We start from the raw sequence: 115,343 nt of genomic DNA, 5'->3' as shown, positions 1-115,343 counted from the left end.
AGTGGCAGCATATTAATTATGATTACCAGCTAGTAGCCAAGCAAAATCAAGTTATTCAAGCTTTGGAGCGCATTGGTGGTTTTATCCAACCACCGGTAGATCCGGTACTTGCTGCCCCTTCTGCTTTCGGCTACCGTAATAAATCTACATATCCTCTCTCGCTATCGGCAACAGGACAAGTACAAGCTGGTTACTATCAAAAAGGTAGCCACCAATTAATTAATTTAAATCAATGTCCAGTCCAAGATGCGCGATTAAATCCCTTACTTGCCGAAGTTAAGCAGGATATTCAACAGCAAGGTTGGCAAATTTACGACGAACACCGCCACCAAGGAAAAATTCGCCATCTCGGTTTACGCATTGGCCGACACACAGGGGAAATGTTGCTGACTTTGGTGGTAAAGGACTGGAATTTATCAGGAATTGAAACTCAAGCCCAGGAATGGTTAAAGCGCTATCCGCACTTAGTGGGAGTGTCGCTCAATCGCAATGGCGATCGCACAAATGCTATCTTTGGATCAGAAACCCGTTGCATTGCTGGAGTCCCCCACCTGCATGAATATTTTGCTGGACTGGAATTTCAAGTACGCCCAGATACATTTTTCCAAGTGTATACAGAAACGGCAGAGGCACTATTGCAGGTAATTCAATCAGAACTCAATCTTCAAGGGCATGAGTTCCTAGTTGATGCCTACTGTGGTATTGGGACTTTAACTTTACCCCTTGCCAAAAAAGTACGTATTGCTACAGGATTAGAAGTGCAACCAGCAGCAGTAGAACAAGCAATTTTGAATGCCCACCGCAACGGAATTGATAATGTGACTTTCCTTGTCGGGGCAGTAGAGAAATTGCTTCCCCAAATGGGCACAATACCAGAAGTAGTAATACTCGATCCGCCACGTAAGGGGTGCGATCGTGCAGTCATAGATACTTTACGGCAATTGAAACCATCTCGGATCGTTTACGTCAGCTGTAAAGTAGCTACCCTCGCCCGCGACCTGAAATTGCTTTGTCAAGATGGGCAATATACCATCACACGGGTGCAACCTGCTGATTTTTTTCCTCAAACTGCTCATGTTGAAGCTGCCGCCTTTCTTGTGCTATCACATTGTTGACAAGGTTAGTAATTCCTTCAAAAAACTGAAATTTGAAATTTTTAGTGTAGTGCATACTAAAGATGCTAAAATTGAATTAAGCGAAAAATAAAAATCCATTTTGTTTAAATAAATTCAAGTAGCATAGGTTCTGAAAAACATGAAGAAGATTGTGTGAATTATAAATCGGCAACTAATTAGAGTATGCCAATACTCTCTAAAATTAACAGCATATTTTTAATTTGCTGAGTTCATTATCAAATTTATTCCAGCCGATATATACCGAAACAATCCCAATTCAGAACTATAGAGCCAATGCTCCCTAGCATTTTCAAAATTTAGTTTTAAAGACGCAAGTTTGAAGGCAGCATGACCACCTCAAGTTTTATCAGGGTGACTGTAATAGCAAACTGATGTCTAGCTAACTGAAAGCTATGGGGTTTCTCTTGTGATTACTATTTCACTCCGTCCAGTTGGACGTTATTGGGGCACTATTAGTTTTGCCTCAACCCTCTACCTTTGTCCCATCTTAGACTTATTGTTGGCAGAAATTCCAGCAAGATTACAAGCAGAACTGCGGCTAGGACTTCAAGAAGCCCTAGTAAACGCAGCTAAACATGGTAATAATCTCGATCCGAGTAAAACAGTTGTAGTTCGTTTTTCCGTAATCGATAATCAATATTGGTGGATAATATCAGACCAAGGTAGTGGCTTTACTCCTTCATCTACTAGTAATGAAGAACCAACAGACTATCTTCCACCAGATGAATCGGAAAATGGTCGTGGTTTATGTCTTCTGCATCAAATTTTTGATCGGGTAGAGTGGAACCGTAAAGGCACAGAATTAAGGCTTTGTAAACAAATGGAAAATCGCCGGGGATTATCTTTGCGGCGGTAGGGTAGTTAGGAGTTAGGAGTTAGGAGTTAATAATTTAAAACTTTTAACTCATCACTTATCACTCCTAATTTTACTCATCACTTCTAACTTTTTCCGTGAGTTGGACAGGGAGGGGCAGAAATGGAGCGATCTAACCAACCAATTGCCTGTTCTAATCTAGCTTGAGCTTCTTGTGGCTGATTCTTTAAAAGATACACAATCGCTGCTGCCACTTGTTCATTAGCGCGAGAATTGCGGTTAGACTTGAGGCGATGCCAATCGTTAGGGGAAATGCTTAGTCTTTCCATGAGGGCTTGAGCTAGTTCCAGAGTACTAAGTTCATTCAGTTGACTGGTTTTCGGCAGCTGGGTAGATTGGGACATAACTATTGGCACATTTGCATTTACTTCTACTTTACTACTTGTAAATGAAGCCGCCAAAACAATCACAGCCGTCAGCAGAAAATCCAGAACCAGATTTTGAACAAGAACTAGAGGAAGTAGAGCGATCGCTCCTATCCTTAAAAGAACGTTACGATCAAGTGCAACGCGATCGCCAACAACAGGCACAATGGCAACAGCGTCGGGATCAACTAAAGCAGAATAAATCTCAGACACCAGAAATCAAAGCAGAGTTACGGCACATTCAACAGCAGTTGGAAATGCTAGAAGTGAACTTAGAAAGCCAGTTATTTTCTTGGCGTAGCCTCAAAAAACCTTTCTGGCAAGTCGTCCGCTTTGGTGGAATGGGCGTTATCATAGGCTGGATATTAAAGTCTTATGCTGGGTAAATATGGTAAATCGACGGATTGCAGAAATATTGCGAAGTGGCCAACCTGATGAGTCCCTCCAAGTGCAAGGCTGGGTGCGAACAAAGCGCGAGTCCAAAGGGTTTGCTTTTATTGAAGTCAATGACGGCTCATCACTAGCTAATTTGCAAGTCGTCATTAATCAGGATTTGCCAGATTACGAAGCTATATTGAAAAAATTAAATACGGGTGCTGCTGTCGTTTCGACAGGGTTACTAGTAGCTTCTCTTGGTAAAGGACAACGGATTGAGTTGAAAGCCGAGTCCGTGAAAGTTTACGGAGAAGCCGATCCCGATACGTATCCCCTGCAAAAGAAACGTCATTCCTTTGAGTTTCTGCGAACCATTGGACATTTGCGATCGCGTACCAATTCCTTTGGTGCAGTTTTTCGCGTCAGGAATGCTTGTTCGACAGCAATTCATCAATTCTTCCAAGAAAGGGGCTTTTTGTGGGTACACACACCCATCATCACTGCTAGCGATTGCGAAGGCGCGGGCGAACTGTTTAGCGTTACTAGTTTAGATTTAAAGAATATTCCCCGCACAGATAATCAAGCAGTAGATTACAGCCAAGACTTTTTTGCTAAACCCACATATTTAACAGTTAGCGGCCAGTTAGAAGCGGAAGTTATGGCGATGGCGTTTTCTAACGTCTATACCTTTGGCCCTACCTTCCGTGCAGAAAATTCCAACACCTCCCGCCACTTAGCAGAATTTTGGATGGTTGAGCCAGAAATGGCTTTTTGCGATTTAGAAGGCGATATGGATTTAGCTGAGGCGTTTCTCAAACACATTTTTAAATATGTATTGGAAACGTGCCCAGAAGATATGGAATTTTTCAATGAACGCATTGATAAATCTGTGTTGGCAACAGCCGAAAATATTATTAATAATCAGTTTGAACGGTTAACTTATACAGAAGCGATCGCACTTTTAGAAAAAGCTGATGTTAAATTTGAATATCCAGTAAGTTGGGGTTTAGATTTACAATCAGAACACGAACGCTACTTAGCTGAACAACAGTTTAAAAAGCCAGTAATTGTCACAGATTACCCAGCGCAAATCAAAGCCTTTTATATGCGCTTGAATGACGATGAAAAAACCGTTCGGGCAATGGATATTGTTGCACCCAAAATTGGCGAGATTGTCGGCGGTTCTCAACGGGAAGAACGTTTAGAAGTTTTAGAACGCCGTGTGTTAGCGCAGGGGTTAAAGCCAGAAGACTTGTGGTGGTATCTTGATTTGCGTCGTTATGGTACTGTCCCTCACGCTGGTTTTGGGTTGGGTTTTGAAAGACTCGTGCAATTTATAACAGGTATGGGAAATATTCGTGATGTGATTCCGTTCCCGCGTACACCACAAAGTGCTGAGTTTTAGTTTGATTAAATAAGGGGATTAAAAATCGCGTCTACAAAAACCAAGTCCGTCTGCGCTCAATACGGTTCGGTTAAACCAAGAGACGCGATAAATCCCCGTCAAGACGAAGGATTGATTATTGTAGAGACGCCGATTTATCGCGTCTTTGTGATTTATAATTTTAATCAAAAAGCCCTCATCAACCGTATTGCGTCTGCACTGACTCATAAAAACTCCAAAACCCGCATTCGCGGGTTTTGCTTGTATAGGCACGTATTTTCTAAAGCGATTAATTAAAATTAAGGATTTTGAATCTCCTGTTGTAAAACTTGAACTTGCTCAATAGATAATTCAGTAACTTGAGCAATTTGTTCTAAACTCATGCCAATTCGCAACAAATTTAAAGCCAATTTTATTGTTGTTTCTGCTTTACCTTCTGCTTTATCTTTGGCTTCGCCTTCTTCTAGGATTTCTTGATAAATGACTGATTCGCGCATAATCTCACTCCTGAAAATCTTCTTAATTACATCTTTCTTTAATACTAGACCTGCTAGAATGCCACTGGCAGCAGCTATATTTCTCTGTAGCTGGCGATGCCTGCGGCGGGCTACGCCTACGCTAATTGCTTCAACCCAACCTACTGTTGATATATCACTATTTTAAATATCATCTAATTACTAAGTACTTCTTGTCTACGTCGATTCTGTTCTTGCTGTTCAACTCTTGCGCGTGCTTCATGGCATTTTTTAACTTAAACTATCAGTTATTTGTAAATAATGTGTTCTCACTTCGGACGTTATTTACAGGTCGCTACAAGTATTTAAGGGACTCTGGCACTCCCCAAATTTTAATTGTCCTATCAATACTATAACTAGCAATGAAATTACGATCGCTACTCATGGCAAGATAACCAATTGGCGCTGTATGCCCGTGCAATGTACATAATTTTCTGTTCATTGCCAAATCCCAAACAACTATTTCGTAGTTGTCTGTACAGTAGATTAAAACTCTACCATCTGAACTCATAAGGCAAGGAGCAACACCCGAAGATGTATAGAGAATGCGATCGCCGATCAATTCCCAAACACACACCTTTTTTTCCCGGATTCCGCAAGCCAAAATTTGCCCATCAAAGCGATTTGCAAGTCCATTGACTGTCATAGCAGGTAGATTATCCAATGTTTGAATAAGTTCTCCTGTTTCGGTATTCCAGAGGTGTAGCTTATTCTGCAATCTCTGCTTGAAATATGCAACCAATAGTTTTCCATCAGGAGTGAAGAGAAGGGGTGATATATAGTTACCCAAAGGCAAATTCCCAAGAGGTACTAAAGCCCAATCCTGAAATTGATGATGGAAGCGACGAGTAGAGGTTTCATAATCCCAAATCTCTAGCTCTCCTGTTTTCCCCACAGTATAGCCAGTGGCAAGTAATGGCTGCTTTGTTGAGCAGACAGCCAAGCAATGGGGAGCGGTTTGAACAGTATTCATCAGGTAATCGGGATAAGTGCCAATCGGCTCTTGTGTTTCTGTATCTAATGGCCAGAGAATGTCCTGAAAGCTAATGATACACACCTTCCCGCTTTTGCCTAAACCAAATTCGTGAGCCATCGCCAGATCAAAATCTTTCTTACTTTGACCTGTTTCCAAATGCCAAATATTAACGAAAGATTGCTTATAAGACAGATCCCAATAGCAAATAAGGGTGTTATTGTAGTCGGCGATCGCAAAATAATATGGATGATGTTGTTCAGGTTTGTAGCAATCTAGATTAAATTCTGTCAAGGTATGCAGGCATTGCATTTTTGTAAAGGGCAGATAATTCCATAGGGCTTGTTCAGCAGTAGCTTCGCTGCTGTAGGACAATAACAGCAAAGCTGATTCCCGCACTTCTCTGACGCCATCGCCCAATGCCTGGATTACTAAATCAATTCCTTTGTGCCCATATTGAAATGCTTCTAAAAGAGCATCCACTTTTTCTTTTGTAGAAGCACCACGCAAACGATATCTAATGCCCTCTAATCCCTGTATTGCTGGACTAGAAGAAGAAACTAGGTCGTGTTCTCTCATCACGTTACTATTATCTGTGGGCTTTTCAGAAATCATCTCGCAAACACTAAAACTCTGACAAAGTAGCATATAGTTTTTAAAATATGCCTGCAATGAATTTCTAATGACCCTAGAATAGATGTCTTGCAAAGCCAACAAGGAATACAAAAGCTAGCACTGGAGATGTAAATTAGTGTTAATGTTACTTCTCAATATTGGGAATGAGCGATATGCCATAGAAAGCCGACAGGTTATAGAAGTAATACCACTTGTTGTACTCAAAACTTTGCCCCACCAGCCTGAGCATATCGCTGGTGTTTTTAATTATCGGGGACGCATTGTACCAGTAATCGATTTATGCCAGTTGATGCGTGGTAAACCTTCCAGTGAGTACCTGAGTACTAGAATTGTATTAGTCAATTATTGGGGGAGTAATAATACAGAACTTCAGGCTCCCCATATTTTGGGTTTGATGACAGAACAAGTTGTAGAAACATTACACCAGTCTGAGTCTGAATTTGTTAATCCCAACATCCAGATAGATACAGCGCCATATTTGGGCAAAATGATTGTAGATGATCGAGGGATGATTCAGTGTCTTCGCATTGAGTACTTGTTGTCAGAAGCACAGCAAGTCAATCTCTTGCCAGAAAGTCATCACAATACTAGATTTTAGATTGGTCTGAAGACTCTATAAATGGCACAATCTGTTATTGAAGCTTTACTAAAAAGCAAGATTGGTTTGGATGCAAATTCTATTGGTGCTGATGCGATCGCTAGTGCAATTTATCAACGTATGGCAGATTGCGGCATCACGGATATTGCTCACTATCTGGGGAAGTTACAGGTATCTACCCAGGAATGGGAAGCACTGATTGACAGCGTAATTGTTCCAGAAACTTGGTTTTTTCGAGAACCAGAGTCTTTTGCATTTCTGAAGCATTACGTATTATCTGAATGGTTGCCAAAAAATCCCCAAAGTGTACTGCGGGTTTTGAGTGTACCCTGTGCAACGGGTGAAGAACCATATTCCATTGCGATCGCTCTTTTGGAAGCAGGATTAAATTCAACAAACATTCACATCGATGCTGTAGATATTAGCAAACAATGCCTACTAAAAGCTCAACGAGCAATCTACCATCAATACTCGTTTCGCGGCAATAGCCAATCGTTTCAAGAGCGCTATTTTCAGGCAACTGAGGCCGGATATCGCCTGTGCGAACGGGTAAGATGTATGGTGAATTTTCTGAACAGTAACTTAGTAGATACTGATTTTTTATTGGGTACGCCGCCCTATGATATTGTCTTTTGCCGTAACCTGCTGATTTACTTTGATAGTGCCACCAAAATACATACTATTAGAGTTCTAAAAAGGTTGGTAAACCCGCAAGGTTTGCTATTTGTTGGACATGCTGAAGCTTGGTTACTATCGAAAACTGAATTTGTTTCAGTTCGTCAAGATTCAGTAGTTACTCATCGAAAGTCCCCAACGTGCGAGAATATTCGCAAAAATCATTGTCCCAATCTTCAGAAACAAGACTTTACAAGCAAAAATATCGATGTTCTCAACAAGCGACAACTACCGAACAAAAACCATTCCAAGTTTGCCGCACAAGCGAGATTGAATCTTCCTTCTCAAAACCTTATATTACCAAAAGACCTGAAGGAAAATTTGTTAGAAACAGCCAGAAACTTAGCTAATCAAGGTCAGTTGAATGAGGCTGCTAAATTATGCAACGACTATCTGAACCAAAATCAGGTCAGTATTGAAGCGTATCTTCTACTTGGTCAGGTACAGCAAGCAATGTCACAAAATGAGCAGGCGGAACAATCTTTTCAAAAAGCGATCTACCTGCAACCTACTCATGAAGAGGCACTTATTCATTTGGCATTACTCAGAGAACATCAAGGAAATACTGCTAGCGCAAATATCCTTTGGCAGCGAATTCACCGACTAAAGAAGAAGTGAAATCAGAATATTGCTTAATAATTTGTTTCAAAATTGAAGATGTAAACTGTTAATCTCGTTTCCGATCTGGGAACTCTAGGAATTGCAAGTGTTTCAAAAGACTTTTGACATCATGTTCAAAAATCTTTACGTAAGAATTCAGCATTCAGGAGTCAGAAGCCAGAATTTTTCAGGAATCTAGAATAATTGGTATATTTATTCATCAAATGTTCTTTCGATCCTTTAACTATTCAGTCCTTCCAAATTCAGAAGGACTGAATTCTTACATCTTTACGACAAATGAATCACTCATAAAGGCGTATATCTGTATGAGCCTACCCATATAACTCCAATACTTGTCTGGTTTTAGGGAAAAGGGGAAGGTGGAGTCCATCTAATTTAAAAAGCTGGCTACTGCATTTTCTCTAATATACCTATTTGGAAAAATTCAAATCTAAAAATTATATGCAACAAGGAATCAGAATTAATCAATTTGTCATGGGTGGATTTGGAATTATTGTAATATTAACAGGCATTGCTAGTTTTGTCGCCAAATCAGCCAACGATTCTCTAGCTAATTCCGCTACTTTAATAACGCACACCTATTCAGTTAAATTGGATTTAAAAGAACTTGAAAAAATCTTGGTTGATGCTGAAACTGGACAAAGAGGATTTGTTATTACAAACAAACCACAATACTTAGAACCTTATGAAATTGCTAAAAATAATCTAAAAGATAAATTCAAAGATTTAAGACAGAAGATTTTAGATAATCCAACACAAGTCCAGAACTTAGATAAGTTTGAGGAATTATCCCAACAAAAGATGAGTGAGCTAGAAACAACAATTTCTCTGAAAAAAGCTGGTAAAGAGCAAGAACTAGTAGCTCTGATTCTTTCAGATAAAGGTAAAAATATTATGGATGCAATCAGACAAAAGCTTAATGAGATGCTGCAAACCGAAGAGCAGCTTTTAGATGAGAGGCAAAAGCAAGCAAGTCAATTTCAGGCATTTGCAAACTCCGTTAATTTAGCTACTTTCTTCTGTATTATGATTGTTGCATTTATTGTATCAGTGATTATTGTCCGCATTCTCAGTCTTTCCTTGAGTCGCTCTTTGCAGTCAGCATTTAGTCTAGCAGAGCAGGTTTCTGCCGGTGATTTGACAACCCAGGTTGAAGTTACCTCAGATGATGAAATTGGCAAGTTAATGGCTGCATTGAAAAACATGATTGCTAACCTCAATACCCTCGTGCGTCAGGTGCAGAATTCAGGGATTCAGGTAACTACTTCGGCTACTCAAATAGCGGCTTCGGGTAAACAATTAGAAGCGACAATTTCTGAACAAGTAGCCTCTACGAATGAGGTAACTGCTACTGCTAAAGAAATTGCTGCAACTTCCAGGGAACTGCTAAATACTATGGAACAAGTTGCGACTACCTCACAAATCACGACGACGGCCGCTAGCACTAGCCAAAAAGATTTGGTTCGCATGGAAGCCACTATGCGGCAGTTGGTAGAAGCTACCAATGCCATTGCTGCTCGACTGGGAGTAATTAGCGAAAAGGCAAATAACATTAACAACATTGTTGTCACAATTACGAAAGTGGCAGATCAGACAAATCTGCTGTCGTTAAATGCAGCGATTGAAGCTGAAAAAGCTGGAGAATATGGTTTGGGTTTTGCGGTTGTTGCTAGAGAAATCCGCCGACTGGCAGATCAAACTGCTGTTGCTACTCTCGACATTGAACAGATGGTAAAACAGATGCAATCGTCAGTCTCTACAGGTGTGATGGAGATGGACAAATTTGCTGCTGAAGTTGGACGAAGTGTAGAAGATGTTGCCAGCATTAGTTCTCAAGTTGGGCAAATTATCCAGCAAGTGCAAGACATGGCCCCTCACTTTGAGTCTGTGAACCAAGGTATGGAAATCCAGTCGGTGGGAGCGCAACAAATTAGTGATGCGATGGTGCAGTTGAGTAGCACTTCAGTGCAAACAGCCGATTCTCTACGAGAAATTAATCATGCCATAGCTCAACTCAATCAAGTGGCTCTTGGATTACGTCAAGAGATTGCCCGCTTTCAGGTGAAAACAGAATATTCTACTTTAACTCCTCAGCAATCAATCTAATCAACAATTAAGGAAAGATAAGATGTTTACTAATTGGAAAATCAAAGACCTAACTTTGCTTGGTTTTTCTATTCCAACAGTTTTAATGATTGGTTTTAGTGTCATGGTGTATACAACTTCTAATCAAATATCACTGACATTTAGACAAGTAGGTATTTCACAAACTGCTCTCACTGGGAAAAGTCGGATGTATATCGATCTGATCAATATGGATCGCAGAATTCGCAGATATGCACTTGACTCTCAAATAAATAAGGATGCTTTAGAACTATATAACAAAGATGAACGTGACTTTCAAGAGGCATTCGAGTTAGTAAATAAAACTATAGAGAACCTCAAACAAAAAGAAAGACTAAAAAATATGTACCAATTTTATATTGATTACAATAAACTTAAAGATGATTTTGTTAACGAACCGCAAGCCATAATAGATAAAAATAATGTCATTCAACAAGCTTTCTTACAAAAAACTAAGACGATTCTTGAGGAATTTGAAAAAATAAGTAATGAATTTGAAGTGAATGAAAATCAAATTATGGAACAAAGTATAAGCTCAACTAAATATGCTTTGTTCTTTCTGAGTTCATTAACTGTAATTGCATCACTATTATCATTAGCAATTGGGTTGTCCGCTACTTTTTTCATTGCCCAAGTTTTGGGTAAAAAAATTGGGAAAGCTGTAGAAGTAGCAAACAAAATTTCTGTTGGTGATTTAACACAAACAGTTATTGAAGATACGACTAATACTAAAGATGAGATTGGTCAACTTCTCAAAGCCTTTCAAAATATGATCCAGAGCTTGAATAAACTGATCCGTCAAGTACAACACTCTGGCATACAAGTAACTTCTTCAGCAACTCAAATAGCAGCATCAGGCAAACAATTGGAAGCTACAATTACTGAGCAATTAGCTTCTACTAATGAAGTTACAGCAGCTGCTAAGGAAATTTTTGTGACTTCTAAAGAACTGGTGAAAACGATGGAAGAAGTGGCAGGAATGTCACAAGCCACAACTAGAGCAGCTAGTGATAGTCAAAAAGATTTACTACGGATGGAAGCTACCATGCGCCAACTAGTAGAAGCCACCAATTCTATAGCTGTCAGACTTGGGGTAATTAGTGAAAAAGCTAACAATATTAACAATATTGTTGTCACAATTACGAAAGTGGCAGACCAAACTAATTTGTTGTCTTTAAATGCTGCGATTGAAGCGGAAAAAGCTGGAGAATATGGCTTGGGTTTTGCTGTAGTAGCTAGAGAAATTCGCCGACTAGCAGACCAAACTGCCGTCGCTACCTTAGATATTGAGCAGATGGTAAAGCAGATGCAATCCTCCGTTTCTACAGGCGTAATGGAAATGGATAAGTTTACTGCGGAAGTTGGACGGAGTGTAGAAGACGTTGCCAATATTAGTACTCAAGTTGGTCAAATTATCGACCAAGTACAATATTTAGCACCACGTTTTGAAGCAGTAAATCAAGGTACAGAAATCCAGTCGGTGGGAGCGCAACAAATTAGTGATGCGATGGTGCAGTTGAGTAGCACTTCAGTGCAAACAGCCGATTCTCTGCGAGAAATTAATCATGCCATAGCTCAACTCAATCAAGTGGCTCTTGGATTACGTCAAGAGATTGCCCGCTTTCAAGTGAAAAAAGAATATTCCGATTTAATTCGTCAGCAATAAATCTAATCAACAATTAAGGAAATATTTCAAGACTTCTACATCATCAGTAAAATCTAGTATCTGAACTAAACTGCCTACTTAATAATTTGTTTAAAAATAAAAATACAAACTGTTCATCTTGTTTGTGATTTGGGAATTCTAAGAGACGAATACATTTTCCAGCAGCAGAGGAACAGTAGGATATTCAATGTTCAAGAACATCACCTTGCAAACACGGTTGATCGGTTCATTTTTATTCATAGGACTGATTGTATTCGTAATGGCCTTGGTGGCATGGTTTGTTACCAACGAGTTAAATCAGTCAATTAACTCACTAACCTTGAATGACATCCCCAGCTTGTCTGGGGTATGGAAGATTAAGGAAGGACAGATACAAATTCAATCCGCACAACGATTATTATTTAATCCTGAAATTACTGTTAGTGAAAGAGAGAGTGCGATCGCTGAAATCCAGAACGCTTGGAAACAGATTAACGAAGGTATTGCACAGTACGACGCAACTCCATCCACTGAAGAAGAATTAAAAGAGTATAACTTACTTAAAGAAAACTTGGGAGACTGGGAAAAAGTCCATAAAAAATTATTAGAAATTGAACAAAAAATAAATCAAGATGGAATTAATAACCCTTGGAAAAAACAGCTTGAATTAATTCTTCAAGGACAACCAGAAACTATTCCAGCTAATATTCAAAAGAGGTTGGAGTTACGCAATAAAATTGATTCTGAGATAAAAAAGCAGGAAGAAGCATTATTTAAAACAACTATACAACAAGCAAACAAAGTTGTAAAATTCAATGAAAATTTTATATCAGATACACAAAAAGAAGTCGAACAGAATGTGGGTCGCAGTATTTTCTGGATTTCTGTAGGAATTGCCATTGGCCCCATAACTGCGATTACTCTTGGGTTTGTAATCGCTCGACAAATTACTTCTCAGATTTTTAGTGTGATTAGAGTTGCAGAGCAAATTTCTCTGGGAAACTTAACAACTAAAATTGCGACTGACTCGAACAGCAAAGATGAAATGAATAGACTTTTAACTGCTTTCCAAACTATGACTCAGAATCTGAACACTCTGATTCGTCAGGTACAGCATTCAGGCATCCAGGTTACTTCTTCAGCTACTCAAATAGCAGCTTCGGGTAAACAATTAGAAGGGACGCTGGTTGAGCAAGTAGCTTCTACTAATGAGGTAGCTGCCGCTACCAAACAAATTTCTGCCACCTCTAGAGAATTAGTAAGTGCAATGGAACAAGTTGCAACCATTTCCCAAATCACAACGACAGCAGCCAATGATAGCCAAAAAGATATAGTGCGGATGGAAACCACTATGCGGCAGTTAGCAGAAGCCACTAATGCGATCGCTGCCCGATTGGGAGTAATTAGCCAAAAGGCAAATAGCATTAATACTATCGTCGTCACAATTACCAAGGTGGCAGACCAAACGAATCTGCTGTCATTAAATGCGGCGATCGAAGCCGAAAAAGCTGGAGAGTATGGCTTGGGCTTTGCTGTGGTTGCTAGAGAAATTCGGCGACTAGCAGATCAAACTGCTGTTGCTACTCTCGATATTGAGCAGATGGTGAAGCAGATGCAATCGTCAGTCTCTACAGGTGTGATGGAGATGGACAAGTTTGCCGCAGAAGTTGGGCGAAATATAGAAGATGTTGCCAGTATTAGTACACAGGTTGGGCAAATTATCCAGCAAGTGCAAGACCTGAATCCGCGATTTGAGTTTGTTAACCAGGGTATGGAAACCCAATCAGTGGGAGCGCAACAAATTAGTGAGACGATGGTGCAGTTGAGCAGTACTTCAGTGCAAAGTACGGATTCTTTGCGAGAAATTAATCATGCCATAGCCCAACTTAACCAGGTGGCGCAGGGATTGCGTCAAGAGATTGCCCGCTTTCAGGTGGAAGCAGAAGACGTTATACCCCTGCACCAATTCTCTTGAGCAGCCCTTATGAACCCCGCTACACCATTAAATATTGAACGTTGTTGGAATTTTATCGGTATTGAGGGCGATCGCTCCTGTCCGCAATTAGCCACTTATACCCATTGCCGCAATTGCCCCGTTTACTCTACTGCTGGACGCTATTTGCTAGAGCGCTCCATACCTGAAGATTATCGCCATCAGTGGACTGAGTTACTGGCTAAATCTAGGACTGATGAAAATTCCCAGATATCCCATACTTTAGCCACCACTCAAATCACGGTTGTGATTTTTCGTTTGCAACGGGAATGGCTGGCACTTTCTGCCCAAATCTTCAAAGAAATTTCTCCTGCAAGTGTGGTTCATACCATACCGCATCGCAGCAATCAAATCTTGCGGGGATTGGTAAGTATCCGAGGCGAATTACTATTGTGTATATCTTTGAGCGATCTTTTGAATCTGGAAACTGCCGATACAGCAGTACAAACCCTCAGTCCAGTAGTGTATTCGCGCATGGTGGTGTTGGAAAAGGCAGGTAACACTTGGGTGTTTGGTGTCGATGAACTTTATGGAGTACACCGATTTCACCGGGATGAGTTACAAGATCCGCCCAAGAGTCTGACTCAAACTTATACTAAAGGATTATTTCACTGGCAACCTAGCGTGTCACCAATGGAGCGATCTGCCTCTGGCGGCAGCGCTTCGCTAACGCACAGTGTCAGTTATTTAGATGATGAATTGTTATTCACCACCTTAGCTAGGAAGGTGCTGTAATCAAAGACCTCTTGCAAAAGTGCTTTTTGCACTCTTGTGGGAAAAGGGAAAAGGTTAAAGGGGAAAGGGAAAATACCAAATCTTTCCCCCTTTCCCCTTCCCCTTTTCCCGACTTCTGCAAGAAGTCTAAAGACCTAATCCCCCAACCCCTTCCCTTGTAGGGAAGCTACGGTGTACACACAAGTCTTTTAAAGTTGCTGCGGAACGTAGGGTGGGTTAATTTTTGTAGGTCGATGCAACAAAGGTGCGAGTCGATACAACAAACGTGCAGGGCGATGCAACAAAGGTGCGAGTCGATACAACAAACGTGTGGGGCGATGCAACAAAGGTGCGAGTCAATACAACAAACGTGCAGGGCGATGCATCAAAGGTGCAAGTCGATACAACAAACGTGCAGGGCGATGCATCAAAGGTGCAGATCGAGAGACTTGTGTGTACACCGTAGCCTCGTAGGAGATGGGTTGGGGGAAAGGTTCTTCCAAGATTAATGAATCGGTGTTCTAGGAAGGTGTAGTAATGTTAGAAGAATTTGATGTCAGCAATCTTTCCTTGCTTGATTTATTCAACATGGAAGTCAAAGCTCAAGTTGTGGTATTGAACGATTGCCTGTTGGCACTGGAGACGAAGCCCGATCCCCAACCAGAACTGGCAGCTTTAATGCGGGCAGCCCATTGCATCAAAGGCGCTGCGCGAATTGTTCAAATCGATCCGGCTGTCAACCTTGCTCACATCATGGAAGACTGCTTTGTGGCGGCTCAAGAGGAAAAAGTTACCTTAACTGCCGATCGCATTGATGTGTTGCTGCAAGGGGTAGATATGCTCTTGCGTATCGCTCAAAGGGTTACAGCCAACCCAAATTTGCAGATGTTAGAAGATTTGGGCATTCAATCGTTGGTGAGTGCGATCGCTAATATCCTAACTCTAGAGGCAACCTCAAAAGAAATTCATCCCCTAATAACAACAGCACAGTTAGAAGACAACCAACAGACAACCCTTATTTCCCCATCCCCATTAGAAGAACTGGGCATCACCCAAAATCGGGCGGTGCGAATGAGTACTGAAAATTTGAATCGCTTGATGGGTTTAGCAGGAGAGTCTTTAGTTGAAGCGAATTTATTAGAACCATTTGCGAACTCTTTGCTGAAACTGAGAAGCAATCAAGGGGAATTGTCCAACCTGCTGGAGAAGTTACAAGAGTTATTGGGCAACTATCATCTGAATGGGCAAATTAAAGAAACCTTGAGTGCAACTCATCAAAAAGCTCACGAATGTTACCAGATGATAAGCGATCGCCAAAACGAACTAGAACAATTTTCTCAGCGTTCTGCTAATCTTGCCCATCGCTTATATCAGGAAGTTATTGCTACTCGAATGTGTTCCTTTGCCGATGGGGGACAGGGATTTCCGCGAATGGTGCGCGACTTAGCTAGACAATTGAGTAAACGGGTGAAACTGGAAATCGTTGGTAAGTCTACTTTGGTAGATCGAGATATTCTAGAACGTTTGGAAGCTCCCTTGACTCATATCTTGCGGAATGCGATCGATCATGGCATTGAACTACCCCAAGAACGTCTAGCAGCAGGAAAGCCAGAAGAAGGAATTATTCGGATTGAAGTTACCCATCGCGCCGGAATGCTGTTTATCACGGTTGCAGATGATGGACGGGGAATCGATATCGAGTTTTTGCGCCAAGTTGTCATCGGCAAACAACTGACAAACCCGGAAATGGCAGCCCAACTTACTGAAGTTGAGTTGATGGAATTTTTATTTTTACCTGGTTTCTCCACAACCCAAACTGTCACTGAAATTTCGGGTAGAGGTGTGGGGCTGGATATCGCCCATAGCACAGTACGGGAAGTTGGCGGCACGCTGCGGGCGGTTTCTGTGTTGGGAAGAGGTATGACCTTTCACTTGCAGTTACCGTTGACATTATCTGTGATTCGCACTCTGTTGGTGGAAATTGCTGGCGAACCCTATGCTTTTGGACTGACACGCATTGAACAGGTGTTAATATTACCGAAGTCTAAGATTGCTGTATCGGAAAATCGCCCATTTTTCACGAGCAATAATCAACCTGTAGAGTTGATTTTAGCAAGTCAAGTTTTAGAGTTAGCCTCGCCTGCGGTAAATATAGAATCGTTATCAGTGATTGTGATTAGCGATCGCCTCAACCGTTATGGATTAGTTGTAGATCGGTTTTTGGGTGAGTGCAATTTGGTTGTCCGCCCCCTAGATCCCCGCCTTGGTAAAGTCGCCAACATTAGTGCCGCCGCCTTGATGGATGATGGTTCCCCGGTGTTGATTGTCGATGTTGAAGATTTGGTACGTTCCATTGCTAAGGTGTTTTCTAGCGGACAACTTTCTCAGGTAAATCAGTCTGCTCATCAGGCAGTTACCAAAACTTACAAGCGAGTCTTAGTAGTAGATGATTCGATCACTGTGCGCGAAATGGAGCGCAAACTTTTGGAAAACAATGGTTACAAAGCTGAAGTGGCGGTTAATGGCATTGATGGTTGGAATGCAATCCGCAGCGGCGATTATGACTTGGTAGTGACAGATATTGATATGCCCCGAATGAACGGCTTTGAACTCACTAGCCAGATCAAAACTCATGCCAAGTTGAAGCAAACACCTGTGATTATCGTTTCTTACAAAGACCGGGAAGAAGACCGACTGCAAGGGTTAGAAGCAGGTGCAGACTACTACTTAACTAAGAGCAGCTTTCATGATGACACTCTATTAAAGGCGGTGATTGATTTAATTGGAGAGGCTTGATAATAATTTGTAATTCGTAATTAAGAAAGTAAGATTTTAGGACTAGCACTTTCAAGATGACGAACGAAGATACGTTGTTTCAGTGCTGCCATTTTGAATCCTCCGCTCAGATTTTGGGCTTTTTGAATGTTGAAATTAGCAATTTTCGTTTTAAATTTCACCACCTTGAAAGGGCTGAATCTAGGACTTAGGCATTGACAAAAAATTTCATCCATCTCCCTGTACTGTCTGTCTAGTAATCAGGATTCTTGCCGAATTTGGTTTCTGATAAAAAGTTGTTCTGCATTAAGTAGGATGACTAGTAGCCCTACAGATGCTCTGGCGATTGCCGGAGTTGCCCAGTTGTGATTCACCAGGTCGGGGATGGTTATAACAAGCATTAATGCAATGATGAATATTGGTAGAATCATCACAATATTCCGATCCCAAGCAGGTTGATCGCGCAGTCTGGCTTCGCTTCGTAGTAAGCGATTGCGCCAAAATGGAAAAGTACTTAGGACAGAGGTAAGGTATAACAGTCCAGCATTAATTAGCAGAATTGTTTTAAGGTTTGGAGCGATGTCAGAATTTCCAAAGAAGATTGCTGTTAGGCAAGCTCCCGCTGCTAGATACAGAAAAGTAAATAGGGTAAAGTGCTTCATTGGTTACTTTTTATGCTTTATAAACTGGAGTTTAGACTATATGGCAAAGGCATCTAAATTATATAGGACTAGCCCTTTCAAGGTGACGAACAAAGATACGTTGTTTCAGTGCCACCATTTTGAATCTTCCGCTCAGATTTTGGGCTTTTTGAATGTTGAAATTACCAATTTTCGTTTTAAATTTCACCACCTTGAAAAGGGCCGCTCCTAGATTTAATCTGGGTTTCTATCTGTTGTATTTGTTGCGTTATTTTGGAGAAATGTCATAATTTGTGAGAATTGCGATCGCTAACGATATGTTCATGGCTGTAGAGGTACTGCGGCGAGCTGTGGTAAAAATCCCAGGTTACAAGCTGGCGTGGGTTGCCTACGATGGTGCGGAAGCTGTGAGTAAATGTGCGGCTGATACTCCTGACTTGATTTTGATGGATGTGCTGATGCCCAGTATGGATGGAGTAGAAGCTACACGGCACATTATGAGGCAATCTCCCTGCGCGATTGTGATGGTAACTGCTAGTGTTAATCGCTATGCAGCCAAGATTTTTGAAGCAATGGGCTATGGAGCCTTGGATGCCATCAATACGCCTATTTTAGGTGATGATGGGCTACTAAATAAAATTGCCACGATCGCCCGCTTAATTGGTAAATCTTCATATCGGCGATCGCCGCCTGTCCATCACTCAAAATCACTTCCACCTCTAATCGTTATCGGGGCTTCCACGGGTGGTCCCCAGGCATTGAAAACTATTCTCTGCCAATTTCCCCAAGACTTTCCTGCGGCTGTGGTTATTGTTCAACATATAGATGCCCAATTTGTCCAAGGTTTTGCCGCCTGGTTGAATGAGCAAATTCCTCTGCCTATGCAACTAGCGATCGCAGGTTCTACACCACAGCCTGGTAAAGTTCTGCTTGCTGGCACAAATCTTCATTTAGTGATGCGTTCCGACCTCACCTTTGGCTATGACAAAGAACCACTACATTTTTTCTATCGTCCATCAATTGATGTTTTCTTCAAGAGTGTGGCTAAAAATTGGACTGGAAAGGGGGTTGGGGCGTTGCTGACGGGGATGGGTGGAGATGGCGCTCAAGGCTTAAAACAATTGCGCGAAGCAGGTTGGCATACTATTGCTCAAGACTGCAAAACTTGCGTTGTTTATGGTATGCCGAAAGTAGCAGTGGAATTAAAAGCTGCGGTAGAGGTTTTGCCAATTGAGGCGATCGCATCAGTCTGCATCCAATTTACGGCAAAATGCTGAATTAATTAGTATTTTATTATACTTCTATAAAAATGTGTATATGAAAGCAGATACTTAAAACACCTTTACGAAGTATTGCAAAATACCAACCTTTTTAATTACTGAGATATAATTGCGACAATTGCAAACTAGTATATTTAACTTAGTAGTTTGTAGTATTGAAAACAAAGACCTATTTAGAGGTGCTAAATGAACCTGCAAGAAACAGCACTCTTAGAAATATCTCCAAAGACAGCAAGATTATCACCAAACTGGAGTCAACCACAAACTCCACAAGCTGCGCCATTTATTCTGGATACTAAAATATCCACAGTCAGGCTTTTGCTAATTGACGATCAAGTAATTATCAGCGAAGCCTTCCGTCGGATAGTTGCGACAGAAACAGATATTTCCCTTCACTACACAAGCAATCCAGCTAAAGCGATTCAAGATGCGATCGCCATAGAACCAACGGTAATCTTCTTGGATATGATCATGCCAGATATCGATGGATTAATGTTGCTGCGTTGGTTTCGCTCTCATCCAGTAACTCGTGATGTACCAATAGTCATGTTATCCAGTAAAGAAGAAGCAAAGCTCAAAGCAGAAGCTTTTACTGAAGGCGCTAATGACTATCTAATCAAATTACCAGATCCAGTTGAGTTAATTGCCCGCATTCGCTATCATTCCAAAGCTTACAATAACCTCAAAGCACTCACTACTGCAACTGCTACTGCCCAACTTCAAGCACAACAGTTAGAAAATACCTTACGAGAATTACAAACTACCCAAGTTCAGTTGATCCAGACAGAGAAAATGTCTAGCTTAGGTCGGATGGTTGCAGGTTTAGCGCACGAAATTAATAATCCTGTTAATTTTATTCACGGTAATTTTAATCATCTGAATAACCATGTAAACTGTCTTTTAAATTTAATCCAACTATATCAACAAGAACATCCAGATTCCTATTCTTTGTTTGAAGAGAAATTTGGTGACTTTAATATTGATTTCATCAGCGATGATTTACCAAAAATTCTTTCATCTATGAGGATAGGAACCGACCGTATTCGTGATATTGTGCTGTCCCTAAAAAACTTTTCTAGACTCGACCAGTCAGATAAAAAAGCTGTTAATATTCATGAAGGAATTGAAAGTACTTTATTACTTTTAAATCATCGGCTACAACCGAAAATTGAGATTATTAAAAAATATGGAAATCTCCCACCAGTTCAATGTTATCCAGCACAACTAAATCAAGTATTCATGAATATCCTTAGTAATGGCATTGATGCTTTACTAGAGCTGGATAATCAGATGCAAAAACAAATTGTAATTCAAACTGAAGTAACTAAATTAGAAACAGTCATAATTACATTTAGAGATAACGGTAATGGAATAGATTCCGAGATTCAAAGCAAGATATTCGATCCTTTTTTTACAACTAAACCTATTAACAAAGGAACGGGACTAGGTTTAGCAATTAGCCATCAAATTATTGAGAAACATCAGGGAAATATCCAGCTAAAGTCTGAACGTGCTCGTGGAACGGAATTTACGATCGAAATTCCAATAGCATTACCTGTTAATCATAAAAGCAACACTTGAATTAAGATTTCACCGGAAAATTATTCTCCAAGGTGTTTATTCATTTTTCAACAAAGTTAACTTATAAGTTAATAAGTTTATAATTCACTTAAATGCGATCGCACTTTTTTATAGTAATCTATAATTCATCTCATCGAATCTTGATGATGAATTATGAATCATTTGTTACCGTTTGCCTGCATAGGATGAGTAACGCTAGTGTTAAAAGAAGTCGTCCAAAGCCAAACCCTCATCCCAGAAGTCGAATAGGAAGCTAGAATGGCAATTCCAAATAAACAAGTAAAATCTAATACTGATATTTTAGATAATAGACGCACCCAAACTCGCATCCAGGTTCGTATTCCTAAAGATTTGCATGAGGAACCAGTCATTTCACGACTGGTTTCTCACTATGGTATCACAGTCATTATTGCTACTGCGGAGATAAGCGCAAACGTGCCACAATATAGCTGCTTTGAGCTGGAACTACGGGGCACTGTTTCCCAGATTGAAAGTGCCTTGACTTACCTGGATGAACTGGATTTAGAAGTTCTGTACCAATCCAGCCCTGAAGAAGATGGTTGGTAGATTTAGTTAGGAGTTAGGAGTTAAAAAATTAATAACTTATAACTCCTAACTTTTAACTTTGTTTAAGCCATTTGATTTTCAATCGCCCACCGCGCTAGTTCAGTGCGATTGTGGAGATTGGTTTTGCCCAACATATTGGACACATGGCTTTCAACCGTGCGCTGACTAACATTGAGTTCTTCAGCAATTTCACGGTTAGCTAAACCCCTAGCAACAAACTGAACTACTTTCAGTTCGGTTGGGGTTAATTGCACATCGAAGGGAACCTGGATGCGGGAACCGTTTTCGCCTCCTTTTGCTTGGTGTTCTTTCCAACGGATAGTTTGTTTCAGCGAGGACTCAACTTGCGCTACGAGTTCTTCTGGTTCAAAGGGCTTGACCATATAAACATCAGCACCTTTGTTCAGACCTTTAACTCGGTCTGCACTTTGTCCCTTAGCTGAAAGGAAAAGAACCGGAATCCAGCTGGTGCGTTCGTTTTGCCGGACTTGTTCCACAAAAGTATATCCGTCCATTTCCGGCATCATCACATCGCAGATGATCATGTCTGGAACATCTTGCTCTAAAATTTCCAGAGCTTCACGTCCATTTTCAGCGGTGATGACTTCATATCCCCGGAATTCTAAGTAATCCTTCACCAGCAAGATGAGGTTAGGGTCATCATCAATCAATAGAAGTCGTTTGTGATCTTTCATGCTGGGCTCTTTCATAGCAGTGGCACTTGTCGCGCTTCGGTCCATCAAAGTCTTGAATATTTATCCTCGTATGGTGGGTTATTCGAGATGTTGTCCTTTTTCCTACTTAACTTGCCTTTGCTGTCTCGAAGTCTCAAAAATGCCGAGCACTTTCAATAGACTAGTAGCTCGATAGCAAAAGTCCAGCAAGGATACGTATAGCAGTAGTATCTATAATGCGCTATTATATATCGCTTTGAAAGGGGCGGGGTAAAAAACACTGATTAAATAATAATCTTTCGGACTCACAAGTAAGTATTGGCTTAAAGATGACCCTACCTCAAAACCAACCCGCACTTTCTTAAAGCCTACTGCTATACCATATCCTTTCGTTGTTAAGCCTCTATGAGGTGTTCACAAGAAACTAGGGAAGTTTCAGGCAAAAGATGGATTGAAAACGCATATTCTTCTACCACCTTATTACCTATTCAGTGTTCTCGGACGATCCGCAGAGTAACTTCCGGGTTTGCTTGGCGATACCAGACACCATCAGGGTAAATCACCATTATGGATCTAGAACCAGAAACACGCAAGCAGTTGGCTTTAGTTTTATTGACGCAAATAGAATGACTTTAGTACGGCTCATCGAGTTTTAAATCTTTAAGTCGCTTTTTTAAGTAATTCCAGAATTCCAGACTAGCTCGTTTTGAGCAGCAATTGCCTGGTCAGCGCAAATAAAAATGTCTCGCTGAATTTTTGCAAGTCCTAAACTTTCTACACAATTACTTAGGGTCTTATGTTCCAAAGATTGAGTTTTTTAGGAATTTGATGGTTGGACTGGATCGCTATCACTGTATTGTTACTCATCAAGCGGCTCCCTGATTACAGTTCTATAACAATTTGCAAGCTTTGCAAATAAAGTTGACTGAGAAGGGGAATGGGGAAAAATTCTTATAACTCCTAACTCCTAACTCCTGTACAGACGCGATTAATCGCGTCTCTACTCCTAACTCCCCACCCCCTACTCTCTTCGTAACTTACAGAACAAAACCCGCAAGGTATAAATAATTAAGCATTTATACTTAAGTACATCTATGACTTTCTAGTTCGGGAACCCGTACTCAAGGCATTCTTGCCATTGGACGCCAGTTTTCGGTAAATTAGCACTCAGGAGTTGAGAGTGCTAAACTCTGGAGAGGAGAAAATAATTATGGCAGCTTTATCTCTAAGCGTTTCTACAGTTAAACCTTTAGGCGATCGCGTTTTTATAAAAGTGAGCGCCTCTGAGGAAAAGACCGCAGGTGGTCTGTATTTGCCCGATACCGCCAAGGAAAAGCCCCAAGTAGGGGAAGTAGTGGCTCTTGGCCCTGGCAAGCGCAATGACGATGGAAACCGTCAGGAATTGGAAATTAAAGTCGGCGATAAGGTGCTGTACTCTAAGTACGCTGGCACTGACATCAAGCTCGGCACTGAAGAATATGTACTGCTTTCTGAAAAAGATATTTTAGCAGTTGTGATCTAATTGTCATTAGTCACTGGTCATTAGTCATTAGCCAATGACAAAGGACAAAAGACAAAGGACAAAGGACAAAGGACAAATGACAAAGGACAAATAATATGGCAAAGCGCATTATCTACAACGAAAACGCCCGTCGCGCCCTAGAGCGAGGCATTGACATCCTGGCTGAGTCTGTAGCTGTTACCCTTGGCCCTAAAGGTCGTAACGTAGTCTTAGAAAAGAAATTTGGCGCACCGCAAATCGTCAATGATGGTGTAACGATCGCCAAAGAAATCGAATTAGAAGACCACATTGAAAACACTGGTGTAGCTCTGATTCGTCAAGCTGCTTCTAAGACCAATGATGCAGCGGGCGATGGTACTACCACCGCTACCGTTTTAGCTCATGCGATCGTCAAAGAAGGCTTGCGGAACGTTGCAGCTGGTGCTAATGCAATTTCTCTCAAGCGTGGTATTGACAAAGCTACTAGCTTCCTCGTAGACAAAATTGCTCAACACGCCCGTCCAGTGGAAGATTCCAAAGCCATTGCCCAAGTTGGTGCGATCTCGGCTGGTAACGATGAAGAAGTTGGTCAGATGATTGCCCAAGCAATGGACAAGGTGGGCAAGGAAGGCGTAATTTCCCTAGAAGAAGGGAAATCTATGTTCACCGAGTTGGAAATCACTGAAGGGATGCGCTTTGATAAAGGCTACATCTCTCCTTATTTTGCTACCGATGCTGAACGGATGGAAGCGGTTTTTGATGAACCTTTCCTCCTGCTGACTGATAAGAAAATCGCTTTGGTACAAGACCTTGTACCAGTGTTAGAGCAAGTAGCTCGTGCTGGTCGTCCTTTGGTAATTATCGCCGAAGATATTGAAAAAGAAGCTTTGGCAACCTTGGTAGTAAATCGTTTGCGCGGTGTGCTGAACGTGGCTGCTGTTAAGGCTCCTGGCTTTGGCGATCGCCGCAAAGCTATGCTAGAAGACATTGCTGTTTTAACTGGCGGTCAACTAATCACCGAAGATGCTGGTTTGAAGCTAGATAACACCAAGCTGGATAGCCTGGGTAAAGCTCGCCGGATCACCATCACTAAGGACAACACCACAATTGTTGCCGAAGGTAACGAAGCTGCTGTTAAAGCTCGTGTAGAACAGATTCGTCGTCAAATCGAAGAAACCGAATCTTCTTACGACAAAGAGAAACTGCAAGAGCGTCTTGCTAAACTCTCTGGTGGTGTCGCTGTGGTGAAAGTGGGTGCAGCGACCGAAACCGAAATGAAAGACAAGAAACTGCGCCTAGAAGACGCTATTAACGCCACCAAAGCTGCTGTGGAAGAAGGTATCGTTCCTGGTGGTGGTACAACTCTGGCTCATCTGGCTCCCGACTTGGAAGACTGGGCAAAGAGCAACCTTAAGGATGAAGAGTTGATTGGTGCTTTGATTGTGGTTCGCGCCTTACCCGCACCTCTGAAGCGGATTGCTGAAAACGCTGGTCAGAATGGTGCTGTGATTGCTGAACGCGTCAAAGAGAAGGATTTCAGCATTGGCTACAACGCTGCAACCAACGAGTTTGTTGATTTGTTAGCTGCTGGTATTGTTGACCCTGCTAAGGTGACTCGTTCTGCTCTGCAAAACGCTGCTTCCATCGCTGGTATGGTGTTGACAACCGAATGTATCATCGTTGACAAGCCTGAACCTAAAGATGCCGCTCCTGCTGGCGCTGGTGCTGGTGGTGGCGACTTCGATTACTAATACGTAGTTAGATAATTTGTTAAAACGGCTGCTTCCCTTGTGAAGGCGGCTGTTTTTTTGTGTCAAGAGAAGAGGAAAATAGTGAGTTACGACAACGTTTGTAAATATTTAGCTGAACAGTACCCAGCCGAGTTTGTGCGTTGGTTGCTTGGGATAGAGGTGCAACAAATTGAAGTCTTAAAAACGGAACTCACGCTTGAGCCAATTCGCGCCGATTCGGTGACATTTTTGCAAGCAGCTAACCAAATTTTGCACATTGAATTTCAAACTTTGGCGAAATCTAATCCGGCGCTTAATTTCCGAATGCTTGATTATTCTGTGAGATTGAAGCGTCAATACCGTTGTTCTGTAGTGCAAGTGCTAATCTTTTTGCAGGAAACTACTAACGAAATGGCTTTTACTGAAGAATATCGGGACAACACAACGATTCACCAATATCAGGTTGTTCGTCTTTGGAAGCAAGATTCAACACTATTTTTAGTTAATCTGGCGCTGTTACCATTAGCAAGTTTGACGCGAACTAATTCGCCGCAAACTTTACTGGCACAAGTAGCTGAACAAGTCGCTACAATTTCAGATAGAGAGCAGCGACAAAATATCGCGGGTTGTGTAGAAATTCTGGCGGGTTTGCGGTTTGAAAAGTATTTGGTTCGGCAATTTTTACGGGAGGATATTATGAAAGAGTCTGTAATTTATCAAGATATCGTTCAAAAGGAAGCGTTTAAATTGATTAGTCGTCAGCTTAAACGGCGCTTTGGTGATATTGATGCATCATTAGTTGAACAGGTTCGGAGTTTATCTGCTGAACAGTTAGAGGAGTTGGGAGAAGATTTGCTTGATTTTTCTGAAGTTGCTGATTTGATAGCTTGGTTAGAGCAGCAGAAAGAAGAAAAATAAGATAGGTATTAAACTATGGCTTTAATGGTTCCCGAATCTATATCATCATCTGCTAGTCAAGGCGAACAAATTTTATATAAAATACTTCGGGAAAAATTGCCAGATGACTTTTTGGTTTGGTATAAGCAAGTTGTTGAAAGTAATTATATTGATTTCTTGATTATTGCACCTAATTTTGGACTATTGATAATTCAAGTTATTACTTGGTATCCATCGCAAATTAAAAGTACTGATATTAACAAAATTAAATTATTTAATTATCCACAAAAAAATCAAAAAATAGAATTAAAAAATTCTCCTTCATGTCCAGATATTCCGGGAAGACGAACTCGTAAGCGTTCTATAGAGATAAATGAGGAAGAAGATACTTTTTCAGTATGGACAAATCCATATCAAGAGTTGATAGATCAATTATTAGTGAAATTACAAAAATATCCAATACTCACTCAATTTAATGGAGATAATCAACAAAAATTAGCATTCCCTTGTAACTATGGTCTATTTTTTTCTAATATTACCGCAGAGCAAGCAGAGGAAAAAAATATTGATAAATTATTATCTATATCAAAAATTATATATCGTAATGAATTATTTTATAGTCAGAGTATTAGTAGTGATGAATTAGTAAATAGATTGATAAAAATATTTACTAATACTTTTAGTTTTCCTCATCTTACTAATGAGCAAATTGACACTATAAAAGCTATTATTTTTCCAGAAATAGCTATTAAACTTGTACCAGCATCTCTGCACAGTGTTCCTAATGGTATTGAATTAAAAAATGAAAGTTATGTATTTAAAACGTTAGATCATCGTCAAGAATGTATAGTTAGAGCAATTGGTGATGGACATAGAATAATTTATGGTGTAGCTGGATCGGGAAAAACTTTAATACTCTTATCTCATGCTAAATTGTTAGTTAAACAAAATCTTCATCAAAAAGTCTTAATTCTTTGTTTCAACAGAAGTCTTGCTGCTTATCTCAAGTCTTTAATATATGAATATTCCAATCAGTATAATTCCACTAGCAAAATAGAGGTGTTGACATTTTATGCTTGGGTAAGTTCGCTTATAAGAAAAATCCCAGCACCTTTAGGTTTTACTACAGAATATTATGATGGAATTTTAGGGGAAATACTACTAAAGCAACTTGAAAATACTCCGATCAAACATAAATATGATGCAGTTTTAGTTGATGAAGGACAAACATTTGATCCTATGTGGTTTAAATGTTGTGTAGCTGCGTTAAAAGACCCAGAACATGGCAATCTTATGATTGTGGCAGATGGTCGTCAATCCGTTTATAAACGTAATAATTTTACTTGGAATTCTGTTGGAGTCAAAGCAGTTGGACGGACAAGTAACAAAAAATTAAAACTTGACAAAAACTATAGAAATACTCAGGAAATATTAGCAGCAGGCTGGAGTTTATTTAGTAACGTTATTGATGGAGAAAATTTAACATTCGATATTGTTAAGCCTATAGACGCTGTATGTCGTGGTGTAAATCCAATTCTACATATTGAAACATCAGAAATTTATGAAGTAGAATCTGTCATTAATGAAGTTAAAGATTTAGCAAGATTAGGTTATCCACTAAATGATATTGCTATTTTATATAGAATGGCAGATGACCAAAAAAAGGTATTATTAAAATCTTTGATTAAAAAATTGCAAAGTGTAGGAATTGAAACAGATTGGGTTAGTGAAAATAGAGAGTCTGAGAAAAAATATAACATTAAAAATTCTGGTATTAAAATTATTAATACGCTTGGTGCATTGGGTTTAGAATTTAAAGTCGTTTTAATACTCTGGGTTCAAGACTGGGATTTTAGTATACCTCCACATTTAGAAAGTGATATTTTGACTTGTAAAAGACTGTATGTTGCTATGACTCGTGCCCAAAATGTACTATACATTTTTGGTTCTGGAAACTCCAAGTTACTTCAACAATTGCAGTACAGTGGAAATTTTACAGTTAAACAAGCATGAGCATTCAGCTAGAACCAGAAATTTCTACTAGTTGGCATAGCAAACTTAACCTAATGTATGCTGATCGCCAAAATTTCACCCAGGTAATTTACAATTACCATCCTGTGCTTCCATTAATTTAATCGCTACATCACGAGCAATTTCTAAAGTTTCAGCAACAGTCTGTCTTTGAGCTACTAAACCTTGAAGCTCATCAGATGTTACTAAATAAACGCCTTCAGGCAATTTTTCAATATGGATGTTTAAGAGTTTTTCCATTATCGTATGTAGATGTTACTGTTTAGAGCTGTTTAGTTGTTATGATATCGCTTTTATGAACTACAGCGATGTATAGGACGGGCTATGCCTACGCACTTCTACTTTTACATCAAAACCCATGAGCCAAATTAATCCTGAAACAACCCCCTTACATACGTTAAACCCACTCAATCGATTTTCTGACAGAGCAGAGGATTATGTAAAATATCGACCAAGTTACCCCGCAGATGCAATTGATATTATCTTGAAAGGATTAGGTGAAAATTCACAACTCGTAGCAGCAGATATTGGTGCAGGTACAGGAATTGCTTCAAGATTGTTAGCTGAACGGGGAGTTAATGTCATCGCCATAGAACCAAACGCGGCGATGCGAGAAGCTGCTAAACCACATTCTTTGATTGAGTTCCGTGATGGAACAGCAGAATTTACCCAACTACCTGATAATTCAGTTGATTTAGTTACTTGTTTTCAAGCTTTCCACTGGTTCAATCCCGAACCAACTTTGTTGGAATTTCACCGCATTTTAAAACCATCAGCACGCTTGGCTGTGGTGTGGAATAATCGCGATAAAGAAGATGCATTAACTACAGAATATAGCCGAATAGTCCGCGAAGCATCTAATAATCATCCAGCAGAATCTCGAATGCAGTCGGTAGAGCCATTGTTAGTAACTCCCTATTTTATTAACATCCGTGAATATAATTTTACTTATAGACAACAGTTAGATTTAACTGGACTTATTGGCCGAGCAATGAGTGTTTCTTACCTTCCGCGTGAAGGCTTGGGATATGAACAGCTTATTGATAATTTTCAAGAATTATATCAGCGCTTTCGCGATCGAGATGGTTTTATCTATATGGTCTATCGTACTAGCGTACACCTTGGTGAAGTAATTTCAAAATAAAAATGAGAATCATAATAAGTAGGGTGCGTTAATTCACTCTCAATAAATATCAGGATTCATATGGCACAACCAAAATATGAAGGTTATTGTGAATGCATTCCTACCAAATTAGTCAAAGAAAAGTTTGGAGATGTTAATGTTTTTGCACAAAATGCGAAATCGCTCTTAACAAAAGCTACTGGTTTTATTGGTAATTATGATTTTACTCTAAATCCTTACAGGGGATGTCAATACGGTTGTAGCTATTGCTATGCTGCTGCATTTACCCCTAATGCTCAAATGCGCGAAGATTGGGGTAAATGGGTAATTTTTAAGGAAAATTCTGCTGAAGTTTTAGCGAAAGAATTAAAAAAGTGGTATGAAAAAAATCCCCAAAATCCTCCTAGTATATACATGAGTAGCGTTACCGATCCTTATCAACCACTTGAGTCTAAACATCAATTGACTCGTCGATTGTTAGAAGTAATGCTTGATGTGGGGATTGACGGTTATCCTACTCCAACTTTGGTGATTCAAACTCGTAGCCCAATTATTACTAGAGATATTGATTATTTACAACGATTTAAACGATTGCGAATTAATATGAGCATTCCCACTGGTAGCGAATTAGTGAGGAAAGATTTTGAATTGCGATCGCCTAGTATTAAAGCTAGACTAAATGCTATCACTAAAATTAAACAAAGTATTGATTATTATAAAGGTTTTCTTCCTAAAATTTCTATCACAATTACCCCTCTACTTCCTACTTTACCAACAGATGAAGCTGCTTTTATTGATAAACTAGCCATCGCCGATAGGATTGTAATTCAAGCTTTTCATTCTAGCGATCGCCGTTCTCTCATCGCATCAACTCGTAAAGAAGCTGAAGAAATTAAGCAAAAATACGCTTGGTGGTATGAAAATGAGAAATTAAGCTATATGAAATTTAAGGAAAAGTTAGTTTCTCAGCTTCAAGGTGTAGAAATTATGGAAGGTAAACAGGGATTTGGTTATGAATAATCCTATCCTCAATTGGTGGCGAAGTCAACAGTTCAAATTATCTTTAAAACGTGGAGATGTCCGACGTGCAGTCAAACTCTTACAAGAGATTCAAAAATCAGGTGCAAGATTCTCATGGTTAGAAAAACTATTTAGGGATAAACTTCAACTTGAACGTTATTCCCAAGAGTACAAATTACAAACAGAAACTTTAACTAAACAACTAACAGAAACGTCTCAGCAAAAAGATAATTTCATCTTAATGCCAGATGAAGAATTTGTTAAATATATCCATAAAGTTTTTAATTTAATTCAGCATGATGAATATAAACTGCAATTTACTGCTATTGATGAACGGATATTTGATGATTTTGAATCAAGGCTAGTTGAATATCTCAAAGAAGAATTTAGTAAAATTCCTGATAAACAGTTATTTATTAAGTTAGAAGACGCTCTTGAGGATATTAATAACTTAAAAAATGGACAAGATCCAGACTATCGTTTTAGTCTAACTCCTCATGTCTATTTTATGAAGTATTTTTTAGAAAATGTATATTGTATATATTTAGCTTGGTTTCTCATTTACCAAGATGCTTTACTACTAAGTAAGGTTAATATCCTTGATATTGCAGCAGGCCCAGGAACAGTTGCTTATGGTTTAGCTTTATTTCTTCAAAGTAGTAGTGGTTTTTTTGATATACCACAAATGCACATATCTTACTACTCTTTAGAAAAACAAGATGCCTTCCAGTTTCGGGGACTTCAGTTTTGGCGACGATATATAGAGTCGCGCCTAACCGCAGTAAATGCTTATTTCCGTTTTGTTACTACTGATATTTTTAATTGGAAAACTCAATCTAATAATCTACCCAAAGACTTTTTCGACTTTATCGTAATTTCCCACTGCTTCTTTATAGATCAAGTTAAGAGGGTTGAGGCTAATAATACGTACAAGCAAATATTTGCCACAAGCTTAAAAAGTTCAAGTTATATTCTACTAATTGTGCAAGATAAAAAGTTATTTAAAATATACGATGTTCACCAAGTTGAAAACCAAGAACAAGAAAAAAACGTAGTGGAGAAATTTCTGGCAGAATTGGGATTAGAGTTGGTCTGGTATAGATATCTAACCTCAACAGGTTTAAGAACACCTTTGCCCATTGCTGAATTTGGTAAATTTGCTCGAGAAAAGTTACCAAAACAACTGTATATGAGTCCAATACTCAAAAAGTATTTGGGTCAAAAGCATCAGTTACACTATACATTAGATGATTATATAATTTTGGCGAAAAAGTCATAATAAATTGCAAGTAAAGAGTAAAGAATGCATTAAAAAAATATAAGATATCTGAACTTGAACCTTGAATTTATAAATGACCTGCAACTCACAAATAGCAGAAGATTGGCATGGCAAACTTAATTTAGTCTATGCCGATCGCCAGGGTAAAACCCAACTAATTTATAATCACCATCAAGCACCCCTAAAGGTACAGCGCCCATTTTACCCAGAAGGGGGAAAAGTTTGTCATAGCGTCATTTTACACACAGCTGGGGGAATGGTGGGAGGCGATCGCTTATCCTCTAACATCCACCTCCAAACCCAAGCCCAAGCCTTAATCACTACAGCTGCTGCAAGCAAGATATATCGCAGTAATGGCTTACAAGCTAGACAAACTATCCAGATGCAAGTTGACGCTGGTGCTTGTTTGGAGTGGTTGCCGCAAGAGACAATTTTATTTAATGACGCGATTTATCGGCAAGATTTACGGGTAGAATTAGCAACCGGGGCTAGCTTTTTAGGCTGGGAAATTACCCGATTTGGTCGCAGTGCTAGAGGAGAAAAATTCTTGCAAGGAGAATGGCGATCGCACACGGAAATTTGGCAGCGAGATGTTCCCTTATGGATCGATCGGCAATGGTTACGGGGTAGCGAAGAAACTTTTCACAGTCCCCACGGCTTGGCTGGAAAACCAATCGTAGGTAGTCTTGTTTGGGTTGGTGGTGCAATTTCAGGAGAAATTGTCGAAAAAACGCGAAATTTATGGGGCGGGGAAGGTGAAGCGGGTGTTAGTCGATTACAACATGGATTATTGTGTCGATATCGCGGTGCTTCTACATCTGAGGTGAGAAACTGGTTTATTGATGTTTGGCAATTGCTGCGAGTTTCTTTTTTGAATCGTGGTAATTGTATACCAAGAGTGTGGCAGCTTTGAACGAACCACGAAGGCGCGAAGGACGCGAAGGAAAAGGCAAGAATGCAACTTACGCCGCAGGAAAAAGATAAACTATTAATTTTTACTGCTGCTTTATTAGCAGAAAGACGGAAAGGAAGGGGTTTAAAACTGAATTATCCTGAAGCAGTTGCTTATATTTCTGCTGCCATTTTAGAAGGTGCAAGGGATGGGCAAACTGTAGCTGAATTGATGAGTTATGGTACAACTCTATTGACGCGGGATGATGTCATAGAAGGAATATCAGAAATGGTGCATGAAGTGCAAGTAGAAGCTACTTTTCCTGATGGAACAAAGTTAGTGACAGTACATAATCCAATTCGTTAATTTTGTAAATTTTAATTTATTATGATTCCTGGAGAAATTATCACACCAGCAGGTGAAATTGAACTAAATGTTGGTCGTCCAACTATAAAATTGCAAGTTTCAAATACAGGCGATCGCCCCATACAAGTTGGTTCCCACTATCACTTTTATGAAGTCAACACTGCCTTAAACTTTGACAGAGAACAAGCGCGAGGAATGCGCCTCGATATCCCCGCCGGAACCGCAGTTCGCTTTGAACCAGGCGACGAAAAAGAAATAACTCTAATCCCCCTCGTTGGTACTCGCCAAATCTACGGCTTCAACGCCAAAATTAACGGAAACCTCTAAAAACCCTCCGCGTACCTCTGCGCTTCCCTCAGCGTCCCTTTGCGTTAAAAAAAAGGATTTTATATGCCTTACAGAATGGATCGCCGCGCCTACGCCGAAACCTATGGCCCAACAGTAGGCGATCGCATCCGACTTGCAGACACAGAATTATTTATTGAAGTTGAACAAGATTTCACTACCTACGGCGATGAAGTAAAATTCGGCGGCGGTAAAGTTATCAGAGACGGAATGGGGCAATCCCCTATTTCTAACGCTGATGGTGCTGTAGATTTAGTAATTACTAATGCTTTAATTCTCGATTGGTGGGGTATTGTCAAAGCAGATATCGGCATTAAAGATGGCAAGATTTTCAAAATTGGTAAAGCCGGAAATCCTTATATTCAGGATAATGTAGATATTATTATTGGCCCTGGAACCGAAGCCTTAGCTGGGGAAGGAATGATTCTCACTGCTGGCGGTATTGATGCCCATATTCATTTTATTTGCCCCCAACAGATTGAAGTTGCGATCGCTTCCGGTATAACCACCATGATCGGCGGCGGTACTGGCCCCGCTACGGGTACAAATGCCACTACCTGCACCCCTGGCCCTTGGAACATTTACCGGATGCTGCAAGCTGCTGATGCTTTTCCTGTCAACTTAGGATTTTTGGGCAAAGGTAACGCCAGTCAACCCCAAGGGCTTGTAGAACAAGTAGCCGCCGGTGCAATGGGGTTAAAACTACATGAAGACTGGGGAACCACACCCGCAGCAATTGATACTTGCCTCAGTGTTGCCGATGCTTATGATGTGCAAGTAGCGATTCATACTGATACCCTGAATGAAGCCGGATTTGTGGAAGATACGATCGCAGCTTTCAAGAATCGTGTCATCCACACCTACCACACCGAAGGCGCAGGTGGCGGACACGCGCCAGATATCATCAAAGTTTGCGGACAAGCGAATGTTCTGCCATCTTCCACTAACCCTACACGTCCTTACACCCTCAACACCTTAGATGAACACCTAGATATGCTGATGGTATGCCATCACCTTGACCCAGCGATCGCTGAAGATGTTGCTTTTGCCGAATCTCGCATCCGTCGGGAAACCATTGCTGCTGAAGACATTTTGCACGACTTAGGCGCATTTAGCATGATTTCTTCCGACTCCCAGGCGATGGGAAGAGTGGGCGAAGTGATAATTCGCACCTGGCAAACATCTCACAAAATGAAGGTGCAACGGGGAACTCTTAACCCACAAGGAAGTGAGCAACAAGCAGACAACTTTAGAGCCAAAAGATATGTTGCTAAGTATACGATTAACCCAGCGATCGCTCACGGAATTGCTGAATATGTCGGTTCAGTGGAAGAGGGAAAATTAGCAGATTTATGTTTGTGGCGTCCGGCATTTTTTGGCGTCAAGCCAGAAATAGTGATTAAAGGCGGGATGATTGCATGGGCGCAAATGGGCGATGCTAACGCCAGTATTCCTACACCGCAACCAGTGTATATGCGATCGATGTTTGGTAGTTTTGCTGGGGCGCGTCATGCCACATCATTAACTTTTGTTTCCCAAGCAGCTTTAGAGAAGGAAATTCCCAGCCAGTTAGGTTTACAAAAGGCAGCAATTGCAGTTTCCGGAACACGCCAATTGAGTAAGCGGGATATGAAGCTGAATGATGCATTACCTCACATTGAAGTTGATCCAGAAACTTATGAAGTAAGGGCAGATGGTGAGTTGCTGATTTGTGAACCTGCAACAGTTTTACCAATGGCACAGAGGTACTTTTTGTTTTAATTCATGACAGACTAATCTATCGAAGCCAGAAATTACCAAGAAGGGATTATCGAAACTCTTAAAGACGCGGTTTGGAGAAGTGACAATTTCAATTATCGAGTTTGTTAATGAAATTAATTATTCATGTGTGCTGAGAAAGCCGATCAAAAAAGCGATCGCTATTTCTTACACAGCAGATTTTCAGCAAGCCCTGGATAGTATTGTCTCTGGCGAATGAGGATAAATGCTCCCGTGCCTTATAGCCAGATATCCGTTGTTTTCTGTAAAGAATGGTTTTTTCTTTACTTGTTGTAAACTCCCTTTTATTAGCAAAATGTAGATAAAAGTTTAAAATACAAAATTAGAAAGGATTTGTGTTATTTTCTGTTTCTGATTTACTTATTGGTAATAGCAAGTTATATTCAATTTGTTGTCTAACTTTCTCGCTAATATTACAATCGCTGTTTAAACAGGTTACCAGGAGCTTGTTACTATTATAATACTGTTTTAGTAGTTTAGCTTGTTCATAACTGAAGTGCCAGTTATGACCAATATTACGATGTTCAATCATCAAAGCTGTTAGCTGCTCAGTCCAGGCTTGACTATTTTCCTGCCACCATTCTCCAAATCCTTCTAGTTCTTCAAATAGGTTTTCCCATTCTGGTATTGCCTGATTGAGTTTATCTTGTAGCAACTGCAATGCAGTCTTAAATTCTGATTGAAAAGAAGAAGCTAAATCAATAGCCTTTCCAATAAAATCGTCAATATCAGCTAGCTTACACCAAGCATAATCCCGATCAAGAAACGCTTGTACACGGGATGATTTATCAATAGTCTCATCATGAATATCAGTAGCATCAAGACATTGAGAAAAAGCATTAGCTAGGTCATCACTAAGAACAAGACTATTTGTGAGAACCTCATTGAGTAACCAATCTACCTCTATATCATCTAAAGTATCTTCTGAATCCCATCCAAGAGCATTATCTAAATCATCTAAAGTATTTCCTGAATCCCCTTCAAGAGTATTATCTAATTTATTTTGTTCGCTATCTAAAGTCATTTTAAAATACAATGCTCTGATAGCTGCTGGCTTATAAAAAGATTCAAATGAACTAGATTTGCAATCAAGCCATTCTAAAAAATGCTGTATTTTTTCATCTGAAACAGCTAAATTATCAATTTTTCGCTTCATTAATAACACTAAATTATCTGGCTCTTCCATAACTCCAACTGTAAGTAAAAACACCTCCTGCCAGCGTTTCTCATTGATGTGATGCACTAAATTTTCATATGCTAAAGTAGCTACAATTTTTCTAGCACAAAAATACTCTTGAAAAGTCAGACGCAAAAAAGAATAAATTCCTTTTGCTCTTTCCACTAGTAACCCATGTTGGGCTTCAATAGATTTCAAAACGTCTTCGCTATCAACTTTCAAAACTTCTGGTTCTAAATTAGCATTCTGTAAATTACTGATAAACTTGGTAATATATACCTCTACAGTTTTTTGTTTAAAAAAATAGTCTTTCTGCTCAAAGGTAGTAAAAGCAATTTCACTGAGTAAATCTTCTTTACAGTACAAAGATAAATTTTTATAAATTTGATTGCGCTCAATGTTCCGTTTAGCATCCCATTTCTTAAGCAATATATCCAACCCTTCTTTATAAAGTTCTGATCGGTTTGCTGGAAAATCTTCGTTTTCCTCAAATACCAGACACAGCAAGGTTAGCAACAGTGGATTAGTTGCTAGTTCAAAAATTCGTTTGTTTGCTTGTAGTTTTTCAATAAATCTTTCAGCTTTCACTTGGCAGTTTAAACGGAACCAATTGTGAGCAAAAATAGCAATCTGTTCTTTATCAAAATCTGCCACTTCCACTTCCGTAAACTGTTCAAAAGTGTATTCTTTGGCAGCTATCCGACAGGTTATAACAAATTGATTGGTGTGGAATTGTTCGGAAATGTTCCGAGTTTGCCATAAAACACGCTTTGTATCCTCTTCCCTAACTTCGTCTAGACCATCCAGTAAAACCAAAACTTTACCCTGTCTCAACAGTTGCTCGGTTTTTACACTGCTATTGTGGATACCACTGATAAATAATTGTTGAATAATGTACTGGAGAATATCTAACTGTTTAGGGTCTTGTGCAAAGTCCTTAAGGTTGATAAACACGGGAACTCGGTTTGTCAAAAACTGCCCTTCCATGCAGTGCATCGCTAAATACTTCAAAAATGTAGTCTTTCCCGCACCCGGTTTACCTAAAACCATTAGTTTATTGTGATGCTGCACTGCTTGCAGTCCTGGCACTTGCTTCTCACTGGGTTCGTGAAGTCCAAAACGATCAAAGTCCTCCCGATCAAACTTTTGCAGCAGTTGCCCAATTTTCACTCGCCTGCGTTTTGTGGTTTTCTCCAGAATGTTGACGTTCGTATAGATGCCTCGCTCTCCGGTTAGCTCAATAGGCTGATCCATATCCAGCACACGCATCCTTCCACATTTTTCTTTAATGTTGGGTTTAATCTGTTCGCGGATTTCTTGAACTAGAACATCAATATCATCCTCTGTAATATCAGCAGTTGAGCCACTAAAAGGTTTCTGCTGGGAATATCGCTTTTCAAGGTACTCTCGCAAGCGGTTTTCTTTCACAGGGCCACTGCCACAAATACTGAACTTTTTGTAAATCCCCGTTAGAAAACTGTTGAGATTGCTGTTAGAGATGTTAAGCGCTTGTGCAACTTGAACTCGACTCTTGCCATTACCAAAGATTTCCAAAAAGATTGTCTTCTCTCGGTTTGACAATTCGCTGTATTGCTCTAGTTGTCTCAGAAAGTCTCTTGGTAACGACATATACCTAATGTGAAATCACTTCAGAGTTCAGTCTAGCTCGCGTTTACAGAGATTTGCGGCTAGATATGTCAAGACAAGTCAATGTAAGTCACTACAAGTCAAATAAATAACTACAAAACAAAATTGCGACATTGAACTCAGTCAAGCAACTGAGGCGATCGCAATGTTAGAAATATTAATTACTCTGATTCTCAAGAAATCTATTGAAGTTATCCTAGTGCTATTGCTGAAAAAAATCTGGGCATGGCTGCTGAGGGATGAAAGCTTCCAATGTCTCAACCACTTTCTGAAAATGCAGATTCTTATACTCTATCTTGATTGGATTTTGCTCAAAACATCTCTAAAGTCTCTGCCTGAGCCAACAAAAGAGAACGATTCACACACATATAGCTAGACAAATTGTTACAAATACAGCTAGCCTTATCAAAAATTTACTTTTACCCCGTACCTTGCATCTATATGACTTCACAATCTTCTCGCTCTGACAAAATTCTGGTTGTTGATGACTCTCCTGATAACGTGTTTTTGATCAAAACTATTTTGGAGGAAGAAGGTTACACCATTAGCACCGCAGAAAATGGGATTTCGGCTTTAGCAGAATTGAAAGCTTCTCCTTGTGACTTGGTATTACTGGATTTAATGATGCCAGGTATGGATGGGTACGAAGTTACCAAGCACATTCGTGGAGAGATGAAATTGCCGCAATACATCCCCATACTGCTGATCACTGCCCACGATGCGCCCAACGTCGCCCACGGATTAGATTTGGGTGCTGATGATTTTATCCGTAAACCTGTAACGGTAGATGAATTGCTGGCAAGAGTGCGATCACTTCTGCGTTTGAAGCATAGTATGGATGAACGTGATGAAATTGCCCGTCAGCGAGAAGATTTTGTCTCCCGCCTCACCCACGATTTACGCACTCCCTTGGTAGCCGCCGATCGTATGTTGATGCTATTTCAGCAAGGAGCATTGGGAACATTATCAGCACAAATGCAGGAAGTAATCACCATCATGGCGCGTAGCAACATCAACCTGCTTTCTATGGTTAATACCTTATTGGAAGTTTATCGTTTTGAAGCAGGTCGCAAAAGTTTAGCATTTCAACCAGTTAATCTGAGTCAATTACTAGATGAAGTGATTGGAGAATTGTCACCCTTAGCTCAAGACAAAAAACTCTCCCTAAATTTGGATGTTACTGAAGAGTTAATCACAAACACAGTGATGGGCGATCGCTTAGAGTTGCATCGTCTATTTACCAACCTCATAGGGAATGCGATCAAATTTACCGACTCCGGGTCTATTACTATTCGTTTTACTTCTCAACGCCAGTTCAATAAAAGTAATCAATTTCAGTTCTCTGAAACATCCAATTCCGTTGACTACATTAGAATTGAAATAGCGGATACAGGCCCAGGTATTCCCCCTGAAGAACAAGCCACTATATTTGAACGATTTCGCCAAGGCAGTCATAAGAGTTCTGGTAGTGGCTTAGGACTGTATCTTGCTCGTCGAATTGTCGAGGCACATCAAGGCATTATTCTGCTTAATTCCGAGTTGGGCAAAGGTAGTGTATTTATTGTGCTTCTACCCACCAAAGCATGAAAAAATTAGTAATTATAAATTATGAATTATAGAGTTTTTTATCCTGGTAATTCATGATTTATAACCTTACTACTATCTACGATAATTGAAAGTAAAAAATTCACTTAGAAAATCCAACGCTAAAAATTGACGAATCAAATATGCTGAGATAATAGCATTAGTATTAAATAGTTTTTGATAGGACAAAACAATGATTACCACTGAATTATCTAACATTAGCAATATTATCCAGAATCAGCGAGAGTTTTTTCAAACAGGCAAAACTAAAGATGTAAATTTTCGCATTGAACAACTGAAAAATCTTAAGCAAGCAATCATTGAGCATGAACAGTCAATAGTCGAGGCATTAAAAGCGGATTTACATAAACCAGAAGTAGAAACTTACCTTACAGAAATCAGTGTAATTAAGGATATTGATTACGCCATCAAACATCTTCAAAACTGGACTAAACCCCAAAAAGCAGCGGTTTCCTGGGATTTTTTTTCCTACTCAGCGAAAATTTATCCAGAACCATTGGGGGTAGTCTTAATCATCGGCCCTTGGAACTATCCATTTCAGTTAATTATCTCACCGTTAATAGGTGCGATCGCAGCTGGTAATTGTGCAATTATCAAACCTTCAGAAATTGCTTCTCATACGTCTGATGTCATTGCTAAGATTATCGCCAAACATTTTGACCCTGCTTATCTTGCAGTGGTTGAAGGAGGCGTGGAAGCAAGTCAAAAACTACTTGCAGAAAAGTTTGACCATATCTTTTTTACTGGTGGTACAGCCGTCGGCAAAATCATCATGGCAGCAGCAGCAAAATATCTCACACCAGTAACTTTAGAATTGGGTGGTAAAAGTCCTTGTATTGTAGATACTGACATTAATCTGGAACACACTGTCAGACGAATTTCTTGGGGCAAATTTATTAATGCTGGACAAACTTGTATCGCTCCCGACTATCTTTTAGTTAACAAAACAATCAAAAAAGATTTAATAGATGGTCTGGAAAAATCTTTAAAAGAATTTTATGGCGAGAATCCAGCAAACAGTCCTGATTATGCCCGGATTATCAGTCAAAAACACTTTGATAGATTAGTGAATTTTCTCAAAGACGGTGAAGTTGTCATTGGTGGAGAAAATCAACCTTCAGAGCGTTATATCGCCCCAACACTGATTGATAATGTCTCATTAGAAGATTCTGTGATGCAGGAAGAAATCTTTGGGCCCATTTTACCCATTATTGAATATACTGACATTGCAGAAGCGATCGCCTTGATTAACTCTAGACCCAAACCCTTGGCGTTATACTTATTTTCTCAAGATAAAAACCTACAAAAGCGAGTTTTGCAGGAAACTTCCTCTGGTGGAGTCTGTATTAACGACACAGTTATGCAGGTTGGTGTCTCGTCTTTACCATTTGGTGGAGTCGGAGATAGCGGTATCGGCAACTATCACGGTAAAGCTAGTTTTGACACCTTTTCCCATAAAAAAAGTGTATTGCAAAACTCCTTCTGGCTCGATTTAAAATGGCGATACGCTCCATATCAGGGCAAATTGCCGCTAATCAAGAAACTTCTGGGTTAAAAAAAGTTATGAGTTGTGAGTTAGGAGTTAGGAATTATGAATTTTTAACTCTAAATTCCTAACTCCTAACTTCTAACTCTTAACTATTAATTATTAGAACCCAAAAGCGTTGCTGTAACGCTCCTCAGCCCAAGGTTCACCACGGCGATGGTAGCCATTGCGCTCCCAAAAACCAAGTTCTTCAGCAGCTAAAAATTCCAAACCATTAATCCACTTAGCACTTTTCCAAGCATAGAGGTGGGGTACAACTAGCCGCATCGGCCCACCGTGTTCAGATGGAAGGTCTTCACCAAAGACTTTAAAAGCAAAGAAGTTTTCTTCGCGCAGAAAATCTTCTACAGAAATATTGGTGGTGTAGCCGCCATAGCAGTGTTCCATAACGTGGGCTACTTCCGGGTCTAATTCAATCAGACTCATGAAATCTGTAACTTTAATGCCAGTCCATTTGACATCAAGTTTAGACCAGCGCGTTACACAGTGGAAGTCAGCTGTGAATTCGTGTTGAGGTAGCGCCATAAAGTCTGACCAACTAAAAGTAGCAGATTTTGCTAAACCCCAAACTCGAAACTCCCATTCCTCAGTGCTGACTTGGGGAGTTTCACCGTAAGTTAATACGGGAAAACCTTTGGCTAAGTGTTGACCAGGAGGGACGCGATCGCTTTCTTCTTTGCCTGGTTTCTGAAAAAATTTTCCTAGCATAGTTAGAGAAAAATAAGTTTTCTCAAAATGTTTACAAGCTTTTTTGCTGAGTTGCCAACAGTATCAGATGTTTTACTCTTTATATGAACTCTTGAATGATAGGTAATGGGTAATGGATATTTCCAATTACTCACTACCAATTTTTTTCGATCTAATGAGCTTATGTAGAGTGTCTATGATTCATAATGCAATCAGGAAAGCTAAGAAAAAGCATTTATCTAGCGATCGGAAGTTTGATTGTTGAGTTTGGCAATCAAATCTATCGGTGCTGTTCGTGCTTTTCCTGACTGAGAAATTATGATTCTTCTTCCTCTTCTTCAGCAGCTGGATAAACAAATGTAGAACGTCCACTCAAAATTGACTTGCCCAGAGATAGGGCTTTCTGAGCTTCAACGACGGCTTTATGCCTCCAGGTAGCTCGACGTTTATCTCGTTTTGATTTGGAAGTTTTCTTCTTAGGAACAGCCATGTCAGCAGATATCGCGATTCTTGACAACCTTCTTATTCTAGGCCATCCACTGACGCCAAAGACAACAGTTGAGTCAGGAATAAGTAAGTTGGGTTAAGACTGACGCCAGGAGGCGGGAACAGCAAGAATGACTTTCTTTAAATCCTCCAAGGTTCCGAGCCAAAGCTTTCTTGGCTCGGACTTCTAGCTCAACCCCTCATTTTGGCGTTGATACAGCGCTAGCTGCTGGAACTTGATTAGAGTTATTTTCAAAGAAAAGTAAAGATCGCGCAGTTTTAAAGTAAGTGGCCCAGTTTTGAGCATCAGGACGCGATCGCCATTGAGGACGACTGACATCTAATGTCAGGACTGGTGCGATCGCTCCATAATTTTGTACGGACACAATGATGGAAACATCTGTCACCAAGATATCTTGGTCGAAGCTCCTTTGAGCAGCTGCTCTAGCGACCGCTTCCGCCCTCCTGAGAACGGTTTCATAGTTTTCTTCCGGCAGGCGGTCAATAGCTAGATCGACTCTAGCGGTGTAAGCTCGCACAAGCTGCGGTGCGATCGCTTCCATCAAAAACCACGCAGGAACAGTAGATATGAGCAAAACTACTAAAGGAATTATCCGGATTCTTCTGGCAATTTGGCTAATAACTGAAAAGGGAGCGAGCGATGATGGTAGGTGAGCAGAAATTTTGCTCATGACCTTCTATCTCCTTAGTAACGATCTGTTATTGAAATTAGGTAAAGGTATTTTTCCGGCTAATTAACGTAATAAAAATTACATTCTAACTTAAGATTCGATCGGAATCACCTAGACTATAAGACATAGGTTAGCTTTGTTTTTTTGGCAAAGCCAACCGCAATTTTAAGACCAGCAAACAACAATAACTGACAAAGAGCGGGATGGCAAATTACTGGGCGATCGCGATTGGTATCAATCAATATCAGTTATTTCAACCTTTAAGTTGTGCCCAAGCTGATGCTGAGGCACTAGAAGATATTTTGGTGACAGAGGCAGGTTTTCTCCCCAAGCACTGTCTGGTGATGACAGATACTTCGCCGCCGATTGGGGATAGACCGACTTACCCGACGAAGGAAAATATTTTGCTGCTGCTTGAGGATTTGGCAGCAACAAGTTGGCAGCCGGAAGATTATTTGTGGTTATTTTTTAGCGGTTATGGAGTCAACTACAAGGGGAAAGATTACTTAATGCCAGCAGAGGGCAACCCGGAACTCGTGCAAGAGACTGGCATAGAATTGCGATCGCTAATGCAAAGTCTGCAACTTGCTAACTTGAATGTATTGCTTCTACTCGATATCAACCGCGCCTTTGGCACTCAAGCGGATGCTCCCGTTGGTGAAGAAACAATAGAACTAGCCCAAGAACTACAACTGGCGACAATTCTTTCTTGCCAACCAGAGCAATTTTCCCATGAGAGTAGCGAACTAGGTCACGGATTTTTTACAGCAGCTTTGTTAGAAGCTTTACGTTCTGGTAATGGCAGCAACTTGGCAGATTTAGAAAGCTACTTAAGCTTGATCGTGCCAAAATTATGTCACCACCACTGGCGTCCTATCCAAAACCCTGCCACCATCATCCCATCAAGGCAGCAAGTAATTTTGCCAAAATTGGCAATGGAAAGTGATTTTCAACCAGAACCGAGAATTTATCCAGAAGAATCTTTTGCTGTTGCCCTTGCAGCCCCTCCCCTTGACGATTCCTCTAAAACTTCAGCAACTCAAGGCAGACGGGGAGAAGCTAGTGTGAACTCTTCCCAACAGGCGAAAGGTCAAAAAGTCCAAGAGTCAGGTAGCAAATTAGTTGCCCAGCCAATGCCAGAAACTTCCTTGGGAGTGAATACCAAAGGAAGATTTATCCCCAATTCCTCTAAAGGTTACGTCTCTCGATTGCCAGCGAATCAGCCAAGCATCCCTTTTTGGAAGCAGTTTATCTTGTGGGGCGGAGGCAGCTTGCTAGTAGCAGGTTTAATTGCCGTAGTTTTTCTGCGTAATCAAGAAACTTTTAGAATTAAGCAAATATCAACTGCATTACCTAATGCTACTGTTAGCGATCGCCAGGTTGTCGAAAATTTACCAAGCGAGCGCACTCCACTAATTAGACCTCATAACCAATCTAGCGCTCAAATAGCCTCTAGTTCCCAGTCAAAAAAGCGAAATCAAGCAGTATTAGACCTGGCGAAAATGTCGCTCAGACAAACTCAGGCTAGCGATTTGAGCATGGCGATCGCTACAGCCCGAAAAATTCAACCCGGTGAACCACTGTACGAACAAGCTCAGGAGAATATTAAGATTTGGAGCCAGATGATTTTAGATTTAGCAGAGGGTCGTGCTAAACAAAGACAGTATGCCAGCGCTATTGCTGCGGCTCGATTAATTACCAAAGATCAAGCCCCCTACGCCAAAGCTCAAGCAGCAATTAACCTGTGGCGGTTAGAGGGTAAGCAGTATGTGAGTAACAAAACTCTTTTAGATGCAGCTAATGCCTTAATTAAATCTGAACAGGCATCTACCTACAATCGGGCGATCGAAGTTGCCAAGAAAGTACCACCCGGACAACCAGGCTTCGATGCTGCCCAAAAATCGATCGATAATTGGAGTGAGAAAATTTTAGACCTGGCCAAGCGTCGCGCCGCCGAAGGAGAACGTAACGCCGCAATTGCCACCGCAGCTTTAGTGCCAGAGGAGACAGGCGCTTACGAAGATGCTCAGGATGCCATCCAAAAATGGCAAAAGAAATAGTAAAAAAATAATAAAAAATGGTTAGGAGTTAGGAATTAAAAGTTATATTATTGATCCCCGACCTTTTACTCCTGACTCCTAACTTTTTCCTCAGCGTTGATATCTCAGTATTAGCAGTACTGCGAAACATCTTCGCCACACTCGTCGGCTAGATAGCACAACGCTCGGAAACGTAAACCAACTACTTCTTCATATAAGGGGTTGAGCTTGCACATCGGCGGGATGTGAAACAAGGTCTTGCCTAATAATTTGACATCGCGCTCAAAGGGGCATTGAGATGGAATCAGTTTGCACAAACGGTGAGCTAGTTGGCGATCGCGGACTTGAATGTTTTCTACTCGCTGCCGTAAGGGTTGGAGAATATCCCAGTAAGGCTTGGAAGGAGAATGGTTTAACTGGGTTACTTTATGGTCAGTAGTCTCTGCTTGATTGATTGATACCCAGCTAGCCAGAAAAATCTTTTTTGTGGTATTGTCGAATACCTTCATGATTAACCCTCTGTGTTATTGAGGCTATTCACCTTTTTGATGAATATATACAACGTGGCAACGAACTTTCCCGGAAAAATCGCGTTCTGACTGCGATATAATGTAATACCTGATTAGCCACTTAAGTCAGAACCTAATTTATTACTACGTCAAGTTAATCGCAAATTTCTAGGGATCGGTAGTGTAATATTACGATCTTGTTCATAACTTGACACAGTTTAAATTTTAATAAAGACATCCATCATTGGATAGGTTTTAGTGTAACATTTACAGAACTTAATATAAGGTCTTTCTAAAAGAATTTTTGCTAAGTATAAACATCAGTAATATCCTAGAAGGCATTTTTCCTCTCCGTGTTCCCACTTTCTCACGTAAGTGTGTCTTGTCCATCGTTGGCTGAATATCGTAGAAGTAGTGATTTTTGATCGAGTAGAATCGATTGCATTTCACAAAACTTAGGTTGAAGTGGCGGTTACTTGCTCAAAATGGGACTCAATAATTTATAAAGAACTACTTAAAAAATAAATTTTTTAAGTAGTTTTTCTTGGAAATTAATATTAAATGTATAAAAAAATGATTTTAATTTTTTAAGCTAGTTCGGTTTAAGCACTGTTGTAATCCTCAGCTTCATTGTGTCACAAATATTTTAGGCAATTAATTATTCAGTTGCTTTCAACGTAATACAAGTATCAAATACGACCAAATTATGAAAATAGGTAATCATGTTTACTTTAATTGTGGTGGTTACAGCCATCATGGTATCGACTGTGGTGATGGTACAGTCATCCACTACACAAAAAATCAGGGAAATATTTCTCGTGTTTCTTGGGATTCATTTGCATCTGGAAAAATAGTATTTGTGAGAGAGTATGGTAATTGTGACTTACCTGATGTTGTAATTCAACGTGCCGAAAGCCGATTGGGAGAAAATATTTATGACCTGTTTGGTAATAATTGTGAACACTTTGCTACATGGTGTAAGACAGGTATACATGCAAGCGAACAAGTAAAAAATGCTGGAGCAGCTACAGGAGGAGCATCTGTAAGTGGAGCCGCAGTTGCGGGTAGTATTGGTGTTGTCAGTGCTGCCGGAGCCGCAGCTGGACTAAGTGGAGCCGGAATTATGTCAGGTCTAGCAACAGTTGGTGGAATTGTTGGTGGGGGAGCTGTTGCGGGCATTGGCGCACTTGGTATGGCTCCTGCTGCTATAACAACTCTGGCAATGAATAGTGTTTTAGAAGATAACAAAAATCTCACTAGCGAGGAGCGAGAAGCTCGTGCTGTTGGCAGAACCATGACGACTGTTGGTGCTGCTGCTGGTACTGCGGGAGCCGTTGGTGCTGTTGCAGCTGCTGGAAGCGTTGCTGGTCTGAGTGCTACTGGAATCACTTCAGGGTTAGCCGCTGTTGGGGCGACAGTTGGCGGTGGTATGGCAGCAGGTGTAGCTATTACAGTTGCAGCACCAGCAGTTGCAGCCGCAGCAGTTGGCTATGGTGCTTACTGTTTCTGGAAATGGATATCAGAATAATAAATCAGCAATTTAGAGACAGTTGCTTATACGCACCACTCAACCTATATCAAGGTAAATGATTTTTCTCTAACTCTCATACCAAAGCGCAAAGACGTTCAGAAAAACTCTGCGTCTTTGCGCTTCTGCCTGAGATTTTTACCTTAAATTCTCTATGATGCTACCTGAGCAGCAGTCCGAGTCCGCCGTCTTCTGCCATCAGCAACTTTTACAGGTGGCTCATCAGGGATTTGCATCAACAAAGTCACAGATGGTTGACATTGCAATTCTCGACGGATGGAACGTTGCAATTCTCGTTCTAAAGTACCTTGCAATCCACCCCAGTCTATATCTGCTGCTTCACCTTGCTCAGGAGCAAATTCTGTCCAGCGCACAGAGAGGATTTCTTCAATGCGTTGTTTTACCCAAGTTTGCAGGAGCGATCGCTCTACACTTGTTACTACACCCCGGAGGTGGATTTCTGGTTTTGCTAACAGTTTACCATTCCAATCAATGGCAGCTGCGATCGTGATAATGCCTTCTGAAGCCATGCGTTGCCGTTCTTGCAGCACTTTGGCACTTACCATACCCGAACTAGTAGTATCCACCAATTCGATACCAGACGGCACTTTCCCCGCGACGCGAATTGCATCTTCAGTCAGTTCGACAATATCACCATTCTGAATAACGATCATATTTTCTGCGGGAATGCCCATACTCTGAGCCGTTTCTGCGTGCTTCACTAGCATCCGATGTTCGCCGTGAAATGGCACAAAGAACTTCGGTCGAGTTAAGGCAATCATCAGTTTTTGTTCTTCTTGACAGCCGTGACCGGAGACGTGAATTCCTTTATCCCGTCCATAGACCACTTTTGCACCTTGAATCATCAATTTATCAATGGTGTTGACTACAGCGATCGTATTTCCAGGAATTGGGTTAGCAGAGAATACTACCGTATCTCCTTGGCGGATTTTAATGTGAGGATGTTCTTTGTTAGCAATGCGGGTCATTGCTGCCATCAATTCTCCTTGAGAACCTGTAGTTAAGATCAGTACTCTTTCATCGGGTAGATTGCGGACGGCGTGCAATGGTTGCAGCAGATTATCTTCACACTTGATGTAACCTAAATTGCGGGCATGAGCAATCAAGTTCAACATGGAACGCCCGACAACTGTCACTACACGATTCTGCTTCTTGGCAATATCCAAAATCATGTTGATGCGATGGACACTAGAAGCAAAGGTAGTGACAAATAATCGCCCAGGTGCTTGACTAAATACTCTCTCCAGATTGGGATAAACTGACCGTTCTGAAGGTGTAAATCCTGGCACCTCCGCGTTAGTGGAATCACTCAGTAAACAAAGAACGCCTTTTTCCCCATGTTCTGCTAGGCGTTGCAAGTCAAACTTTTCACCATCCACTGGGGTATGGTCAATTTTAAAATCCCCTGTGTGAATGACAACACCCAGGGGAGTATGAATAGCAACAGTGAAACTATCAGCAATGGAGTGGGTATTACGGATATATTCAACTAAAAAGTTTTTGCCAATCCGCACTACATCACGTGGTAGAACTGTTCTGATTTCTGTGCGATCGCGGACTCCTGCTTCTTCTAATTTACCCTCTAGCATTGCCATTGCTAGTCTGGGGCCATAAATCACCGGGATATCAAATTGCTTGAGATGAAAGGCAATCCCGCCGATATGGTCTTCATGACCGTGAGTAACGATCATCCCTTTAATTTTGTGCCGATTTTCCCGCAGATAGGTCATATCTGGTAAAACAATATTGACTCCATGCATCATTTCTGTGGGAAAAGCTAATCCTGCATCTAACAGGATAATTTCATCGTCATACTCAAAAAGACAGGTATTTTTACCAATTTCATGCAAACCGCCCAAAGGAATAATTTTCAAGGCGGAATTATTAGCTTCGTTTTTAGCCATTTTCTCCTTAGATTGTTACTTGTGGTTAATTAAGTTGATAGTTAACTTTCCTTGTATTTAAGACAACATCATCTGTCTATTAAGTCAGTCCAAAGCAATCAAGTTTTAATTGAAGATTTCAATTTTTTATTCAATAAAATCAACTGTAAAACTCAAGGATTCATAGTATATCTATCAGTCCTAGCACAGATTTTTAAATTGCAATTTATGAACAATTACATCGTTGTTTATATGTATCTTTGGCAAGGAGGAGACTACCAGCATTTAAATAAGTTGGTGGTTAAATTAAACTAAGTTCTTTCAGAACCGCTTCTAACTTTTGACTTACTTCTAAATCAGCTTCACATAGCGGCGGACGAGTTGAACCCACCTCCCAACCTTGAAGTTGCAGTGCTTTTTTCACTGGAATGGGATTTGAAGTAAGAAATAAAGCTTTAAACAACGGGAACAGTTTGAGATGAATGTCGCTTGCTACCTCAATTTTTCCCGCACTAAAAGCTTGAATCATCTGCTGTAGTTGGTTTCCTACCAGATGAGAAGCCACACTTACCACACCCTTTGCCCCGATCGCTAACAAGGGCAAAGTCATGTAATCATCACCAGAATAGATGTGAAATTCTTTTGGTGTCAAGCGACGAATTTCGCTTGCCTGATCTATATTACCAGTGGATTCTTTAATCCCGACAATATTGCTAACTTCAGCTAACCGGGCAACTGTTTCTGGCTGAAGGTTTTGTCCGGTACGACCGGGGACATTATATAACAACAACGGTAAGTCGGGACAGGCTTGTGCTATTGCCTGAAAGTGCGCTTCCAATCCCGCTTGCGGCGGTTTGTTGTAATAAGGAACAACTTGTAAGGAACCATGTACTCCTATTTTAGACGCTTTTTGGGTGGCTGCGATCGCTTCTTTGGTGGAATTCGATCCACAACCTGCGATTACCTTGGCTTTTCCGGCCACGGACTGCAATACCTCGACAAACAACTGGTATTCTTCATCCCAACTTAGCGTTGGGGATTCTCCAGTTGTGCCGCACATCACCAATGTATCTGTACCGTTGTTAGCTAGATGCGCCGCCAGTTCTGCCGCTACATCATAATTGACACTACCATCTGCTTTAAATGGCGTAATCATAGCGGTTAAAACATTGCCAAAATCTCCCACCCTTTTTTCACTCCTGATTACCCATGTTTTTATATCTTGGTGGTTCTCTATTGTAATAACCTATCTGCAAATTGCTTTCAAGTGTCATTTTTACTTTGTCATTAGTCCTTTGTCACTTTACCAATGACCAATGACTAATGACTAATAGCTAATGGTTTGAGTAGATTTTTCTCTACCAACAACTCAGCGATTTGTACTGCATTCAATGCTGCGCCTTTGCGAATTTGGTCACCACATAACCATAATTCCAAGCCACAAGGATGAGAAATATCCTGGCGAATTCTTCCCACTAAAACTTCATCTCGACCTGTTGCTTCAATAGGCATCGGAAAATGATTCGTTCCCCAATCTTCTACCAGTTTTACTCCAGGGGAGGAATTTAAAATTTCTCTGGCTTCCTTCGCACTAAAGGGAGTCTCAAATTCTAAATTAATGGCTTCTGAGTGAGCGCGGAGTACGGGAACCCGTATACAGGTTGCAGTGATTCTGATTTGCTGCGTACCAAATATTTTTCGGGTTTCGTTGACCATTTTCATTTCTTCCTCACAATAACCCAAATCGTTTAATGGAGAGTTATGCGGGAATAAATTAAATGCCAATGGGTAAGGCAATATTTCGGCTATCGGTGGCTGTCCTTGTAGTATAGCGCTTGTTTGGGTTTTGACTTCTGCCATTGCTCTAGCACCCGCACCACTAGCAGATTGGTAGGTTGCAGCGACGATGCGTTGCACTGGTTTAACTTTATGCAATGGCCAGACTGCCACAGCCATTAAAATCGTTGTACAGTTGGGGTTAGCAATAATGCCTTGGTGATGCGCTGCGGCTTGGGGATTCACCTCTGGAACTACTAAGGGAACTTCCGGGTTCATCCGAAAGGCACTGGAGTTGTCAATTACTACTGCGCCCTTTTCGACAGCAACTGCTGCCCAAGTTTTGGATGTGGAACCACCTGCGCTAGCTAGTACTATATCGACATTTTCAAAGGCGCGATCGCTCACTGCTTCTATTGGTATATTCTCACCTTTAAACCGCAGCGATCGCCCTACGCTCCGCTCTGATGCCAATAACTTCAAGTCAGCAACCGGAAAATTACGACTTTCTAATAATTCCAGCAACTCTGTGCCTACTGCACCAGTAGCTCCTAAAATAGCTAAACGATAGGATTTCGACAAACTTGTTTCCTCCTTTAAGAGACTTATCTGCAATTTCTTGGAACAATTGACAATTTAGTTATATTTAAATAGCGATCGCAGTCTGGAAATACATTTTTAATAGGTTGAGATTTTTATTTAATTTAATATATCTTTAATATATTTAATAATACATTTTTTTAATAAGTTAAGTGATGTGCATTTTAAAATAACGGCGATTTTTTCATTGATTCTAACTATAACTATATATTATACAATAAACCGCTATTTCTCAGAAAAAGGGAGATATCTGCATTTAGGGGTTTAACAAGCATCCTTCTTGTAAAGAAACAAATGTATTGGCTACAAACTTGCTTACCAAGATAATGAATATATTAGAATCTAAATGCAAAAAGCCAGCCAGCACAACTCAAAACTGAGCTATGCGGTTAAGTAACAGATGCACTCTCGTACCAACACATAACTTAATAATAGCTAGATAATAGCTAGACTCAATACTATAACTTTAAACTGGAGTACTAACCACTCTTTGAGAATAAGGATATCACGGCGTTAGCCCACTGAATAATTAATTCCCAAGTTTTAGAGTGAGAGGGAAGTGAAGAAGGGAATAGGCTACAGGTTACAGGGTACAGATTTATTCTCTAGCACCTACCACCTGTCACCTATCTGGGAGGGGGAAAGGGGAAAGGAAAAAAGGGAAAGGTTAACAAGTTATTCGCAACACGCATAAACTTTTTTCTTTTCTTTCACCTTATAAGGGTTTGAAGCCCCCCTAAAAGGAGGTTAATTATTGGGAGGGGTCACAATCCTCTTCCAATAATTTCTTCCCTTTCCCCCTTCCCCCTTCCCCTTTACCCCTCTTTGTGAACTTCCCCCTAATCCCAATGCCCTATTAACCAAATTGTTATGAAGGTAAAATGTCAAGTCCTTGGTCATTGGCAGTAAACTGGATCTTTGCCCCAGGACAAACATCCTTCCTTGGATGTCACAAGACCTTTGGGCAAACTCCCATTACCCCTAAGAGACATCAAGCCATAAACGCAAACAATTATTTTATTGCGTCTTGTATGTACTCGGAGTATAAAATACCAGAAAACTAGAGACGAAGCATGAAAGTTACCCAGGAAAAACTTCCCGCCAGCCAAATTGGCCTGGAAATAGAGATTACGCCGGAAATTACCAAGCAAACTTACGAACAGGTCATTAAGAACTTAGCGAGTACTGCCAATATTCCTGGGTTTCGTAAAGGCAAGGTGCCTCGGCCGATATTACTACAACGGCTGGGTACAACTCGAATCAAGGCAGCGGCCCTAGAAGAACTAATTCAAGATGGCATTGAGCAAGCAGTCAAACAAGAAGCCATCCCAGCAATCGGTCAGCCGCAATTGCGCTCTTCTTTTGAGGATTTGATTAATAATTATGAACCTGGAAAACCCCTGACCATTTCGGCTGCTGTGGATGTAGAACCAGAAGTGAATCTATTGCAGTACACTGATTTGCTTTTCCAAGCCGAAGAAGTCAAGTTCGATCCAGAACGAGTAGAGAATACGCTGGATAAGCAACGTCAAGAATTGGCAACATTGATTCCTGTGGAAGGGCGTGCAGCCCAAATCGGCGATATTGCTGTAGTCGATTTTAAAGGTTCATTCGCAAGAGCTGAGGGCGAAGACGAAACAGCTGAACTAGAACCGATTCCCGGAGCCGAAGCAACTGATTTTCAAGTTGAGTTGCAGGAAGATAAGTTTATTCCAGGCTTTATTTCGGGAATAGTGGGGATGAATCCAGAAGAAACGAAAGAAATTGCGGCGCAGTTCCCAGACCCGTATGCTAATGAAGATTTAGCTGGAAAAGCGGCAACTTTCACCGTGACGCTCAAAGAATTAAAGGAAAAGGAGCTACCAGAAGTAAATGACGATTTCGCTCAAGAAGTCAGTGATTTTGAAACCTTAGAGGAGTTACGCGCTTCTTTGGTAGAGCAATATCAAAAAGAGGCGGACGACAAAACAAAAACCAATAAGCAGGAAGCCTTGTTAACAGAACTGCTCAAGCACGTAGAAGTTGACTTACCAGCAACCTTGATTGAGCAAGAAGTGGATGCAATGCTAACGCAAACAGCAATCCGGCTGTCTCAGCAGGGATTGGATGTGAGAAAGCTGTTTACTCAAGATATTATTCCGCAATTGCGGGAGCGATCGCGTACTGAAGCAATTGAACGTATCAAACGCTCCTTATCCTTACGAGAAATCGGCAAACGCGAATCTATCGAGGTAACACCAGAAGAAATCGCAGCCAGAGTCACAGAACTTTTGGAACAGTACCGAGAGGAACAAGACGTTGATGAAGATAAACTGCGGTCAATCGTGGAAAACGAACTATTAACCGAAAAAATCATCGATTGGCTCTTAGAACACTCATCAGTTGAACTTGTACCGGAAGGTTCATTGAGTCCTGCAAAGGAAACGGAAGACGCAGAATTAGACGCTGATGCTGATGCACCTCAGATAGAGGAAGCAAACAGCGAAGCTTCTACAGAAGTTACAGAAGGATAATAAAAAATCCCACAACCATGAGTTCACCAGTTCTGAGTTAAAGTTCTGGTGAAATGGGTAAGCTAAGGGAGATGAGAAATTAGAGGGAGATAAAGGGACAAGGGGTAAACAAAACTCTTAACTCTTAACTCAGCACTCAGTACTGGCTCAACGCCCCGCTGACGCTAACAGCACTCCTAATGCCCAATGCCCAATGACTCAGAAATGAAGTCAAAATAATTAAAGAATTAATGAATTTTCGGCAAATAGTGACACCTGTTATCACTTGAGCTTGATACTGTGTTACACGAGAGGAAATTATATGAGGCATAATGGTTAACACGTAGCTTATAAAAATTCCATTCGTTGAACACTCAGCATCCGCTGCTGAAGCATTTGTCCTAAATAATCGTCAAAGAAAGCTTGTATGCTTGAATCGCAGTCGGGAAATTCCCCAATCAGCAACTTAAGTCGAATAAACATTAACTCCCAGTTGAGCAGCCCTAGCAACATCGTGCCGATGGTGGTAGAACAATCAGGTATGGGAGAAAGGGCCTTCGACATCTACTCCCGCCTGCTGCGAGAGCGGATTATCTTTTTAGGAACGCCAATAGACGATGCCGTAGCCAACTCAATTGTGGCTCAGTTGTTATTCCTAGATTCCGAAGACTCAGAAAAAGACATCCAATTGTATGTTAATTCTCCTGGCGGCTCCGTCTACGCAGGGATGGCAATCTATGATACAATACAGCAAATTCGCCCTGATGTTGTTACCATCTGTTTTGGATTAGCCGCGAGCATGGGGGCATTTTTGTTGACAGCAGGGGCTGCCGGTAAGCGAATGTCTCTGCCCGACTCCCGGATTATGATTCACCAACCACTTGGTGGCGCTCAAGGTCAAGCCATTGACATTGAAATTCAAGCCAGAGAAATTCTTTACGTTAAGGCTAAGTTGAATCAGTTAATGGCTCACCATACTGGTCAACCCTTAGAAAGAATAGAAGCAGATACTGAGCGCGACTTTTTTATGTCGGCAGAAGAGGCAAAAAACTACGGTTTGATCGATCAAGTCATTTCCAGGCAAAATCTTCCCGTAGCAGGGGAAAACGTCACCATTCTGAAATAAGAGGCTGGTATGTCTAAGTACGACTCCCATTTGAAATGTTCATTTTGTGGCAAGTCTCAAGAGCAGGTGCGTAAATTAATCGCAGGGCCGGGAGTCTACATCTGCGATGAATGCGTTGACTTGTGTAATGAAATACTAGACGAGGAGTTACTCGATACTAATGGTGCGGCAGCACAACCAGCACCAAGAGCAGAGCCACCTGAAAAACGGCGTACCCACTCTGCTAGTATTTCGTTTAATCAAATACCCAAGCCAAGAGAGATTAAAAAGTATCTAGACGAACACGTCATTGGTCAAGACGAAGCCAAGAAAGTGTTGTCAGTAGCTGTTTACAATCACTACAAGCGGCTGGCAGTCATTCAGTCTAAAGCCAGTGGCAAACCTGGGGCGGATGATGCCATAGAATTGCAAAAATCCAACATATTGTTAATTGGCCCGACAGGTTGCGGCAAAACTCTCTTAGCGCAAACTCTAGCGAAAATCCTGGATGTACCCTTTGCCGTAGCCGATGCGACGACGCTGACGGAAGCAGGGTATGTGGGAGAAGATGTGGAAAATATCTTGCTGCGACTGTTACAGGTGGCAGATTTGGATATAGAGGAAGCGCAACGGGGAATTATTTACATTGACGAAATTGACAAAATTGCTCGTAAGAGCGAGAACACGTCAATTACCCGCGATGTTTCTGGCGAAGGCGTGCAGCAAGCCTTGCTGAAAATGTTAGAGGGAACGATCGCCAATGTACCACCCCAAGGAGGGCGGAAGCATCCTTATCAAGACTGCATCCAGATTGATACAAGTAATATTTTGTTCGTCTGTGGTGGTGCCTTCGTGGGCTTAGAAAAAATTGTCGATCAGAGAGTTGGCAAAAAAGCAATCGGCTTTGTGCAACCAGGAGAAGGGCAATCGAAGGAGAAACGAGCAGCAGACACGCTTCGCCATCTAGAACCGGATGATTTAGTAAAATTTGGCCTGATTCCAGAATTTATCGGGCGGATGCCAATGGTAGCAGTAGTAGATCCGCTAGATGAAGAAGCGCTGATGGCGATTCTGACTCAACCACGCAGCGCCTTAGTGAAGCAGTACCAAAAGCTGCTGAAGATGGATAATGTCCAGCTAGATTTTAAAGCAGATGCTTTACGAGCGATCGCTCAAGAAGCTTACCGCCGTAAAACTGGTGCGAGAGCATTACGTGGTATTGTCGAAGAATTGATGTTGGATGTAATGTATGAGTTACCATCCCGTAAGGATGTGACACGCTGTACAGTTACAAGGGAAATGGTCGAGAAGCGATCGACTGCTGAACTGATAATACATCCGTCTTCACTACCGAAGCCAGAATCAGCTTAATAGTCATTAGTCATTGGTCATTAGTTATTGGTCAAAAAATAAGGAATAATAACCATATACCAGGGACTAATGACAACTGACAAAGGACAAATGACTAATGCCTTATATTAATGTTTGTGGCGTTGAGCATTACTACGAATGGGTGAAAAAACCATCCGGTTCTTTGGTAAAACCAGTGATGGTTTTCATGCATGGTTGGGCTGGTTCGGCTAGATATTGGCAAAATACTGCTGATGCTTTATCAGAACAATTTGATTGTTTACTCTACGATATGCGGGGATTTGGCCGTTCTGGTGGGAAGCCAACTATCACCCAAGCAAGTGAAGCTGTTGCCGAATCTGATTCCCCCCAGGAAGAATCACAGGCAATCAGAGAGCTAACCTATGAATTAGAGGAATACGCTGATGATTTGGCAGGTTTGCTAGATGGGTTGCATCTTCAGCGTGTTTATATCAATGCTCATTCAATGGGCGCTTCTGTTGCCACTTTATTTTTTAACCGCTATCCCGAACGAGTAGAACGAGGAATTTTAACCTGTAGCGGCATTTTCGAGTACGACGAAAAATCTTTTAGTGCTTTTCATAAATTTGGTGGCTATGTAGTGAAATTCCGTCCCAAGTGGTTAAGCAAAATTCCATTTGTTGACCGGATGTTTATGGCCAGATTTCTACATAGTTCCATACCACATTCTGAGCGGCAAGCTTTTTTAGAAGATTTTCTCGAAGCAGATTACGATGCGGCTTTAGGAACAATTTTTACTTCAGTCAGCAAGGCTCAATCTGAAGTGATGCCGCAAGAGTTTGCCAAGCTAACAGTGCCGACTCTGCTTGTGGCGGGGGAGTATGACAAAATTATTCCAGCCGAGATGGGGCGTCAAGCTGCTGCGTTGAGTGACAAAGTGAAATTTGTGATGATTCGTAACACAGCCCATTTTCCAATGTTGGAAGATGCGCCAACTTATATGCAACAGGTACAAGAGTTTTTGCAAATTAACACCCCACAACCACAAGTCGGATAACTACTGGCGGTTTTTTAGACATTTAAGTGTACCTGTGTGATACCTTGACGCATTTTATATTGTCGCCTTAACCAAGACTTTTTAATTATTTTACGGAGTAAGGGAGGAAGTTGAATCAACAGCGATCGCACCAGGGCATTTTTTCGCAGTAGTTCGCCTTGTTTAGCTTCCGCTAACTGGAGTTGCTGGGCGCGGATAATTTCTGGCTCACGTTCTGCTTGAATGTGCGATAGTGCCATGTCAATATCCTGGTGTCCAGCTTCTTTTTGCAATAACTGCACAAGATGATTAGCAGCGACAATCACATCACGGAATGCTAGATTAATTCCTTGGGCACGGACGGGAGACATTGGGTGTGCAGCGTCACCTAGAAGCAGTACCCCTGGTGCGTGCCATTGCCGACAATAACCAACCACAACAGAGAGCCGAATAGGGGATTCGATGGTATCTGCATAATTACGGAAATGCTCTGCTAGCCATGAGGGTGATAGTGAGGCAAAAATTTCTGCCCAGTTGGCTTGTTTGGAGTCAGTATTTTCGGTTGCCGACATCACCCAAGCCAGATGTAGTTTTCCTGATTCTGCTCCGTGAAAGATGGTAAATACGCGATCGCCATTTACAATTGTACGAAACACATTATCGGCTGCAAACTCAGGGCTGGCGGCAAGTTTAAACCAAAGAATATCAATATTTTTAGGCTGACGTACCAATTCCAATCCTATACGTTGTCGCACAAGAGAATTTCGACCATCTGCCCCAATCACTAAGTCAGCAGTAAGTTCTTTCCCATCGCTTAGTACTACACCTGCGACACGTTGATTACTCCATAGTAAATCCTTGACCGGAACACCCTGAATGAATTCAAACCCATGATTGGTTTGAGCTGACGAAATCAGTGCTTTGAGCAGTGGTGGTTGTGAAACCAGTGTACAGGGTCGGGTTGCTCCCATTGGTTCATCAACTCGAAACAACTGCTTGTCCCCGATAATGAATTCCCACGCGTCGAGTCGCCGATGGGGAATATCCTCTAACAACGCCAATAGACCCATTTGCTCTAGAGCATCTAAGCCACTGGGCATTAATCCTTCACCGCGAAATACACGATGAAAGTCTTTTGCTGCTTCAATTAACGTTACAGCAATACCACGTTTTACAAGAAGCAGGGCAAGGGTTACACCTGTTGGGCCTGCGCCCACAATCACAATCTGCACTATCCTATCCCTCCTGTATCGGTTGCTCTCAAAGATGTTGGTAAAATTATCTTGAGATTAACTTAAACCCAGTTCTCGTTTTAGCAAGTTAATCGAGTTAGCGCCGATATAATTTTCCACCTTAATCAGCTTTGGTGGACGAATAATATCTTCATCAGAGGCTTGCACGGCTGCTTGCACTGCTGCAAAACTGGCTTGGTCGCTGATGATGACCTCAGCCCGTTTAACCATTGCCTGAAGTTTATAGGCATCTTTTGGTTGCGAAGTCATTACCAGTAGTTCATCGCCCCGCAAACCGTGGAGGATGACTTCTGCGGCTCGCGCAATCCCGGAACTGAGGCTAACTATCCCAACACAGTTTTCTTTTGGTAGGGTTTTCAATAGGCTGAGTTCTTTGCTGTAGTCGTAGATATCGAGAGGAATCACCCGTGCAGCTTTTGGAGCTGCGATCGCTTCCACATTACTGATAAAATATCGACTTGTGACGACTGTCGCAGAGGTGGTTTTATCTAGCACTGCGGTTAATTCTTCCATTGCTACCAACTGGACTGGTATTTTTAGCGATCGCTCTAATTCATACACCATTAACTCACCAGCACCCATATCATAAGATGGCACTGCAACCAGTACCCGCGCACTACAACGCAAGCGCCAGTCGATTTCCGCTAAAAATAGCTCTCTAGCTTGATTCAGCGTACATCCTTGAGAAAGCAACTCATCAAGTGCTTGCTGGACAACTTGATATGCATCAGGATTTTGTTTGAGAATTGGTGATTGCAGCCTACTACCGCCCTCATGACCTTGGGCACGAACATAAATACCCGAACCAGCCATACTTTCAACAAATCCGTCTTCCTCCAGTTGACGGTAAACTTTACTAATGGTGTTACGGTGTAACCCTGTTTGCATTGCCAGCGCGCGTGTGCTTGGTAATTTGTAAGCAGGGGGATATTGCCGAGAAGCGATCGCAAATCGGATTTGATTAAACAGCTGGGTTGATGCGGGAATTTCGCTGTCTGGCTGAATACGGAATTGAATCATCAGCAAACCTCCTGAATACTAAGTGCTAATGAGTGCTGAGTTCTGAGTGCTGAGTGCTGAGTTTTGAGTATTAAGTGTTGCTTTTATACTCAACATTTTTTACTCAGCCCTCCTTTTGTGACCAGCTACATTTGCTACATCTCAAATATGTTTATTTACATATAAAGTTTTTCTGATACAAATTTCTAATGCGCTCACTATTGGTTATTGATAATTTAATTAGAAAAAAGCTAGGCATACTGGCATAGTTATATCAAATAAACACACGGCTAATCACATAGCACTGGTAAAAATTATTATGACAGAGCAAGCAATAAGTACCACAACGGTTAATCTTTTGCAAGATAATATTCAAGTGTCTGCTTATCTTGCAGAGCCAAAAGAACCTGGCTCTTACCCAGGAGTTGTAGTATTACAAGAGATTTTTGGTGTCAACGTTCACATTCGGGAAGTTACAGAACGGATTGCCCAACTTGGGTATGTAGCGATCGCACCTGCCCTTTTTCAACGTACTGCTCCTGGTTTTGAAACTGGATACACACTCGAAGATATTGAAACAGGCAGAAGTTACGCCATGCAAACTCAAGCCTCAGAGTTATTGAGCGATATTCAACTAGCAATTGACTACCTGAAAAATCTGCCTCAAGTAAAAAAAGATAGTTTTGGCTGTATTGGCTTTTGCTTTGGCGGTCATGTCGCATATCTTGCAGCCACCTTGCCAGATATTAAAGCCACGGCTTCCTTCTACGGTGCTGGAATTACTACCCGCACACCGGGAGGTGGCGCTCCCACTGTTACCCGCACCAGAGAAATATCAGGCACTCTCTATGCCTTCTTTGGCACAGAAGATGCTAGCATCCCAGCCGAACAAGTAGATGAAATTACAACAGAGTTAGAAAAATATAAAATTCCTCATCGTGTGTTTCGCTACGATGGAGCTGATCACGGATTTTTCTGCGACCATCGTGCCAGTTATAATCCTAAAGCTGCGGCCGATGCTTGGGAGCAAGTAAAAAAACTCTTTGGTCAACTAAACTGAAGCATACGCAGCCAAGTTAGTCATTGGTCATTGGTCATTGGTAAATACAAAGGACAAATGACAAATGACAAATGACAATCTAAACTTCAGTTGCACCATCTCAAATAACAACCAATCTTCAAAAGTCATGAATTCCGAATCGAAACTTTCTCAAACAGCCAATTCGTCCTTTACAATGGACGATTTTGCCAAAGCATTAGAAAAACACGACTATCAATTTCAAAAGGGACAGCTTGTAAATGGCAAAGTTTTCCAACTTGACCATGATGGAGCATACGTTGATATTGGTGGCAAGTCGTCAGCTTTTCTGCCGCGCGATGAGGCTTCTTTGAGAGCAGTTACCGATTTATCGGAGGTGCTGCCATTGCAAGAGGAAATGCAGTTTTTGATTATCCGAGAACAGGATGCAGAAGGTCAAGTCACCCTTTCTCGAAAGCAGTTGGAAATTCAGCATATCTGGGAACGACTGACCGAAATGCAGGAAAATGCTCAGACTGTGCAAGTACGAGTTATGGGTGTGAATAAAGGTGGTGTAACCGTTGATATTCTTTCTTTGCGAGGATTTATTCCGCGATCGCACCTGGCAGAGCGTGATAATTTAGAAGCACTCAAAGGTCAAAATCTGACTGTGGGCTTTTTGGAAATTAATAAAAGCACCAACAAACTCATCCTTTCCCAGCGTTTAGCAACTCGTTCTAGCAACTTCAGCTTATTAGAACTAGGTCAACTGGTGGAAGGCAAAGTTACTGGTATCAAACCTTTTGGTGTGTTTGTCGATTTAAATGGGATGAGCGCTTTACTTCATATCAAGCAAGTAAGCCAGAAATTTATTGATTCTTTAGAAAAAGTATTTCAAGTTGGTCAGCCAATTAAAGCTGTAATTATTGATTTGGATGAGGGTAAAGGGCGGGTTGCTCTTTCTACCAGAGTTTTGGAAAACTTTCCTGGTGAAGTGCTAGAAAATTTCGATGAGGTCATGGCTTCAGCTGAGGCGCGTGCTAATAGAGCTAATAACAAAGCGTCTGAATAGTTTTGAGATGGGCTGCTTGCACAACGTATAAATAGTGCAATCGCACCTTCCGTATGTGGGATTAATCGGTGAATAGTGCCCAAAAATGGATCGACAATCCAAATTGTGGGTTATTTTATTATTCCCCCTGCATCTATAAAGATGTGGGGGGATTGAAAATTGAGAAAACTTTTAATTAATTTTTTTTTAGCATATTCTTGGGTAAAGACGCGATGAATCGCGTCTCTACAAATCGTCTATTTGTTGCATTCTTTTTTCCAATTGGTATGATTTTTCAAGCTAGTATCGAGGTTTTTAGGAAGAACTTTATTGATTAGAAAATAAAGACTAAAGATATTACTAAAACAATTATTAACTACCAGGATAAAATTGACATACTAATAGCCTCTAGCTAGTAATATGGGTAAAACAATAATTTTAGTCAGCTTCAGATAACTTTCACTTTGAACCACAGAAATTCTTCTGATGAAGACGTGTAGGCAATGCCAAAATTATGCAAGAAGTCTACCGCAGAAATATTTTGTGTTAGGATTTAAATACTTACCTACTTGTGAATTTAATTATTCCAGTTGAAAAACGCTACGATTTCCCGCAAAACTTTACCCAGTAAAATTATCTAACTGGAAAATTATTTATGAATGTTAGTACAGATCAAACACTTCTTCACCAGAAAATATATGCGAAAGAATTACGTTCCCTGATGCCACATGAAGCATTCATTCCCGATCCAAGTAAGTTAATTATCTTGTTCATTAATCTGGCAATTTTAATCCTGGGTTGGATGATAGCAGTGCGGTTAGATTCTTGGTCGCCATACCTTTTATGGCTTTATGTACCTTTAAGCATAGTTATGGGCAATAGCGTCGTTGTCTTACTATTTAGCACCCACGATTTGATGCATGGTAGCGTAATTAAAAACCCCCGATTAATCTATATAATTAGCTTTATAGGACTAACAATGTTGTGGATGCCACCAACATTATGGAAAGCAGTTCATAATCGAGTGCATCATAATCACACTAATGATTTAAGCGACCCAGATCGTAATTACTTGTATGAACAATCTTCAACCTGGGGAAAATGGATTCAGGACTTATTTGTGCCTTCAACTGAAGTCAATCCTGTATGGTTCATAGTGGGAATGACTTCTGCTTGGGGAGTACATACTTTTCGCAATCTGACATCTGTGCTGTTTTTCAATCATAAATCCGTCGATTATGTTCCTGCTGCATTTACAGTCAGTCCTAAAGATCGTCGAGCGATCGCAGGGGAATTATTGATGATGATCGTGATTCATCTGAGTATCCTCATCTATCTCCAATTTGACCCTATAAAGCTCATACTTGCTTACTTTTTACCGATTGCGATTGGTTATGCTGGAGTAATTTTTTATATTTATACAAATCATTTACTTTGTCCGATGACCAACGTTAACGATCCACTCATTAATAGTATGTCTCTCCGGGTTTACAAAATATTTGACTTGTTGCATTTAAATTTTTCTCACCACACTGAACATCATATTTTCCCAGGAATGAACTCGGACTATTATGTTATAGTTAGGGATTTGTTAGAAACTCACCATTCTGAACGCTTTAATTTATTGGATGCTGGGGAGGCTTGGAATTCACTGCTGCAAACTCCCCGGCATTATAAAGATGAAAATACTCTTACAGATTGGTCAGGAGAAAAGTCTGTTCCTTGTCTTACAAGCGACAAGTAAAAAGGTTTATTGCAAATGAATACGCTGATAAAGAAAGGAAGGGGAAGAAAGGAAGGGGAAGAAAGGAAGGGGAAGGGGGAAAGGGGAAGGGGGAAAGGGCAGGCTTTTAGGCTTTCGATAAATAGTTGAGAATGTTCTCAATTATTGAACGTAGTTTTAAGTTCTCAGACAATGGTTTTGGTTTTAAAATCCCAAAAATTTGTCTAATCAAAAAAACCTGCCCCAGAAAGGAAAGGGGAACCCCATATTTAAAAATAGGGGTTTCAAGCATCGACGCTGCTAAGTTAACGTGAGTTCGACAGACCTCTCCCTCCCAGCCTCCCTCTCCTAAAAGGCGAGGGAGGAGTAACGAGATTACAGGTTTTTGCTCCCCTCTCCTGGTAGGAGAGGGGCTGGGGGAGAGGTCAAAATAGTACTCGTCGAATTCACGTTAAGTTATGCAATAAATATTGATTACATCCAAGCCAGGGAATAAGCCGAAAAAGTCACGATTGACAATAACTAATTACTTGCTCGAAACAATATATAAAGTCGAATTTAATAAGCAAAATGGCATTTGACTTACTCAAACCCCAGTTTGCTTACTCAAAAGCTGTATTTACTTTCTCATTTTGGTGTTTTCCGCAAGCAAAATGACGTTTGACTTACTCAAAAGCTGTGTTTGCTTTCTCATTTTGGTGTTTTCCGCAAGCAAAATGACGTTTGACTTACTCAAAAGCTGTGTTTGCTTTCTCATTTTGGTGTTTTCCGCAAGTAAAATAACGTTTGACTGATTCAAACCCCAGTTTGCTTTCTCATTTTGGTGTTTTCCGCAAGCAATCAAGCATATTAAGAAAGCAATATGCTTGATTGCTGACTGATACCAGTAATTCTCACAGTTATGACAACTATTTCTTTAAGATTACTTTTCTCTATCTTTATCTAATGCTTCTTGGATTGCACGTATGATCTTTCTTTAATTGCTTCTTTATTCATTATTTTGCCTCCTCTGCATCCCCGACATCCCCCTTTTTCGTGTTGCATCGTCTTATTCATCTATCCCCGACATCTACAAAAATATGGGGGATCATTTTCAGAGTATTAAAATGAATAAGGTGTGACTTATTGGCGTGAGAATATCTTGAGCATGGTAACAAAGTATAAAAATATGCTCATATCTCTATTTAAGTATTGCTCAATGGATTTTGACCATATATCGAGCATTTTGACAACTATAAACGCTGTAACTATTCAATTTAGGTATTTGTATGTTTCTAGTAACTGGGGCAACCGGAGGAATTGGTCGCAGAGTTGTGCGACTCCTACGACAACGAGAACAGTCTGTGCGGGCATTTGTCCGCCTTACCTCGCGCTATAGCGAGTTAGAACATCGGGGTGCAGAAATTTTCATTGGTGACTTGCTAGAGGAAAAATATATCCAGAAAGCTAGTCAGGGTGTGCGGTATATTATCAGCGCCCACGGTTCTGATAGCGATGCCCTATCTTTAGATTACCGCGCCAATATTGAACTGATCGACCAGGCAAAAGCCAATGGCGTAGAGCATTTTGTCTTCATTTCTGTTCTGGGAGCCGATCGCGGTTATGAAAACGCTCCCGTTTTTAAAGCTAAACGAGCAGTAGAGCGATATTTGGCAGCTAGTGGCTTAAATTACACTATTTTGCGCCCATCTGGATTAGCATCTAACTTGCTGCCACTAGTAGAAAGATTTCGAGAAACGGGATTGTATCTGCTGGTTGGCGATCGCAAAAACCGTACCTCAATTGTCAGTACTGATGATTTAGCAAAGATAGTAGTGGATTCTGTGACAGTTGAAGGCGCTCGTAACCAAATTTTACCCGTCGGAGGGCCGGAGATTTTATTGCGAGAAGATATTCCTCGGATTTTTGGTCGGATTTTCGCCAAAGAACCAGTAATAATTAACTCACCCCTATTTGTCATTGATGGGTTACAGGGTGCATTGGGTTTATTTAATCCCAAAATCCAAAAAGCTTTGGGTACTTATCGCACATTGCTAGCAAATGAATTTTTCTGTACAAAAGATGAAATTGCCAATTTAGAGGCAATTTTTAACTTCCAATTAGAGACATTAGAAACTTTTTTGCGGCGCTATTTAGCAGTTTGAATTAAACATTAGTCATTAGTCATTTGTCATTAGTGAATAACAAAGGACAAATGACTAATGACAGATGATAAATGATAAAGGACAAAAATATATGGTAAATGCTGCTCAAGCACGTCAGACAAAAGAGCGATTCGCCCAACCGGAGGAACAACTTACTTATGAGTTGGGGAAGGCGGTACAGGAATTACCGCCCCTGTACACGAGATTATTAGCAGGAACGATGAGCGCCATCGTATTTGGGGCGATCGCTTGGGCGTACTTCTCACAAATCGATGAAGTCGCAACAGCACCGGGGGAATTAATTGCTTCTACACAGGTAAGACCGGTGACATCTTTGGGTGGAGGGTCAATTGTCGCTGTAAAAGTGCAAGAAGGCGATCGCGTTACTAAAGGTCAAGTTCTGATTCAAAAAGATCCAGACTTGCAAGTAACCGATGTATCCCGCCTAGCTAAATCTAGCAGATTGATTCAAGACGATTTACAACGTTTGGATGCAGAACGCGTTGGAGGCAAAACTGCTGGGACGAAACTGCAAGATGAACTTTTAAGTTCCCGCCTCCAAGACTTCCAAGCGCGTCAAGCAGCAGCAGAAGCAGAAGCAAATCGCCAAATAGCACTCATCGATCAAGCTAAAGTCCGCTTGAGCAGGTTACAAGATAACTTAGTTAATGCTAAAAGCAGCTTTGCGAATGCTCAAACCAACCTTGTCAATGCAGACAGCATCCGAATTAAAATTGAAAGTAATTTAGCCCTTGCTCAAGAAAGGGAAAAAAGCCTACGTACTCTAATTACTCCTGGCGCTGTGCCTCGTGTCGATTACCTGGATGCCCAAGAAAGATTAACTCGTGCAAAGACAGAAATCACTAGATCGCAAGATGAAGTCATCAACGCCCAGAATAGAATCACAGAGGCTCAAGATAAAGTCACATCATTAGAAAAAGATATTGCTGCTCAAGTCCAGGAAATTCGCCAAGCAGAACAAGCTTACAACGCTGCACGCAGTCAGGCCCAGCGTGTAGCATCAGAACGCCAAAGCGAAATTTTGACGCAGTTTAATAAGCGTAAAGAAGAACTGACAACTGTACAAGGTCAATTAGAACAGGCAAGGAAGCAACAAGCTTTAGAAACGATTGAGGCTCCCGTAGCCGGTACAATTTATAAAGTCAAAGCCACCAAGGGGCCAGTACAATCGGGTGAAGAATTGCTGTCAATTTTGCCGGAAGGCGAAGAAATGCTTCTAGAAGTAAAAGTTCTCAACCGCGATATTGGGTTTATTCGTCAAGGAATGAAGGCAAAAGTGAAAATGGCGACTTTTCCCTTCCAAGAATTTGGGATTGTGGATGGTGAAGTTACGCAAGTCAGTCCAAATGCAATTGCTGATAAAGAATTAGGTTTAGTTTTTCCGACGAGAATTAAGCTAAATAAACACTCAGTAAACGTCCGGGGTCAAGAAGTAGAATTTACACCAGGGATGGCTGCTACAGGTGAAATTGTTACTCGTAAAAAGTCAATTTTGACATTCATTACTGAACCTGTGACGCGGCGATTCAGCGAGGCATTTTCTGTTAGGTAAGAAAGTCTGTTAGAAGAGGGAAGAGAAGGGATTTAGCATTGTTCATTGGTGTCAACTTCAGGTAAAACCCTTATAAAGATGTGATATTGAGTTCACTCAGTTACCATCACGATCCGCGTTACCCCACCCCGGTTTTGTCTAAAGTCAAAACCGCCCCTCCCCTTACCAAGGGGAGGGATTGGGGGCTTTCTGGGGCAGGTTTTTTTGATTAGACAAATTTTTGGGATTTTAAAACCAAAACCATTGTCTGAGAACTTAAAACTACGTTCAATAATTGAGAACATTCTCAACTATTTATCGAAAGCCTAAAAGCCTGCCCTTGAAAGGGGGTTGGGGGTGGGGTAAAACGCTTGCAAGATAAGCACTTTAACTTAACGTGAGTCTCCAACGGAGGCGCACCTGTGGGAAGGGCGAAAGAAACAAGTCAAATCCTCTTCCCCTCTGCCTTCTGCCTCCTGCCTCCTGCCTTGTTTCTTAGGAGTTCGATGAACCTCTCCCCAACCCCTTTCCGAGGCGGAGAGAGGCAGAAATATTCTTAGTTAACAACGAAAAAATTAGGGTTTCAAAGCCTCTCGAAGAGTGGGGGAGAGGAATGGAAATGGGGTTTTTAGAGCCGTCGAACTCACGTTAACTTACAGCAGTTTTCATATATATGAAAACTGCTGTAAGTTAACAAACATATATGAGCATTGTTAAACCTCTACATTTATTCACGACAGACTAGCAGGTTGGTTAATTCTCTTAACCGGGCAGTATTGAACTTAACTGCAAATCGCTATAATTTTCAAGCTATACCCAAAAATTTTCTATAGTGATCTATTTGTTTTTGCATTCCCTCTAGTAGTTTGACAAAATCTGGATTATTCTCATCCTGATTGCTATTTACATTGATACTGCCCAGAATATTCTCATAATTTTGAAATTGCGACCATAATTCTGGATTTGTTGATATGTTATTACCTTCGGTTGATATCAGATATTTTGTGGTTTCTGTAATTGCCTGACCAATTACAGGGTTAAAATCAGAGTTATTCCAACTAGCGATATTTTCTGGTGTTAGATATCTTGTGTATTCAGTAATTCCCTGACCGATTAGAGAGCCAAAATTGGAATTATTAAAACTAACGATATTTTCTGGTGTTAGATATCTTGTGGTTTCTGTAATTCCCTGACCGATTAGAGAGCCAAAATTGGAACTATTAAAACTAGAGTTTGTCGTTTGTGTGTTATTTCCTGCGGTTTCTGCAATCACTTGACTCGCTAGAGAACTGACATGAGAAATATTAAAACTAGAGTTTGTAGTTTGTGTGTTACTTCCTGCGGTTTCTGCAATTACCTGACTCGCTAGAGAACTGACATGAGAAATATTAAAACTAGAGCTTGTAGTTTGTGTACTATTTTCTGCGGTTTCTGTGACAATCTGACGTACTTGGGCATCAGTCAGGTTAGGGTTAGCACTAAGCATCAGGGCAACGATACCAGCAACGTGGGGAGCAGCCATAGATGTGCCGCTATAAGTTGCATACTGATTATTCGGAACTGATGAATAAATCTTGACTCCGGGAGCTGTGACGTAAGCGATTGGATTTGTTCCAGAGCGGTTAGAGAAGTCGGCCAAATTGTTATTCTTATCTACTGCCCCAACGGCAATTCCCGACTTGGATGCATAGCGGGCGGGATATTCTGGTGATGAGCCACCATCATTACCTGCTGCCATGACAACAATCACTCCTTTACTGCTGGCATAGTCAATGGCTGACTCTAGAGTGCGATTAGAAGATGAGCCTCCTAAACTGAGGTTAATCACATTAGCTCCATTATCCACAGCGTAGCGAATACCTTTAGATATGGAACTATAGGAACCAGAGCCAGAGCTATCTAAAGCTTTGACAGGCATAATCTTGGCATCGTAGGCAATACCTGTGACACCGTAGTTATTATTTTCTCCTGCGATCGTGCCGGAAACATGAGTACCATGACCGTTGTCATCTAGGGTGTTGTTATTTTGATCGGCAAAGTTCCAACCGTAAGTATCATCAACATAGCCATTGCCATCATCATCTATACCATTACCCGCAATTTCCTTGCTATTCGTCCAGATATTATTTTTTAAATCTTCGTGGTTATAGTCAACTCCAGTATCTACAACAGCGACAACAACGCCTTTACCTGTGTATCCATGTGCCCAAACTTCCGGTGCTTTAACCAGGTCTGCTCCCCAATTATTGCCACCGAGATCGGGAACATCAGCAAAGGTATTTTGACCAATAGCTCTAGCCACTGCTGCTGCTCCATTAATCAAGCCATAGCCATTAGTAGAGTTATAATTTTGAGCGTTAAAAGTATTAGCAGTAGCGTTATTGCTATTTTCGGAGTCACCGTTATTTAATAACCGCACATCAGCATCGGCTGAGTTATAGCTACTATGTCTGCTGAAGTTAAGGCTGTAGTCATCCTTCGTCTTAAAGCTATCTAATGAGGAGATTGAAGTGACATTGAGCCGTTTATTTGACAACACATTGTTATTAACATCATCAATGCTCATAAATTTTTTTCTCAAAGATAGCAATCTTTTTTTGACAGATTGAAGCGTTAAAACCTTTCAAAAAAAGGTTTTAATGTGTGAAAAAACTCCATTGTCAAAAATTACTATGGAATTTCATAACAAATTGCTAAATTTACTACCAAAAAACATTTTAAAAAAAGTGGGTTTTCTTAAGAGTTAATTAATCAAGTCGATTTTAAATTATTGCTAGTTAACTAGTCGAAATTGGTGCAATATAAAAATTGCATTATATTTCTGAAATTAGAGTTTCCAGAAATTTTTAACGTGAGTTCGACAAGCCCTTTTTTGACCTCTCCCCCAACCCCTCTCCGTGTCGGAGAGGAGAGCCAAAACCCTAATTTCTCGTTACTCCTCCCTTTCCCCGTGGGGGAGGCAGAGGTTCATCGAACTCACGTATTTTTAATGCACTACCTTAACTGTGTCATGACAGTACGGTGCGTTACGCTCCGTTAATACAGCTATTTTTATACCTTAAAAAGAATTGTTTCTAGTTCCCTTACCAGTGAGCCAATAATACCAATTCTCTAAAATGAGGCAACACATTCAAACCCCGAAAGCCTTGCCATATTTGACTTTATTAATTACGAATTACGAATTATGAATTGGTATAAGACAACAAATACCTGATTTAAAAGCACACCATTCCCATCACACCTTACGAGTATTGGATTTAGGATTAATCATCTAATGTGTCTTGCGCCTGTGTATCCGGCTTGTGCTTTTTAATATTTTTTTGGCGCTTATCTTGTTTCCATCTTCCTGTTTTGCGTGCTGCTTCTGTCAGGAGATACTCAATTTGAGCATTAACGCTCCTTAATTCGTCAGAAGACCATTTTTCCAGCACTTCGTATAACTCAAGGTCTAAACGCAGTAAAAACCGTTTTTTTTGGCTCATGTCTTAGGCGTAAAGGCTGCCAGTGTTAATCACTGGTTGGATGTTCTGTTCTGAGGTTAGGACAACCAGCAGATTGTTAATCATAGCGGCTTTACGTTCATCATCCAAGTCAATCATTTGTTGTTCACTGATCCGTTTTAGTGCTTCATCAACCATTCCTACTGCACTATCAACAATTTGCCGCCGTGCATCAATCATTGCTTTGGCTTGTTGACGACGCAACATCATTTGAGCAATTTCTGGAGCATACGCAAGATGAGAAAGTTTCGCTTCTAATACTTCAACTCCTGCAACTTCCAGTCTCGCTTGCAATTCTTTTTGGAGGAAAAGCGCGATTTCATCAGGTACTGCACGTAACGAAGGAATTGATTGTTCATCAGGCGCGTCATAAGGATAGCGGATTGCTAGGGCGCGTATTGCTGTTTCACTCTGGATGGCAACAAATTGCTCGTAGTCATCAACCGCAAATCTAGACTTGGCTGATTCTACTACTTGCCACACTACCACGGCTGCAATCTCTATCGGGCTGCCTTGAGCATCGTTTACTTTCAATATTTTGCTGTTAAAGTTGCGAACCCGTAAAGATACCTGGCGTTTATTGGTTAAAGGGTTAGTCCACCAAAACCCTGCTTCTTTGACAGTACCAACATAACTCCCTAAAAAGACTAGTACTATTGCTTGATTCGGCTCAACTGTAAACAAACCCGACAGTGAAGGAATTACTACTACGATCAGTGTCGCTCCCAACCATGCACCTATTTCTGCTAAATCGCCAAAGTCTTCGATTTTAAGACTTCTGCCTAATACTTCTATTAATCCCTGTATTGTTGTCCAAACCTGCCAACTGCCAAAAATTGCTAAAGCTAGGATTATGCTCAAAGCTATGAAGCCATTGACTTTAAACGCTGGAAATTCCTCGATTGGCTGCTTCATTATCTATTTCTGTAATTTGTTCCTTGCTATTAAAATGATATCATTATAATAACAAAAAAGTAGCAATTGACTAAGTATTAGCTGTTTTCGATTGTGTAGAATACAGCTAGTAGGGGCGTATAAATGTCGCCCATATAACCGATTCATGTCTTGCAAAGATTTTTGTCAATAGTATAAGATTTGGGCAAAGTAAGAAAGCCAGACCATTACCAAACAGCAAAACGCTCTCTAGGATTGAGAGCGCTTTTAGTTGAATTATTGAGGTTAAATATGGGTTGGCTGCTTATCCAAGAAGTGTTTTAAAAGCTGAACTACTAAAGGTAATGTTAAATCTAGACTTGGCATCACTAGATATTTGCTTGCTGTCGTTGATATAGTGACCAGTACAAACCCTTTTGTTGCAACAATTGTGAGTGAGTACCACGTTCGGCAATCACGCCTTGCTCCAATACCAAAATCAAGTCAGCACGTTTAAGGGGTGCAAAGCGGTGAGCAATCAGAAACACGGTACGGTTGGTGGAAATTTTTTGCAGATTTTGCAGCACTTGTTGTTCTGTTTCACTATCCAAGGCGCTAGTAGCTTCATCCAAAACTAAAATCGGCGCTTGGGAAAGAAATAGCCTTGCTAGAGCAATACGTTGTCTCTGTCCACCAGATAAAGCTGTACCGCGTTCGCCAACATTGGTTTCGTAACCGTATGGTAATTGACTAATGAAGTCGTGTGCCACGGCTAATCTTGCCGCTTCTACTACTTGCTCTGCGGTAATGTCAGGACTACCGAGAGTGATATTTTCCAAAATAGAACCGTTAAATAAAAAGTCTTCTTGGAGAACTACACTAACTTGTTGCCTGAGTGAGGCTAAATCGGCACTTTTTATATCAAAACCATCAATCAGGATGCGTCCTGATTCAATTTGATAGAGGCGTTGTAATAGTTTAGACAGGGTACTTTTCCCAGAACCGCTACGTCCGACAATGCCAACAAACTGCCCTGGTTCGGCACTGAAAGAGATTCCCCGCAGAATTGCGTCAAAGTTCGGGCGGTAGCGGAAAAATACTTGCTCGAAGGTGATTTGTCCTTTCAGGGGTGGCAAAACTAAGCCAGTTCCCAGTTCAGCTTCGGGGGAAACGTTGAGAATATCACCAATGCGATCTACAGAAAGTAGCACTTGTTGAAGGTTTTGCCACAACTGTACTAAGCGCAAAAGCGGGCCTGTAACTCTACCAGACAGCATTTGAAATGCAACAAGCTGTCCAATTGTGAGTTTTTGTTCGATGACTAACTTGGCTCCATACCAAAGAATCAGCATCGTGGAAAAATTCGTGAGAAAGTCACCAATGTTGCTGCTGATATTGGAGGTGGTAGAAGCTTTAAAGCCAGTGCGAATGAAGCGGGCAAATAAGCCTTCCCAGCGATCGCGGGCTACTGGTTCGGCTGCATGGGCTTTAACGGAGTGAATCCCCGTCACTGTCTCCACTAGAAATGATTGACTATCAGCACTCCGGTTAAAAGTTTCGTTGAGCCAGTTACGCAGAATTGGTGTTGCAACTATCGTCAATGTAGCAAACAACGGCAGTACTGCTAAGGCAACAAAGGTAAGTGGGATATTATAGTAAAACATCAATGCCAGGTAGACCACAGCAAAGATGCTATCTAGAATTACAGTTAATGCTGTACCTGTGAGAAACTGACGAATTTGTTCGAGTTCCTGGACTCTTGCTACTGTGTCTCCGACGCGGCGCGACTCAAAATAAGCTAATGGCAGACGCATCAGATGGCGAAATAGCTGCGCTGATAAACTCAAATCCAGACGGCGAGCTGTATGGGTAAAGATGAATAGGCGCAGAATACCCAGTACGGATTCAAATATGGCTACGCATAAAAGTGCCAGCGCCATCACATCGAGAGTTGGCAAACTCCCCTGCACCATCACTTTATCAATGACGACTTGGGTAATTAACGGTGTTGTTAACCCCAAAAGCTGCAAGGTAAAAGATGCTAACAATACTTCTGTGAGCAATCCTTTATACTTCCAAACTGCTGGGGTAAACCAACTAAGGTTAAATTTTTCTTGCTGGGATATTAGTTCTACTTGCCACAATTGTCCATCCCAAGACGCCTCAACTATGGACTGCGGCAAGCTTTCACAAGTCCGTTCGGGATTTAGAGGATTAGCGATAATTAAGCGATCGCCTTTAACTCCATAAGCCACCACCCAGGATGGACTCTGGGGTGAGTCAGAATTCCACAGCAATAAAGCTGGAAATGACAACTGTCGCAACTCACTCCAACTCACTTGTAAGCGCCGCAACACTAACCCTAACTTTTCTGCTGCTTCCACAACCTGTTTTGGGCGTTGTCCTCTGAGTTGACGCTGCACCCATTCCAGTTGCACAGAATTTTCTAACTGTTGCGCCACCATTGTTAAACACGCAGCAGCGGTATTCCAACTGGCAACAAACGGATAAATTGCAGTGATTAAATTGGCGGCTGGGAGTCCTTTTTGGGGTTGGAGGCTGTGGGGGCTGGAAGTCCCGTTTGAGCCTGAAGTTACTGAAGGAGTGCTAGAGAAGGAAAATGTCTCTCTTTGTCCCTCCATCTCTACTGGTAACGCTTGCCAAAATTCCTGAATTTGTGGATGAGAAAATTCTGCCCACAGCGCAGTATCCCAATAAACTACTATCACTTCTTTACTAGCAGCTACAGCTTTAAAATCCGCAGACAGCTTTTGGAAGTCGCCAAACCAATCCCCTACATCTAGGGCGGCTATTGGTTTGCCAACGCCCTCTTCTCGCAAGCGGACTTTTCCAGCCACAATTAAAAATTGATAGCCACCGACATCGTTTGACCAGATTTTTTCTCCAAGACGATACTGGCGGGTTTGGCACTCATTTTCCAATCGGGATTGTTGTTCGGGAGTCAGCCAGGATAGCGGTGGCTGATTCCAAGGCAAAGAAGCTAGCACTTTTAATCGTAAAGATTCATTATCCAGAATTTTTAACTCACTTGTAACTTGACTGTCAGTTTTTGAATTTTCTCTGCTAGCCATTTTTCAAACAACTCATTTTGTAGTGCTTGCTGTAGTTGAGTATCTTCTAAAGACGCTGGTAGAAATTGTTCTACTCGAAACAAACCATAAGGCCCTTCTCCTTGGGGAGAGTCTTTGCCAACGATTTCTATTGGTCCGATCAATTGTCCAGGACTGGCCACATCAATAGCTGCCCGTAATATATCCGGCATACTACCTCGGCTGACGATTCCCATCATGCCATTCACAATTCGATCGTCTGAAAGGGAATACTCTTTAGCTAGTTGCTCAAAACTACCTCCTTCTTCAATTTGGGTTTGGAGTTCGTCTGCCAATTCTCGATTATCAACAACAATCCGGGAAAGTACCACCCGATCCAAAAAAATCTTGCGTTCAATAAAATATTCTGGGAGTTTTGTTTGTGTGACTACAGCTTTCAGTTTTTCTAACTTGTAACCAAAAGCAACCGATGTGTGAAAATTAGCATAATCTGTATTATTTGTCTTTAACCATTCTTGAAAACTTTGGGGGTCAGTAAGTTGATTTTTCAGCCGAAAGTCAATAATTGCCTGTTCAGTTATTGCGGTACCAATTTCAATATCATCTCGTGTTCGGATTTCTTCCTCAATTACGTACTGCCGGAGAATATCCCCAATGAATTGTCCCAATTTTCCAGAAGCTTGCAAGTATTTTACTGCTTGCTCTATAGAAATTATTTGGTCATTAATTGTCAAAAATGATAAAGATTCCATGAACTAATTATGTGAAAATTGTTAAACACTTATAGTACTTTTAAATTCAATCATATAGAAATCATCTAGTCATTTATAGATAAAAATGATAAAGATTCCATGAACTAATTACATCTAAATGGTCAAAAAATTATATAACTAGTAAATAAAATAATTTGCCACGATCGTTTTTACAGTCTAGTGGGGACAAAATCAGGATTGAAAATATTAGTGGTGGCGCAGTAGTAAGGCAAATTAGTTATTTTCTACCAATGCTCTTCAAAAGTGCTGAGTGGGGAATCTGGGACTGGTAACGGGCTAAATGCCCCGCTATCAGCTAACAGAGTTGTTTTGCTCAATGCCCCACTTAAACGAGTAATGGTAATTGTTTATTCTCGCCAGTCTAGTTAATGAAAGTTATCCATGTCCAAGCAAGTAGCACAGATGCGATCGCACCGATTAATGTATTAAAAATATTTACTACTTCATTGGTCAGCCAGGTATACTTAGATTGCAGTGTTGCGCCAATCACACTTTCTAGGTTAGTGGCAATAAATGCTGCCAGCACACACCAAGCGACTCCCAATAGATCGATTAAGCCAACTCCCCAACCCACAAGTGCGATCGCCACAGAAGCCACAATCCCGGCTAAAGTTCCCTCCAAGCTTACCGCTCCTTCTGTACCGCGAGGTACTGGTTGGAGTGTGGTAATCAAAAAGGTGCTTTTACCATAAGCTTTACCGACTTCGCTGGCAGTGGTGTCAGCTAGCTTGGTACTGAAACTCGCTACATAGGCTAGCAATAATAGAGACAGGAGACTTGTACTGAGCGAAGCCGAAGTATTGGGGATTACCGACTGGGTAGTAGGTACGAGGAATCCCGAATTTATTATTCCTACTCCCAAAGCACACAGCGCCCCAGTCAAAGCCGAACCCCAAACATTTTCTGGGCCTCTTGCCCCAGAACGCTTTTCGGCAATTCCTTCTGCTTCCTTCTGCGCCATCCCGATGCGGGTAACGCCAGAACCAACCAAAAAATAGAACATTACTACTGCATATCCTTGCCAGCCTAGAGTTACCCAAATTAAGATGGCCAGGAACCAGGCGTGGAATAATCCAGCAGGGGTAAGTAGCTTTTTGGGAGCAATCCAAGCTAAACCCAATAAAATTGTGTTTAATACTACTGCTACTAACCAGGGATTTACAGAATCTATTGAGGATGACATCAGCAATTAATCATGAGTAATTTTGTCTGAATATCAACAGAATAACGAATTTGTGATGCTTAGTACTTTATTTTTGCAACCTCTCTAGATAAAGTAATATGTTTGTATTATTCACTAAATTGCGTAGGCATCATTCTGAAAGCTGAGTCTCAAACCATCAATGATGTCTTAGATATACGCTGCAATGATTAAACAAAATGCAAAACTTCTTTTGAGTTAGGTAGACTCTTCTCCATAGCCGCAGAGTAAAGTGGCAAAAGTATTACTTATTCCCCAATCTTAGTAATAAGGATAAAGAATATAAGTTAATGTCAATAAAAACTGTGTCCAAGTTAACCACAATCAAAACTTAATAGCATAAATTGTAGATAGCAGAAATTACTAGTATTTTTCAGATTAAGTTATGAGCCAAACTTTATTCCATCTAGCTTTCCCTGTAACTGACATTGCCCAAACAAAAGCATATTATGTAGATGGTTTGGGCTGCATTCCCGGTCGTGAAAACCACCACGCCCTGATACTCAATCTCTACGGTCATCAATTAGTAGCTCATGTCACAAAAGAACCTTTGGCACCGCAACAAACTATCTATCCCAGACATTTTGGGTTAATTTTTACCCAAGAACGTGACTGGCAAGACTTACTACAAAGGGCACAACAACAACAGCTGCTTTTTCGTGAAGAAACCAAAAATCGCTTTGTGGGTTCTCCTCTTGAGCATCGCACTTTCTTTTTAGAAGATCCCTTTTATAATCTCATGGAGTTCAAGTATTATCGTCACCCAGAGGCGATTTTTGGGAGTTACGAACATACGCAAATTGGGGATAGGGCTTAGGAATTAAAAATTAAAAATTAAAAATTAAAAATCAAAGAGATGCAAGTAGAACAAGCATTCTAGCTACTGACTGGATTTTTTATTCAGCAAGGGTAACTGAATAGGCTTTGCTAAAGCTGTTGTGACTACTCTTAAACTCCTGGGATCTGTCAGCATCCAAGGGTGTAGAGTAACTGGTACTATTACTTGGCTGCCTACGGGCATTTGTGAACTATTTGCTGGGACAATCATTAAATCATAAGGTGTCCAGATAGACGTAAAATCTAGCTGTTCCAACATTACAGCATCAGAATTTAAATCCTTGAGAAAAATGCTGTCGGGGCGCATTTGTAGGCAACCAGGACGCCTAGAACCATAAGCAACCACAGTTCCATAATGGGGTGAAGAGATGGTAATAAACCGCTGCACGCGGTTAATTCCTCCCAATCGCTGAACATAGTAACGGCTGACAATTCCTCCCATACTAAAGCCGATTAAATCTAGGCGTTGTTCTGGTGCAAAGGTGGCTGTAACATAATCGGCTACCTGTTTTGCCAATTCATCAAGACCCACATCACCATTATTAGGTAAGAGATTCAGGGAATATACAGACCAACCCTGTAGTCTTAATTGAGCCGCCATTTTATGGAAAACTGCTTCTGTGTCGTCAATGCCATGTATTAACAAAACGGGATTGCGTTGTTGATTTTCAATGTTCATTTACAAAATCTAACTAAGATTCAGGGGTGTATTTAACTTTTGTAGACACATACTGCTCTACAAACTGAAGCTATTGTTTTTCGGATTCTTTAAAAGTTATTGTGGCAAACAAAACTAAAATGCTTCCAAAGAGAATTTGTATAAAGTTTTACAAATTAATCAGTTCGTTTGCCAATAGGCTATGACACTCTTTCGACTGGGTGGAGCAAACTGCTTATTTAACTTCAATTGGGTATTTACCAAACAAAGAAATGTTAATTATTGTAAAGCTTGCTTTCAGAATCTTGCTCTTAGCTACAGTAAAATTTAATAATTAGTTCTTGGTGCGTGCAGGTTGCAAATGCTTGCAATAGAACATTTGCCCTGTGGTTTTACTACAATGTTAATTAAGTACAAACCTATAAGGGTTGTCACCAGAACGGGGTGATGCCAAATAGATAATGTAACATTTTGTCGTAATTTTTAACAATTACGGTCGAGTTCAAAATATAAAAGGTAAAAGGCAGGAGTAATTGTAATGGATTTTATCAAAAAGTTAATTTCGGGTATTCAGGGTTTTTTTGGTGGGATTCTGGGTTTTGTTACTGGATTGTTACCGGGGAAAAAAAGCAACGGCTATTTCTTAGAATTGGACGAAGCCAAAGATGCTGCCAAAGATGCTGCTAAAGAGGTAGCATCGAACGCGAAGAAAGTAGCAGATACAGTTACATCGACAGTTGCATCGAATGCTAAGAAAGTAGCAGAGACAATTTCATCAGAAGCACCAACTCCATCTAAACCAGATTCATTGAATGGAACAAAAACTGCTGCGACTAAGGCTAAGACTAAGGAAAAATCAGCTAAAAATCCCAAACCAGCTGATGTTACGCTAGTTCAGACTGCTGAGGGTCTGAAAGTTGAACCGGGCAAAAAGGAAAAAGCTGCAGCAGCCAAAGTTCTGAAAGAGGAGCCAAAAGAAACAACCTTTGCACCAAAATATCTGGCTCCTTCGGCTACTAGCTCTAATGGCCGTCGTCGTCCAGGAGCGAATATGACTGCTTATCTAGACATGGCACGTCAAATTAAAACACCTAAATAATTCATAGAGGCCGTAAATTTACGGTCTCTATAGATTAAGTGTGAAGATGCAAGGTTAAGATAACTTTGCCAGTTGTAGATGAGGGAACTCTCCAAAGTAAGAGCGATCGCTTAATTTTCTCCACTACAACTGGATCTTTTAGGGTGGAGGTTTCTTCATCCAAAACTACCCGTTTTACCCGACCTTTCTTGACGGTGAATTCAAAGACGATTTCACCACTGAAGCTTGAAGGAAGGTTTAGTTGCTGAAGGTGTCGAGTTAGATTAGCAATTTCTGTATTATCCAAGCCAGTGATGCTGATGACCTCTAACTGATGGTTGATGGCTGCGTCTAAAATTTCATCTTGTGCCATCTCCTCGAAATCAAAGCTCAAAGATATCTCGACTTCTTTGGCTGCTGGGGATTGTGGCGATCGCTTTTGCCGAAGAAAATCTGGAGCTTCTGCTGAAGCTGGCGCTGATAACGTTGAGAATTTCATTTGAGGTGCAAAACCACCAGCCGGAGCATTGCCAAACACTCCTTGGTAACTAACTGCTTCAGGCATTTCTACCGGAACTTGCATAGACAGATATTCGCTTCCTGGTTCAACCCGCACGTCATCGCTGACAGCCACAAAAGCGGTGTATTGAGAAAGCAGTTGATAAGTTAAGGCTGTTTCTGTAACTGCTTCTACACCAGCTTTAGTTTCAAAGCTCACCATTTGATTCATCAAATCTTTGATGCAAGCGCGTCCCCACAACTGCGCTACAGCAAGATTTCCTGTTTCTTCAAATTTGAGGTTAAACGTTTTTTCATAGTGCTTACCGCCCGCAGCAATACCGGAAATTTGCAGATTTCCGCTAGTTCTATCATGTTTGCGACCAAACAAAACTAATGGTTGTTCGCAAAATAAATCAGGCGCTACCTTTGGGTAAATGACAGGCGACTCTGTGTCACCATGCCAAGAAATTTGAATATTTGTGAGTACGGGGTTGTTGATTTGCCTGTAAAACTTTTCGGCTACTTCTTCTGTGGGTTCATCGTGACGAATAATCCGAGATATTCCTCGGCCAATTTCGGCAATGCGATTTAGTAAAAAACGGTTAACTGAACTACCAGCACCGAAACTATAAAGGCGATTTGCTGGTTGGAGGTGCTGTTGTACTTCTGCTAAAATCTCATTTTCGTTGCCGATATAGCCATCAGTTAAGAGTACAACGCTGCGTAATCTTCCGATTGGTGTAGGGAAATTTATGGCTGTACGAATGCCACTGAGCATTTCTGTACTGCCATCAGCTTGTAAATTGTTAATGTAAGCGATCGCTTTGGCACGATTTTCTAGTGTATTCGGCAGAGGTGTTGGCGATAACTGCCTGACTCTATCGGAAAAATCGATAATTGTGAAAGTATCGTTGGGATTTAACCCATTGATAAATCGCCGCATTAACTCCTGACACTTTTGCAACGGATCGCCAGATTGGGAACCGGAAGTATCCACCAAAAATACGACATCTTTGGGGACAATTTCATCAGTAGAATATTCCAAAGCTGGAATCAGATATATGGCAAAATGTCCGCCGCGATCGTCGGCTTGGGTTAATACTGTAGATTGAGTTTCTTTACCAGAAACTTGATAGTGGAGAATTAAATCTTTGTTGGGAATTGTATCTTCTCCAGCTAATTGAATCCGTACAATTTGACCTGAGTGTTCAATTTTTAATTGATGGGAAGGAGAACGTACTTCAGAAATTGGTAAACCCGCATCAATTTCTACTGTGACATTAATATTGTGACGCGAGCGCGTTCCTTCTAAGACTACAGGCGGTGTAATGCGGGAAGCATCAGGAACCCTGTCTGTGTCCCCGCTACCATCTATTGGCGTTCCGGGAATATATCTTGGCCCTACTACCATCGGGAAAACAAATTCGTAGTTTCCCGCCTCAAATTTTAAACTTTCGGTGTAACGAATTGTGACATCAATTTGTTCGCCAGGTTTGATGTTAGCTAGAGATTGGGTAAAAATGTTGTCTCGTTCCTGTTCTAAAAGTCCGGCGGTGCGTCCTTCTTGTTTGGCCTTTTCATAGATTTGTTGTGCTTCTTCACGTTTTTTAATATTACCTTTGATAATGCGATCGCCTATTTTGATTTCCATGTCATCCACAGCTGCCTCATCAGGTAACGGAAAGATATAGACTGCTTCTAAAGGCTGCGTGAAGGGATTTTCAAAGCTTTGGATGACATCAACTCGTGACAAGTTACCTGCAATTTTTGCTAGAACTTCTGTATGCTTGAGTGGAAAAACTAGTTGCTCTCCTTGAGGCGATTGAACGTACAAACCCCCTAGCTGTTGGTTTTTAGCACTTACTATATTCATAGAACACTCCTATTTGATTTGTGAACTTACTTTTTAAAGTAGGTAATAAGTAACTTAATTACGAATTACGAGTTACGAATTATGAATGAATTATTTAACAAACACCAGACCACTATACAAATGAAAAGCTGAATCCCAATTAGTCTGTTCCCTACGAAACAGCTCGATGTGAGACTTGATATGACTCAATATTTCTGTTTGATCTAATGTTGTATCTGCAAAAGACGTGAAATCTGACCAGATTTTGACTTGAGGTAGTTGCTGGTCAATCCAACTTGATAAAGTATTCCAATTAATTCTGATTGTATTTTGGCTAGCTTGAGGAATAATTTTTAACCCTTGTTGAAATTCATAGCCGTTATCATAAAGTCGGAGAATGGAACGTCTACCAGGTATGTGTAAATCACAAAACTGAGCATAGTCTTGTGTTTGAGTTTTCCATTCCAGTTTACGGCGGGCATCAACATCTACAACTTGTTCAAAAATGGGCAAAAGTCCTACTACTCTTGCTGTGACTTCTGACCAGTCAAAAGTGAGAGAACCAAGTTGATTGACTTCGTTTCGGCAAACAACAGTAGCTTGTGGGGTAGATGTTTGGAAATGTTTGACTTGATAAACTTGAATTTGCTGAATTTGCGCTATTGTTGCCCAAAAGCAAGGAATACCAGCCTGCTGTAGCTGTTTCCCATAAAATTTTAGTTCTCCTACTTGACCAGTGCGGTACAATCTCCAGCCACGACTTGGCAGTACCAGCCTTGCAGTATAGGGGTCTAGCTGCATAATCTGAGCAAATTTTCGAGATGCTTCTGTTTTCATCTCGGTACTGAGTGGCTCTAAAACTAGTACGCCAAGTTCAGTGTTATTTGGTTCAGATTTTGCTTGGGAAATAGCTCTTTGTCTTTGTTCTAGTTCAATTTCTTGTAGCCGTCGCAAACCTTCACGTGCGAGCGTTACTATTTTGGCATTCCTTGTATCTCGCAGCAGTTGCCGATAAATTTTTTCTGCATCTTGGCGCTTTTGAGATACTTCATTTAGCCGACCGAGATAATATTGTACCCAAGGATTTTCGGGTGATTCTTTTTGCAGCTGTTTGAGTAATTTAGCTGCTGTCTGATAGTCTTTATGCTCAAAGGCGATCGCAACTTGCTCAATCATCACTTACTTTAAATACACGCTGGAGTGATGTCTCACGCAAAAAAGATTTTACGTGAGCTATAAATCATTTATACTTCACAACTTGCGGTAATCAAGGATAATGCTACTACTGGAGCTGTAACTGCTCTCAGGATGCGGCGACCAAGGGAAACAGGTTGAAATCCAACTGCGATCGCATTTTCAATTTCTTGTGTTGTCCATCCTCCTTCTGGGCCAGTAGCAATAACAATTGTTTCTTGTCCTGTGTCATTTGTCATTTGTCCATTGTCATTTGTCACTTGTACTGAGCGAAGCCGTTGGCGCAGCCTCTCGTAGAGAAGTATTTGTCTTTTGTGGTGTAAGCAATCTTTTAAATGGGGAAACTCACCACGCGCCACACAGATATATTGCTGACTGTTTGCAAATGACAGACGATCGATGATTAATGACAAACCTGTATTAAAAGCAACAGGCTCTAAAATTGTCGGCACGAATGAGCGCTCTGATTGTTCGGCGGCTTCGGCTGCGATGCGCCGCCAACGTTCGAGCTTTTGAGGACTAGGATGAAGTAAAGTGCGATCGCTTAATACTGGTGCAATACAAGTTACTCCCAACTCTGTACAACACCGCACCACTTCATCAAATCCATTGCCTTTGGGCAACGCCACCATCAGCGTAATTGATACAGGTAATTCTGTTTCTACCAAAAGCGATTCTAAAACCTCTGCTTGTTCCCCTGCTAGCTGCGCCAACCACCATTTTCCTTTACCATCCATTGCAATAAAGCGATCGCCTTCACGCAAGCGCAACACACGCCCCAAATAATGCTGCTGTTCTTTGGTGAGTAAAATTTGCCCTTGTTGGAATTGAGAAGGTGCGATCGCAATTCTTTGCAGTTGAGACATGAGATTTGGGAATTTTAAGAATATCAAATCAAATATGGACACAGATAAGTCCATCTGTGTCCATTCATGGTTTAATTATTTATTCAGCTTACGAAAGATTCTGGAAGTAAGCCTCTAGCGCTTCAGTAACTAACTGAGTCATCGGCTTACCTTGACTTTCTGCTACTTCTTTCAGCTTGCCATAAACCTCTTCTTTCAAATTGACTCGATGGCGCGATTTGTTTGCACCATTAGCTGTTTGCGGTTCGTAGCTAGCAGCAAATTCGCGGATGGCATCAAAACCAACGCGATCGCAAAAATCACCAAATTTTTCCTTCGATTTCCGAGATTTCTTAAAGTAAACAAAAATCGGCTCTAAGAAGGTTTCCAAGTCATTATGGTGCAGCTTTTCTATGTAAGGTTGTGCCAGTCGAGTTTGATTTGGCGAACCCCCCAACCATAATTGGTAAGATTCTGGAGCGCTACCGACAAAGCCCAATTCTGCTAAGTAGGGACGAGCGCAACCATTGGGGCATCCTGTCATCCTTACCACAAAATGTTCTTTTTGTAAACCAACTTTATCCAAAAGGGCGCGAACTCTTTCCAAAATACCCGGTATTGCCCGTTCTGATTCTGTGATTGCCAAGCCGCAAGTGGGTAAAGCTGGACAAGCCATTGCATACCGCACTAAAGGTTCGATTTGACTGGGGTCGTCTACGATACCGTGACGGCTGAGAATGTCTTGAATAGCTTGCTTGCTATCTGGTTCGATATCGTAAAAAATCAGATTGTGGTTGGGTGTAAGACGGATGGGTAAGTTGAACTGCTCGACAATTTCTCGCAAAGCGGTTTTTAGTTGAAACGAACCTTCATCCTTGATTCGACCATTGTCAATGGAAATTCCTAAAAATAGCTTGCCATCACCTTGTTCATTCCAGCCGAGGAAGTCGTGAAATTTAAACTCTGGCAGTGGTTTGAAGGCTTCAATTGATTTACCGAAATATTCTTCAACTTGAGTGCGGAATTTATCTAGGCCCCAGTCGTTGATTAAATATTTTAATCTGGCATGACGACGGTCGGTGCGATCGCCATAATCTCTCTGGGTCGCAACAATCGCTTTTACTATGTCGTAAACATCATCCTTCGCCACATAACCGATGGGGTCTGCTAACCTAGCGAAAGTTTCTTCTTTACCGTGGGTTCTACCTAAACCACCACCAGCAAAAATATTAAATCCTTCTAATTGCTTCTTCTTATTGGTAATCACTACCAACGTCAGGTCTTGAGAATACAAATCAATCGAATTATCCCCTGGCACTGTCACGCAAATTTTAAACTTGCGGGGCATATAGTAAGTGCCATAAATCGGTTCTTCGTTGTCATGGATAATTGTGCCATTGCCATTGCGCTGTCGGGCTGCCTTTACCTCTGGAGCTTCTTCAGCACTAATTGCTTTTTCCCCATCTAACCAAATTTCGTAATAAGCGCCTGTCTGTGCTGTTAGCAAGTCAGCAATATTCTGGGCATACTCCCAAGCATACTGGTACTCTGGGCGATTCTTGAAGGGCGCTGGTGGTGCCATCACGTTGCGGTTGATGTCGCCGCAAGCTCCCAAAGTCGAACCCAGGTTGTTGACAATGGTGGCAATTGCTGATTTAAGATTCTTCTTTAAAATTCCGTGCAGTTGGAAACCTTGACGGGTAGTTGCTCGTAATGTGTGGTTGCCATACTCATCAGCTATTTTATCTAAAGCCAAATACAGCTGCGGCGGTACTAAACCACCCGGATTTTTTGTCCGCAGCATAAACTGGTAATCTTTTTCCTGTCCCTTGGTGCGGTTGTCGCGGTTATCCTGCTGATAAGAACCGTGATACTTCAAAAGCTGTACCGCATTTTCAGTAAAATGGGTAGTGTCTTGAAGAATCTCAGTTGCTACAGGTTCGCGCAAAAAATTACTATTTTCCTTGATCCCTTCTACTTTGGAAGGCTTACGGGTTGCGATGGGGGAAGGAGCAGATTTAACCATTAGACTTGTATAGTATTCTCAATAAAGCATTAGTAGACGCCGAATCAGCACCTTTCAGCTAGTTTATCCCCGGTAATCCGGCCGGAATAATGAGGAATATTTTAATTTTATCACGGCAAAAGCTGGCTTTGTCAGTGATGTAATACTTAACAAAACCAGCTTTTTGGAGTAGTGAGTGAAGAAGTGCTGAGTCCTAAGTACTAAGTAAAGTATAAACTGACTGAGGACTCAATAATCTTTTATTTGAAACGATAACCAATACCACCATTGATGCTAACAGCAGAAGCATCGCTATTTTGGTAAGCACCAAGTCCTACTTTGGCATTAGTATAGACGAGGAAGTTATTAGCAACTTCTGATTCAACACCAGCACCTACCACTACTGAATCTTTGTTACCTATAGGAGTTGGTGAGCCATCTTTCTCTACAAAAGAATAACCACCAGTTAAATAGGCATTAGTTCTATTAGCGATAGGCACATCCACAGAAACTTCTGGGATAATGGCACTTGTTTTATCACTCCAGAGGACATTACCGCGTGCAGAAAATGGCGTAGTTCCTAATTTCACGCGACCTGTAACATTACCACCAAATGTGGCATCATCGTTGATACCTTGTCCGCCACTGGTAACGCCAGCTGCAACACCAGCACCAACATAGCTAGCATCAGTACCCTTTTTAGTTTCAGCAGAAGCTTGACCAGCTGATAGAACAAAAGGAGCAACTATTAAGGAAGACAATGCAGAAATTGTCACGAAAGACTTGAGTAAGCGTTTCATAATTTTTACCAAATTTTGTATTTTTTACTTGTATATTCCAGGTCGAAAATAAAGTGATAATGTTCCAAATGATTCCCAACTTGTATGAAAAAATTGTTGTTGTTAATGTATAACGCTTAGAGAATAACTATCCTTTAAATTGATAAATAAGCTGTTATAATTACATCTCAATGTCTTTCCATTCAGGCTGTTTGTTCCCCCAACAGACGCTTTTAAAACTGTCACAATATTTGGAACTAAAATGAAGTATGGGTATGGTAAATAAAATACCCGATTAATAATTTTTGCCGAGCTTTTCACAGATGATGAAGTAGGCTGTAACATCTGTTGCAACAAGCTATAGAGGGAATCTATAAAGTTAATTTTGAGCAATTTTCGTGGAGATTGAATAATGCTAACCGCTGCAAAAACGTTGTCTGGTTTGATGGGTTTATGTGTCGGTGATGCGTTGGGTGTACCAGTGGAGTTTACTAGCCGTGCTGAACGAGTAAAATCTCCAGTGACAACGATGTTGGGTTATGGCACATGGAATCAACCACCAGGAACTTGGTCAGATGACAGTTCCTTAAGCTTTTGCTTGGCAGAATGCCTTTGTAGAGGGTATTCTTTGGATGCAATAGCTAATTCCTTCTGGCGCTGGTATAAGGAGGCTTATTGGACTCCCCGTGGCGATGTCTTTGATATTGGTCAAACTACCCACACAGCAATTATGCGCCTGAAGCAGGGAGTTGTTCCCCATCAAGCGGGCGGTAAGGTTGAAAATAGTAATGGCAATGGTTCGTTGATGAGAATCTTGCCGATGGCTTATTGTCACAGAAGTTTGACTTTAGGGGAATTACTGGCGCGAGTGCATGATGTTTCCGCAATTACCCATGCTCATGCGCGATCGCAAATGGCCTGTGGCATTTATATTAGTATTGCGGTGGCGCTTTTGGAAGGGGCTGACCTGCAAACAGGTTATTTACAAGGATTACAAGATATCCAAACAATTTATTCTGTCCGAGAATTTTTGTTAGAAAAGCCACATTTTGGCAGAGTTTTAAGTGGTGAGATTGCCAAGATACCAGTGGAAGAGATTAATTCTGGTGGCTATGTGATTGATACCTTGGAGTCATCCCTGTGGTGTTTGTTAAATAGCTCGTCTTATTCTGAAGCAGTACTGAAAGCTGTGAATTTAGGCGGAGATACAGATACTACTGCTGCTGTCACTGGTGGATTAGCGGGAATTTACTACGGCGTGGAAAATATTCCTCAAAAATGGATAAACCAAATTGCTCGTAGACAGGACATTATTTACTTGGCAGAGCGTTTTGCTAGGGCTGTTTACAGCTAGTTTGGAATTATAAATTATTCCAAGCGTTTGATCGGTGGCTTTTCGCAAGTAAAATCAGTGGTAGAAAAGTTTCATGCTGGTTGAACAATGCTAACCACTGCAAAAACATTGTCTGGTTTGATGGGTTTATGTGTTGGTGATGCCTTGGGTGTGCCAGTGGAGTTCACCAGCCGCGCTGAACGAGTAAAATCTCCAGTCACGTCTATGCTGGGTTATGGAACTTGGGATGTTCCTGCTGGTACGTGGTCTGATGACAGTTCGCTGACCTTTTGTTTGGCAGAATGTCTTTGTGAGGGATTTTCACTGGATACGATTGCTAATTCCTTCTGGCGCTGGTATCACGAAAGTTACTGGACTCCTCAAGGCGAAGTATTTGATATTGGTAACACCACATTTTTAGCAATTGTCAACTGAAAACAAGGAACTCCACCCTTAAAAGCCGGTGGTAGTAGTGAAAATAGTAATGGCAATGGTTCGTTGATGAGAATCTTGCCGATGGCTTATTGTCACAAAAGTTTAACTCTGGATGAATTGATTGCGCGGGTGCATCAAGTTTCTTCCATTACCCACGGTCATCTCCGTTCTCAAATGGCCTGCGGCATTTATATTAGTATTGCAGTGCCGCTTTTAGAAGGGGCTGACCTGCAAACAGCTTATTTACAAGGACTGCAAGATATCCAAACAATTTATTCTGTCCGAGAATTTTTATTAGAGAAGCCGCATTTTGGCAGAGTTTTAAGTGGTGAGATTGCCAAGATACCAGTGGAAGAGATTAATTTTGGTGGCTATGTGATTGATACCTTGGAGTCATCCCTGTGGTGTTTGTTAAATAGCTCGTCTTATTCTGAGGCAGTATTGAAAGCTGTGAATTTAGGCGGAGATACCGATACCACTGCCGCCGTCACCGGTGGGTTAGCGGGAATTTACTACGGCGTGGAAAATATTCCTCAAAAATGGATAAATCAAATTGCTCGCAGACAGGACATTATTTACTTGGCAGAACGTTTTGCTAGGGCTGTTTACAGTTAGAGTTAGGAGTTAAAAGTTAAAAGTTAAGAATTATGAAACTCTTAACTCCTAACTCCTAACTCCTAAACCGTAGACAAAGAATAGACCTGACCATCAATCAGCAGTCGTGTGATGCCCTTAGCTTGCAAATGAGTCCGAGCTTTATGGAGCATTTTACTATCAGGAACTTTAATCACGCGATCGCGTTTAGTAGAAAAACGCTTGGCGACGCGATGGTTATCAAACACCGGCAGAGTTCTTTGCTGGGTTTCCAGGCTGGGAATTTGTCCCAAATCACCAAAGTCCTTCAGAGGTCGCGTAATTAATTCTGAGGAACGGTCAATTACCAAATAGCAAGTTTTGGGCAAATTGGCTATCGACAGTGGTAAAACTTCAACTGATGCTTCACCTGGTCTTCTTCTTGTAACTAAAGGTCTTTGCTCATCCAGGTCATCATCATCAAAGTCTTCTTCCTCAAAGTCGTCATCCTCTAAATCATCATCATCTAAATCATCCAAGTCTTCGGATTCGTCGAGCAAATCTTCGCCCAGCATATGCGCGATAACAGCCGCTCCTGGATGTTCATTCTTTAGCGGTGGGATGGGGATGCTGACTATTTCCGGCGGCTTTGGCTCTGGAGTTTCTAATTTATCTGCTGTGACTCGGAGTTTCGGTTTTTCCGCAGCCGAGGGGCGTCGCCGCACCCGTCTGCTAGCAGCAATTGACTCCGCCGTTTCCTCTGAGTTAAGTTCCTGCTCTACACGAATTATCTTACGTGGTAGTGGCTCAACCTTTGGCACTTCCAAGGGTTGGCTTTCGCTGGCTGGAACTTCTATCTCCGGCTCTGGTTCTGGTTGACTCAGCAGTGGTAACTGCTCGTAGCTAACCTGTGCCCTTCCTTCAGGAGTTCTCGCAGCCCGCTTTAAGGAGACTAAGTATTCATACTCATCTTCTGGCAAAGTGCTTTTGAGCAGGCGACTAATTGTCGAATTACTCACACCATAGCGGTCTGCCAAAGTTGAGGTTGTTTCAGCAGTCTCTCGATATAACTTCAGAATTTCTTGCTTGTCAGAGTCTGTTAGTTTTCTCACGGTAGATACCAAAAATCCTTACTAAGCTCGTTTACGTCCGCTGGTACGCCGCGTTCGTCTTAGTGATGCGTCATATTCTAAGGCAGCGCCCATACCAAATAACACTCCACTAAACACCCAAAACACTTCTAATATTTCTCCACTTTGATAATTGGGGCCTTGGGCATATTTAAACCACATATCTGCAATGTAGAGCGAAAAGGCCGCCGCTGCAATCATTCGCCAAGACTGGGAAACTCTTCCCCCCCAAAAGGCTAGTAGCAGAGTGGTAGCAATAATTAACAAAACTACATCGCTAACTACGTAAAACCAATTCAAAATAGCGACTAGCAGTTCTGAGGGTGTTTCTTGTTGCATAGAAATCCACCATGCCAATAAACTACCGAACACTGCAATTGCTAATACAATTAGCCACTGCCATTTTTCCAGATTGATTCGCCTGGAAGCCACAGCTAAAATCATGCCTGCGCCAAGTAATAGATAAGTCAGTACAAAAAATATATCGCCCACAGACACATCCGGTTCATCTTTTAAAACTATTTCGGTATAGCCGAAAATTATCCCTCCAACGAAATAAGAAAGCATACCTAGCCCAATTAAGAGCCAAACATTCCGGCCACTGACGATTTGCGGACTCAGCCAGTTCCTCAAGCATAAGATACTGGCACCCAAATAAGCTAAAGCTTCAAAAATATTTGTGCCAATCACATACCACTCAGCTCGGCTTTCTATGCCATCGGCTCCAGGAACTTTGGCACTAAATAACAAAAAGTATAGCAGTGCCAGTACGGCCCAGCCAATATTAGCTAAGACAATGTTCTGAGTAGTGAAAATTGATTTAGAAAGGAACGAATTCTCGTAAGAGTTACTCATAGGACTTGACTATGTAGATGCACTCTGGCAGTATTTTGAGTTAAAGGACTGTATATCTAGCAGTGTGTCTATCAGGTAATACACAATCGGACACCAAAAGCAAGTGCCAGTGGCAGGATTTTTGTGAAAAAATTTCCATGCTACTGCCATAGTTTACCCAGTGGCGATTGATTTAGCCAAGTGATAAACAGCGATCGCTCGGCTTCTGGCATATCTTCTAGCTTATAAATTACTTGTTTGGTAAAATTAGCATTGCCAAAATAGGCCTTTCCTAATCGATGCAGTTCTTGTAACAGGATAACTACATGATTTTCTTGCCAATCAGGTATTTTGGCTGTTGGCAAAGGATTAGTAGATACCAGATATTTCACTGCTTCTAAGGAAGATGCTTGGGGAAATTGTTTTTGCTTGAACACCTCCGCAATATCTTTTTCAAATAATGCAGCTTGTCTAGCACCTAAAAACTCTTCAATGTCGATAGAAACACCCTGCAACAGCAAAATACCGGCTTGGATTAAAATCGCCGTTTTGCCATGATTACCTGTGTCACTATCTAGTTGCTCTAAACGGATTTTACCCCAAACACTAAAGCGTTCCGGTTCCTCCAGCAAAACACAGGCTTTACCTCGGTTATCCGTTAATTCTCTCCATAAGGCTCTAGCTTCTTCCTCTTGACTAGCTTTGAATACGCTAATCAAGCGAAAAGTCTGCCCTTGATAACTGAGGATCGGCACCTGCTGATCCTTTTTTGGGTGCTGAATGCTTGATATTTCAACATCCTGCCGTTTGAGAATAAACATGGCACTAGCAAATAACTCCTCACAGGGGCACTCTTAATATGGAATATATAATGGCATTTGGCAGTATCGCCAAGGCTGAAATTACCTAGCATACTGTAGGAATGAGCCTCGCGATCGCCAGATTCTTCCCGAAGGTAGCCGCCCAGAGGACGTTAGCGCTAACGGGCAAATAACCCCTTGACAACACAATATATCTAAACCAATACCCCATCTGTTTCGTTTTCGGTGTAGATTGCACTAACTAGCGACTAGCATCTTAGCCTTGCTAGTGGTAAATCTGCAATTTTCGATTGCTTCTTGGTACGCGAAGACGATATAATGGTTTAGATGACTCCTTTGGGAGCCATAATTTTGTTTTGGGCGCGTAGCTCAGTGGATAGAGCCACGGATTTCTAATCCGTTGGTCGCAGGTTCGAACCCTGCCGCGCTCGTTTTAACTTAATACGAACCCTAAAAAAGCCTTTTCATGGTAATTTACCAAATAGGCTTGAGAGTTCATATAAATGCACCACACAAAAGATAAGGGCGATCTAGCAGCTGCTAAAGTAATAGCAGATTTAGTCGAGAAAGAATATTCGGTTTTTGTACCAGTAGTAACTGAACATGCACCCTTTGATTTGATTGCCTACAAAGATGGCAAATGTTACAGAATTCAAGCTAAGTACAGTTGTGATGGCACATTGAAAAATAAAAGCAATTGGGCAGACAAGAATGGTTGTCATGAGAAAAAATATAAATCTAATGACTTTGATTTCTATGGTCTTTATTTGCCAGATATAAACAAAGTAGTATATCCATCAATCACGTTTGGCGGTTGCGGTATCAGAACAACGCCACCTAAATCACCCAATCCTTTTTATTGGTGGGAAGATTTTACAGACTTAACTGAAGTAGCATCTAAGCGAACCTACAAGGAGTTTGGCGTTGATTTAACAACTAGAAAGGTTAACCCAGATTCTAGAATTCACACTAGAAAAGTTGAAAGGCCATCTAAAGAAGAACTAGAAAAACTAGTTTGGGAAAAGCCAACAGCACAAATTGGCAGAGATTTTGGCGTGTCTGATAAGGCTGTAGAAAAGTGGTGTAAGGCTTATGGGATAGAAAAGCCACCTAGAGGGTATTGGGTGAAGAAAGCTTATGGAAAAGTAGAAGGACAGTTAACAATCCATGAGGAAAATTGAAACTTATTGAGTTTACTCAAAAAAACTAAATCAATGAAAACTTTTTTATATACATCAGATATTCCATCTAATCGGAGTGAGGTTTTAGACTCTCTTAAGGGACTTGCGATACTGAATTTGACTAGATATAGTTGGCAGCCACCTGATAGGGCGGTTCTGGAATACGGCATTGAAGCAAAAGAAGTTTTTTCACTGACAGCCGGCTGTCTTATTATGAGCTTTGACTCAGGGCTAGTTATTGGATATGGAAGTCAACCATCAAAAAACTCAGTTACTATCTGGGTTGAGAAAAACGAGGCTGCTGAAATAAGTGAAGAACTAGCTGAAGAAGATAATGAGCTTTATCCAGTAGATGCGACAGATGCAGTATACAGTAATAACTTTTGGGCTAGGTTTGTAGGGCAGCGTATATCAAATATAACTATTTTAAAAAGAAGCTATAGCAGCGCACTATACGCAGATATTGCAAATGAAATTGGATTACTGTTTGAAGTAGAAGATGGGAGTAAATTTATCGCTTCTCACGGATTACATGACGATTCGGATGACTTTTCGGTAATTCAGGAATCACAGATTGATAATGAAATTCGTAATCAGATCCAAGGACTTTAGAGGAGAGAGTGAAAAAAGGGCATTGCTGAATCGTAGGATAAATGTTTCTGTGGCTTATACTGAGCCTACAAAATCATAGCCAAAAAAACAAGCTGGATACCCCAAATTCTAACCTGATAGTCAAAATCATAGTCAAAATAGTTACAAATACAAGTAAGATAATTAGCTTTTCAGCATTTTAATTCCTTCAAAAGCCTGAAACCCTTGCTTTTACGTTGATTGTTTTATCAATTTAAAAAGCCCGTGACGAGGATTGAACTCGTGACCTCACCCTTACCAAGGGTGTGCTCTACCACTGAGCCACACGGGCAAAATATAATTTGGGTTTTTTAGTTTTAAGTTACAATGCTGGGAGCTTTGCTCTTAACCCAGTCATTATAACTTATAACTTCGTAAGTGGTGGGCCGGGCTGGATTTGAACCAGCGTAGGCGCTAGCCAACGGATTTACAGTCCGTCTCCATTAACCACTCGGACACCGACCCGATTTGTCTCACGATTTAAAATCTTAGCACTATGTTTTAGAAATTGCAAGTGACTGGAAAAAATAACTTGTGGGTAGAGATCGCAATAAAACTGCGTCTCTACCATCTAGATAAAAAATACTGGTTACACGCTCATCTCCAGCATTCGTTGCATTGGTCGCAGTGCAGCCAGCCGAATATCCTCTGACATGGTAATTTCGGGAGTACGATTTTTCATTGCCCAGTAGAGCTTTTCTAGGGTGTTTAACCGCATAAAGGGACATTCGTTACAAGCACAGTTATTCATCGGTGGTGCAGGAATAAAATGCTTGTCAGGAGCTAATTTTTGCATTTGGTGAATGATTCCCGGCTCTGTCGCAACGATAAATTCTTTGGTGGGGCTGTTTTGACAATACTTGAGTAAGGCGGCTGTGGAGCCAATAAAACTGGCGTGGCGCAATACACTACTTTCACATTCTGGGTGTGCGATCGCCTCTGCTTCTGGGTGAGCAATTTTTAACTGGACAATTTTCTTTTCTGAAAAGGTTTCATGGACAACACAGCTACCTTGCCATAGCACCAAATCTCGTCCTGTCTGTTCCATTACATACCGCCCTAAATTGCGATCTGGGGCAAAAATAATCGGCTGTTCTTTCGGTATCTGCTGGACAATTTTCACAGCATTGGAACTAGTACAAATAATATCGCTCATCGCCTTGATATCAGCAGAGCAGTTGATGTAAGACACAACCAGATGATTGGGATGCGCTGCTTTAAAAGCTGCGAATTCGTCTGCTGGACAACTGTCTGCTAAAGAACAACCAGCATTCAAATCTGGTAAAAGTACTAATTTATCGGGATTAAGTATCTTTGCTGTTTCTGCCATGAAGTGAACGCCAGCAAAGACAATTACATCCGCATTAGTTTTTTCTGCGGCTTTTGCTAGTTGTAATGAATCCCCAATAAAGTCTGCAATATCCTGAATATCTGGCTCTTGATAATAATGCGCCAGGATAACGGCGTTGAGTTCTTTTTTGAGACTCTGAATCGCGGCAAACAAATCTAGTGGTAATTCACCCAGTTGGGTGTTTTCTCGTTGAGCTAGTGCAGTGGTAAACACAGTTTAGGGGTGCTTTATGTTGCAAATGTATGTCCTGTGGATTCAATTATAGTAGTTTTTACCAAAAATAGTGGACGGTTGATCTTTTGGGGTTGTGTCCAAATTGGGCTGAGTTTCATATCCTGGAGATAGACGGCAAGGAAAGTGGCATGACCAGTCAAAAAACTCAATCGATAAACCTCAAAATTGCTGTAGTTGGAGATATTCACGACCAATGGGAAGTGGAAGATGGCGTTGCACTCAAGCATTTGGGTGTTGACTTAGTGCTGTTTGTTGGGGATTTTGGCAATGAGTCGGTGGAAGTGGTCAGAGCGATCGCATCTCTCGATATTCCCAAAGCAGCCGTAATGGGCAACCACGATGCCTGGTACACCGCCACCGAATGGGGACGCAAAAAGGCTCCTTATGACCGCTCTAAGGAAGACTGGGTACAGGAACAACTCGATTTATTAGGTTCGTCCCATGTCGGTTACGGTAAGCTGGATTTTCCCGCTTGGAATTTAACTGTAGTGGGGGGTCGTCCTTTTACTTGGGGTGGCCCAGAGTGGAAATTCGCGGAAATCTGTAAAGAACGTTACGGTGTGACGAGTTTGGAAGAATCCGCCGATCGCATCGTGAAAGCTGTTAAAAGCGCCGCTTACGAGACAATTATATTTTTGGGTCACAATGGGCCTAGTGGGTTAGGCGATCGCCCCGAAGACCCCTGCGGCAAAGACTGGCACCCAATTGGCGGCGATTTTGGCGACCCAGATTTAGGCGAGGCGATTTCTCAAGCCTTGACTGCTGGTAAAACCATTCCTTTGGTGACATTTGGTCACATGCACCGAGATTTACGCCATACCAAGAAGGTGCAGCGCAAGCCCATCTTTAGAAGTCCAGAGGGGACAATTTACTTAAATGCGGCTAGTGTCCCCAGGATTGTGGAAAATGATGGCGAGAAGTTGCGTAACTTTTCCATTGTCTGCTTAGAGGCGGGTGTGGTTTCGCAAGTTTCCCTAGTTTGGGTGGGGAATGATTTTCAGGTGGCTAAAGGGGAAATTTTGTACGAGCGATCGCATCCAGTAGTGCAATCTGCGTAGATGATAAGGTATAGTATTATCTGTCAGCTTTCGTGCTAACCAACAAAAGCGCCTGAATAGCGTCTGAAAGTAGGTTAAGCACAAGTTTGACAGATTTACTGGAGAGGTGGCAGAGTGGTCGATTGCGTCCGACTTGAAATCGGATGAGGCTAAAACCTCCGGGAGTTCGAATCTCCCCCTCTCCGTTGAGGAATTAAAAATTGAAAATTAAAAATTAAAAATTGAGGAGGATGAGGTTAGGTGGTGCTTTTGGTGGAGATAATTATGGCACCAAGAATTTTGGTTAGTTCTTCGGCTTCGGTTTGGAGTTGACTAATTCTTTCTTGAGGTACTATTTCGGTAGCAATGAGTAACCTTAACCAATACCGAGTTTCACGAGATTCTTTTAGTGCAATCATGAGCTTGCTGATAAAATCTGCTTTGCTTTGAGCAGCTTGTGCTTCTTCTACATTAGCTCCAATCGATGTTCCTGACCTTAACAACTGTTGAGCAAGGGTTCGTGCTACTCCTGGTTTGTCATCTAAAAACTGGCACAATTTAACTATGCGAACTGAAAAAGTAAAAGTGCGATCGCAAATATCTTTTTTCACAGGTTGAATTTAACTATATTTTGGCTCATTTATCTTTTTTTAGCTGTCTGATCCAACTTCTATTAAATGTTTAATTTTTATTTGGTAACAGCAAAGTGTTTTCAATTTCTTGCCTAACTTCCCAGCTTACATAACATTCACTATTTAGGCACTCTACTAGCAACTTATTGGCATATAAATACTCTTGAAGTAGTGTTTTTTGTGCTTCGTTTATCTGCCAGTCATGTCCAATATTGCAATGCTCAATCATGACAGTTCTAAGCTGTTCATTCCAAACTTGACCATCAGTTTTCCACCAGTGCTTAAATGCTTCGCTGTCGTTTTTTGAAGATGGAAATTGGCTTTTGAGATTGTCAAGTAAAATTTGTAACTCAGGGCTTGGGTTACGTTCTAGAGCAAGATCAAAATTTAAATCAAAGCGATTATGAAGGATGGTATTTGAGCCTTGTCTAACTGCATAAATTTTTTTATATTCAAAAAATATAATAACTTCAAAACTCAAGCCAGGAGTACCTATTCCACCAGTTTCAGAAACGCAAGTTTTATAAAAATCGCCGTCTGAAGCACCAGTAAGAGCTAGATCAAAGGCTAGAATACGAGGAAGACTTTCAAAGTCTGAATAGTTACACTGAATAAGATAATCCATCAAATGTAAGTAGACACCTCTAACTTCTGCTGGCTGATATGGCACTCTAGCTAAAGAAGATTTTTTAGCTACCCACCTCATTAAATGTTGTAACTGTTCATCCATCCTGATTAGTCCATCAATTTCAGACTTGATTAACTGCATCAAATCATCGGCATTTCGCATCATTCCTGTTGTAAGCAAAAAAACTTCCCGCCAGCGTTTCTCTGTGAGATGTTCAACCAAAGTTTCATAGGCAGAGTTGGCAACTATTTCTCTTGCAGCAAAATATTCGTGAAACGTTAAGTGAGAAAATGAATAGATACCCTTTGCCCTTTCTACTAATAACCCATGCTGTGCTTCAATAGATTTTAAAATGGCTTCGCTATCGAGTTTCAAGACTTCTGGATCTGTATCAGTATCACGTAAGTTACGGATAAAATCAGCAATATATACTTCGGTTGTTTTTTGTTTAAAGAAATAGTCTTTCTGCTCAAACGTAGTGAAGCCTATTTGACTCAGCAAGTCTTCCTTACGCCGCAAAGACAGGTTTTTATAGACCTGTTCTCTCTCAATGTTGCGTTTGGCATCCCATTTTTTCAGTAATACATCTAATCCTTCTTGATAAAGTTCAGAACGGTTTGCTGTGAAATCTCCACTATCTCCAAACACCAAACACAATAATGTCAGAAGTAAAGGACTACTTGCTAGTTCTTGGATTGGTTTATTCTCCTTTAGTTTTTTAATGAATCTTTTACATTTAACTGGATCGGCTAGCTGAAACCAGTTTTGAGCAAAAATGGCTATTTGTTTTTCGTCAAAATCTGCCATTTCTACTTCTGTGAAACTTTCAAAAGTGTACTCTTTAGCGGCAATACGACAGGTAATTACAAACTGATTGGTATGAAAATGCTCAGAAAATTCCCGAATCTCTCGTAAAACACGCTTTGTATCTTCTTCTCGTACTTCATCTAAGCCATCTAGCAATACCAATACCTTACCCTGTCTAAATAGATTCTCTAGTGTCATGCTGGTATGAGTTACCCCATAGCTTGATAATTGTTGAGCATTAAATTCCAAAATATCCAGTTTTGTATGTGCTTCTGCAAAATCTTTTAAGGTGATAAATAAGGGAAATCTGCTTGCTTGAAACTTCCCCTCAATGCACTGCATTGCTAAATATTTTAAAAAGGTGCTTTTTCCTGCTCCTGGTTTACCTAATACCATTAGCTTACTATGACGTTCCACAGCCTCCAATCCCGATACTCGCTCCTGTTTTACCCGGCTAAGTCCAATCCGATCAAAGTTATCATGGCCACAGTCTTGTATTAGTTCCGCAATTTTAAGTCGTTTTCGTCCTGTTATTTCCTCCAAAATATTGACATTTGTGTAAATACCTTGTTTGCCTGTTAACTTAATCGGCTTAGGCATATCTAATACCCGCATAGTTCCGCACTTTTCTTTGATGTAGGGTTTGATTTGTTTACGGATTTCTTGCACTAAAGTATCAATAGAATCATCTATATCATCTGTAGTTAAATGACCAGAGGGTTTTTGCTGTGAGTATCTTTTGCTCAGATACTCCCGTAAGCGACTTTCTTTAACAGGGCCATTACCAGCGATACAAAATTTTTTGTAAATACCTGTGAGGCAAGTGCTGAGGTTACTTTCAGAAATGTTTAATTCTTGAGCTACCTGGACTCGATTCTTACTACGACCAAATATTTCCAGAAAGACTTCTTTCTCTCGGTGCGACAATTCACTGTATTGCTCCAGTTGCTTAAGAAAGTCCTCTGGTATAGACATTGACCACTCTCACAATTACTTATAAGCCAGTGTAGCCAAAGTTTTTATCAAAATGTTGAGTTAAATCAGTTTAAGTCAGGCTAAGTCAAGGTAAGTCAGATAAATAACTACAAAAGAAAATTGCGACATTGTACTCAGTCAAGCTACTGAGGCGATCGCAATGCTAGAAACACTAATCCCTTTGGTTGTAAATAAGTCTGTTGAAGTTGTTGTTGGAATACTGCTGGAAAAGTTTTGTAAATGGGTGCTAAGTGATGCCAATATCAAAAGTGCCAACAACTTTCTGAAAATGCAGATTCTTGTACTTTATCTTGATTGGGTTTTACGAAAAACATCACTAAAATCTCTGTCAGAGGAATCAGAAGACAAAGATGAAGAAACAGGTGGGTAGTAGAGATAATAAAGCGATCGCACCCACAAAGCAAAGGCGATCGCCCTCTACTGCCGTCATGTTACCATTACCAATAAATTCTTTTGGGAGGTCAATCAATGGCTAGCCTTCATGCGCTAGATATTCCCGATGAGTTATACGAACGGCTGCAACAGTTAGCTAAAGCTGAAAATAGCTCAGTTGATGCTCAAGTTATTACAATCTTGCAGAATGCCTTGCAGGTAAAAACACAGCAAACGGAAGACGAAAAGCGAAAAAATGTCCCAAAACTTTTAGAGGAAATTCGTCTTCGCCGTGAACAGCTACCAACTGATATCGAATGGCCTGACAGCACTGCCATGATTAGAGAAGATCGGGACAGATGACAATTTCTTTTAGATGCCTTGTGGATGCGAGTGTGTCGGTTAAGCAATTTATTCCCGATCCGTTAACAGCCAAGGTTAATCAATTATTTGCTCACCTTACCTATCCCCAGACAGAAATCTTTGTACCTGACCTGTTTTACATTGAGTGTGCAAACGTTTTGTGGAAGTATGCTCGTGCAAGTCGTTACAATGTTTCTTTGATTCAAGGGAATTTAGCTAGTCTCAAAGCTTTCCCTTTGCGTGTTGTGTCTACGGCTGATTTGATGGCGGATGCAGTGGCGATCGCATTAAATTATGGAATCTCCGCCTACGATGGCTCTTATGTCGCACTTTCACAGCAGGTAGGTGCTGCTTTGCTGACTCTTGACGGTAAGCTGGTGAAGGCTTTAGAGGCTTCGTCTTACAATGTTTCCTCGTTTAATGACTTCGAGGTTCCGCCGTTGGAGTCAACATAATTCGTAATTCGTAATTTAATTATCAAAAATGCCTTTTACTTATAACCGCACGGTTCGCTTTCAAGATACTGATGCTGCTGGGGTAGTTTATTTTGCTAACGTTTTGAGTATTTGCCATGAAGCTTATGAAGAATCTCTAGAAGCATCAAGTATTAATCTCAAAGATTTTTTTACTAATCCTTCTGTAGCTTTCCCCATCGTTCATGCTAGTGTCGATTTTATGCGTCCTATGTTTGGTGGGGACAAGTTACTGATTAGTTTAATTCCCCAAAAAATAGGTAGTGATAAATTTGAAATTAGTTACGAGATTACTGTGGCTGAGGTGGTAGTTGCTAAAGCTATTACTCGCCATGTTTGTATTGATGCCACTAGTAGAAGTAAACAGGAATTATCTGATGAGATAGTTCAGTGGTTGGAGACGAACCGTAGAGACGCTGAGGACGCAGAGAGAAGAAGGTCGAGGGAGATTATGTGATGGGATTTTGAAGGAATTCTGTGGCTATTTGTTGTAATTGTTGGCGGTTAATTTTACCTTGGGAGTTACGGGGTAAGTTTTGCTGGGGAATCCAATATTTAGGGATTTTAAATCTACTCAGTTTGTCTTTGAGTAGGGTTTGGATTTTTAAGGCAGAGGTATCTGATTTATTGGGAATGTAAATCGCTGTTAAGGCTTGTCCCCAGTGTTTATCTGGAATGCCAATTACACAAATATCAGCAACCATTTGAGTGGCTTGTATAGCTGATTCAATCTCTGCTGGGTAAATATTTTCGCCACCTGTAATAATTTTATCGCTGTTACGTCCGACAATATTTAAATATCCTTGTTCGTCTAAAAAGCCCAAATCATCTACTTGGAAATCAGTTTGATTTTCTCTGGTTATTGGATAGTAACCAAGGGCTAAAGATTGAGCCTGAATAGTGATATTTCCGATTTGATTAGAATTTAAAATCTCGCCTTGCTGATTGCGAATAGTTACTTTGGCATGGGGAAGAATTTGACCACTGCTAATTTTACCACTCAGAAAATCATCCGGTTTAAGGGTGGCAATTTGAGAGGCGGTTTCTGTCATCCCATAGGTAGGTGCTAACCGAATGCGATGAAATCTGGCTTTTTCTAATAGTTCGTTCCATGCTGGCGCACCTCCCAAAAGTACTGTATTAAATTGGGATAGCCATTTAGTTAATTCTGGATTTTGCAGGAGGCGTTGTAATTGAGTGGGTACTAAAGATATGAAAAATTCTGATTGTTTAATATTTAATATTTGACTAGATTCTACAGCTTTAAATGGTTGAATATTTAGTTTACCTACTGTGGTAAAAGAACGCATAAATTGCATTAAACCGCTAACGTGATATAGCGGTAACACACAAAATGAATTGACTTGCTTTAGTTGAAAGTATTCTGTAAATCCTTGTATCGATGCTGTGAGAGTTTCCCAAGTGTGGATGGCAAATTTAATTTGTCCTGATGAACCACCCGTAGGAATCATGATGCTATTGGGAATTGGGCATTGGATATTATTCTCATTCCCTATGTTCCATGCCCCATGCCCCATTCCCCAAATAATATCTGGCTGTACTAAATCAAAGACTTGTTGCCATTCTTGTGTTCCCCAGTCTGGGTTACAAAGAAAAACTGGACAATTAGCTGCACAAGCGGCAATAAAACTTGCTAAAAATCGTACTGGTTCGCGTTCAGCTAAGATGATTTTTGGTGGTGTTCCAGATGCTGATAGTTGTGTTAATTCTAAATATAATTGTTGAGCTATTTGATTAAATTGATGGCGATCATAACCGATTAGCCAATCATTTTGAGCTAGCTTATTAAGATAGTCTAAAGGTCGTTCCATAAAGTTTGAAACCACGTTTCTTCTTGTTCAAAAAAATGGTCGATGCCAAAACCAATCGCTCTGTTGTTTGGAGACAATTCGGCTGCTAGCTTGAGTGCTGCAAGTCTAGCGATCGCAGTTTCAAATACTGATGAAAATACAGTATCAATCTGATGCTGTTGACAAAATTTTCTCAGACGAGATGGCGATCCCGCTATTCCAGGCTTGATGACAAAAATCCCTCGCCAACCTTGTTGATAACAGGCGGCGAGTTGTCCAAGTGTGGCGACAGATTCATCTAAAGCGATCGCAGTTTCATAACTCGTACTCAATTCCAACATTTGCTGAAATTGCTCAACGGGTAGCGGTTGTTCGATAAATTCAATTTCTAGGGGTAGTTCTGGATTTGCCTTGAGATTATCGCAAGTCCGCAGCCATAAGTTAGCTTCTTCATAGCTGAGTCCACCGTTGGCATCTAATCGCAGTTTGGTAAAGGCTGGTAAGGTGTGTATCAGCGATTCAAAAATTTTTAGTTCATCAGCGATCGCATCCACACCAATTTTCCACTTAAATGTGCGATATCCCTGCTGCCATAAAGTTTCCCATTGATTTAAAGCCGCTTTCCCAGATGGTAATAAGGCACTGAAAGATTGGGCATGGGGCATTGGGCATGGGGCATTGGGCATTGAAAATAATTCACTTTCCCACTCCCATGCTGACTCAAAGCCAAATTGACAAGCAGGTAACTCATCTGGGATCGATAAAATTATCTCGTCTGTGATTTCTTCTGGGAGTTGGCGACAAAAATCTAAGGCTTCCTCTAGAGTTTCGGAACCGAACCAGCTAATGGGGGCGATTTCTCCCCAGCCGACTTTACCTGATTCATCGGTAAGCCGGAGGATAATACCTTCACGAATATCCCATTTACCATGATTAGTAGTTAGCGATCGCAAAAATCTTCGCTGATAAGAACGAAATTCAAATCTGTAGTCATTAGTCATTAGTCATTTGTCATTCTCTTTCTGCCCCATGCCCAATGCCCAATGCCCCATACCCAATGCCCCATGCCCAATGCCCTAAAGCATAAATCCCAATCCCAACAGCAAGCAAGCCCAGAAATGCACAGCTACGGCAATGAATTTACAGTTACTAACTTTGTCGGGGTAGTTGTGATTTTCTTGGACGTGGCGGCATAATTTGACAGCAAAGGGTAAACTTACCCAACTTAGTAACGTCCAAACTGGAAAAATCCCCAATAGCACAAATAGCAAGGTGAGGGGATAAATGCTACCAGTAAACCAAACTAGGAGTTTGGCCCCTTTTTGGGTTCCCAGACGGACGATAGGCGATCGCTTGCCTGCGGCTATGTCATCCTTAACTTGGTGAAAGTGCGAGCAGAATAAAATTAAGGTTGTGGCAATTCCGACAATTACTGAAGCTGCTAAACTTGTCATTGACCAAGTTTGGGTTTGGCTGTAGTAGGCTGCCTCCACTGCTAAGGGGCCAAAGGCAAAAAAGCAAATAATCTCGCCTAAACCCTGATATCCTAAGCGAAAGGGAGGTCCTTGGTACGTGTAGCCTAAACCGCAGCACAGCAGTATTATACCGATAACAGTTAGGTCATGTTGCCAAAAGGCGATCGCTAGTATGCCCAGCAATCCCAAACCTAAACACAAATTTCCTATCCAAAATATTAATGGTTTATTGCCTGTTAAATTCACCAGAGAATGGTGTTTATTTTGATCGATACCTGTTTCGGAATCAAACACATCATTACTGATATTTTCCCAAGCAAGAATTAAGATTGCCGCAGCTACAAAAGTAGAAAATACTACACCATTGAAAATTTTCGTTTCGGCAAATGCTACTGCTGTTCCCACCCAAATGGGCATAATGGCAACGCTATACATTGGCGGTTTAATCGCTGCCATCCATAACTTAGTGTCGGGATATAAAATTTGCTTGGTAGTCATTAGTTGTGATTAATTAAATTACCGGAATATTACTCACACTTGAGATTTTATGATTTCAAGAGACGCTAGATATGGGTGATATACAAACAACTGTCACTTTTACTATGGCTTCTTAACCTTGTGTTGTTAACACTCACCCTCACGTTGCAGTCTTAGGCTGAAACTGTCTTATCATAGTCTGAGAACACCACAAATAAAGCAAACTCTACGCTGGTGAAATAGTAACTTAATATGTTACCTGTAAAAATACGACCACGATTAATTACACTTTAGGAAGTGAACTTAAAAAAAATTTACTATCGTTAAATCCATGACAGTTTTACCATGTCGTAGCAACTTCTTTGTAAAGCACAAAGATTTATATCAATTTCTGGTAGCAGTGCAAGAAAAGTGCGTCAAAAATAATTGCAGACAAATTGTCAGTGTCTCCCAAGAAATTGATTTAGTTGACCCTTTACTTGTATTGGATAAACTTACACAAGCAAATGAAATAAATTTTTACTTTGAGGATAGAGGTAAAGGAGAAGCGATCGCGGCAATTGATGCTGTAGCAAAATTACAGATCGATGGCTCAGAGCGTTTTACTCAAACAGAATATTTTATCAAATCTTGTCTAAAAAATATAATTAATTTTGGTAACGCAAACCAACCTTTTTCTGGGCCTCACTTTTTTTGCTATTTCAGCTTTTTTGATAAAAATGCCCAAGTAGATTATCCATTTCCATCTGCTACCATTTTTCTTCCACGTTGGCAAGTAGCTGTAAAAAATCAACGTTGCATATTAGTAACAAATATAATTATCAATCCAAATGTAAATATTGAAAGATTGTTGGAGAAAATTCAAAATAAAATGGAATTTATCCAATCTTTAGAAAATTACTCTGCTCATATTGATTATTTTCCTACAAAATTATATAAAAAATCTGTCACAAATTCTGCCCAATTTAAACGTTCAGTAGTATCTGTTTTGGAAAAAATTCGGTCTACTCATTTAAGTAAGATTGTGCTAGCAGATATATTAGATGTAAAATCAAACAACCACTTTAGCTTAGTTAAATCATTAAATAATCTTAGACAAAATCATCCTAACTGTTATATTTTTTCTACAAGTAATGGCAAAGGACAAAATTTTATTGGCGCAAGTCCAGAAAGATTAATTAGTATTAATAATCAACAGTTAATTACTGATGCTTTAGCTGGTTCTGCACCACGAGGCAAAACCCCTGCTGAAGATGCAGCTAATGCCAATAGCTTACTAAATAGTGAAAAAGAAAAGCACGAACATTCACTAGTGCTTGATTTCATTACACAACGACTATGCCAACTAGGTTTATTACCGCAAATATTAGCACCCAGACTGCGACAATTATCGAATATCCAGCATTTGTGGACACCAATCAGTGCAATAGTTCCCGCTGACATACACCCATTAAAGATTGTCGGACAATTGCATCCTACACCAGCCGTTGCAGGTGCAGCACGAGATGTTGCTTGTGCCGAAATTCGTCGTTATGAAAGCTTCGAGAGAGGTTTATATGCTGCACCTTTAGGTTGGATAGATTCTCAGGGAAACTGTGAGTTTATTGTGGGAATTCGTTCAGCATTGATTGATGGCGATCGCGCAAGATTGTATGCTGGTGCTGGTATCGTGGCTGGTTCCGATCCTGATAGGGAATTTGCAGAGGTGCAGCTGAAACTTCAGGCGTTACTGAAAGCGTTAGTTTAAAGTTAATTACTAATCTTGTATGCCAGCTAAAGATATTTACCACAATTCTGATGGATACCTTAGATAATTATCGCAAAATAATTGAAAAAACATTAACTGAATACGCCCAACTTCCCTACGCTCATGGAGAACTAGAAAGACAGCTAATTATTGATGAAAATGCAAACCATTACCTACTACTTACACTTGGCTGGGAAAACAAACAACGGGTACATGGGTGCCTTATCCACATTAATATTATCAACGAGAAAATTTGGATTCAAAGAGATGGCACCGAAGATGGTATCGCTAATGAACTCGTCAGTGTCGGCATTCCTAAAGATCGTATCGTTCTAGCCTTTCAACCTACCGAAGTCAGAAAGTATACTGATTTTGCTGTTACATAAATTTTAAATACGGCGATCGCGCGAAATTGTATGCTAGTGCTGGGATCGTGGCTGGCTCCGATCCTCACAAAGAGTTTGCAGAGGTGCAGCTTAAACTTCAGGCGTTATTGAAAGCCTTAGTTTAATAGCTAATTTATCAGCCGCAGACTATTTTACAACACTCAATCACTAAAATGAGTCTACCAATCCTACGCTTTTATCTAACACTATCTTTATGTTTTAGTTCCAGAAAATCTTTAGTTACTCTAACTATAAAATCTCCATTTATATAATTTGAAGTATAATTGGGCGTTAATGGTAGATTATCACCCGATTCTAGTACTAAAATAACCCGAAAAAAGTATTCGTCTATACTAGTATCAATCCGTTCAAGCTTAACATCAGTAATTTCGTTCAAAGAATATTGAAAAACTGTTTTTCCTAACGTTCCAAACCACTTGTAACGACTAAGCTTTACAGTATTTGTTTCCTTGTCAAGGTTACAAGTGATAAATAAACCTGGTGACGCTACTAGCAACGCCAATATTCCACAGAATACAGTAAACCTGACAACAATGTAACCCAGAAAAGTGTCATCAAGTATAACCGCTAAATTCTTCTCTGTAGGGTTTTTCAAAAATTTGTTAATTATTAATACTATTGATTGTAATTCTTCAAGTTTAAATTTTGGGTATGTTCTATCTGTAAAAGGAAAGCTATTTTTATCAGTTAATAGTAAAATTTTATATGAATATCTAGGCTTAACTTGACTATCGGTTTGCATCTCTGTTTCCAATTTAGCCTCTAGTAACTCAGAAACTAGCACTTCACTTTTTTCTTTACCAAACCAATAGTTTTCTGTTAGCTTACACATTCCAGTTAGAGTATTTTGTCCCGCAATCAAATCAATATTTGAAGTAGATATATTGTTTGGATAACGATTGCAGACAATTTGTGTAATAGGTGTATATACAATACTCGCAAATAAAAATAAAACAAATAATTGACTAAAAAATATTCCTACACCTAAAAATACTTTTGGTCGAATAATAAAAATAAGTTTAGTTGATGTTTGCTCTGAGACTTTTAGAGGATTAGCTAGAGTCAAATAACATCCAGCACCTAAGTTAATTGCCAACAGGATGGCAAATAATAAAAAAGTCATTTTATTTGTACCTCCAGAACCGCTTTAGCAGAGATATAGCAATCCGAATCAAAGTGAGAAAATGTAGAGAATAAAAGTACGTATTTTAAAGCCTTTCAGCGATTTTTATTCTCACAAATGATTTAGGACTGCTATATGTGAGGATATTTTACACTAAGTCTCGATGAGTAAAAGCTTTAGCATTCGCCCCGGTGTAAGTAGCTACAATATGTCCATCGCCAGTCATTTGATATTTGTATGTGACTAATCCTTCTAAACCAACGGGGCCACGGGGAGGCATTTGTTGCGTACTAATTCCTACTTCTGCACCGAAACCATAGCGGAAACCATCAGCAAAGCGGGTAGAACAATTGTGGAATATATTAGCTGAATTCACAAGTCCAAAGAAACTTTCTACAGCCGCAGAATCTTCAGAGATAATCGCATCAGTATGCCGGGAACCATATTTGTTAATATGTGCGATCGCATCTTCTATAGAGTCTACAATCTTGATCGATAAAATAAAATCGCTGTATTCTGTTTCCCAGTCTATCTCTGTTGCAGGTACGATGTTAGGTAAAATTTGCAAGGTGCGTCGATCGCCTCTTAATTCTACATGGCGTTCTTCCAAAGCCTCAGCAACTTTCGGTAAAAATTCTCTAGCAATTGATTGGTGAACTAGCAAAGTTTCAATTGCATTACAAACAGCAGGATATTGTGCTTTAGCATCGACGGTAATCGGAACTGCTTTAGAAATATCGGCGGCTTTATCTATATAAAGATGACAAATTCCGTCGGCGTGACCTAGTACCGGAATACGAGTATTTTCCTGCACAAATCTGACAAAGGAATTAGAACCTCTAGGAATAATTAAATCTACATATTTATCTAATTTCAAAAGTTCTAGAGTTTCTTCTCTAGTTGTGAGCAACTGTACCGCATCTGGATTAACAGCAGTTTGCGATAATCCTTGTTTAATAGCTTTCACTATCGCTTCACAAGAACGTACTGCTTCCTTTCCACATTTGAGAATTACACCATTTCCCGATTTGATTGCTAAAGAAACAATTTGAATCGCTGCTTCTGGACGTGCTTCAAAAATAATTCCCAAAACACCTAAAGGACAGGTGATGCGCTTGAGAATTAAGCCAGTGTCAAGTTCGCGGTGAATCTGCACTTTACCAATTGGATCGGCTAGCTTACCAACATCTCGTACCCCAGCGATCGCATCTCTTAATTTATGTTCATCCAACTGCAAGCGCTTATAAAGTGGTTGGGGAATTCCTTCAGCAGTAGCAGCTTTACAATCAGCAACATTTGCTTGTAAAATTTCATCTTTAGATGATTCTAAAGCTTGGGCGATCGCCACAAGTGCCTGATTTTTTGCCTCCGTGGAGAGAATTGCTAGCTTACTTGCAGCTTGGCGAGTTTGTCCGGCGATCGCAGTTAGGGGAGAAGCAATATCAAAAATAGTCATAGTACAAATCTTTACCTTTTCCTCATCTTATCAATCTCAGGTTATGTTCCAATAGTTGTCGGATAAACCCAATAATCTCTCTTTTAGTCTGGGGAAAGATAAATTCAAACCTTTTCCCTTTCCCCTTTCCCCTCGCCCCTTATCCCCAGAGGGGACCCCACTTTCCCCATTAACCCAAAAGTATTAGGTTCTGTTCATCATTCGCCTTCCTCCAATCGGGTGAACCATTTGGGTAATCAATAATTACTCTAATCGGGTGAAGCAAGGCTGGGTTGAAAACATCTATTCTGTAAATATCAAACACGGACAAAGAGGTAGTAAGTTTACCGCAGCAAAAATATTATAAGTATTATTACAGGTTTGATTTGAAAGTCTTAAAAATGATTTATGCGTTCCCCAGGCTAGAGAGACATAATAATATATGTTTCTCTAGTCTTTTACTTAAATAGATATTTTATACTGTTATTAATTAAATTTTTACGAAATTGCAGTGACATCGCTGGATCTATTGAGTATTGATAGATCAAATACCACTCCTTTAGTAGGGAGATCCTATGTCATTGCAATCTGCGTTAAATGCCTTAAACCAAAAACGTTATCAAGAAGCGGCTGAATTACTCGAACAATTCTGCCGCGATTGCGCTGAACACAATTCCTCAGATTATCTTTCAGCACAGATGTGGCTGATGAAAGCCTATCAAGCCACAGGCGAAACCGAAAAAGCCAAAGCCCTGTGTCAAAAATTAATCATGAGTGAAAATCCCCAGGTTCGCAGTTGGGCAGAACAAGCTAGTCAATCCTTGCGCCAGACACCATCTAACGTTAGCCAAAAAGCTGGTCGCGCCGCTACCACTGGGATGAAATTAGCGATGGGGGGAGTGGGTGGTAGTTTGGCGTTAGCTTCTGGTGTCACCATGACCTTGCTGTTTGGCATGGTGTTAGCTTTAGGTTTGAGCTTAGTATTTATTTTGGGTAGCGATAATCCACTCCAAGGACTAGCGATCGCTATTGGTATTACTCTAGTTTTTAATATTGCCGCCTTTTTCATATCTCCATTCATCATGGACTTAACCCAAGGCTGGCTTTACCAAACTCGCTGGGTAGAGTTGGCAGAAGTTGAAACCCTCAGTCCAGAAACAGCTAAAGTTATTCGCCAAGTCTGCGAGCAGAAAAAGCTGAAAACGCCGCGTTTGGGAATCATTAACGACCAAAACCCCACGGCTTTTACTTATGGCTCATTGCCGAACAGCGCCCGTTTAGTCGTCAGTCAGGGACTTTTCACATACCTCGATGACGATGAAATTGCTACCGTTTACGCTCACGAACTGGGGCACATCGTCCACTGGGACTTTGCAGTGATGACAGTAGCTTCCACCTTAGTGCAAATTTGTTACTTGGTTTACAGCACAGCCAGAAGATTTGGGCGCGGTGGTGGTGATAGCAAAGTTAAAGATGCAATGCAAACTGCTGCCCTAGTTGCTTACGTGTTTTATGTCATCGGTACTTATCTAGTGCTGTACCTCTCCCGCACACGAGAATATTTTGCCGACCACTTTGCAGCCGAAAGTACGGGCAATCCCAATGGATTGTCTCGCGCTTTAGTGAAGATTGCCTACGGAATTTTAGAAGAAGGTTCGCGCACACAAGAACCCAGCCGTTTAATTGAAGGAACTCGCGCCTTGGGTATATATGACCATAAAGCCGCCGCTTCCACAGGAACCGCTTACCGCATTGCATCCGATACCCAAAAAATCGGTCGCGTCTTTCTGTGGGATATGTTTAACCCGTGGGGCTGGTGGATGGAATTAAATTCTACTCACCCCTTGACAGGTAAACGAGTTCGTGCATTGAGCAACTATGCTGAACAATTGGGTTTACCGACTGAGTTTGATATGGGGCGAGTTATTGGAGAAGGAAAAACTCTTAATAAAAGTAGGCTTTACGGCAACTTCTTTTTAGATGTTGTATTGTACGGTGCTGAAACAATTGGTTTCTTAGTTGGCTTGGTAATAGGCGTGATTTTGTTGTCAAATTCGCCAAACACAGGTTTAGTATTGGGTGCGCCACTAATTGGCTTAGGAATTGGAATTCTCATCAAAGCTTTGGTGATGTTCCCCGACTACAAGCAAGCACCAGAAACCGATATTCTCACTCTGATGTCAGACCCTTATGCCAGTCCGTTACGCGGACAACCGGCAAAACTGGAAGGTCAACTTATTGGTCGTGGCGACGCTGGTTATAAATTTGGTTCCGATTTAAAAATTCAAGATCGTAGCGGAATGCTTTATCTGCATTACGCTTCACGCTTTGGCCCCATTGGCAATTTCCTGTTTGGGATGAAGCGAGTCCAAAGCTTGATAGGCGAACAAGTTGGAGCTGTAGGTTGGTTCCGTCGAGGTGTTGCGCCTTGGATGGATTTGATTCAACTCCAGAGCGAAAATGGCACTATCGTCAACAGTTACCATCGCTTCTGGTCATTCATCCTTGGCGGTGGATCGATTATCCTGGGAGTGGTCTTGACTATGTTTTTGAGCCGCAGCTAGCTGAGTTTCTAGCCTGCTGTCAAAGCATTTCTCAGTCCATCCAAGCTTTAATTTGTCAGGAGGTGGTTAGTAACTGCCTCCTTTTTTTAAGGACGGGGAAGATACACCTTGTTTTTTATCCTCACCTATGCAAATCTCATAGTATACTACTATAAATTTACCGACTTGCAGTACATTAATTATAGGTGCAAAAATAGATGGCAGGAACCCCAAACTCTATCGAGATGATTGCAAATATTAAGCCATTACTGTTTCATCCCGACGTGTTAACAATAGACTTCTTGGCATTTGTCGGGAAAAGGGTAAGGGGGAAAGGGTAAAGGGATAAGAAAAAACCCTTTCCCTTTTACCTTTTCCCTTTGCCCCAAGAGTGCAAAAAGAGTTTTGCAAGAGGTCTAATCAATTACGCAACTTCCTAGAAGGTTTTAAAAAAGGTTCTTCAGTAGTTGTTATGCCAATTATTAGTTAAATATCAAAAATAATCTTGAAAACAAAGGTAAAAAGGCAAAATCAGTGCCAAAACCCTAACCTGAAACACATCAAATTCATCAATTGAAAAGAAAAGCCAGGGGAGTATTACAGCATCTCAAAAATATCCAAATTAAGGAGTTAGATAATTACGCTATTGTTAGAGCCTTAGACGATTTAGATTTAGCTGTGATATCTGCATTCTTCCTTGTGCAAGCAAAGGTATCTCAAAACCCCATTGTGTTAGATGAGATTGGCATAGCTAACAAAAATTATGCGGTGGGTTTAGCAACTGTACAATCAAAAGCAAACGATCCTAATATCCAAAAACTGAATCAGTTGGTTATCGATCCCAAGTTGAAAGACTACATTAATAACTATCACAAAGGGGCGATCGCCCCTGCATTCTAAACATCATACGGAGGGATAATGAGCAGAACAAAGCAATTAAAATTAGGTGCTTTTATGCGCCCGGTAAGCATACATACAGGCGCTTGGCGCTATCCTGGGGCTTTGCCTGACGCTAATTTTAACTTTCCAGCACTGAAACGATTCATCCAGAAACTCGAAGAAGGCAAGTTTGACGCATTCTTTATGGCTGACCACTTAGCGGTGCTGAATATGCCAATCAACGCCTTGAAACGCAGCCATACTGTCACATCCTTCGAGCCTTTTACCCTGCTGTCTGCCCTCGCCAGTGTCACCGAACACATCGGGCTAGTAGCCACCGCTTCCACGACCTATGACCAGCCTTACCACATCGCGCGTCGCTTCGCGTCTCTCGACCATATCAGTGGCGGTCGCGCTGGCTGGAACATCGTCACCACAGCCAATCCAGACGCAGCACTCAACTTTGGTTTAGAAGAAGAGATAGAGCATGATGAACGCTATCGACGTGCGAGAGAATTTTATGATGTGGTCACAGGTCTTTGGGATTCCTTTGCTGACGATGCCTTTATTCGAGATGTGGAAGCCGGGATTTATTTTGACCCCGACAAGCTTCACGTTCTGAATCATCAAGGAAAATATCTCTCGGTGCGGGGGCCATTGAACATCGCCAGACCTGTCCAAGGCTGGCCAGTAATCGTTCAGGCTGGCGCATCCGAAGCCGGACGGCAATTAGCCGCCGAAACCGCCGAGGCTGTGTTTGCACCTGCTGGTAATCTGGAGGCTGGCAAGGCTTTATTTGCAGATATTAAGGGACGGGCGCGGGCCATTGGACGCGACCCAGACAGTATAAAAATCCTTCCAGGTGCTTTAGTCGTTGTAGGAGAAACCGTTGCCGAGGCACAAGCCAAGCGTGTTTATTTGGATAGCCTCGTACATTATGACAGTGGAATTTCTAGCTTAAATAGTGCGCTTGGCTACGATGTTTCAGGTTTTGATCCAGATGGCCCCTTGCCAGAAATCCCACCGACTAACGCTGGTCACTCTTCACGAGAAAGAGTAATAGCCTTAGCGCAACGTGAGAACTTGACGATTCGACAACTGGCGCAACGCGTTGGCAGTTATGGCGGGTTGGCTTTCGTCGGCACACCCCAAACCATCGCCGATGAGATGGAGCAATGGCTGTTTGAGGAAGGCTCTGATGGCTTCAACATCATGTTCCCGTTTGTTCCTGAAGGGTTAAACGATTTCGTTGACAAGGTTGTGCCAGAACTCCAACGGCGTGGCATCTTTCGCAAAGAGTATGAGGGTAAGACTCTGCGTGAAAATCTCGGACTAGCGCGCCCTGTTAATCGCTTCTTCCAGACTAGTCTGGTGTGAGCTGCGATCGCTGTTATCAGTTATCAGTAAAAAGTAGACATCTCCGAAAATGAAGGAACGGCGAACAACCGTTCGCCCCTACAAAGGGTTTTGGCGAACGCATATTTAATTTCTGGAGATGTCTTATGTAAATCAGATTGTTTATGTAAAAATTGATACTAAATTCTTCCTTCTACTACTGTCACTGCTACAGATTAGCTCTTAGCTGCAAGTACAAATAAACTCTCAGCGCAGCATCTCTAATCTCTAACTGTCTAACGACTCGAATCAGCGGCAGCTGACAACCTCGAACTCAGTACCAGCGGCTCTCAACTGTCCGTTGCATTTGAATTGTTATGTTTCTCCACTTCAGAAGACTCTAAACTGCCTGTGGTAAAGGGCTTGTGAAACTTAGATGGGAACCTATCTTGTTTTAGATAGAATTTAGGGAACCGATCCTCTTCAATCCAAGCATAACTATTTAACTTTGTTTTGAGGTTGCCATACTGAGCAGGAACTGCTAGTTCTTCCATTACTCGCTTCACAAAAGCTCGATATTTTCTACCAATAAAATACTGCTTGTATAAAACTGAAGGAATACGAAGCTTAATTGATGAGTCATCGCCCTCAACTTTGATTCCAAGTATGGTAGTAGGTGGAGTAATTCTGATAAAACGATCCTCTAATCCCTTTTCAATAAGAATATTCTTACCTATAGCCTCTATTTCTTTTTTCATTTTCGCTAAAGGCTTATAATTGCCCTTCTCAATTGACTGCTGAATGTCCTTTAGCATTTCCCTCAACTCAGTTACTTCAGGCTCTTGCCTCATTTGATGCAATACTGAAATGAAATCACTTCCATTAGAACTCTCACGGATCAGAAGTGGAAGGAATCCAGGAAGGCTTATACTGATTGCTGACTCCGATTGTCCAAGTGCTTCAAGAGAATCTTTTAATCTGCCTTGGAATTTGCCTATTTCATCAGAAAAAGCACTGGCAAAAGCAGACTTACTTTGAGCACCTTGATTGACACGATTTAGAAAATCATATGCAAAGAAGTCTCTCAATGGGTGAGGTAAGTAAGAGCAATCATATTGAGCTGAGAAAATCTGATACCAGACATATTGATGCCCCAACCACCCCATTACAGAAAGCATACGTTGCACATGTCTCGAAAGCTTATTCCATGCAACTACATTGCCATCAGTACCTATTATTTGTAATTCTGAACCTAGTGTCTCGTTGGCAGGACTAGCTAAAACTGCTTCAATTAATGGGCTTTCCTTATTAATTCCATGAGCACGAAAGACCAAAAAGAATTCTGAGCTTGCGTGTTCCCAGATGAAGCTGCTAAACGCATTGACTTGTGAGAAATATTCAGAGAAGAGAGAGCGCTCAGAGCCTGCATGGAATGCTTCTCGCCAGATTCCTAATAAGGAATTACAAATTTCAACAATCTCAGCATCCTCATTTTGCTTCAGCTTTTGAAAATGAAAAGGATCACCACTGATTAGGGCTTTCCTGCTTGCAGTCAGTTCAGCCTTATAGTTGTCGGGAATAATTACACCGTCACTGAGTAAGACAGCCTCACTGAACCTGGATAAAGCAACATGCTCAATATCCAAAAGTGCAGGTTCCTTTAGGGGAGCTTTGTCTAACGCTCTTTGGACACTGGAGATAGTTGCATTGTCAATGAGAATTTTAGTCATTCCAAGATTCCGGGATCACTCTCTCCATTGAAACATAACTATTTATTATACGGAAACTTCCCGTATAATCTTTTTTCAAATCCTAATATATCAAGCATTACAGCTACCTTCTTTCTGGATATAGGGATGCGACTCTCTCTCGTGAACAGTATGCTGTTTTTACTCCAATAGATGTTAAGCCTTAAGCATTTCTCAAATTATGGTATGATCGCAAACACATGACAGATGAAAGAAGTCAGTTAAAAACCACTTTTGATCGAGTAGCACTGTTGTACGATCGAGTTCGACCAGGATATCCAGAAGCGCTTTTTGACGATGTGGTGTCTCTTTCAGAAATCACTCCAAACGGAAGGATATTAGAGATTGGTTGTGGT

The 115,343-nt window shown here is 41.0% G+C and carries 96 protein-coding genes, 4 tRNA genes and 2 pseudogenes (2 of these 102 cut by a window edge); 59 read left to right on the top strand and 43 right to left on the bottom strand.

Annotated elements, in window-relative coordinates; translation table 11 throughout:
• Positions 1 to 1,115 carry the 3' portion of a 23S rRNA (uracil(1939)-C(5))-methyltransferase RlmD gene (gene rlmD, locus NSTC731_RS10045; RefSeq protein ID WP_445630681.1) on the top strand. 256 nt of this gene lie to the left of the window's left edge, so 1,115 of the gene's 1,371 nt are visible here — the last part of the coding sequence; its start codon lies off the left edge, out of view; it ends in the stop codon at positions 1,113 to 1,115.
• Positions 1,116 to 1,542: 427 nt separating this feature from the next.
• Positions 1,543 to 1,992, top strand: coding sequence for an ATP-binding protein (locus NSTC731_RS10040; RefSeq protein ID WP_322669713.1), 450 nt, complete (start codon positions 1,543 to 1,545; stop codon positions 1,990 to 1,992).
• A gap of 83 nt (positions 1,993 to 2,075) precedes the next feature.
• Here NSTC731_RS10040 and NSTC731_RS10035 read toward each other — a convergent pair whose 3' ends face one another.
• Complete coding sequence (locus NSTC731_RS10035) at positions 2,076 to 2,354, bottom strand: DUF6439 family protein (RefSeq protein WP_094328229.1); 279 nt, start codon at positions 2,352 to 2,354, stop codon at positions 2,076 to 2,078.
• A 44-nt stretch (positions 2,355 to 2,398) separates the two neighbouring features.
• Between NSTC731_RS10035 and NSTC731_RS10030 the strand changes: the two genes are divergently transcribed.
• A complete protein-coding gene (locus NSTC731_RS10030; protein WP_445630680.1) occupies positions 2,399 to 2,761 on the top strand; it encodes a hypothetical protein in 363 nt (120 codons plus the stop codon).
• Positions 2,762 to 2,763: 2 nt separating this feature from the next.
• Positions 2,764 to 4,155: an asparagine--tRNA ligase gene (gene asnS / locus NSTC731_RS10025; RefSeq protein ID WP_445630679.1), complete on the top strand. Its 1,392-nt coding sequence runs from the start codon at positions 2,764 to 2,766 to the stop codon at positions 4,153 to 4,155.
• Positions 4,156 to 4,433: 278 nt separating this feature from the next.
• Here asnS and NSTC731_RS10020 read toward each other — a convergent pair whose 3' ends face one another.
• Together NSTC731_RS10020 and NSTC731_RS10015 are read right to left on the bottom strand one after the other, a co-directional pair.
• Entirely contained in the window at positions 4,434 to 4,631 is a 198-nt protein-coding gene (locus NSTC731_RS10020; protein WP_445630678.1) for a hypothetical protein, read from the bottom strand.
• A 313-nt stretch (positions 4,632 to 4,944) separates the two neighbouring features.
• Entirely contained in the window at positions 4,945 to 6,237 is a 1,293-nt protein-coding gene (locus NSTC731_RS10015; protein WP_445630677.1) for a WD40 repeat domain-containing protein, read from the bottom strand.
• A 142-nt stretch (positions 6,238 to 6,379) separates the two neighbouring features.
• Here NSTC731_RS10015 and NSTC731_RS10010 point away from each other — a divergent pair, with 142 nt between their 5' ends.
• The 7 genes from NSTC731_RS10010 (at position 6,380) to NSTC731_RS09980 (ending at position 17,424) form a co-directional block, all read left to right on the top strand.
• Entirely contained in the window at positions 6,380 to 6,856 is a 477-nt protein-coding gene (locus NSTC731_RS10010; protein ID WP_445630676.1) for a chemotaxis protein CheW, read from the top strand.
• A 21-nt stretch (positions 6,857 to 6,877) separates the two neighbouring features.
• Positions 6,878 to 8,149 (top strand): CheR family methyltransferase, encoded by a 1,272-nt coding sequence (locus NSTC731_RS10005; RefSeq protein ID WP_445630675.1) that lies wholly within the window; start codon positions 6,878 to 6,880, stop codon positions 8,147 to 8,149.
• 444 nt (positions 8,150 to 8,593) lie between these two features.
• A complete protein-coding gene (locus tag NSTC731_RS10000; RefSeq protein ID WP_445630674.1) occupies positions 8,594 to 10,258 on the top strand; it encodes a methyl-accepting chemotaxis protein in 1,665 nt (554 codons plus the stop codon).
• 22 nt (positions 10,259 to 10,280) lie between these two features.
• A complete protein-coding gene (locus NSTC731_RS09995) occupies positions 10,281 to 11,942 on the top strand; it encodes a methyl-accepting chemotaxis protein (protein WP_445630673.1) in 1,662 nt (553 codons plus the stop codon).
• Positions 11,943 to 12,129: 187 nt separating this feature from the next.
• The gene (locus NSTC731_RS09990) at positions 12,130 to 13,896 is read left to right on the top strand and encodes a HAMP domain-containing methyl-accepting chemotaxis protein (RefSeq protein WP_445630672.1); all 1,767 of its coding nucleotides are present in this window, start codon (positions 12,130 to 12,132) and stop codon (positions 13,894 to 13,896) included.
• Between the two features lie 9 nt (positions 13,897 to 13,905).
• Positions 13,906 to 14,649: a chemotaxis protein CheW gene (locus tag NSTC731_RS09985; RefSeq protein ID WP_445630671.1), complete on the top strand. Its 744-nt coding sequence runs from the start codon at positions 13,906 to 13,908 to the stop codon at positions 14,647 to 14,649.
• Positions 14,650 to 15,165: 516 nt separating this feature from the next.
• On the top strand, positions 15,166 to 17,424 hold the full coding sequence (locus NSTC731_RS09980) for a hybrid sensor histidine kinase/response regulator (protein ID WP_445630670.1): 2,259 nt from the start codon (positions 15,166 to 15,168) through the stop codon (positions 17,422 to 17,424).
• A gap of 239 nt (positions 17,425 to 17,663) precedes the next feature.
• Here the strand turns inward: NSTC731_RS09980 and NSTC731_RS09975 are convergent, their stop codons facing one another.
• Complete coding sequence (locus NSTC731_RS09975) at positions 17,664 to 18,065, bottom strand: hypothetical protein (RefSeq protein WP_445630669.1); 402 nt, start codon at positions 18,063 to 18,065, stop codon at positions 17,664 to 17,666.
• A 272-nt stretch (positions 18,066 to 18,337) separates the two neighbouring features.
• Here NSTC731_RS09975 and NSTC731_RS09970 point away from each other — a divergent pair, with 272 nt between their 5' ends.
• The 3 genes from NSTC731_RS09970 to NSTC731_RS09960 all read left to right on the top strand — a co-directional run bounded on the left by NSTC731_RS09970 (position 18,338) and on the right by NSTC731_RS09960 (position 21,472).
• The gene (locus tag NSTC731_RS09970) at positions 18,338 to 19,321 is read left to right on the top strand and encodes a chemotaxis response regulator protein-glutamate methylesterase (protein WP_445630668.1); all 984 of its coding nucleotides are present in this window, start codon (positions 18,338 to 18,340) and stop codon (positions 19,319 to 19,321) included.
• A 189-nt stretch (positions 19,322 to 19,510) separates the two neighbouring features.
• On the top strand, positions 19,511 to 20,905 hold the full coding sequence (locus NSTC731_RS09965) for an ATP-binding protein (RefSeq protein ID WP_445630667.1): 1,395 nt from the start codon (positions 19,511 to 19,513) through the stop codon (positions 20,903 to 20,905).
• A 258-nt stretch (positions 20,906 to 21,163) separates the two neighbouring features.
• On the top strand, positions 21,164 to 21,472 hold the full coding sequence (locus NSTC731_RS09960; protein WP_445630666.1) for an NIL domain-containing protein: 309 nt from the start codon (positions 21,164 to 21,166) through the stop codon (positions 21,470 to 21,472).
• Positions 21,473 to 21,534: 62 nt separating this feature from the next.
• On the opposite strand, the gene NSTC731_RS09955 is transcribed toward NSTC731_RS09960, so the two are convergent.
• Positions 21,535 to 22,212: a response regulator transcription factor gene (locus tag NSTC731_RS09955; protein ID WP_012407592.1), complete on the bottom strand. Its 678-nt coding sequence runs from the start codon at positions 22,210 to 22,212 to the stop codon at positions 21,535 to 21,537.
• A gap of 1,144 nt (positions 22,213 to 23,356) precedes the next feature.
• Between NSTC731_RS09955 and groES the strand changes: the two genes are divergently transcribed.
• The 4 genes from groES (at position 23,357) to NSTC731_RS09935 (ending at position 28,287) form a co-directional block, all read left to right on the top strand.
• Entirely contained in the window at positions 23,357 to 23,668 is a 312-nt protein-coding gene (gene groES, locus NSTC731_RS09950; RefSeq protein WP_335185436.1) for a co-chaperone GroES, read from the top strand.
• Between the two features lie 95 nt (positions 23,669 to 23,763).
• Positions 23,764 to 25,398, top strand: coding sequence for a chaperonin GroEL (gene groL, locus NSTC731_RS09945; protein ID WP_445630665.1), 1,635 nt, complete (start codon positions 23,764 to 23,766; stop codon positions 25,396 to 25,398).
• 81 nt (positions 25,399 to 25,479) lie between these two features.
• Positions 25,480 to 26,295 carry an Rpn family recombination-promoting nuclease/putative transposase gene (locus NSTC731_RS09940; RefSeq protein WP_445630664.1) on the top strand — a complete coding sequence of 272 codons (816 nt, stop codon included), beginning with the start codon at positions 25,480 to 25,482 and terminating at the stop codon, positions 26,293 to 26,295.
• Between the two features lie 15 nt (positions 26,296 to 26,310).
• Positions 26,311 to 28,287, top strand: coding sequence for a 3'-5' exonuclease (locus NSTC731_RS09935; RefSeq protein WP_445630663.1), 1,977 nt, complete (start codon positions 26,311 to 26,313; stop codon positions 28,285 to 28,287).
• 75 nt (positions 28,288 to 28,362) lie between these two features.
• Here NSTC731_RS09935 and NSTC731_RS09930 read toward each other — a convergent pair whose 3' ends face one another.
• On the bottom strand, positions 28,363 to 28,545 hold the full coding sequence (locus tag NSTC731_RS09930) for a DUF1902 domain-containing protein (RefSeq protein WP_445630662.1): 183 nt from the start codon (positions 28,543 to 28,545) through the stop codon (positions 28,363 to 28,365).
• A gap of 118 nt (positions 28,546 to 28,663) precedes the next feature.
• Between NSTC731_RS09930 and NSTC731_RS09925 the strand changes: the two genes are divergently transcribed.
• The 8 genes from NSTC731_RS09925 to NSTC731_RS09890 all read left to right on the top strand — a co-directional run bounded on the left by NSTC731_RS09925 (position 28,664) and on the right by NSTC731_RS09890 (position 35,308).
• Positions 28,664 to 29,449, top strand: a complete 786-nt coding sequence (locus NSTC731_RS09925) for a methyltransferase domain-containing protein (protein WP_445630661.1) — start codon at positions 28,664 to 28,666, stop codon at positions 29,447 to 29,449.
• A gap of 60 nt (positions 29,450 to 29,509) precedes the next feature.
• Complete coding sequence (locus tag NSTC731_RS09920; RefSeq protein WP_445630660.1) at positions 29,510 to 30,448, top strand: SPL family radical SAM protein; 939 nt, start codon at positions 29,510 to 29,512, stop codon at positions 30,446 to 30,448.
• Positions 30,441 to 31,727 (top strand): photosystem II assembly protein, encoded by a 1,287-nt coding sequence (locus NSTC731_RS09915; protein WP_445630659.1) that lies wholly within the window; start codon positions 30,441 to 30,443, stop codon positions 31,725 to 31,727. Before NSTC731_RS09920 ends, NSTC731_RS09915 begins: the two co-directional genes overlap by 8 nt.
• A 73-nt stretch (positions 31,728 to 31,800) precedes the next feature.
• Positions 31,801 to 32,640 carry an urease accessory protein UreD gene (locus tag NSTC731_RS09910; RefSeq protein WP_445630658.1) on the top strand — a complete coding sequence of 280 codons (840 nt, stop codon included), beginning with the start codon at positions 31,801 to 31,803 and terminating at the stop codon, positions 32,638 to 32,640.
• Between the two features lie 42 nt (positions 32,641 to 32,682).
• Positions 32,683 to 32,985: an urease subunit gamma gene (ureA, locus tag NSTC731_RS09905; protein WP_445630657.1), complete on the top strand. Its 303-nt coding sequence runs from the start codon at positions 32,683 to 32,685 to the stop codon at positions 32,983 to 32,985.
• 21 nt (positions 32,986 to 33,006) lie between these two features.
• Positions 33,007 to 33,312 carry an urease subunit beta gene (locus tag NSTC731_RS09900; RefSeq protein ID WP_445630656.1) on the top strand — a complete coding sequence of 102 codons (306 nt, stop codon included), beginning with the start codon at positions 33,007 to 33,009 and terminating at the stop codon, positions 33,310 to 33,312.
• Between the two features lie 63 nt (positions 33,313 to 33,375).
• Positions 33,376 to 35,091, top strand: coding sequence for an urease subunit alpha (ureC, locus tag NSTC731_RS09895; protein WP_445630655.1), 1,716 nt, complete (start codon positions 33,376 to 33,378; stop codon positions 35,089 to 35,091).
• Positions 35,092 to 35,170: 79 nt separating this feature from the next.
• Complete coding sequence (locus tag NSTC731_RS09890) at positions 35,171 to 35,308, top strand: hypothetical protein (RefSeq protein WP_445630654.1); 138 nt, start codon at positions 35,171 to 35,173, stop codon at positions 35,306 to 35,308.
• A gap of 123 nt (positions 35,309 to 35,431) precedes the next feature.
• Here NSTC731_RS09890 and NSTC731_RS09885 read toward each other — a convergent pair whose 3' ends face one another.
• Positions 35,432 to 37,555 carry an NACHT domain-containing protein gene (locus NSTC731_RS09885; RefSeq protein ID WP_445632054.1) on the bottom strand — a complete coding sequence of 708 codons (2,124 nt, stop codon included), beginning with the start codon at positions 37,553 to 37,555 and terminating at the stop codon, positions 35,432 to 35,434.
• A 189-nt stretch (positions 37,556 to 37,744) separates the two neighbouring features.
• Positions 37,745 to 37,915 (bottom strand): annotated as a pseudogene (locus tag NSTC731_RS09880) (LuxR C-terminal-related transcriptional regulator); the annotation flags it as partial.
• A 459-nt stretch (positions 37,916 to 38,374) separates the two neighbouring features.
• On the opposite strand from NSTC731_RS09880, the gene NSTC731_RS09875 reads away from it, so the two are divergent.
• Together NSTC731_RS09875 and NSTC731_RS09870 are read left to right on the top strand one after the other, a co-directional pair.
• Positions 38,375 to 39,520: a hybrid sensor histidine kinase/response regulator gene (locus NSTC731_RS09875; protein ID WP_445630653.1), complete on the top strand. Its 1,146-nt coding sequence runs from the start codon at positions 38,375 to 38,377 to the stop codon at positions 39,518 to 39,520.
• 190 nt (positions 39,521 to 39,710) lie between these two features.
• Positions 39,711 to 41,093, top strand: a complete 1,383-nt coding sequence (locus tag NSTC731_RS09870; RefSeq protein ID WP_445630652.1) for an aldehyde dehydrogenase — start codon at positions 39,711 to 39,713, stop codon at positions 41,091 to 41,093.
• Positions 41,094 to 41,186: 93 nt separating this feature from the next.
• Here NSTC731_RS09870 and NSTC731_RS09865 read toward each other — a convergent pair whose 3' ends face one another.
• From NSTC731_RS09865 to NSTC731_RS09855, 3 genes are all read right to left on the bottom strand, one after another.
• Complete coding sequence (locus NSTC731_RS09865; RefSeq protein ID WP_445630651.1) at positions 41,187 to 41,792, bottom strand: sulfite oxidase-like oxidoreductase; 606 nt, start codon at positions 41,790 to 41,792, stop codon at positions 41,187 to 41,189.
• 295 nt (positions 41,793 to 42,087) lie between these two features.
• Positions 42,088 to 42,261: a 50S ribosomal protein L32 gene (rpmF, locus tag NSTC731_RS09860; protein WP_445630650.1), complete on the bottom strand. Its 174-nt coding sequence runs from the start codon at positions 42,259 to 42,261 to the stop codon at positions 42,088 to 42,090.
• Positions 42,262 to 42,457: 196 nt separating this feature from the next.
• Positions 42,458 to 42,949 (bottom strand): hypothetical protein, encoded by a 492-nt coding sequence (locus NSTC731_RS09855; RefSeq protein ID WP_094348614.1) that lies wholly within the window; start codon positions 42,947 to 42,949, stop codon positions 42,458 to 42,460.
• Between the two features lie 203 nt (positions 42,950 to 43,152).
• On the opposite strand from NSTC731_RS09855, the gene NSTC731_RS09850 reads away from it, so the two are divergent.
• Positions 43,153 to 45,009 carry a caspase family protein gene (locus NSTC731_RS09850; protein WP_445630649.1) on the top strand — a complete coding sequence of 619 codons (1,857 nt, stop codon included), beginning with the start codon at positions 43,153 to 43,155 and terminating at the stop codon, positions 45,007 to 45,009.
• Positions 45,010 to 45,119: 110 nt separating this feature from the next.
• Here NSTC731_RS09850 and NSTC731_RS09845 read toward each other — a convergent pair whose 3' ends face one another.
• Positions 45,120 to 45,497, bottom strand: a complete 378-nt coding sequence (locus tag NSTC731_RS09845; RefSeq protein ID WP_445630648.1) for a Mo-dependent nitrogenase C-terminal domain-containing protein — start codon at positions 45,495 to 45,497, stop codon at positions 45,120 to 45,122.
• Positions 45,498 to 46,203: 706 nt separating this feature from the next.
• On the opposite strand from NSTC731_RS09845, the gene NSTC731_RS09840 reads away from it, so the two are divergent.
• A complete protein-coding gene (locus NSTC731_RS09840; RefSeq protein WP_445630647.1) occupies positions 46,204 to 47,025 on the top strand; it encodes a lecithin retinol acyltransferase family protein in 822 nt (273 codons plus the stop codon).
• A 152-nt stretch (positions 47,026 to 47,177) separates the two neighbouring features.
• On the opposite strand, the gene NSTC731_RS09835 is transcribed toward NSTC731_RS09840, so the two are convergent.
• From NSTC731_RS09835 to NSTC731_RS09825, 3 genes are all read right to left on the bottom strand, one after another.
• Positions 47,178 to 48,950, bottom strand: a complete 1,773-nt coding sequence (locus NSTC731_RS09835) for a ribonuclease J (protein ID WP_445630646.1) — start codon at positions 48,948 to 48,950, stop codon at positions 47,178 to 47,180.
• Positions 48,951 to 49,230: 280 nt separating this feature from the next.
• Complete coding sequence (gene dapA, locus NSTC731_RS09830) at positions 49,231 to 50,115, bottom strand: 4-hydroxy-tetrahydrodipicolinate synthase (RefSeq protein ID WP_445630645.1); 885 nt, start codon at positions 50,113 to 50,115, stop codon at positions 49,231 to 49,233.
• 134 nt (positions 50,116 to 50,249) lie between these two features.
• Complete coding sequence (locus NSTC731_RS09825) at positions 50,250 to 51,287, bottom strand: aspartate-semialdehyde dehydrogenase (protein WP_334875499.1); 1,038 nt, start codon at positions 51,285 to 51,287, stop codon at positions 50,250 to 50,252.
• A gap of 1,091 nt (positions 51,288 to 52,378) precedes the next feature.
• Here NSTC731_RS09825 and tig point away from each other — a divergent pair.
• The 4 genes from tig (at position 52,379) to NSTC731_RS09805 (ending at position 57,291) form a co-directional block, all read left to right on the top strand.
• On the top strand, positions 52,379 to 53,818 hold the full coding sequence (tig, locus tag NSTC731_RS09820; RefSeq protein WP_445630644.1) for a trigger factor: 1,440 nt from the start codon (positions 52,379 to 52,381) through the stop codon (positions 53,816 to 53,818).
• A gap of 406 nt (positions 53,819 to 54,224) precedes the next feature.
• Complete coding sequence (gene clpP / locus NSTC731_RS09815; protein ID WP_445630643.1) at positions 54,225 to 54,923, top strand: ATP-dependent Clp endopeptidase proteolytic subunit ClpP; 699 nt, start codon at positions 54,225 to 54,227, stop codon at positions 54,921 to 54,923.
• A 9-nt stretch (positions 54,924 to 54,932) separates the two neighbouring features.
• Positions 54,933 to 56,273, top strand: coding sequence for an ATP-dependent protease ATP-binding subunit ClpX (clpX, locus tag NSTC731_RS09810; RefSeq protein WP_292775233.1), 1,341 nt, complete (start codon positions 54,933 to 54,935; stop codon positions 56,271 to 56,273).
• Between the two features lie 97 nt (positions 56,274 to 56,370).
• The gene (locus tag NSTC731_RS09805; RefSeq protein WP_445630642.1) at positions 56,371 to 57,291 is read left to right on the top strand and encodes an alpha/beta fold hydrolase; all 921 of its coding nucleotides are present in this window, start codon (positions 56,371 to 56,373) and stop codon (positions 57,289 to 57,291) included.
• A gap of 14 nt (positions 57,292 to 57,305) precedes the next feature.
• On the opposite strand, the gene NSTC731_RS09800 is transcribed toward NSTC731_RS09805, so the two are convergent.
• On the bottom strand, positions 57,306 to 58,505 hold the full coding sequence (locus NSTC731_RS09800) for an FAD-dependent monooxygenase (RefSeq protein ID WP_445632053.1): 1,200 nt from the start codon (positions 58,503 to 58,505) through the stop codon (positions 57,306 to 57,308).
• Positions 58,506 to 58,559: 54 nt separating this feature from the next.
• A complete protein-coding gene (locus tag NSTC731_RS09795; RefSeq protein WP_322677438.1) occupies positions 58,560 to 59,543 on the bottom strand; it encodes a GntR family transcriptional regulator in 984 nt (327 codons plus the stop codon).
• A 298-nt stretch (positions 59,544 to 59,841) separates the two neighbouring features.
• Here NSTC731_RS09795 and NSTC731_RS09790 point away from each other — a divergent pair, with 298 nt between their 5' ends.
• From NSTC731_RS09790 to NSTC731_RS09770, 5 genes are all read left to right on the top strand, one after another.
• Positions 59,842 to 60,582 (top strand): dienelactone hydrolase family protein, encoded by a 741-nt coding sequence (locus NSTC731_RS09790; protein ID WP_445630641.1) that lies wholly within the window; start codon positions 59,842 to 59,844, stop codon positions 60,580 to 60,582.
• A 127-nt stretch (positions 60,583 to 60,709) separates the two neighbouring features.
• Positions 60,710 to 61,612, top strand: a complete 903-nt coding sequence (locus NSTC731_RS09785; protein ID WP_445632052.1) for a S1 RNA-binding domain-containing protein — start codon at positions 60,710 to 60,712, stop codon at positions 61,610 to 61,612.
• Between the two features lie 634 nt (positions 61,613 to 62,246).
• Complete coding sequence (locus NSTC731_RS09780; RefSeq protein ID WP_445630640.1) at positions 62,247 to 63,335, top strand: fatty acid desaturase family protein; 1,089 nt, start codon at positions 62,247 to 62,249, stop codon at positions 63,333 to 63,335.
• Between the two features lie 1,247 nt (positions 63,336 to 64,582).
• Entirely contained in the window at positions 64,583 to 65,458 is an 876-nt protein-coding gene (locus NSTC731_RS09775; RefSeq protein ID WP_445630639.1) for an SDR family oxidoreductase, read from the top strand.
• A gap of 64 nt (positions 65,459 to 65,522) precedes the next feature.
• Positions 65,523 to 67,031 carry an HlyD family efflux transporter periplasmic adaptor subunit gene (locus NSTC731_RS09770; protein WP_445630638.1) on the top strand — a complete coding sequence of 503 codons (1,509 nt, stop codon included), beginning with the start codon at positions 65,523 to 65,525 and terminating at the stop codon, positions 67,029 to 67,031.
• 784 nt (positions 67,032 to 67,815) lie between these two features.
• Here the strand turns inward: NSTC731_RS09770 and NSTC731_RS09765 are convergent.
• The 6 genes from NSTC731_RS09765 to NSTC731_RS09740 form a co-directional block, all read right to left on the bottom strand.
• Entirely contained in the window at positions 67,816 to 69,576 is a 1,761-nt protein-coding gene (locus NSTC731_RS09765; RefSeq protein WP_445630637.1) for a S8 family peptidase, read from the bottom strand.
• 697 nt (positions 69,577 to 70,273) lie between these two features.
• Complete coding sequence (locus NSTC731_RS09760; RefSeq protein ID WP_445630636.1) at positions 70,274 to 70,492, bottom strand: hypothetical protein; 219 nt, start codon at positions 70,490 to 70,492, stop codon at positions 70,274 to 70,276.
• A gap of 3 nt (positions 70,493 to 70,495) precedes the next feature.
• Positions 70,496 to 71,425 (bottom strand): SPFH domain-containing protein, encoded by a 930-nt coding sequence (locus tag NSTC731_RS09755; protein WP_445630635.1) that lies wholly within the window; start codon positions 71,423 to 71,425, stop codon positions 70,496 to 70,498.
• A 347-nt stretch (positions 71,426 to 71,772) separates the two neighbouring features.
• Positions 71,773 to 74,475, bottom strand: a complete 2,703-nt coding sequence (locus NSTC731_RS09750; RefSeq protein WP_445630634.1) for a type I secretion system permease/ATPase — start codon at positions 74,473 to 74,475, stop codon at positions 71,773 to 71,775.
• Positions 74,424 to 75,206 carry a peptidylprolyl isomerase gene (locus tag NSTC731_RS09745; RefSeq protein ID WP_445630633.1) on the bottom strand — a complete coding sequence of 261 codons (783 nt, stop codon included), beginning with the start codon at positions 75,204 to 75,206 and terminating at the stop codon, positions 74,424 to 74,426. The genes NSTC731_RS09750 and NSTC731_RS09745 overlap by 52 nt, the downstream gene beginning before the upstream one ends.
• 382 nt (positions 75,207 to 75,588) lie before the next feature.
• Positions 75,589 to 76,410, bottom strand: coding sequence for a DUF92 domain-containing protein (locus NSTC731_RS09740; RefSeq protein WP_445630632.1), 822 nt, complete (start codon positions 76,408 to 76,410; stop codon positions 75,589 to 75,591).
• Positions 76,411 to 76,813: 403 nt separating this feature from the next.
• Here NSTC731_RS09740 and NSTC731_RS09735 point away from each other — a divergent pair, with 403 nt between their 5' ends.
• Positions 76,814 to 77,245 (top strand): VOC family protein, encoded by a 432-nt coding sequence (locus NSTC731_RS09735; protein WP_445630631.1) that lies wholly within the window; start codon positions 76,814 to 76,816, stop codon positions 77,243 to 77,245.
• A gap of 63 nt (positions 77,246 to 77,308) precedes the next feature.
• Here NSTC731_RS09735 and NSTC731_RS09730 read toward each other — a convergent pair whose 3' ends face one another.
• Positions 77,309 to 77,944 (bottom strand): esterase/lipase family protein, encoded by a 636-nt coding sequence (locus NSTC731_RS09730; protein ID WP_445630630.1) that lies wholly within the window; start codon positions 77,942 to 77,944, stop codon positions 77,309 to 77,311.
• Between the two features lie 517 nt (positions 77,945 to 78,461).
• Here NSTC731_RS09730 and NSTC731_RS09725 point away from each other — a divergent pair.
• Entirely contained in the window at positions 78,462 to 79,022 is a 561-nt protein-coding gene (locus tag NSTC731_RS09725; RefSeq protein ID WP_445630629.1) for a hypothetical protein, read from the top strand.
• A gap of 34 nt (positions 79,023 to 79,056) precedes the next feature.
• Here the strand turns inward: NSTC731_RS09725 and NSTC731_RS09720 are convergent, their stop codons facing one another.
• The 5 genes from NSTC731_RS09720 to NSTC731_RS09700 form a co-directional block, all read right to left on the bottom strand.
• Entirely contained in the window at positions 79,057 to 81,375 is a 2,319-nt protein-coding gene (locus tag NSTC731_RS09720; RefSeq protein WP_445630628.1) for a VIT domain-containing protein, read from the bottom strand.
• 90 nt (positions 81,376 to 81,465) lie between these two features.
• Positions 81,466 to 82,530 carry a tetratricopeptide repeat protein gene (locus NSTC731_RS09715; protein ID WP_445630627.1) on the bottom strand — a complete coding sequence of 355 codons (1,065 nt, stop codon included), beginning with the start codon at positions 82,528 to 82,530 and terminating at the stop codon, positions 81,466 to 81,468.
• 68 nt (positions 82,531 to 82,598) lie between these two features.
• Positions 82,599 to 83,414 (bottom strand): 16S rRNA (uracil(1498)-N(3))-methyltransferase, encoded by an 816-nt coding sequence (locus NSTC731_RS09710; RefSeq protein WP_445630626.1) that lies wholly within the window; start codon positions 83,412 to 83,414, stop codon positions 82,599 to 82,601.
• Between the two features lie 88 nt (positions 83,415 to 83,502).
• Positions 83,503 to 85,419, bottom strand: coding sequence for a sulfite reductase, ferredoxin dependent (sir, locus tag NSTC731_RS09705; protein ID WP_445630625.1), 1,917 nt, complete (start codon positions 85,417 to 85,419; stop codon positions 83,503 to 83,505).
• Between the two features lie 239 nt (positions 85,420 to 85,658).
• A complete protein-coding gene (locus tag NSTC731_RS09700; RefSeq protein WP_445630624.1) occupies positions 85,659 to 86,198 on the bottom strand; it encodes a hypothetical protein in 540 nt (179 codons plus the stop codon).
• Between the two features lie 391 nt (positions 86,199 to 86,589).
• Between NSTC731_RS09700 and NSTC731_RS09695 the strand changes: the two genes are divergently transcribed.
• Together NSTC731_RS09695 and NSTC731_RS09690 are read left to right on the top strand one after the other, a co-directional pair.
• A complete protein-coding gene (locus NSTC731_RS09695; RefSeq protein ID WP_445630623.1) occupies positions 86,590 to 87,531 on the top strand; it encodes an ADP-ribosylglycohydrolase family protein in 942 nt (313 codons plus the stop codon).
• An 87-nt stretch (positions 87,532 to 87,618) separates the two neighbouring features.
• Positions 87,619 to 88,560: pseudogene (locus NSTC731_RS09690) on the top strand (ADP-ribosylglycohydrolase family protein).
• A 62-nt stretch (positions 88,561 to 88,622) separates the two neighbouring features.
• On the opposite strand, the gene NSTC731_RS09685 reads toward NSTC731_RS09690, so the two are convergent.
• The 3 genes from NSTC731_RS09685 to NSTC731_RS09675 all read right to left on the bottom strand — a co-directional run bounded on the left by NSTC731_RS09685 (position 88,623) and on the right by NSTC731_RS09675 (position 91,303).
• The gene (locus tag NSTC731_RS09685) at positions 88,623 to 89,630 is read right to left on the bottom strand and encodes a transposase (RefSeq protein ID WP_445630622.1); all 1,008 of its coding nucleotides are present in this window, start codon (positions 89,628 to 89,630) and stop codon (positions 88,623 to 88,625) included.
• Between the two features lie 21 nt (positions 89,631 to 89,651).
• The gene (locus NSTC731_RS09680; protein ID WP_322669653.1) at positions 89,652 to 90,503 is read right to left on the bottom strand and encodes a hypothetical protein; all 852 of its coding nucleotides are present in this window, start codon (positions 90,501 to 90,503) and stop codon (positions 89,652 to 89,654) included.
• A gap of 140 nt (positions 90,504 to 90,643) precedes the next feature.
• A complete protein-coding gene (locus tag NSTC731_RS09675) occupies positions 90,644 to 91,303 on the bottom strand; it encodes an Npun_F0813 family protein (protein ID WP_322669652.1) in 660 nt (219 codons plus the stop codon).
• 358 nt (positions 91,304 to 91,661) lie between these two features.
• On the opposite strand from NSTC731_RS09675, the gene NSTC731_RS09670 reads away from it, so the two are divergent.
• The 3 genes from NSTC731_RS09670 (at position 91,662) to NSTC731_RS09660 (ending at position 93,096) form a co-directional block, all read left to right on the top strand.
• A tRNA-Arg gene (locus NSTC731_RS09670) sits at positions 91,662 to 91,734 on the top strand.
• Positions 91,735 to 91,806: 72 nt separating this feature from the next.
• The gene (locus NSTC731_RS09665; protein ID WP_445630621.1) at positions 91,807 to 92,484 is read left to right on the top strand and encodes a group I intron-associated PD-(D/E)XK endonuclease; all 678 of its coding nucleotides are present in this window, start codon (positions 91,807 to 91,809) and stop codon (positions 92,482 to 92,484) included.
• Between the two features lie 6 nt (positions 92,485 to 92,490).
• Positions 92,491 to 93,096 (top strand): hypothetical protein, encoded by a 606-nt coding sequence (locus NSTC731_RS09660; RefSeq protein WP_445630620.1) that lies wholly within the window; start codon positions 92,491 to 92,493, stop codon positions 93,094 to 93,096.
• A gap of 238 nt (positions 93,097 to 93,334) precedes the next feature.
• Here NSTC731_RS09660 and NSTC731_RS09655 read toward each other — a convergent pair.
• The 3 genes from NSTC731_RS09655 to nadA form a co-directional block, all read right to left on the bottom strand.
• Positions 93,335 to 93,406: transfer RNA gene (locus tag NSTC731_RS09655), tRNA-Thr, on the bottom strand.
• Between the two features lie 87 nt (positions 93,407 to 93,493).
• A tRNA-Tyr gene (locus NSTC731_RS09650) sits at positions 93,494 to 93,579 on the bottom strand.
• Between the two features lie 124 nt (positions 93,580 to 93,703).
• On the bottom strand, positions 93,704 to 94,678 hold the full coding sequence (nadA, locus tag NSTC731_RS09645) for a quinolinate synthase NadA (protein WP_445630619.1): 975 nt from the start codon (positions 94,676 to 94,678) through the stop codon (positions 93,704 to 93,706).
• A gap of 149 nt (positions 94,679 to 94,827) precedes the next feature.
• Here nadA and NSTC731_RS09640 point away from each other — a divergent pair, with 149 nt between their 5' ends.
• Complete coding sequence (locus NSTC731_RS09640; RefSeq protein ID WP_445630618.1) at positions 94,828 to 95,757, top strand: TIGR04168 family protein; 930 nt, start codon at positions 94,828 to 94,830, stop codon at positions 95,755 to 95,757.
• Between the two features lie 100 nt (positions 95,758 to 95,857).
• Positions 95,858 to 95,942, top strand: a tRNA-Ser gene (locus NSTC731_RS09635).
• A gap of 51 nt (positions 95,943 to 95,993) precedes the next feature.
• On the opposite strand, the gene NSTC731_RS09630 is transcribed toward NSTC731_RS09635, so the two are convergent.
• Together NSTC731_RS09630 and NSTC731_RS09625 are read right to left on the bottom strand one after the other, a co-directional pair.
• Complete coding sequence (locus NSTC731_RS09630; RefSeq protein WP_445630617.1) at positions 95,994 to 96,347, bottom strand: four helix bundle protein; 354 nt, start codon at positions 96,345 to 96,347, stop codon at positions 95,994 to 95,996.
• 70 nt (positions 96,348 to 96,417) lie between these two features.
• Complete coding sequence (locus tag NSTC731_RS09625; RefSeq protein ID WP_445630616.1) at positions 96,418 to 98,778, bottom strand: NACHT C-terminal helical domain 2-containing protein; 2,361 nt, start codon at positions 98,776 to 98,778, stop codon at positions 96,418 to 96,420.
• A gap of 160 nt (positions 98,779 to 98,938) precedes the next feature.
• Between NSTC731_RS09625 and NSTC731_RS09620 the strand changes: the two genes are divergently transcribed.
• Genes NSTC731_RS09620 through NSTC731_RS09600 form a run of 5 tightly spaced genes read left to right on the top strand, consistent with a single transcriptional unit; the run spans position 98,939 to position 100,464 of the window.
• Positions 98,939 to 99,169, top strand: a complete 231-nt coding sequence (locus NSTC731_RS09620) for a hypothetical protein (RefSeq protein WP_445630615.1) — start codon at positions 98,939 to 98,941, stop codon at positions 99,167 to 99,169.
• A complete protein-coding gene (locus NSTC731_RS09615; RefSeq protein WP_445630614.1) occupies positions 99,150 to 99,275 on the top strand; it encodes a hypothetical protein in 126 nt (41 codons plus the stop codon). Before NSTC731_RS09620 ends, NSTC731_RS09615 begins: the two co-directional genes overlap by 20 nt.
• A complete protein-coding gene (locus tag NSTC731_RS09610; RefSeq protein ID WP_445630613.1) occupies positions 99,268 to 99,534 on the top strand; it encodes a hypothetical protein in 267 nt (88 codons plus the stop codon). Before NSTC731_RS09615 ends, NSTC731_RS09610 begins: the two co-directional genes overlap by 8 nt.
• Positions 99,531 to 99,989 (top strand): type II toxin-antitoxin system VapC family toxin, encoded by a 459-nt coding sequence (locus tag NSTC731_RS09605; RefSeq protein WP_445630612.1) that lies wholly within the window; start codon positions 99,531 to 99,533, stop codon positions 99,987 to 99,989. Before NSTC731_RS09610 ends, NSTC731_RS09605 begins: the two co-directional genes overlap by 4 nt.
• Before the next feature lie 28 nt (positions 99,990 to 100,017).
• Entirely contained in the window at positions 100,018 to 100,464 is a 447-nt protein-coding gene (locus NSTC731_RS09600; protein WP_445630611.1) for an acyl-CoA thioesterase, read from the top strand.
• Here the strand turns inward: NSTC731_RS09600 and NSTC731_RS09595 are convergent.
• The 3 genes from NSTC731_RS09595 to menA form a co-directional block, all read right to left on the bottom strand.
• On the bottom strand, positions 100,457 to 101,839 hold the full coding sequence (locus tag NSTC731_RS09595; RefSeq protein ID WP_445630610.1) for a 2-succinylbenzoate--CoA ligase: 1,383 nt from the start codon (positions 101,837 to 101,839) through the stop codon (positions 100,457 to 100,459). The genes NSTC731_RS09600 and NSTC731_RS09595 overlap by 8 nt on opposite strands.
• Positions 101,824 to 102,819 carry an o-succinylbenzoate synthase gene (locus NSTC731_RS09590; RefSeq protein WP_445630609.1) on the bottom strand — a complete coding sequence of 332 codons (996 nt, stop codon included), beginning with the start codon at positions 102,817 to 102,819 and terminating at the stop codon, positions 101,824 to 101,826. Before NSTC731_RS09590 ends, NSTC731_RS09595 begins: the two co-directional genes overlap by 16 nt.
• 75 nt (positions 102,820 to 102,894) lie before the next feature.
• Positions 102,895 to 103,791 (bottom strand): 2-carboxy-1,4-naphthoquinone phytyltransferase, encoded by an 897-nt coding sequence (gene menA / locus NSTC731_RS09585; protein WP_445630608.1) that lies wholly within the window; start codon positions 103,789 to 103,791, stop codon positions 102,895 to 102,897.
• Between the two features lie 310 nt (positions 103,792 to 104,101).
• Between menA and NSTC731_RS09580 the strand changes: the two genes are divergently transcribed.
• Both NSTC731_RS09580 and NSTC731_RS09575 read left to right on the top strand, forming a co-directional pair.
• A complete protein-coding gene (locus NSTC731_RS09580; RefSeq protein ID WP_445630607.1) occupies positions 104,102 to 105,517 on the top strand; it encodes an isochorismate synthase in 1,416 nt (471 codons plus the stop codon).
• A 50-nt stretch (positions 105,518 to 105,567) separates the two neighbouring features.
• A complete protein-coding gene (locus NSTC731_RS09575) occupies positions 105,568 to 105,903 on the top strand; it encodes a XisI protein (protein ID WP_445630606.1) in 336 nt (111 codons plus the stop codon).
• A gap of 196 nt (positions 105,904 to 106,099) precedes the next feature.
• Here the strand turns inward: NSTC731_RS09575 and NSTC731_RS09570 are convergent, their stop codons facing one another.
• Positions 106,100 to 107,047 (bottom strand): hypothetical protein, encoded by a 948-nt coding sequence (locus NSTC731_RS09570; RefSeq protein ID WP_445630605.1) that lies wholly within the window; start codon positions 107,045 to 107,047, stop codon positions 106,100 to 106,102.
• A 148-nt stretch (positions 107,048 to 107,195) separates the two neighbouring features.
• A complete protein-coding gene (locus NSTC731_RS09565) occupies positions 107,196 to 108,503 on the bottom strand; it encodes a glutamate-5-semialdehyde dehydrogenase (protein WP_445630604.1) in 1,308 nt (435 codons plus the stop codon).
• A 554-nt stretch (positions 108,504 to 109,057) separates the two neighbouring features.
• Here NSTC731_RS09565 and NSTC731_RS09560 point away from each other — a divergent pair.
• From NSTC731_RS09560 to NSTC731_RS09550, 3 genes are all read left to right on the top strand, one after another.
• Positions 109,058 to 111,046 carry a M48 family metalloprotease gene (locus NSTC731_RS09560; RefSeq protein ID WP_445630603.1) on the top strand — a complete coding sequence of 663 codons (1,989 nt, stop codon included), beginning with the start codon at positions 109,058 to 109,060 and terminating at the stop codon, positions 111,044 to 111,046.
• Positions 111,047 to 111,598: 552 nt separating this feature from the next.
• Complete coding sequence (locus NSTC731_RS09555; RefSeq protein ID WP_445630602.1) at positions 111,599 to 111,925, top strand: MetQ/NlpA family ABC transporter substrate-binding protein; 327 nt, start codon at positions 111,599 to 111,601, stop codon at positions 111,923 to 111,925.
• An 18-nt stretch (positions 111,926 to 111,943) separates the two neighbouring features.
• Positions 111,944 to 113,281, top strand: a complete 1,338-nt coding sequence (locus NSTC731_RS09550; protein ID WP_445630601.1) for an LLM class flavin-dependent oxidoreductase — start codon at positions 111,944 to 111,946, stop codon at positions 113,279 to 113,281.
• Between the two features lie 308 nt (positions 113,282 to 113,589).
• Here the strand turns inward: NSTC731_RS09550 and NSTC731_RS09545 are convergent, their stop codons facing one another.
• Positions 113,590 to 114,969 (bottom strand): hypothetical protein, encoded by a 1,380-nt coding sequence (locus tag NSTC731_RS09545; RefSeq protein ID WP_445630600.1) that lies wholly within the window; start codon positions 114,967 to 114,969, stop codon positions 113,590 to 113,592.
• A 218-nt stretch (positions 114,970 to 115,187) separates the two neighbouring features.
• Between NSTC731_RS09545 and NSTC731_RS09540 the strand changes: the two genes are divergently transcribed.
• Positions 115,188 to 115,343, top strand: the start of a protein-coding gene (locus NSTC731_RS09540) for a class I SAM-dependent methyltransferase (protein WP_445630599.1). Its footprint extends 642 nt past the window's final position; 156 of the gene's 798 nt are visible here — the first part of the coding sequence; it begins with the start codon at positions 115,188 to 115,190; its stop codon lies beyond the right edge, outside the window.

Source organism: Nostoc sp. DSM 114167, from assembly GCF_052692655.1.
Note: the sequence above shows the minus strand (reverse complement) of the source record. Positions and strands in the feature narration are given on the sequence as shown.

Bases quoted from the DNA above. Each gene is read 5' to 3' on its own strand.
- NSTC731_RS09695 (WP_445630623.1), top strand. From the start codon at position 86,590: ATGCTAACCGCTGCAAAAACGTTGTCTGGTTTGATGGGTTTATGTGTC.
- NSTC731_RS09740 (WP_445630632.1), bottom strand. From the start codon at position 76,410: ATGTCATCCTCAATAGATTCTGTAAATCCCTGGTTAGTAGCAGTAGTA.
- NSTC731_RS09920 (WP_445630660.1), top strand. From the start codon at position 29,510: ATGGCACAACCAAAATATGAAGGTTATTGTGAATGCATTCCTACCAAA.
- NSTC731_RS09795 (WP_322677438.1), bottom strand. From the start codon at position 59,543: ATGATTCAATTCCGTATTCAGCCAGACAGCGAAATTCCCGCATCAACC.
- NSTC731_RS09665 (WP_445630621.1), top strand. From the start codon at position 91,807: ATGCACCACACAAAAGATAAGGGCGATCTAGCAGCTGCTAAAGTAATA.
- groES (WP_335185436.1), top strand. From the start codon at position 23,357: ATGGCAGCTTTATCTCTAAGCGTTTCTACAGTTAAACCTTTAGGCGAT.
- NSTC731_RS09980 (WP_445630670.1), top strand. From the start codon at position 15,166: ATGTTAGAAGAATTTGATGTCAGCAATCTTTCCTTGCTTGATTTATTC.
- NSTC731_RS10020 (WP_445630678.1), bottom strand. From the start codon at position 4,631: ATGCGCGAATCAGTCATTTATCAAGAAATCCTAGAAGAAGGCGAAGCC.
- NSTC731_RS09625 (WP_445630616.1), bottom strand. From the start codon at position 98,778: ATGTCTATACCAGAGGACTTTCTTAAGCAACTGGAGCAATACAGTGAA.
- NSTC731_RS09675 (WP_322669652.1), bottom strand. From the start codon at position 91,303: ATGTTTATTCTCAAACGGCAGGATGTTGAAATATCAAGCATTCAGCAC.
- NSTC731_RS09995 (WP_445630673.1), top strand. From the start codon at position 10,281: ATGTTTACTAATTGGAAAATCAAAGACCTAACTTTGCTTGGTTTTTCT.
- NSTC731_RS09855 (WP_094348614.1), bottom strand. From the start codon at position 42,949: ATGAGCAAAATTTCTGCTCACCTACCATCATCGCTCGCTCCCTTTTCA.
- NSTC731_RS09720 (WP_445630628.1), bottom strand. From the start codon at position 81,375: ATGAATATAGTAAGTGCTAAAAACCAACAGCTAGGGGGTTTGTACGTT.
- NSTC731_RS10000 (WP_445630674.1), top strand. From the start codon at position 8,594: ATGCAACAAGGAATCAGAATTAATCAATTTGTCATGGGTGGATTTGGA.
- NSTC731_RS09960 (WP_445630666.1), top strand. From the start codon at position 21,164: ATGGCAATTCCAAATAAACAAGTAAAATCTAATACTGATATTTTAGAT.
- NSTC731_RS09730 (WP_445630630.1), bottom strand. From the start codon at position 77,944: ATGAACATTGAAAATCAACAACGCAATCCCGTTTTGTTAATACATGGC.
- NSTC731_RS09990 (WP_445630672.1), top strand. From the start codon at position 12,130: ATGTTCAAGAACATCACCTTGCAAACACGGTTGATCGGTTCATTTTTA.
- NSTC731_RS09715 (WP_445630627.1), bottom strand. From the start codon at position 82,530: ATGATTGAGCAAGTTGCGATCGCCTTTGAGCATAAAGACTATCAGACA.
- NSTC731_RS09785 (WP_445632052.1), top strand. From the start codon at position 60,710: ATGAATTCCGAATCGAAACTTTCTCAAACAGCCAATTCGTCCTTTACA.
- NSTC731_RS09545 (WP_445630600.1), bottom strand. From the start codon at position 114,969: ATGACTAAAATTCTCATTGACAATGCAACTATCTCCAGTGTCCAAAGA.
- NSTC731_RS09850 (WP_445630649.1), top strand. From the start codon at position 43,153: ATGGCAAATTACTGGGCGATCGCGATTGGTATCAATCAATATCAGTTA.
- asnS (WP_445630679.1), top strand. From the start codon at position 2,764: ATGGTAAATCGACGGATTGCAGAAATATTGCGAAGTGGCCAACCTGAT.
- NSTC731_RS09570 (WP_445630605.1), bottom strand. From the start codon at position 107,047: ATGACTTTTTTATTATTTGCCATCCTGTTGGCAATTAACTTAGGTGCT.
- NSTC731_RS09900 (WP_445630656.1), top strand. From the start codon at position 33,007: ATGATTCCTGGAGAAATTATCACACCAGCAGGTGAAATTGAACTAAAT.
- clpX (WP_292775233.1), top strand. From the start codon at position 54,933: ATGTCTAAGTACGACTCCCATTTGAAATGTTCATTTTGTGGCAAGTCT.
- NSTC731_RS09915 (WP_445630659.1), top strand. From the start codon at position 30,441: ATGAATAATCCTATCCTCAATTGGTGGCGAAGTCAACAGTTCAAATTA.
- NSTC731_RS09595 (WP_445630610.1), bottom strand. From the start codon at position 101,839: ATGGAACGACCTTTAGACTATCTTAATAAGCTAGCTCAAAATGATTGG.
- NSTC731_RS09875 (WP_445630653.1), top strand. From the start codon at position 38,375: ATGACTTCACAATCTTCTCGCTCTGACAAAATTCTGGTTGTTGATGAC.
- NSTC731_RS09935 (WP_445630663.1), top strand. From the start codon at position 26,311: ATGGCTTTAATGGTTCCCGAATCTATATCATCATCTGCTAGTCAAGGC.
- NSTC731_RS09605 (WP_445630612.1), top strand. From the start codon at position 99,531: ATGACAATTTCTTTTAGATGCCTTGTGGATGCGAGTGTGTCGGTTAAG.
- NSTC731_RS10015 (WP_445630677.1), bottom strand. From the start codon at position 6,237: ATGATTTCTGAAAAGCCCACAGATAATAGTAACGTGATGAGAGAACAC.
- NSTC731_RS09975 (WP_445630669.1), bottom strand. From the start codon at position 18,065: ATGAAGCACTTTACCCTATTTACTTTTCTGTATCTAGCAGCGGGAGCT.
- NSTC731_RS10030 (WP_445630680.1), top strand. From the start codon at position 2,399: ATGAAGCCGCCAAAACAATCACAGCCGTCAGCAGAAAATCCAGAACCA.
- sir (WP_445630625.1), bottom strand. From the start codon at position 85,419: ATGGTTAAATCTGCTCCTTCCCCCATCGCAACCCGTAAGCCTTCCAAA.
- NSTC731_RS09565 (WP_445630604.1), bottom strand. From the start codon at position 108,503: ATGACTATTTTTGATATTGCTTCTCCCCTAACTGCGATCGCCGGACAA.
- NSTC731_RS09735 (WP_445630631.1), top strand. From the start codon at position 76,814: ATGAGCCAAACTTTATTCCATCTAGCTTTCCCTGTAACTGACATTGCC.
- menA (WP_445630608.1), bottom strand. From the start codon at position 103,791: ATGACTACCAAGCAAATTTTATATCCCGACACTAAGTTATGGATGGCA.
- NSTC731_RS09700 (WP_445630624.1), bottom strand. From the start codon at position 86,198: ATGAAACGCTTACTCAAGTCTTTCGTGACAATTTCTGCATTGTCTTCC.
- NSTC731_RS09710 (WP_445630626.1), bottom strand. From the start codon at position 83,414: ATGTCTCAACTGCAAAGAATTGCGATCGCACCTTCTCAATTCCAACAA.
- NSTC731_RS09725 (WP_445630629.1), top strand. From the start codon at position 78,462: ATGGATTTTATCAAAAAGTTAATTTCGGGTATTCAGGGTTTTTTTGGT.
- NSTC731_RS09600 (WP_445630611.1), top strand. From the start codon at position 100,018: ATGCCTTTTACTTATAACCGCACGGTTCGCTTTCAAGATACTGATGCT.
- groL (WP_445630665.1), top strand. From the start codon at position 23,764: ATGGCAAAGCGCATTATCTACAACGAAAACGCCCGTCGCGCCCTAGAG.
- NSTC731_RS10010 (WP_445630676.1), top strand. From the start codon at position 6,380: ATGTTACTTCTCAATATTGGGAATGAGCGATATGCCATAGAAAGCCGA.
- NSTC731_RS09835 (WP_445630646.1), bottom strand. From the start codon at position 48,950: ATGGCTAAAAACGAAGCTAATAATTCCGCCTTGAAAATTATTCCTTTG.
- NSTC731_RS09910 (WP_445630658.1), top strand. From the start codon at position 31,801: ATGACCTGCAACTCACAAATAGCAGAAGATTGGCATGGCAAACTTAAT.
- NSTC731_RS09865 (WP_445630651.1), bottom strand. From the start codon at position 41,792: ATGCTAGGAAAATTTTTTCAGAAACCAGGCAAAGAAGAAAGCGATCGC.
- clpP (WP_445630643.1), top strand. From the start codon at position 54,225: ATGCTTGAATCGCAGTCGGGAAATTCCCCAATCAGCAACTTAAGTCGA.
- NSTC731_RS09775 (WP_445630639.1), top strand. From the start codon at position 64,583: ATGTTTCTAGTAACTGGGGCAACCGGAGGAATTGGTCGCAGAGTTGTG.
- NSTC731_RS09760 (WP_445630636.1), bottom strand. From the start codon at position 70,492: ATGAGCCAAAAAAAACGGTTTTTACTGCGTTTAGACCTTGAGTTATAC.
- NSTC731_RS09770 (WP_445630638.1), top strand. From the start codon at position 65,523: ATGATAAATGATAAAGGACAAAAATATATGGTAAATGCTGCTCAAGCA.
- NSTC731_RS09615 (WP_445630614.1), top strand. From the start codon at position 99,150: ATGAAGAAACAGGTGGGTAGTAGAGATAATAAAGCGATCGCACCCACA.
- NSTC731_RS09620 (WP_445630615.1), top strand. From the start codon at position 98,939: ATGCTAGAAACACTAATCCCTTTGGTTGTAAATAAGTCTGTTGAAGTT.
- NSTC731_RS09780 (WP_445630640.1), top strand. From the start codon at position 62,247: ATGAATGTTAGTACAGATCAAACACTTCTTCACCAGAAAATATATGCG.
- NSTC731_RS09930 (WP_445630662.1), bottom strand. From the start codon at position 28,545: ATGGAAAAACTCTTAAACATCCATATTGAAAAATTGCCTGAAGGCGTT.
- ureC (WP_445630655.1), top strand. From the start codon at position 33,376: ATGCCTTACAGAATGGATCGCCGCGCCTACGCCGAAACCTATGGCCCA.
- NSTC731_RS09550 (WP_445630601.1), top strand. From the start codon at position 111,944: ATGAGCAGAACAAAGCAATTAAAATTAGGTGCTTTTATGCGCCCGGTA.
- NSTC731_RS09560 (WP_445630603.1), top strand. From the start codon at position 109,058: ATGTCATTGCAATCTGCGTTAAATGCCTTAAACCAAAAACGTTATCAA.
- NSTC731_RS09745 (WP_445630633.1), bottom strand. From the start codon at position 75,206: ATGGAATCTTTATCATTTTTGACAATTAATGACCAAATAATTTCTATA.
- NSTC731_RS09590 (WP_445630609.1), bottom strand. From the start codon at position 102,819: ATGACTAATGACTACAGATTTGAATTTCGTTCTTATCAGCGAAGATTT.
- NSTC731_RS09885 (WP_445632054.1), bottom strand. From the start codon at position 37,555: ATGCGTGTGCTGGATATGGATCAGCCTATTGAGCTAACCGGAGAGCGA.
- NSTC731_RS10005 (WP_445630675.1), top strand. From the start codon at position 6,878: ATGGCACAATCTGTTATTGAAGCTTTACTAAAAAGCAAGATTGGTTTG.
- NSTC731_RS10035 (WP_094328229.1), bottom strand. From the start codon at position 2,354: ATGTCCCAATCTACCCAGCTGCCGAAAACCAGTCAACTGAATGAACTT.
- NSTC731_RS09580 (WP_445630607.1), top strand. From the start codon at position 104,102: ATGACAGTTTTACCATGTCGTAGCAACTTCTTTGTAAAGCACAAAGAT.
- NSTC731_RS09790 (WP_445630641.1), top strand. From the start codon at position 59,842: ATGACAGAGCAAGCAATAAGTACCACAACGGTTAATCTTTTGCAAGAT.
- NSTC731_RS09965 (WP_445630667.1), top strand. From the start codon at position 19,511: ATGAACCTGCAAGAAACAGCACTCTTAGAAATATCTCCAAAGACAGCA.
- rpmF (WP_445630650.1), bottom strand. From the start codon at position 42,261: ATGGCTGTTCCTAAGAAGAAAACTTCCAAATCAAAACGAGATAAACGT.
- NSTC731_RS09840 (WP_445630647.1), top strand. From the start codon at position 46,204: ATGAAAATAGGTAATCATGTTTACTTTAATTGTGGTGGTTACAGCCAT.
- NSTC731_RS09680 (WP_322669653.1), bottom strand. From the start codon at position 90,503: ATGAGTAACTCTTACGAGAATTCGTTCCTTTCTAAATCAATTTTCACT.
- NSTC731_RS09755 (WP_445630635.1), bottom strand. From the start codon at position 71,425: ATGAAGCAGCCAATCGAGGAATTTCCAGCGTTTAAAGTCAATGGCTTC.
- NSTC731_RS09870 (WP_445630652.1), top strand. From the start codon at position 39,711: ATGATTACCACTGAATTATCTAACATTAGCAATATTATCCAGAATCAG.
- tig (WP_445630644.1), top strand. From the start codon at position 52,379: ATGAAAGTTACCCAGGAAAAACTTCCCGCCAGCCAAATTGGCCTGGAA.
- NSTC731_RS09955 (WP_012407592.1), bottom strand. From the start codon at position 22,212: ATGGACCGAAGCGCGACAAGTGCCACTGCTATGAAAGAGCCCAGCATG.
- NSTC731_RS09805 (WP_445630642.1), top strand. From the start codon at position 56,371: ATGCCTTATATTAATGTTTGTGGCGTTGAGCATTACTACGAATGGGTG.
- NSTC731_RS09845 (WP_445630648.1), bottom strand. From the start codon at position 45,497: ATGAAGGTATTCGACAATACCACAAAAAAGATTTTTCTGGCTAGCTGG.
- NSTC731_RS09985 (WP_445630671.1), top strand. From the start codon at position 13,906: ATGAACCCCGCTACACCATTAAATATTGAACGTTGTTGGAATTTTATC.
- NSTC731_RS09640 (WP_445630618.1), top strand. From the start codon at position 94,828: ATGACCAGTCAAAAAACTCAATCGATAAACCTCAAAATTGCTGTAGTT.
- NSTC731_RS09610 (WP_445630613.1), top strand. From the start codon at position 99,268: ATGGCTAGCCTTCATGCGCTAGATATTCCCGATGAGTTATACGAACGG.
- ureA (WP_445630657.1), top strand. From the start codon at position 32,683: ATGCAACTTACGCCGCAGGAAAAAGATAAACTATTAATTTTTACTGCT.
- NSTC731_RS09750 (WP_445630634.1), bottom strand. From the start codon at position 74,475: ATGGCTAGCAGAGAAAATTCAAAAACTGACAGTCAAGTTACAAGTGAG.
- NSTC731_RS09575 (WP_445630606.1), top strand. From the start codon at position 105,568: ATGGATACCTTAGATAATTATCGCAAAATAATTGAAAAAACATTAACT.
- NSTC731_RS09765 (WP_445630637.1), bottom strand. From the start codon at position 69,576: ATGAGCATTGATGATGTTAATAACAATGTGTTGTCAAATAAACGGCTC.
- NSTC731_RS09925 (WP_445630661.1), top strand. From the start codon at position 28,664: ATGAGCCAAATTAATCCTGAAACAACCCCCTTACATACGTTAAACCCA.